This window comes from Duganella radicis, assembly GCF_009720825.1.
GTDB classification, from domain to species: domain Bacteria; phylum Pseudomonadota; class Gammaproteobacteria; order Burkholderiales; family Burkholderiaceae_D; genus Rugamonas; species Rugamonas radicis.
Genome location: NZ_WNKY01000007.1, coordinates 57,672 through 172,326, shown reverse-complemented (window position 1 = coordinate 172,326; position 114,655 = coordinate 57,672). Strand labels below are relative to the sequence as shown.

Genomic DNA, 114,655 nt, shown 5'->3' with positions numbered 1-114,655 from the left:
CTACTGCATGCCCAAGGATTTCAAGGGCTATGAAGACCCGCCGGACTGGCTGAGCTTTGCCGAAATCGAACGTGTGGTGGGCCTTTTCGCCCGCTTGGGGACGTCGCGCGTGCGCCTGACCGGCGGCGAACCGCTGACCCGGCGCCACCTGCCGCAACTGGCCTCGCGCCTGGCTGCGCTGCCGGGCGTGCGCGACCTGTCGCTGTCGACCAACGGCACGCGGCTGGCGCGCCACGCCGAGGCGCTGCGCGCGGCCGGCGTCGGCCGGGTCAACGTCAGCCTCGATTCGCTGGACCGCGACTGCATGGCCAACATCACCGGGCGCGATTGCCTGCCCAGCGTGCTGCAAGGGCTGCGGGCGGCCAAGGCGGCCGGACTGGCGCCGGTCAAGATCAACATGGTGGCCATGCGCGGCGTGAACGACGCCGAGATCGACGCCATGGCCGCCTTCTGCATCGAGCAGGGCTTCATGCTGCGGCTGATCGAGGTGATGCCGATGGGGGACACCGGCCGCAACACCGCCTACCTCAACCTGGCGCCGGTGCGCGAGCGGCTGGCGCGGCGCTTCGGCCTGCGGCCGCAGGCGCTGGAGCTGGGCGGCGGGCCGGCCCGTTACTGGAGCACGGCCGACGGCCGGGCCAGCATCGGCTTCATCACGCCGCTGTCGCAGCACTTCTGCGCCAGCTGCAACCGGGTGCGGCTGGCGGTGGACGGCACGCTCTACCTGTGCCTGGGGCAGGAGCAGCAATACCCGCTGCGGCCGCTGCTGCGCGGCGGCGCCAGCGACGCCGAACTGGAACAGGCGATACGGGCGGCGATCGAACTCAAGCCGCAGCAGCACGATTTCAACCGCCGGCCGGAGCGCATCGTGCGCTTCATGTCGCAGACGGGCGGCTGAGCCTCGTTTATACTAGCCGGGCAGATTGACGGAGGCTTGATGACACACCCTTACACCGCCGCCGGGCGCGCGACGCCATGCTGAGGTCCGCGCTATTCGCCGGCTGGCATAAACTGTCGACCCGCATCGTCGGGCTGCTGCTGAGTTTTATGGCGGTGGCGCTGATGGTGATCGGCTCGACCCTGTTCCTGTCCTGGCAACTGGAGGGCAGCGCCGCCGTGATCAACGTGGCCGGCAGCCTGCGCATGGAAAGCTACCGGCTGGCCATGCTGGCCGGCCGCCTGGCCGACCGCCAGGCCCGCGCCGCGGCCGAGGAAGGCCTGCGCGGCCAGCTGCGGCGCATCGACGACACCCTGGAGCTGGTGCGCCAGGGCGATCCGCAGCGCCCGCTGTTCCTGCCGCCCACCGCCGCCATCCGCGACGGCTTCGCGCAGTTGCAGGATGAATGGCGCGGCGCGCTGGCGCCGCGCGTGCGCGCCCTGATGGCGGCGCCGGCGGTGACGCCGGCGCAGGGCTACGAGGTCCAGCAATATACCGAGCAGTTCGTGCGCCGGGTCGACAACCTGGTGCAGCGCATCGAGCGCGACAGCGAGAGCCGCACCTTCTGGCTGCGCGCCTCCCAGCTGCTGCTGCTCGGCCTGGCCATGGCCGGCACGGTCAGCATCATCTACCTGCTGTTCGATATGATCGTGGCGCCGGTGACGCGCCTGCAGGGCGGCCTGGAACGCATGCGCGAGCAGGACTTCGGCGTGCGCCTGCCGGTGGACAGCAACGATGAATTCGGCATGCTGGCGCTGGGCTTCAATCAGATGGCGGACAAGCTGCAGGATTCCTATGGATCGCTGGAGGCGCGGGTGCGGGAAAAGACGTCCGAGCTGGAACGGCAGAACCGCGAACTGGCGCTGCTGTACGACAGCGCCGCCTTCCTGCAGCAGCCGCAGGCGGCCGAAGCCATGTGCCGCGGCTTCCTGCGGCGCATCTGCGACTATTTCGGCGCCGACGGCGGCTCGGTGCGCGTGCTGGACCCGGACCGCGACAATATCCACATGCTGGTCCACCAGGGCATTTCGGCCGAGCTGGTGGAATCCGAGCGCTGCCTGAAGGTGGGCGACTGCCTGTGCGGCGAGGCGGTGGTCAACAAGCTGGCGGTGGTGCACGACCTGCGGCGCATGGACAGCGGCCATAACCTGCAGTGCCGGCGCGAGGGCTTCGCCACGGTGTCGATCTTCCATATCTTCGGCCGCAGCGCGTACCTGGGCTTCTTCAATCTGCACTTCCGCCAGAACACGGTGTTCTCGGCGGCGCAGACGGCGTTGCTGGAGACGCTGGGGCAGTTGCTGGGCGCGGCCATCGAGAATCAGCGCCTGCAGGGGCGCGAGCGCGAGCTGGCGATTTCCGAGGAGCGCAACCTGGTGGCCCAGGGCCTGCACGACAGCATCGCCCAGGGCCTGAACTTCCTCAACCTGCAGGTGCAGATGCTGGAGCAGTCGCTGCGGCGGCAGCGGCTGGACGAGGTGGAAGGCATCGTGCCGGCCCTGCGCGCCGGTGTCGAGGAGAGCTACCAGGACGTGCGCGAGCTGCTGCACAATTTCCGCACCCGGCTGCAGGAGGGGACGCTGGCCGCGTCGCTGGCGACCGTGATCGACAAGTTCAGCCGCCAGAGCGGCATCGAGGTGGCGTTCGAGGCCGACAGCGACGGCGCGCCGTTCCCGCGCGAGCACCAGCTGCAATTGCTGTTCATCGTGCAGGAGGCGCTGTCCAACGTGCGCAAGCACGCGGCCGCCCGCCACGTGTGGATACGGCTGGCCGACCAGCAGGACTTCACTCTCAGCATACGCGACGACGGCCAGGGCTTCGATCCGGCGTCGCTGGCGTCGCTGGACGAGGCCCACGTGGGGATCAACATCATGCGCGAGCGCGCCCAGCGCATCGACGCCCGGCTGCAACTGACGTCCGCGCCCGGCGCCGGCACCGAGGTGGTGCTGCATCTGCCGCGCGCCCAGCGCCGCGCGGCCTGAATCAGAAAGGAATCCATGGAAAGCACCCAACCCGCGATCAGCGTGCTGCTGGTCGACGATCACACCCTGTTCCGCAGCGGCATCCGCTCGCTGCTGCAACGCCATCCGGAGTTCGCCGTGGTGGGCGAGGCGGCCGACGGCTTTGAAGGCGTCAAGCGCGCGCAGCAGCTCAAGCCGCAGGTGATATTGCTGGACCTGAACATGCCCGGCATATCCGGGCTGGAGACGCTGCAGCTGCTGCGCACGGATTGCCCGGACAGCGCGGTGGTGATGCTGACCGTGTCCGAGGATGCGGAAGACCTGAGCACCGCGCTCAAGGCCGGCGCCAGCGGCTATCTGCTGAAGAATATCGACACCGACTACCTGACCCGCGCCATCCGCCGCGCCGCCGCCGGCGAGACGGTGGTGGCGGAGGCCATGACGGCCAAGCTGGTGGCCCAGCTGCAGAGCGGGGCGGCGGCGCCGGCGCCGTCCGAGCTGGACCGCCTGACGCCGCGCGAGCGCCAGATCCTCGACTGCCTGGCGCGCGGCGACAGCAACAAGGGCATCGCGCGCAGCCTGGACCTGGCCGAGAGCACGGTCAAGATCCATGTCCAGAGCGTGCTGAAGAAACTCAAGCTCAGCAGCCGCGTGCAGGCCGCCGTGTACGCGGTCGAGCACCGCAGGCAGCACGGCGGCTGACACGGCGGCCCGGCGCCCGCGTCAGCCGCCGCAGCAACCGCCGCAGCAGCCGCCGGCCGCTTCCCGCGCGGCGGCGGGGTAGCCCGCCGCCGACAACTGGCGCGCCAGCATCGGCGGCGTCACCCGCGACGCGTCCAGCAGCACGCTGGCGATGCTGTCGCGCAGCGAGACTTGCGCGTCGCTGACGCCCGGTATGCCGCGCAGCAGTTCGGTGATCTTGTCGGCGCAGGCCACGTCTTCCATGCCTTCGATATTCAGTACGGCGGTTTGCATCTCGGTTCCTCGTTTCAGTGGTTAACGCCTTCAGACTAAGGCAAGCGCCGCGCGCGGGCCACCCGAGCCTGGAATTTCTTGATCCAGATTATGCGTATCGGGGATACCTCTTCACGCCGCCCGGTAGCGGGGGGACAATGCAGCCATCTATCCATGGGAGTTGATCATGACCCTGTTACGCATCGAGGAACCCGCACGCATGACGGCCGGCGCCAGCCGCCCCTTGTGGCGCCTGGGCTTCCGTCCTTTCTACCTTGGCGCCGCCGCGTTCGCCGCGCTGGCCGTGCCGCTGTGGCTGGCGCAATACCTGGGCTGGCTGCCGGCGCACCTGGGCGAGGTCTTGCACCTGGGCTTTGGCTGGCATGTGCACGAGATGGTGTTCGGCATGGCGGTGGCGGTGGTGGTGGGCTTCCTGTACACCGCCGGCTATAACTGGACCGGCCTGTGGACGCCGACCGGCGCCCATTTGCGCGCGCTGGTCGCGCTGTGGCTGGCGGGACGCCTGGCCATGCTGCTGGCGCCGCCACCGCTGGCCATCGCCGTCGACCTGCTGTTCCTGCCGGCGGCGACCTGGCCGCTGTGGCGCGTGATGCGCCAGGCCGGGAACCGCCGCAATTACTTCCTGGTCGGTCTGCTGGGATTGCTGGCGCTGGCCAATGCGGCCTTCCATGCCGCCTCGCAGGGCTGGATCGCCATCGCGCCGGGCGCGCCGGCACAGGCCGCGGTACTGGTGATCGTGATGATGGAGGCGGCGATCGGCACCCGCGTGATCCCCATGTTTACCCGCAACGGCGCGCCCGGCACCACCCCGCTGGTGCAGGCCGGGCTGGACCGCTGGTCGCTGGGAACGCTGGCCGCCGCCGCGCTGGGATGGATCGCCGGCGCGCCGGCCTGGCTGTTCGCGCCGTTGGCGCTGGTGGCGGCCGCGCTGATCCTGCTGCGGCTGTGGCGCTGGCAGGCCCTGCGCACGCTGCAGGTGCCGCTGTTATGGATCATGCACCTGTCGTATGCGTGGATCGCGGCCGGCCTGGTGCTGCTGGCGCTGGCGCGCTGCCAGCTGCTGGGCAGCAGCGCCGGCTTCCATGCGCTGACGGTCGGCTCCATGGCCGGCCTGATACTGGGCATGATCACCCGCACCGCGCTGGGCCACACCGGCCGGATGCTGAAGGCGGGCGGCGGCGAACGCGCGATGTTCGTGCTGATCCAGGCGAGCGCGGTGGCGCGGGTGGCGGCGGCGCTGGACCTGGGGGCGCAGCCGCTGCTGCTGGCTGTCAGCGGCGTGTGCTGGACGGTCGCCTTCCTGGCGTACGTGGCGGTCTACTTGCCTTACCTGTGCGCCGCCCGGATCGACGGCAAGGCTGGCTGATATGGGCCGGAGGTCCCGCCGGTCAGGCCGGGGAGTGTTGTAGAGCTGCCAATCTTGCTGTGATTTTTCAGCAAAAACAAGGGTTTGCTATTGCGTTCGGGGAACGACGCTGCCATAATACGCGCCTTGGAAATGTCCCCATCGTCTAGAGGCCTAGGACATCACCCTTTCACGGTGAGTACCGGGGTTCGAATCCCCGTGGGGACGCCAAAAGACATTTCCAAAGGCCAGTACGGACAGCTTTCTGTCCCCATCGTCTAGAGGCCTAGGACATCACCCTTTCACGGTGAGTACCGGGGTTCGAATCCCCGTGGGGACGCCAAATCATGCAAAAAGCCGCCTTGTGCGGCTTTTTGCATTTCCGGCCCTACCACGTCAGCGGCGCGTACGGCATCGGCGGCCGGTAGTAGGGCAGCACACCCAGCGCGAACGGATCGTAGGCCGGCGCCGCCATCATCGGCATCATGCGCAATTGCTGCGGCTGTGGTTGCGAAGCGGCGGTGTTCAATCCCACCGACAGCAGCACATCCGGCAAGCCATATCCCGTGCGGCTCTGGTCGCCCAGGCTGACGCGGCGCGCGCTGGCGCGGATGACCTGGAACAGCCGCTCGACCCGCTCCGGCCCGCGCGTCTTGTATTGCGGCGTCTGGAAGTCCGGATGATGCGCCAGGCACAGCGCGGCCAGCCCGGTCACGTGCGGCGTCGCCATCGAGGTGCCGTCCCACGCGGCGAAGTTATTCGGCGGCACGCAGGAGGTGATGGCCACGCCCGGCGCGCACACCGCCACCTGCGGCCCGAAGCAGCTGAACCTGGCGGTGAAGTAGCCGTAGGCGTCGACGTTGCTGTCCAGCGTTTGCGCGTGGTAGCTGTCGGCCGGGAATTCATCGAGCTTGCCGATGGCCGCCACCGCCAGCACATTCGGCGACGAGGCCGGATACTGCACCGGTCCGCCCGAATTGCCGGCCGCCACCACACAGGCGATCCCGGCCCGCTTGGCGCGGATGATTTGCTGCTCCAGCGCTTCCGATACCTCGGCGCCGCCCAGCGACAGATTCACCACGTCGATCTGCTTGTCGATGCAGTACTCCAGCGCGTCGATCAGCTGGCTCACCTGCCCGCCGGGGAACAGCTTGCAGGCATGGACTTCCGCGTCCGGCGCAAAACCGCGGATGCCGGAGGCGATGTCGGCCGCCGCGATCACGCCGGCGCAGTGGGTGCCGTGGCCCAGCGTGTCCTGGTCCCAGCCGTTGGGATTGGTCTTTTTGTTGATGATGTCGAAGCCGGCGCGGATGCCGCGCAGATTGTCGTGGGTGGTGGCGGCGCCGGAATCGATGATGGCGATCTTCACGCCCTGGCCGCGATACGAGCCGGGCAACTGGTCCAGCCGCATGGCTTTCTGGCCCCAGCCATAGCAGCGCTGGCGCGGAAAGCCGCTCAGCGCCGGCCAGTCGGACAGGGCGCGCAGGGCCACCACGTTGGCTTCGTCGGGGCTGATGTCGGGATCGCGCTGGTAGAAGCTCCAGTAGTCGGCCTTCGGCTTGACGTACAGGCCGCGCACGGTCTCGCGCGTTTCGCCAAACAGCGACAGGGTGACCTGGCCGTTGGCATCGGTCACGCCGCTGGCCGGCAGCATGCTGCCAAACAGCGACACTTCGGCATTGGCCTGCGGCGCGCCATCCTTGCCGACCACGCTGATCACGGCGTTCAGCACCGGCCCGCCGCTGTCGGTCGGCGCCACGCCGGTGACCATGGCCGGCTGGCGCAGCGCGGCTTCCATCAGGTTCAGCGGCTGATCGTGTTCGACCAGCAGCCGGCCCTGGCCTTGCTGGTGCAGGGTGGTCGCTTTCTGCTCGGTCATGCGCGCCACCAGCACGCCGTGGCCGCCGCCCATGCCGTCGGCCAGCGCGCCCAGCACGGATTTGGGGCCGACCTTGTCGACCACCTCGATATCGCTGCTGTTGCGCAGCGCCTGTTCCAGCGCGTCAAACTGCAAAGGCTGGAAGCCCAGCGCCTGCAAGCCTTCCGGCGCCTGACGCGGGGCGATGACGTATTGTTTCTTGCGCGCGCCGATGTTGCGGCCGGCATGGCCGGCGTTGCCGGTGCTGGCTGTGCTGCCATTGCTTTGCGGCGTGACGCTGCTTTCCGCCGTCGCGGTGGCATCCGTGTCGGCGGGGGAGGGCGAGGGGAGGTCTGGCGGCGTGGTGCTGCCGCCACTCGGATTTTTAGGCATGATCTTCCTTTCAAAAGGGATCGAGCGGACCGTCGCCGAACATGGTCAGCGGCCTGTCCGGCTCGATCGTGAGTTGATGCGTGGGGGTGCCGGTCTGGCGGAAATGCTGTTCCAGCAGCTGTGCCTTGGCCGGCGTGATTTCCACCACCGCCGTGTGCGGCCGTTCGCGCGGACCGATGACGTCGAGTACCGTGATGTCGTCGTCGGTGGCGGCCACCGCCAGGAAATCGTTCAGCGGCGCGCCGCGCGCGGCGTGGACCAGGAAGCGCGCCTTGTCGGACAGGGGCTGCGGCGGGCCGGAAGTGCTGGGCGTGTTGGGCATAAAGATTCTCCTCAAGGCAGCGCCCTCCGGCGGCCGCGGCCACCGGAGGGCAGGGTGGCGGACTGTGTCAGTGCAGGGTTTGCTGACCGCCATACATGGCGGTGTTGCCCTGCTGCGCGGCCAGTTGCGCCAGTTGTGCCTGTTGTTGTGCGTAGGCGGCGCTGACCGGGTCCATGCCAAACGGCAGCATGCCGCCCAGCTGACCGGCGATGCCGCCGATGGTGCCGCCCAGGCCGGAGTTACCGAAGGCGCCGCCGATCAAGCCGCCCAGCGGACGTCCCACGCTCTTGATGATGTTGCCGAACCAGCCTTGCGGCGCCAGGCCCTGTTCCTGCATTTGCTGCGCCAGCGCTTCCTGTTGCGCTTGTTGCGCGTAGGCGGCCGTCACCGGGTCCGCGCCGAACGGCAGCAGGTTGGGCTGTTGCGGAATGAAGGGGTTGTAGACGCTGGTGTAGGGATGGTTCTTGCGCCACAGGTCGCCAAACAGGCTTTGCGGCGCCAGCCCTTGCTGCGCATAGGCGGCCGTCACCGGGTCGAGGCCGAACGGCAGCATGCCGCCCAGCTGGCCGGCGATGCCGCCGATGGTGCCGCCCAGGCCGGCGTTGCCAAAGGCGCCGCCGATCGCGCTGCCCAGCGGCGCACCCACGCTCTTGATGATGTTGCCGAACCAGCCTTGTGGCGCCAGCTGGCCCATTTGCGCCTGTTGCAGCAGTTGCTGTTGCTGTTGTTGCTGCGCGTAGGCGGCCGTGACGGGATCGACGCCAAACGGCAGCAGGCTGCCGCCAATGCCGCCGGCCGCCTGGCCGATCTGGCGGCCAAGATTGGCATTGCCGAACAGGCCGCCGATGCCGCGTCCGATCAGGCCGCCCAGTGGCGCGCCCAGCAGGCCGCCAAGAAAGCCTTGTGGCGCCAGGCCGCCGTATTGTTGAGGGATGAGTGGTTGTCCATAAAATTCATTCATGACATCTCCTTGTTGTAAGTGACAGCGGGCCGGTGGGCCGCGCTGGTAGGATTGGACTGACAGCCCCCCGGGAAGTTTTGGTATTCTTGGTTGCCGCCGCGCGTTAATCAGGTATCATCCAGCCTCGATTTTTCAGCTCGCTTGCCATGACCCCTTTCCGCCGCCTCGATTTGTTCTGCCGCGTCGTCGACAACTACGGCGATATCGGTATTTGCTGGCGTCTGGCCAAACAGCTGGCGCACGAGCATGGGCTGGCGGTGACCTTGTTCGTGGACGACCTGGCCAGCTTCAAGCGCATCTGCCCGCAGGTGGACGTGGCCGCCGACCGCCAGCAGGTGGACGGCGTGACGGTGCGGCACTGGCGCGACCAGGACGGCGTCTACACGCCGGCCGAGGTGGCCGACATCGTGATCGAGTTCTTCGCGGTCGACATCCCGCCGGGCTACATCGACGCCATGGCCCAGCGCGAGCCGCGCCCGGTGTGGTTCAATCTGGAGGGCTTGACGGCGGAGGAGTGGGTGGAAGGCTGCCATCGCCTGCCGTCGATGCAGCCGCGCGCGATGACCAAGTACTTCTTCTTCCCCGGCTTTACCGCGCAAACCGGCGGCCTGCTGCGCGAGGCCGGGCTGGAGCGGCAGCGCGCGCAGTTCGAGCCGTCGGCCTTCCTGTCGCAGCTGGGGCTGACGCCGGCCGAGATCACTTCGCGCAAGCTGTCCTTGTTCTGTTATCCGCATGCGCCGGTATCGGCCTTGTTCGAGGTGTGGCAGAACAGCGGGCAGCCCATCACCTGCCTGGTGCCGGAGGGCGTGGCGGCCGACGCGGTGCAGGCGTTCACCGGTGGCGCCGGCGTGGCCACGCAGGGCGCGCTGACGGTGCGCGTGCTGCCCTTCGTGCCCCAGCCCGACTACGACAAGCTGCTCTGGGCCTGCGACCTGAACTTTGTGCGCGGCGAGGACTCCTTCGTGCGCGCGCAGTGGGCCGGCAAGCCCTTCATCTGGCATATCTACCCGCAGGACGAGAACCTGCATCACAAAAAGCTGCGCGCCTTCCTGCAACGCTACGCGGCAGATCTGCCGGGACTGGCCGATTTCTCGCTGCGCTGGAATGGCGCCCCCACGCCGGGCGAGGCCGATAGCTGGACTGCGTCGTGGGCGGCGTTGGCGGCCGAAGCCGATGCCGCCACCGCCCGCGCCGCCGAGTGGCAACAGCAAATGCTGGCGCACGGCGACTTGGCCACCAATATGCTGTCGTTTGCAGCCACGCTGAGATAGGCGCTCAGCCAAAAAACAGGTACAATGCCGGGTTTAGCTCTGTATCGCTTTTTTTCGATCAAACGTCAGGCGACGATGATCTTTACGCAACCACTTTATTAAGTAGAATCGCTATGAAACCAGCAAAAGAAATTCGTGTCGGCAACATTATCATGGTTGACGCTAAGCCATTCATCGTACTGCGCTCCGACGTCAACGGTTCGAGCCGCACGGGCTTCACCTACAAATGGAAAATGAAGAACCTGCTGACCAACGCCCCATTCGAGAGCGTGTTCCGCGGCGACGACAAATTCGACGTAGTGGTTCTGGACAAGAAGCCAGTAACCTACTCGTACTTCGCGGACCCGCTGTACGTGTTCATGGATGCCGACTACGAGCAGTATGAAATCGAAGAAGAAAACCTGGGCGACGCCCTGAACTACCTGAAAGACGGCATGGAATGCGAAGCCGTGTTCTACGACGGCAAGGCGATCTCGGTTGAACTGCCAACCACCATCCAGCGTCAGATCATCTACTCGGAGCCAGCGGTTAAAGGCAACACCTCGGGCAACGTGACCAAGGAAGCCAAGATCGAAAACGCCATCGAGTCGAAACAGTTCACCATTCAGGTGCCGCTGTTCGTGTCGCAAGACGACATCGTCGAGATCGACACCCGCACCAACGAATTCAAGAAAGTGGTTCGCGGCTAAGTAGCCCGTCCCCCCAAAAAGCACCTGCGTGCTGAGACGGCCAAGGCCGTCTCATGGCCGCAGGTGTTTTTTTTTGTTTATTTTTGTGGTGCAACTTGCAAGCTGCTGATATATTAATGCGACGCAACAAACGCGGTGCATTAGTGAAACCACTCACGGGGATGGCATGAATCGCAGGGATTTCGTAAAACTCGGCAATCCGCCGGGTCGGCAGCTGGGCACTGGCGGTATCCTCGACGCCGGCGTCCGCGAGCAGCAGCGCTTGATGGAGGTTGGCAAACTGACCTCGCATTGGCTGACTTCACAATATCTGGCGCGCCTCCGGTTGAGCGGCAAGGCGGTCGAGATCCATCCGCACGCGCTGAAATTCGCGCTGGACATGGACCGTGAGCGCAACCTGAAACGTGTGCGTGGACCGCTGCACGGCATTCCGGTGCTGATCAAGGATGGCGCCGAGCCGCTGGCGATCCAGTTGCGCGCGGCCGGCGCGGTCATCATGGGTAAGCTCGCGCAAGGCGAGTTTGCGTCCCTGACCATGTCCTCGATTCTGGGCATGGATCCGATCATGCGGCAGCATGACGGGGCAGTCCAGCGGGTGCTGCTGGATTTGAAATCGCATGGCGCGCTGCTGGTTGATACCTCGACGCCGGCTTCCGGCGCCGACAAGGGGATCAACGTGCTAGTGTTTCAGCACATGGCGGAAGGTCGGCTCGATGCCCATCGCGTGCAGGTGCCGGACGATGTCTTCCAGCGTGGCGTCCCGGAGCAGCAGGTCTTGCCGCTCAGCGCTTGATGGCGCGGTGGCGGGTGAGGGCGCCGGCGCGGCATCGTGCTTGCGGCGCAGCGTAGCCAGCGCCTGATTGAATTCTTCTTCCGTGATGCTGGCCAGGGGCTCCAGGAAGACCGCCTGCGCGGTTTCCGGTGGCGCCATTTCCAGTCCAAGATCTTCGGCCAGAGCGCCGCCCATGCCGGGGTTGACGAAGGCCGCCCACAGGCCGGTGGCGCGATTCTGCGCCGGCGGCAAATCGACGCGGTTGCGGCCGAAGTCAATCGGCTCGTCTTCAAAGTAGGCCTTATGCAGCAAGGCGAGGAATTGTTTTGCCTGCGCTTCCGGTATCGGCCGTGCCAGCGACAGCCACAGTCGGTAACACTCTCCGCCCGATACGCTGACCGCCGGCGCGGGCAAGCCCAGTTCCGTTTGCAGCGCGTTGGCCACATCGCACAGGCGCGCCCAGTGCTGTTCCTCGGCCGCCTTGGGGAAGTCGATCACCAGCGTGCGCATGAGGCCATCGGTGCTGACCAGGTCTATCGCCTGGCCGCCGTATTGCTGGCCGGTGAGCAGATAAAGTCTTTGTAGTTCAGAAGTCAATTTTTGCATGAATCCATTGTACTATCAGCAGGTCGCAGCCGTGGCGCTGCATCGCTTGGGGAACTGACAGAATGTTTGCTGCATTGGCTTTGAGTGTGTGATGGGCGATGGCGGGCGAGTTCGCCGTGCCGCATCGGTTGATCGACGTGGGCGGCGGCCGCAAGATGAATTTGTATTGCAGCGGCCACGGGGCGGTGACCGTGGTGTTCGACGCGCCATCCGGCGACGCCGGCTGGTCGTGGTATCGCGTGCAGCCGGAGGTTGCGAAGCACGCGCGCGCCTGCGTGTTCGACCGCGCCGGCTTCGGCTTCAGCGACCCTGCCGCCACCCCGAATACTTCCGAGAGCGTGGCGGCGGACCTGCACAAGCTGTTGGCGGCGGCTGGCGAAAAAGCGCCGTACATTATGGTTGGCAATTCGCTGGGCGGCGCGAATGTGCAGGTGTATGCGTATCGCCATCCTTCGGATGTGAAGGGCTTGGTGCTGGTCGAGGCACAGCACGAAGACGAGACGGCACGCCTGAATAAGGTCACGGACGGCAAGGTCAAGCAGATCTACGCGATGGTCGAAGGGCAGGGCCAGTACTGTCTGGCGGCGGCGCGGAAAGGTTTTGCGCAAGATGCCGAGGCGCAGGCCAACTGTATCGGTAAGCCACTGGACACTTTTGGCCCGCAGCTCGGCGCCGCGCTGTTAGCGTCAGAGTCCAAGCTGTCCTACTGGCAGGCCAACGTGGCGGAGTATGCGGCCATTGCGACCAGTGATGAACAGCTGCGCAAGCTGCGTCGCCCGTTTGGCGATATCCCGCTGGTGGTGCTGACGCGCGGTGTCAGCCCGTACGCGGTGCCGGGCCAGCCACAAAGCGCGTTGAATAAAGCCTTCGAGGATGAGAACTACGCGGTGCAGAAGGAGTTCACCAAACTATCAACGCGCAGCACGCAGCGCGTGGTGGCCGGCGCCGGCCACGTGATCCAGGCCGACAAGCCGGAGGCGGTGGTCGACGCCGTGCTGGAGGTATTGAAGCAGGTCACACCGTAACGCCCAGCTCTTGCAGGATCTGCTCCTTCATCTGCTGTAGCTCCGGATTGGAGAGCTTGCGCGGATGTGGGTGCGGGACCTCAAACACGGCCTGGATGCGTGTCGGACGCGGTGACAGTACCAGCACGCGGTCCGCCATGAACAGGGCTTCTTCCACATCGTGCGTGATCAGCAGCACGGTGTGGCGCTCTTCGCCGAGGATGCGCAGCAGCTCGTTGCGCATCTTGAGGTTCATCAGCGCGTCCAGCGCGGAGAAGGGCTCGTCCATGTAAAGGATTTCGGGCTTGACCACCAGCGCCCGCGCGATCTCCACCCGTTTCAGCATGCCGCCCGAGAGTTCGTGCGGATAGCTGTTCTCAAAACCCTTGAGGCCGACCATCTCCGCGTAGTGATCCGCCAGCGCGGCCTTGTCGCCGTGGCCGTCGCCGGTCAGGCCGAACATCAGGTTTTGCTGCACCGTCAGCCACGGGAACACGGAGCCGTGTTGCGAGATGGCGATGCCTTTCGGGCTGGGACCATGGCGCACGGCGCCATCGATGCGCACTTCGCCTTCGCTCGGCGGTTCAAAGCCGGCGATGATCTTCATCAGCGTCGACTTGCCGCAGCCGGATGGACCGACGATGGCGACGAATTCGCCATCCTTCACTTCCAGGCTGACGCCGCCCACCACCGGCAGGTCCTTGAATTGTTTCTGGATGTTGTTGACGACGATCTTAGCGTCCATAGCGCCACCTTACCGATTTGAGTCCTTCGAGCTTGCGCATCACCACGTCCAGTATCAGGCCGATGATGCCGATGATGATCATGCCGGCCACCACCAGGTCGTAGCGGTTGCCGGCGTTGCGCGAATCCATGATGAGGTAACCGAGGCCGGAGCGCAGCGCGATCATTTCCGCCGCCACCACTACCAGCCATGCCACGCCCAGCGCGATGCGCATGCCGACGATAATCTCCGGCAGCACGGCCGGGATGATCACCTGCCTGAATAGCACCAGGCGCGAGACGCCGAAGTTCTCGGCCGCGCGCAGGTAGCGCCGTTCGATAGTGTGCACGCCGGCGGCGGTCTGCACGATCATCGGGAACACCGAGGCGATAAAGATCAGGAACACCGGCGACAGGTTGCCGACGCCGAACCACAGGATGGCGATCGGTATCCAGGCGATGGGCGAGATCGGGCGCAGGATCTGGAAGATGGGATTGAGCGTGATATAGGCGGCGTCCACGCGGCCCATCCACAGGCCGAGCGGAATCGCCACCAGCGCGGCCAGGCCGAAACCGCAGCCGACGCGGAACAGCGAGGCGCCGATGTGTTCCCACAGCGTGCCGTCTTCCACCAGCTCCATGGTGCCGGTGACGACTTGTCCCGGTGTGGGGAAGATCACGCTTTCGGTCTGCACCACGACCACCCACCACAGGGCGATCAGTGCGACCAGCACCGCCAGCGGCGGCAGGATGGTTTTGAGTTTTTCCATAATGGTCCTTTAACTGTGCATCTTCTTCCATGCGCGCGCGGCGCGCCATTGCAGGCGCGGCCAGCCCACGGCCGGCATCTCGTCGACGACCACGCGCATTTGCCCGCTGGCGTGCGCGGTGCAGGCGAAGTCGTTGACGGAGACGGTTTCGAACGGCAGCCGGAAACTCTGGCCCGGCATGATCAGCACCGGGCCGAAGATCTGCGGCACGTTGTCCAGGTTACGCAGCAGGAGCACGTCGTTGGCGCCGTGGGTGAGGTAGATTTCGGCCGGCAGGATCTCGACCTTGTCGCCTGCCATGCGGCGCGCGTAGGTGCCGGCCGGGATTTCAAACAGTTCGTCGCGCGATGGCAGTTTGATCGGCGCGAACGCGGCCCATCCGGCGGCGGTGAGCACGGCGCTGACGACGATCAGCAGGAGGGCGCGCAGCGTCTTCAATTCTTCAGCAGCAGTTTGACGTCGTGCACCACGTCGTCGGCGGTGCGGCCGTAAGGCAGCAGTGCGCGCAGCTTGCCGGCGCTGTCGACAAAGTACAGGTAGGAGGAGTGACCGACGATGTAATCCTTGCTGCCTTCGATCGGCTTTTTGGTGGCGGTGATGCCGTAGTCCTGCCGTACCTTGGCCATTTGCTGCGGCGTGCCGGTGGCGCCGATGAAAGTAGGGTCGAAGGCGCGCAGGTAGTTGCGCATGCGTTCTTCGGTGTCGCGCTCCGGATCGACGGTGACGTAGATGACTTGCAGCTGGTCGGCCTGCGCGCCCAGTTGCTTGCGTGCCTGCGCCAGCATCGCCAGCGACACCGGGCATACGTCCACGCAGGAGGTGTAGCCGAATTCCAGCAGCACCAGCTTGCCGCGGTACTGGCTGAGCGTCAGCGGCTTGCCGTTGGAACCCTTGACGGTGAAGTCGGGCGCCATGCGCGGCGGGTCGAAGGTGCCGGCTTTGAGGCCCAGCGGTTCGGCGGCGTGGACGATGGTGGCTGCGGCCAGCAGCAGTGCGGCAACGAAGGTCTTCACAGGCTGATCGTCACAGGTTTGATGGCTTTGACGAAGCTGTCGTCCACGTAGTTTTCGTAGGCGATGGGGCGCTTGATGGTGCCTGCCTCTATCGACAGCTGCATCAACTCGTCGAATTCGGCGCGGATCATGCGCAGGTCGCCGTAGGTGACGCGGTCGGCCGGGTTCTGCATCACGAAGCGCAGCACGTTCGGATCCTGATTGAAGTACTTGCGGCCGGCGGCGATGGTGACGGCTTTCTCGCGGCTGGCAGGTCCGGCGTCCAGCCAACTGCCGGCGGCCTGTATGTAGTTGACCAGTTCCTGCACCAGCGGGCGGTTTTCCTTGATCAGTTCCTCGCGCACGGTCAGCACGCAGCAGATGTAGTTGCGCCATTCGTCACGCGTCATGGCCAGCGGGCGGGCGTAGCCGGCGCGCTGCGCGGCGGCCCCGAATGGTTCGCCGGTGCAGTAGCCATCCACGGCCTTGGCGTACAGCGCGGCCGGCATGTCGGGCGGCGCCATCTCGACGATCTCGATGTCTTTAGGCGACATTTTTTCGCGCGCCAGCATTTTGCGCAGGAACAGGAAGTCGACCGCAAAGCGGCTCGGGATGGCGATGCGCTTGCCTTTCAGGTCGGCGAACTTTTTATAGCTGGAGTCGGTACGCACCATGATGACGGCGCCCGAGCGGTGGCCCAGCGAGACGATCTTCACCGGGATGCGCTTGTCGGCCAGGTCCATCACCAGCGGCGCCAGCATGTAGGCGGCCTGGATACGGCCGGTCATCAGCGATTCTTTCACCTCCGGCCAGCCGTTGTATTTGCTGTATTCGAAGCCGCGCGGCAGGGAGCCCGGCTTGCCGGTGGCGGCTGCCTTGGCCACGCAGGCCACCGGCAGGGTGAGATTGCAGGTGACAGGCAGGCCGCCGACCTGAATTGGGGATTCGGCGGCGCTGGCGCTGGAGGAGGTCAGCAGCGGCAGCGCCGGGACGGCGGCGGACAGCATCCCGCCAAGCAGCTGGCGGCGCAGGGGCGAATCTACTTCCTCGGTACTGTGCATGGCGTGTCTCTTCCACCGTATTGTTACTGTAATTGTACTACAGGGTATTACGTAACAGTACAGCATCGGCTCTGTACAGGTCAGGCGATATGCGCTTCAGGTTGGCGACCTTGGGCAAATCGTTGTAGACGATGTACGGATCGTTCGGGTGCAGGGTCAGGTAGTTCTGGTGGTAGGACTCCGCGGTGTAGAACTTCTTGTCCATTTCGATTTTGGTCACCAGCGGCTTTTTGAAGGCGTGCGAGGCGTCCAGTTGGGCGATGTATTTTTCCGCCACGGCGCGCTGCGACGCCGTCTGCGGGAAGATGGCCGAGCGGTATTGCGTACCGCGGTCCGGTCTCTGGCGGTTCAGCTGCGTCGGATCGTGCGCCACCGAGAAGAACACTTGCAGCAGTTTGCCGTAGCTGACCTGCGTTGGATCGTAGGTGATCTTCACGGATTCGGCATGGCCGGTGTCGCCGGTTTCGACGGATTCGTAGTTGGCGGTACGTGCTTCGCCGCCGGTGTAGCCGGAGACGGCGCTGGTCACGCCTTTCACGTGCTGGAATACGCCTTGCACGCCCCAGAAGCAGCCGCCGGCGAAGATGGCGGTAGCAGTGTGCGTGGCGCCGGCCGGTTCGTCGACGGCTGGCGGGGCGATGACGACCGCTTGCTCTGCCGCGCAGGCGGTGAGGGCAGTCAGAAGGGCAAACGGTGCGGCGAGTTTGAATGCGATGTTTTTCATGTTCGTTCTCCTGAATTAACCAAAGGTGAAGGCGTAGGCTTGTACGCCGGGATCGAGAAACTCAATGCTGAAGGTGCGGTCGCCCACGGCGCCCGACTGGCGCACCAACTGGTACAGACGCTGGCTGTCGATGGTGCCGGTGCCGTCGGCGGCGGTGTCGGCGCCGTGATTCTTGCCGGGCGCAGCGCCGTCGATGGTTACGCGGAAGCGCACCGGTTTGCCGTCCTTGGCCGGGCCGAGCACCAGGTGCAGGTCGCGGGCATGGAAGCGGTAGACGATGCTGCCGGTGCCGTTGTTCAACGTGACCTGTTCCGCTTGCGACAGCCAGTTGCCGGACAGGCCCCACTGGTTGAGTGCCGGTTTGGCGGGCGCCGTGTACTGGCGGGCGGCGTTGGCGGCTTGCTTCTCCGGCGAAGCGAAGTTTTCAGCGCGCTCGTAGCCCAGATAGGTTTCCGGCGAGCCGACAAGTCCCATGTCGGACTGCCGCTGGATGCCTTGCACGTCCTCGGTGCTGACCACGGAAGTGCTGACGTTTTTGCGTCCGGCTTCTTCCAGCAGTTGCTGGATCACTTGTTCGGAGCGGGCGTATTCGCCTTCGCCGAAGTGGTGGTGGCGGATCTGGCCTTTGGCATCGATGAAGTAGTGTGCGGGCCAGTACTGGTTGTTAAAGGCGCGCCAGATGGCGTAGTTGTTGTCGATCGCTACCGGGAAGGTGATGCCCTGGTCTTTCACGGCCTTGCGGACGTTGTTGACGTTGCGCTCGAAGGCGAATTCCGGGGCGTGCACGCCGATCACCACCAGGCCCTGGTCGCGGTATTTCTCGGCCCAGGCTTTGGTGTAGGGCAGGCTGCGCAGGCAGTTGATGCACGAGTAGGTCCAGAAGTCGACCAGCACCACTTTGCCTTTTAGCTGCTCGGCGGTGAGCGGGGCGGAGTTCAGCCACTCGACAGCGCCGTTCAGGGAAGGCAGCTTGCCTTCGACCGGCAGCACATCCGCCTCCACTGCCGCCGCCCGCCGCGCCATCATGGCCGGTCCAGCGCCATCCGCGCCCGATAACGCCGCACTGCGCATCATCGCACCGCCGTCCGCCGCCTCGCCACCCGTTGCCGCCGCAGCGCTGCGCATCATCGCACCGCCCGCCGCCGGCTCGTCGCTCGCCGCCGCAGCCGCGCTGCGCATCATTGCGCCACCGGCTGGGGCTTCGTCGCCACGCGGGGCGAGGGTGTCGATCAGCTTTTGCTCGATGCCGGCGGTGGCGACCGTCGACACGCGGGTCAGCACCCCCGTATCGAGCCCGGTCGCAATCGCGCCCACGCCAGTCAGCATGGCCAGGCCCAGGCCACGGCGTATCCACTCGCCGGCGCCCAGCGAGCGCTTCATCGCGCCAAAGACCTTGCCGCCCACGAGCAGCGCCAGCGCCAGCGAGGTCGCCGCACCAGCCGCATAGGCCAACAGCAGGAGGGTGGTACCCGCGCTGGCGCCGTTCAGCGCCGCGCCGGTCAATACAAGCCCCAGCACCGGGCCGGCGCACGGTGCCCACAACAAGCCAGTCGCCACGCCCAGCAGGAAAGACGAGCGCGCGCTGCCGCCTGTCGCGCCGTCAGCTGCCGCTTCGGCCGTATTGCCGTTGCCCGCGCCCACCTCGTGCGCCTTGTTGGATAGCTTATCGCCCAACGCCACCAGCGGCTTGGTCAAACGGTCCGCTACCTTCGGCAGCATCAGCGTCACGCCGAAGAAAGCCATCAACGCCAGCGCCAGCCAGCGACCATATTGGTTGGCCTGCACCACCCAGCCGCCGCCGACCGCAGCCAGCGTCGCCACCAGCGCGAACGTCAGCGCCATACCGGCCAACAGCGGCAAGCCGCTGCGTACAAACGGCTGCCCCGTGCGAGCAAATACAAACGGCAGCACCGGCAAAATGCAGGGACTCAGAATCGTCAGCGCGCCACCAAGATAAGAAAGCAGTATCAATAACATGATGCGGTCCCTCCTCAAGCTTCGCCAGGAACAAAATTCAGCGCCACACCATCGATGCAGTAGCGCAGGCCGGTCGGTTCCGGGCCGTCGTCAAACACGTCGCCGAGATGGCTGCCGCAACGGCGGCACTGCACCTCCACGCCATACAGGCCAAGCGAGGTGGTACGGCTGGTGAGGACACCGCGATCCAGTGGCTTCCAGAAGCTCGGCCAACCGGTGCCGCTATCGAACTTGTTTTTCGACGAGAACAACGGATTCTGGCAGCCGGCGCAGAAGAATTTGCCGGCGCGATGCTCCTTGTACAGCGCGCTGCTGAACGGCCGCTCGGTGCCGTGCTTGCGCAATACCTCATACTGCGCCGCCGTGAGTTGTGCGCGCCATTCGGTATCGGTGCGGGTGACTTCCCACGCGGCGGCGGGAGCCGCCATCGTGGCGCGATAGGCAAGACCGGCCAGCAAAGCCGCACCGCTGGTCAGCATGAAAGAACGTCGGGTAGTCATGATGTGCTCCATATGTGGAATATCGATGGAGCCATTCTGCGCCGGCAGTGCTGACAAAATCCTCACGTAAACGTAAACTAATTGTGATACTTTTCAGCCCAGGAATCCTGCACAATGACGGTCATGGAACCAGCTAAACGCGTACTCATCGTCGAAGACGACATCCACATCGCAGACCTCCTGCGCATGCACCTCCAGGACGAGGGCTACCAGGTCACCCATTGCGCCGACGGCAGCCAGGGCCTGGCGCAGGTGCGCGCCGGCGGCTGGGATGCGCTCATCCTCGACATCATGCTGCCGGGCGTGGACGGGTTGGAAATCTGCCGCCAGGCCCGCGCCATGACCACCTACACTCCCATCATCATCACCAGTGCCCGTTCCAGCGAGGTGCACCGCATCCTCGGTCTGGAGCTGGGCGCGGACGATTACCTGCCCAAGCCATTCTCCGTGCTGGAGCTGGTGGCGCGCGTGAAGGCGTTGCTGCGCCGCGCCGCCGCCATGTCGCGCAACCAGGCCGCGGCCGCCGGCATGCTGGAACTGAACGGCGTACGTGTCGACCCGTTGACGCGCCAGGCCCACCTGAACGGCGAGGCTCTTGACCTGACGCCGCGCGAATTCGACCTGCTGTACCACTTCATCAAGCACCCGGAAAAAGTCTTCTCGCGGCTCGATCTGCTGAATCAGGTGTGGGGCTACCAGCACGACGGTTACGAACACACCGTCAACACCCACATCAACCGCCTGCGCGCCAAGATCGAAGCCGATCCGGCCGACCCAACGCGCATCCTTACCGTGTGGGGCAAGGGCTACCGCTACGCGGGCGGCGGCGCGTCATGAACCTGACACTGTCGCAGCGCCTGTCGCTGGCCTTTTGCCTGCTGCTGCTGGTGTGCTGCGGCGCCTCCGCATGGCTGCAAATCCGCGCCAACATCATGCACGAGAAGGAAGTGGTGCAAGGTCTGTCGCGCGGGCTGGCGCGCAGCATCGCGCTGGACGCGCAACTGATGCAGGCCGATGAAGACAGCAGTGGCCAACCGCCCAGCGATGGTCTTGGCCCCGCTGCCGTGCGCCGCCTGTTCAACAAGCTGATGTCGGTGAATCCCAGCGTGGAAGTCTACCTGCTGGACAACGATGGCCGCATCGTCGGCCACGCCGCGCCGGCCGGACACCTGAAACGCGATCGCGTCGACCTTGCCCCCATCCGCCGCCTGCTGAACAACGAACCGCTGCCGATCCAGGGCGATGATCCGCGCAGCGATCGGGGACGCAAAGTCTTCAGCGCCGCCATTCTGCGCTCCGGCGAACAGAAGATCGGCTACATTTACGTCATCCTGCAAAGCGAAGAGCACGACCGGCTGGCGGCGCGCGCCACCGCCAGTTCCGTGCTGCGCACCACATTGTGGTCGATGGCGGTGGTGGCGGCACTGGTGCTGGTGGCCGGCCTGATCGCCTTCCGCCTGATCACGCGCCCGCTGCATCGCCTGACCAAGACCATGCAGCAGCTGGACACCAGGGCCGACCAGCTGGCGTTGCCCGAACCGCAGCGCGGCGGCCCGCGCGACGAGATCGCGATTCTCGAACAATCCTTCTCCGACATGGGCGCGCGCATCAACGAACAGTGGAAGACCATGCGCCAGCTGGACAACGACCGCCGCGAGGTGGTGGCCAACATCTCGCACGACTTGCGCACGCCGCTGGGTTCCATCCATGGCTACCTTGAAACGCTGTCGCTGAAAGACGCAACGCTGACCGCGGCGGAACGCCAGCATTACCTCGGCATCGCGCTGTCGCAGAGCCAGAAAGTGGGGCGGCTGGCGCAAGCCCTGTTTGAGCTGGCGCGCCTTGAACACGGCGCGGTGCAACCGGAACTGGAGCCGTTTTCGCTGTCCGACCTGATACAGGACGTGTTCCAGAAATTTGAACTGCAAGCGCAGGAGAAGGGCATCCGCCTGATGGCGACCCTGCCGCATCCGGCGCCGATGGTGCGCGCAGACCTGGGCATGATAGAACGCGTGCTGACCAATCTGTTCGATAACGCCATTCGCCACACGCCGTCCGGCGGCGAGGTGGAGATCATCGTCAAGCCCGCAGCGGCAGGCAAAGTGGAAGTCACGGTGGCCGACACCGGCCCCGGCGTACCGGCCACCATGCGCGAAAACCTGTTCCGCCGTCCGGTCGCGCTGCAAGGCGAGTATCGCGTCGGCGGCCTTGGCCTGTTGACCGTTAACCGCATCCTGCAACTGCACGGTGGCGCGATAGCATTGGTCAGCGAGCCGGGCGCCGGTGCGGTGTTCCGCTTTACGCTGGACGCCGCGTAGGCTGCGACTGCGGCAGCGGTGTGCGCCACTCGGTCATGTAGTGCTGCGGCGTCTTGCCGAGAATCCGGCGGAACATGGCGCTGAACGCGCTCGGACTCGCGTAGCCCAGCGCCGTGGCCATCTCGCCCACGCTCTGGCCTTGCGCCAGCCTGCTGAACGCCTCGGCCAGATGCACCTGCTGGACCCATTGCCGGTAATGCAGGCCGGTCTCCTTGGGGAATAGCCGGATCAGCGTGCGCGCGCTGGCGCCCACGTCATCCGCCCACTGCTCGATATTCCGGCTGCTGCCCGGATCGGCCATGATCGCCGAGCACACCGCCACCAGCCGCCGGTCGCGCGGCCATGGAATCGCAATCGGCACCGTCTCCGCCGCCGCCAGCTCGGACAGGATCAGCATCGCCACGTGCTCGCCGCGTCCCGGTATCGGATATTCGATCGGTTCGTCCAGCAGCGCCAGTATCAGCTCGCGCAGCAGGGGCGTGACTTCGATCACGCGGCAGCTATCGCCGAAGGCCCGAGCCGTGGCCGCCTCCACGTAGATGGTGCGCATGGTGACCTTGCTGAGCGACGTCCAATGATGCACCACGCCGGGCGGTATCCACAGCGCGCGGCGCGGCGGCAGTATCCACACGCCGGAATCGGTACGCACCCGCATCAGGCCTTCGGTGGCATACAGCAGCTGCGCGCGCTCGTGGCTGTGCGGTTCGACCGAGACGCCGTGCACCTCGTCGCGCGCCATGGCGGTGACGACGCGCGGCACGCGCTGATAATCACAGTGATCGCTGCTGCGGGCGGAATTTGTCATTTATTCGACGATAGTTGGAATATCAGGAATTCGCGACCATATTACACTGATCCCATGAATACTACTGCCACTACCTCGATCAGCCGTCCACACGGCGAAACTGTCATGCGGATACTGGGCGCCGTCGCATTGGTCCACCTGCTGAACGACCTGACGCAGGCCATGCTGCCTTCGATCTACCCCATGCTCAAGGCGGAATTTGGCCTGAGCTTCACCCAGGTCGGCCTGATTACGCTGACTTTCCAGTGCACCGCCTCGCTGCTGCAACCGTGGATCGGCCTTTATACCGATCGCCGTCCCATGCCCTTCCTGCTGCCGATGGGGATGGTGGCCACGCTGATCGGCGTGCTGATGATGTCCTTTGCCTCGTCCTTCCATGCGCTGCTGCTGTCGTCGGCGCTGATTGGCGTCGGTTCCTCGACCTTCCACCCCGAGGCGTCGCGCGTGGCGCGTGCCGCGTCGGGCGGGCGCTTCGGTTTTGCGCAGTCGCTGTTCCAGGTGGGCGGCAACGCCGGCTCCGCGCTTGGCCCGGTGTTGGCGGCTGCCGTCATCATCGGCCGTGGCCAGGCCAACATCGCCTGGTTTGGATTGCTGGTGGCCGCCGCCATCGCGGTGCTGGTGTACGTGAGCCGCTGGCATAGCCATCATCTGGCGCAGCCGCGCAAGGCCGCCGCGGTTGCGGTGTCGCCTCTGCCTAAAGCGAAGGTGTATGGCGCGCTGACCGTGCTGGCGCTGCTGGTCTTCTCCAAGTACGTCTACATGTCCAGCCTGACCAGCTACTACACCTTCTATCTGATCGATAAATTTGGCGTGTCGGTGTCGTCGGCGCAGATGTATCTGTTCCTGTTCCTCGCCGCGGTGGCTGCGGGCACCTTCATGGGCGGTCCGATCGGCGACAAGATAGGCCGCAAGCGTGTGATCTGGATGTCCATCCTCGGCGCCGCGCCCTTCACGCTGGCGCTGCCGTATGTGAATCTGTTCTGGACCGCGACGCTGACCGTGATTATTGGCTTCGTGATTTCGTCGGCTTTCTCCGCCATCGTGGTGTTTGCGCAGGAGCTCATGCCGGGCAAGGTCGGCATGATCGCCGGGATTTTCTTTGGCCTGATGTTTGGTGTCAGCGGCATCGGCGCGGCGGCCATGGGCCATCTGGCGGACGTCAACGGCATCGCCTACGTCTACCAGCTGTGCTCCTACCTGCCGCTGCTCGGCATCCTGACCGTGCTGCTGCCGCACATCGAGCGCTGATTACCTTGGCGGAATCAGCTGCTGGCGCAGCGCCTCCGCGCGGCCGCCGGCGATACTGCCGGCGCTTTGCGCCACGATATCGTAGGGATTTCCCATGACGATGGCGCTGGCCTGATCCAGCTTCTGTACCTGCTCCGCGCTGAGACGCAGATTGATCGCGCCCAGCGTGCCATCCAGTTGCGCGCGCGTGCGCGAGCCGAGGATGGGCACCAGCGCGGTGCTGGACTTGCGCGCTTTATCGAGCAGCCAGGCGATGGCGACGTGGCTCGGCGTCGCATCCAGCTCCTGCGCGATGGCCAGCACCGCATCCAGCGTGGCGGTCTCGCGGTCACTTTTTTCGGTGCGCAGCAGGACGCCGCCCAAGCCGGTCATGCGGCCTTCCTTGCTGCCGTCGCGGTATTTGCCGGTCAGGAGGCCGCCGCCCAGTGGCGACCACAGTGCCGCGCCCAATCCCAAGGCTTCCGCCATCGGCAGGAATTCGCGGTCCGCGCCGCGCTCCGCCAGGCTGTATTCGACCTGAATGCCTGCCACCGGCGACCAGCCGCGCAGTTCCGCCAGCAGGTCGGCGCGTGACACCATCCATGCAGGGAAGTTGGACAGACCAGCATAGTGAATTTTGCCGGCGCGGACCAGATCATCGAAGCCACGCAGAATTTCGTCGAGCGGCGTGGCGCCGTCGGCCATGTGCGCCCACAGCAGGTCGATGCGCTCGGTCTTGAGGCGCTTGAGGCTTTCCTCCACCGTGCGCCGGCCGAAATGCAGGTAGTTCATGGCTTCCTCCTATGTTTTGACCATCATAGGAGGAGGGCGCGCGGCGCGCCTTCCACGAAAGGGGTATTTACGCCTCGATAAAGCGCATCTTGAAGTTGCGGCCCTTGATGGCGCCAAAATCGCCACCCAGCGGGTTGCCTTTGTTAAGGCGCGCGAAGGCGTCGTAGGCGACGCGGCGATCGATCGCCACGTAGGTCTGGAATTCGGTCACATTGATCTTGCCGACTTGCTCCTTGCTCAGGCCCGCGTCGCCGGTCAGGGCGCCCAGGACGTCGCCCGGACGCAGCTTGTCCTTTTTGCCGCCGGAGATCACCAGCGTCATCATCGGCGCCGGATCGACGGCGTAGTCGCTTTCGTCAAGGCTGTCGAGATCGAACCATTCGACCGGCTGGCCCTGATATTCCTCGATCAGCTTGACCCATTTCTTCTCGTTCGGCGCGCACAGTGACAGCGCCAGGCCTTGTTCGCCGCCACGGCCGGTACGGCCTACGCGGTGGATGTGCACTTCGGTGTCCTTGGAGACGTCGACGTTGATCACCGCTTCCAGATTGGGGATGTCCAGGCCGCGCGCGGCCACGTCGGTGGCCACCAGTACAGAGCAGCTACGGTTGGCAAACAGTACCAGTATCTCGTCGCGCTCACGCTGCTCCAGTTCACCGTACAGTGCCAGTGCGGAGAAGCCTTTCTCTTGCAGCGACTCCACCAGCTCGCGGCATTGCACCTTGGTGTTGCAGAAGGCGATGGCCGATACCGGCTTGTAGTGGCCCAGCAGACGCGCCACGGCGTCGTTGCGCTGGTCGAAGCCAATCTCGAAGAACAGCTGTTCGATCTGGCTGTTGTCGTGCTGCGCTTCCACCGTCACTTCCACCGGATCGACCAGGAAGTCGTCGGTGGCGCGGCGGATGTCGTCTGGATAGGTCGCCGAGAACAGCAGGGTCTGACGGCGTTTCGGGCAGGCGCTGACGATGCCGGCGATTTCGTCGTAGAAGCCCATGTCGGTCATGCGGTCCGCCTCGTCCAGCACCAGTGTGCTGACTTTCGACAGGTCCAGCGTCTGGCGGCCCAGGTGGTCGCGCACGCGGCCCGGGGTGCCGACGATGATGTGGGCGCCGTGTTCCAGCGAGGCGATTTGCGGGCGCATTGGCGAGCCGCCGGTCAGCACCAGCACCTTGACGTTGCCGGTGGAGCGGGCCAGGCGCCGCAGTTCACCAGCCACCTGGTCGGCCAGTTCGCGCGTGGGGCACAGCACCAGTGCCTGCACCGCGAACCAGGCGGGATTCAGCTTGTGCAGAATGCCGATGCCGAAGGCGGCGGTCTTGCCGCTGCCGGTCTTGGCCTGGGCGATCAGGTCGCGGCCTTCCAGCACGGACGGCAGGCTTTGCGCCTGGATGTCCGTCATTTCCTTGTAGCCGAGCGAGTCGAGGTTGTCCAGGAAGGCGGGGCTCAGCGGCAGGCTGGCGAAGGAGGTGGAAGTCATGGTGGCGGACCCTGTTCAAGAAGGATGTGGCACACAGTCTAACAGGCGGCGCGTGGACTGTGCGGGAGGTGTTTGTGAAGCGTACTGCGGCTGTGCCGTATCAGTCACGCTTCCATACCGGTAAGCCGGTCAGGTCGAGATTGTCGTCGCGCACCCAGAGCGGCAGGCCGGTGGTGTCGGTCGGCTCCAGCAGTTCCAGCTGCTCCTGCTTGAGCGTGGCACGGCGCACGCGCGGCGGCGGCGCACGCTTTGCTTCCGGTTCGAGCGGCGCGGCGGGCGCAAAGCCCGGCAGGTCGAACGTAGCGTTATCTTTTTTATCTCTCATCGGGAAAAAACAAAAGCCCGGCTGATGCAGTCGGGCTTCGTTAGCTTACAGAATTGCGCGCAGTTTAACACAAAGCGCAAACTCAGCGGAAGCTCAGGGCTCCCGTCAGGTCGCCCGGCGGCGCGGCGCGGCGGGCGGCGAAGGCTTCGTTGCGGGCCTTCAGACCTTCCAGCAGCGGCAGGCCGTGCAGACGGGTGATGAAGCGCATGATGGAGGTGGTGTCGTAGAAGTTGTGATCCACGTGGCCTTTTTTCGCATATGGCGAAACGATGATGGCCGGGATGCGCGAGCCCGGGCCCCAGCGGTCGCCCTTGGGCGGCGCCACATGATCCCACCAGCCGCCGTTTTCATCAAAGGTGATCACCACCAGCATGTTCTTGAACTGCGGGGATTTCTTCAAATGCTCGATGACGTTGGCGATATGAGCGTCGCCGGATTCGATGTCCGAGTAACCGGCGTGCAGGTTGAGGTTCCCCTGCGGCTTGTAGAAGGTCACGGCCGGCAGCTTGCCCGCCACCGCGTCGGCGATGAATTTGTTGGAGATCGGGCTGTCGCCCATGCCGCCGTCGCGCAGATGTTCCTCGCGCGCCTTGGTGCCGGGCGCGAACTGCTTGAAGTAGTTGAACGGCTGGTGATGGTACTGGAAGTTCGGCTTTTCGCCACCGCCGCGCGCATCGAGGGCGGCTTGCCACGCGCCGCCATACCATGCCCAGCTCACGCCTTTGCGCGACAGCAGGTCGCCGATGGTGTCGTAGGTTTGCGGCGGCAGGGTGCCGGCGTCTTTTGGATCGGCGTGCAGCGGATCGCCGTCGTAGGCCGGGCGGATGTAGCTGGGCTGGTAGGGCGGTGCCATGGTGTTGACCGCGTAGCCGTCCGGGGTGATGGCGCCGTTGTTGACGAAATTCGGATGGCCATCCATGGCGGAAGCTGGCGAGTCCTGCGTGACGGACAGGCGGAAGCCGGTCGGCCCGTCATCCAGTACGGCGATCTTCTTCCTGGCCGCGGTGTCCTTGGCGTTGAAGTATTCGGGCACGCGGCCGGTGATCAGGAACTGGTGGTTCAGGTAGGAGCCGCCGAAGGCCGCCATGAAGAAGTTATCGCACAGCGTGTACTGTTCGGCGATCTTCCACAGGCCGAGGTTTTTATTGGTCTCGCCGTAGTAGCCCATCACCATGCCGCCGGTGTTGCCCCACGCGGCGAAACCGTCGTTCTTGCCGTCGTTGATCTGCATCTGGTTCTGGTAGAACAGGTGCCACAGGTCGCGCGTGATGACGGCTTCCGGCAGCGGCTTGCCCTCGGTGTCCATCAGTTTGAAGGGCGCGTTCGGCAGGCCCTTGATGTCGTCTTCCTTGATCGCGTACTTTTTGCCGCCGATGTCCTGCGTATTCGGCACCATGCCGCCCCAGATCTTCGGCAACGAAGGCAGCACCGAACCATCGCGGTCGCGCTGCACGCAAGCGGCAGCCGGCGCGGCGGACAAAGGCTGCGCGGTGCCGGGGAAGTTGGCGAACAGATTATTGAAGCTGCGGTTTTCGAGGTAGATCACCACCACGTTCTTGATATTGGCCTTGAGCTTCTCGTCGAGCGAGCCCTTGACGGCAGTGGCTTTGGCCGGCGCTGCCTCGGTCAGCGCCGGCAGGGTGGTCGCCAGCCCGGCAGCGCCGGCCGCCTGGAAGATGCGGCGACGGGAAGGGTTGGATGGCTCGTCAATGGTCGGGATTTCTTGCTGCGGCACGGATTCCTTCACGCGCTTCTCCTTGAGACTGGGAAAAAAGAAATTGTGACATGCCAAAGGTCAACTGAACAGGAGAAAAGAACCGGCATTGTAAGTCAACAATCAGGATGCTTTTATTTCAAAAGTATTATTTTTTAAAAATATTGTTAAATAGAGCATTAAAAATAACAACTCTGGGATAATGAATGTTTTATGGAGGATGTTGATGAAACTTTGGACCACTACAATCGGTGCGCTGCTCATGGCCGCCTTTGCTGCCAGCGCCCATGCGGGCACCGTGCCTAAATACACCGTGCAGTCGTTTGCGACTTCCACCAGTACCACGCCGGGGCGAGTCAGCTCAAATGGTCAAATGGTCGGGCTAACTTACGTCGGTTCGAACCTTGCGGCTTTTATTACGTCTGGTAATAGTTCCGCCATCACGCCGCCCATCAATGGTGTGGTCTATGCGCAGGCAATTAATGCTTCCGGCCAGATTGCAGGGAACAGCAGCCTGAATTACCCTGGCAGCCAGGTTTATTTTGCCTCCGGCGGCACCATCACCGCGCTGGGCCTCGGAGGTGGCTACAGCGCATTGGGCAATATGAATGACAGCGGAGTCGTGGTAGGCTCGGCTCAAACCGCCTCGGGGGAAGTCCACGCTTTTTACTCAAGCAACGGTGGAGCGGCGCAAGACTTGGGGACGCTGAGCGGCGGCACTAGCAGTTATGCCTATGGGGTGAACGCTGCGGGGGACGCGGTGGGCCAGGCGACCGCGGCCAATGGCGTCGGCCACGCCGTGATTTACAAGAATAATTCCATTATCGATATCGGTGGCGCCTACTCTGATAGTGGGTGGTCCTCCGCACACGATATTAATAGTTCCGGTCAAGTCGCGGGCACGATGCAGTACGACCGCTCGTTCAACGGTTCCGTGTCCTTTGTCTGGGACAACGGGAACTACCAGGTGTTATCGATGTATGGGGCGGTAGGCATTGATGATTCGGGGACGGTGGTCGGCTACAACGAGTTCGGCACCACCGGCATGATCTGGCGTGACGGCAGCTATTATTATCTGCAAGACGTGCTGGCAACGCCCAATTCCTGGAGCATCTTGTCGGTTGAAGACGTGAATGGTGCGGGCCAAATTTCTGCATGGGGATGCAATGCCGCCGGCAGCCAGTGTGGCGCGATTCTTTTGACGCCGGTGCCTGAGCCAGAAACCTACGCCATGCTGCTGGGCGGCCTCGCCCTTTGCGGCCTGCTTGCGCGTCGTCGCAAACTGGCGGCATAAAGTGAAAAAGCCGTTGATTTTCTAAGGAAAATCAACGGCTTATCGAATCTGGTTGCGGGGACAGGATTTGAACCTGTGACCTTCGGGTTATGAGCCCGACGAGCTGCCAGACTGCTCCACCCCGCGTCTGAGGCCATAATTATATACAAGTATGTCGCATTGCGCAAGCCGGCTTAAGCGGTGGCCAGTTTCCACAGCGATGTGACCTCGGCGGCGCGGGCTGCGTGCAGGGGATCGGTGGCGTCGGCGGCGCGCGGGTGGATCGGGCGGACGTCGATGCGGTCGATCACTTTCAGCCCGGCGGCGGCGATCCATTCCAGCAGTTGTGCGCGTGGCCGCAGGCCCAGATGCTCGGCCAGGTCGGACAGGATCAGCCAACCTTCGCCGCCGGGCGTCAGGTGGGCCGACAGGCCGGCCAGGAAGCCGCGCAGCATGCGGCTGTCCGGATCGTAGACGGCGTATTCGATCGGTGAGCTTGGACGTGCCGGCACCCACGGCGGATTGCACACCACCAGCGGCGCGCGGCCTTCGGGGAACAGGTCTGCGACCTGCAACTCAACTTTGTCGTCGAGGCCGAGCAGCGCCAGGTTCTCGCGCGCGCAGCTGAGCGCACGCTGATCCTGATCGGTGGCGATCACGCGCGCCACGCCGCGCCTGGCCAGCACCGCCGACAGCACGCCGGTGCCGACGCCGATGTCGAACGCCAGCGACGCACCTTTGGGCAGCGGCGCATCGGCCACCATTTGCACGTATTCGCCGCGCACCGGCGAGAACACGCCGTAGTGCGGGTGGATGCGCGCGCCCAGCGCTGGAATTTCCACGCCGGTGCGACGCCATTCGTGCGCGCCGATCAAACCAAGCAGCTCGCGCATCGAGGCGATGAACGGTTCTTCGTAACGCCCATACGCTTCATTGCAAGCCAGCTTGACGTCTGGCGCGCGGCGCAGCGGAATGGTGTAGCCCTCGTCGAAAGGAATCAGCAGCATGGCCAGCGTGCGGGCGCGTTGCGATTGGGCCTGGCGATGCAGGTGGAAGGCTTCGGTCGGCGTGGCAGGGATCTTGGCCGGCTTGGCCTTTTTGCCTTTGCCGCCTTTATGGTCGGCGCGGCGCGCCAGGGCTTGCAGCAGTTGGCGCGCATTCTGGAAGTCGCCGCGCCACAGCAGGGCCGTGCCTTCGCAGGCCAGGCGATAGGCTACGTCGGCGTTGGTACGGTCGTCGGCGATGACCACGCGCTTCGGCGGCGGCATGCCGGCTTCCGAACGCCAGCGCGCCGAGCGCTGCTCGCCATTCTCCTCCCAGTGGATGTGCGGTGGGGCGGACGGGGAGGTGGTGTGTGCGGACATGTTGGGGCAATCGACAGTAAATAGGAACGCGCTGCGCGAGGCTGCGCAGCGGCGCTATTATACCGGTCGCCGGGGAGGCGGGCCGCCTGCGGTTATGCGGAGGCCGTGGTGGATGGTGCGGCGTCGCTGTCGGCTGGCGCTGTGGCGGCATCGGCGGCTGCCGGTGTGGTTGCCGCTGCGGTGCTGGCTGCGCTGTCGGCAGGCTTGTCGGCCGGCGCATCGCTGGCGCTGGCGGCCTTGGCTTTTTCCGCAGCCGTCGGCGGCGCGTAGGTGTTGGTGTCCTTGCTGTCGACCAGGTTGAGGAGACGTAGCGACAGATTGCGCAAGGTATTGCGGTCGATGCCGTCGGCGGTCTTGTTGTTATTGTCGTTGTCGCTGGCCAGCGCGGTTTGCAGGTCGCGGCCGATCAGTTTGAACAGGTCCGCCAGCGTGCCCGGGAAGTCGATATTTGGCAGCTGCACGGTCGGCAGGTCCTTGGTCGATGGCTGGTTGCTCTCCTCCTGCTCCTGTGGCGCGCTGCTGGTCTGGCTGGCGGCGGCATCCAGTTGGTAGTTGTACTGGACTTCCACTTCAAAATCGAACTTGCGGCCGTCGGCGGTGGTGATGGTGCCCTTGCCGATGAAGTGCGAGCTGTCGGTCAGGCTGAAGGCCGCGGCGTCGCTGACGCCATTGGCGCCCTCGGTGTGCTGATAGCCCACGGCGTAGCTGGAGGAGGCCTCCAGGCTGGCCGAGTCGAAATCGATTACCGCGCCCTTGGCGTCGTCGCCGAACAGGGTTTTGGCGAAGCTGTTGACGAAATCCTGGGCGAAATCCACCGTCGCGTTGCCGACCGACGCCACGCGGCTGTCCAGATCCAGAACGCCGCCGGATTTGGCGCTGGGCGTGGAGGCTTGCGTTTTTTGCAGGCCCGAGGTCTGCTGGCTGCCGTTGTACAGGGAGGGCCAGCGGCTGCCCAGATTCGAAATGGTAGACATGATGGATTCCGTTTTGATGAAACTTCTACAACTGTTTAACGGTATCGTATCGGATTACTTGAGGGCGCGGCGCAAATTAGTGGTGGTGGGTCCAGCCTTCCGGCGCCGCCAGGTAGGACTCGACCGCGTCTTTCTGGCCGATGGCGTGGTGACGCACCTCCCCGCATGCGCAAACGCCGACGTAAGGCTGGATGTGCGAACAAGCCGATACTTTTTGCAGGCGGACTTGGACGGCTTTGGCGCACTTGGCGCATTTGAAGGTCAGGGTGCGTGGTGCTTTTAACATGATTCCGTGTTGGCTAAAAAGGCAAAGGCGGGATTTTATCACTCAGGCGTAGACATCCACCATGGGCTGCGCCGGGCTGCCGCCCTGGTAGGTGCGCTGCGCCAGTTCGGCGCGGGCCTGCGCTTCCATCTGCTGCGCCTGGGCGGCGACGGCGCGGTCGGGGCCTGAGGGTTCGGCCGGCGCCAGCGCCGCAGCCTGGATGGTACGGGCGCGCTGGATGGTTTCCTCGGGCGTGGCGCCGGGCGAGGTGTCGATATTGACTTCGCCGCCGATGGCGTAGTTGACGCCATTCGGGCCGCGCTGATAGGTAAAGGTGGCGCCGGAGGTCGCCAGGCCGCCGGCCGCCGCCATGTGGGCCTGTTCGTGTTGACGCACTTCGGTATCGCGGGCTTTGAGCTTGTCGATCAGGACCAGCGCTTCGCGCGATAGCTGGGTGCTGGCGGAGGCGGTGGGCGTGATTTCGCTTGCCGCCGCAGGGGACGACGACGCCTGCACCGGCGGCAGCTCGCGCGCCGGCGTGGCGGTGATGGAACTCGGTGGGACGGCGCCGATGCTCATGCCGGACATGATAGCACCGGCGCGGCTTACATGACGCTAATTGTGCTGCGGCCGCCGGCCGAGGGCTGGACCATGATTTTTGCCGAGATCCGCTCGGTCATTTCCTGCACGTGCGAGATGACGCCGACTTTGCGGCCCATGGCTTGCAGGCCGTCCAGCGCGTCCATGGCGACGCGCAGGGTGTCGGCATCCAGGCTGCCGAAGCCTTCGTCGATGAACAGCGATTCGACCCGCACCCGGTTGGAGGACAGCGAGGCCAGGCCCAGCGCCAGCGCCAGCGAGACCAGGAAGGATTCGCCGCCGGACAGCGAGTGCACCGAGCGCATTTCGCCGCCCATGTCCTGGTCGCGTACCAGCAGGGCCAGGGACGGCGCGGCGGCGTTGGGAATGCGTTCCAGCTGGTAGCGGCGCGACAGGTGGTTGAGGTGGGCGTTGGCATAGCCCAGCAGGACGTCCAGCGTGAATTGCTGGGCATAGTTGCGGAAGCGTTTGCCGTCGGCGGAGCCGATCAGGTCATCCATGCGCGCCCAGCGCTGGGCGATGGCTTCTTGTTGTTCGATTTCGGCCAGCATGGCGGACGAGCGGCGGCGTTTGTCGTCATCCTGCGCCAGCGCGAGGTGCAGCGCCGTGGCGTGGTCGTTGGCGGTCTTGCGCTCGGCCAGCAGGGCGTTCAGTGCGGCGGAGACGGCGGCGGCTGGCGATTCGGCCAGTGGGGTGCCTGCCGTATGCGCATCGGAGGCTGGTTCGTTGGCAGCCCACAGGTCGGTGATCGCGTCATCGGCGCTGCGCGGCCCGGCGACGGCGGGCTCCTCGCCCGGGGCGTGGCGCGGCGGCGGGGCGGATGCCTGGTGTTGTTCGCGCTGGCGCTGGCGTTCTTGCAGGACGGTCGTGGTCTGATCGACGGCACGCGACAGGGCTTGCAGGGCTTCGCGTTCAGCGGCGATGACATCGGCCGGGTGGGCCAGCAATGCGTGCAGTTGCGCCAGATCGTGCAGGCCGGCGTCGGGCTGGCGCTGCTGGAAGGCGGTCAGCCAGGCGGCGAGACGCTCGGCCGCGGCGTTGGCGGCGGCTTGCAGTGTGGCGAGCTGTTTGCCGGCTTGGGCCAGCGCCTCGTCGTTGCGGACTTTGGCCTGCGTGGCTTGCTGGGCGGCGGTTTGCGCGGCGGCGTGGCGGGCTTTCGCGTTGTCGATGGCCGCTTGCAGACTGGCTTCGACGTCGCGGACTTCTTTGCCGTTCCACATGGACATGCGCTGATCCTGGCTGGCTTTCAAGGCGGAATCGGCGAAGGCAAAGGCTTCGCGGGCCGCGAGGACGTCATGGCCGGTTTTGGTCAGGGCATCCGTCAGGGCCTTGAGTTCGACCTCAAAGCCGGTCAGGGCGGCATTGCGTTCATCGTACGCAGCGCGCTGCGCCAGCCATTGCTTGCTTTCCGCCTGACGCGCTTCGTAGAATCGCGCCGGGCCGGATTTCCAGTCTTCTTTCCATTCTTCGCTTGGAATGTCGCCGCCGCTGAAGGCTGCGTCCAGATCGGACAGCAGGCCGCTCAGTGTGAGCGCGACTTCGATGCGCTGGTCTTCCAGCGCTTTGTATTCAGTGTTCGATTGCGCCAGCGCGGTGCGCGCGGCGGCGGCCACGGTTTGCAGGCGTGTGTGCTCGGCGGCGGCGCGATCGTACGCGGCTTGCGCCTGATCGCGCGCCATGCGGGCGGCATGCAGTGCGCGCTCTTGCTGCTCGATGGCTTGCAAGGCTTTCTGCGTGGTTCCCAGTTGCGCCACGAACCACGCCGTGCGCTCGGTCTCGGGCGGCAGCACGGCAGCATTGGCAGCGACGGCGTTCAGCGGGTGGGCGTGCCATGCGGCGGCGATGCGCTCCAGCGCTTGCTGCACCGAGCGCTGTTCGGCGGCCAGCACATTCAACTGCTCCGCGCTGGCCTGCGCCGATGCGCGATGCGCCGCTTGCTGGTTGACGTTGGCCTCCATCTGCTGGCGGCACCCTGCCACGTCGGCCTGGAACTCGCGCAGCATGGTTTGCAGGCTGTCGTCATTGTGGCGATATGGATGATCCAGCGCGCCGCACACCGGGCAGGGTGTGTCGTCTTCCAGCGACTTGCGCAGCGATTCCACGTTGACCGCGCACGCTGCCTCCGCCAGCTTAAGCGCCCGCTCGGCTTGCGAGAACGCCGCCATGATGGCGATGCCTTCCTGCTGCGCGGCAGCCAGCTGCGCTTCGGCGGCGGCCATGGCCTGCCGGTACTGCGCGGATTGCGCATCGATCTGCGCGTGGCGCGACTGACGCGACGCCAGCTCCAGCCAGATCTTCTCCGCACTGGTCAGCAGGTCGCGGCGCTGTTCGTGGTGGCTGCGGGCGGCTTGCAGTTCCTCGACCGAGTATGCGGCCATGGCCTGCGCTGCCTGCTGGCGCTGAAGGTCCAGCGTTTGCAGAGCTTCCACAGCGGCAGCCAGTTTGGCGCTGGCGTCGGCTTCCTCGTCGCGATGCATCTGCGCGTTGCGCTGCACGCGCGACAAGCCGGAGGCCAACCGCTCCGCCTGCGCTGCCTGCTGGCCGGCCTGCACGAACAGCACATCCCAGCGCTCCCATTGCAGTGCCAGTGCCTTCCAGTGCTTGTGCTGCTGTAGCCACGCCACGCCGGCCTGCTGCTGCGCGGCCAGGCGGGCCTGTTCGCTTTGACGCGATTGCAACGCGGCCGTGGCGGCGGCGTCGGCTTGCTCGGCTTTGTCGCGCGCCGCGGCGGCCTGGCGATAGGCCGGCAGCATGGCCTCGATGCGCGCGTCCAGTGCCTTGGCCTGGTCCAGTTGCGGTGCTGCGGCGCGTTGTGTCGCTTCCGCTTCCTGCTGGCTGGCGGCAGCTTGCGTCAGCGCGGCGTTGGCTTGATCCAGCGCCTGCGCCGCCTGTTGCAGGTTTTGCGTGCTGGTGACGATGGTGGCTTGGGTGCCCGCGATGTCCGCATCGATGCGGCGGATATCCTCGGCCAGCGGACGCGCAGGTTGCACGGCGTCGATGAGCGCCAGCGCGGCCCGGCGCGGCGCTGCTTCCGCCACGGCGGCTTGCGCGGACTGCGCCGCCTGTTGTGCTGCCTGCTCTTCCTGCTGGAGCTTTTCCGCTTGCTGATGCCAGCGCAGTTCCTGTTCCAGTTCCGCCTTTTGCTGATCCAGCGCCTGCAAGGCGACAGCGGCGTTGGCGCTTTGCGCTTCAATCCCGGCGCGCTGCTCGGCGGTGAGCGGCTTCTGGTCGGCCAGGCGCAGATTCAGTTTTTGCAGCGCCGCCTGTTCCAGCTTGTTGCGCTCAAAGGCGCGGATGGAGATTTCGGAATACACCGTGCTGCCGGTCAGCGTTTCCAGCAGTTCGCCGCGCTCATTGTCCTCGGCCTTGAGGAAGGCGGAAAACTCGTTCTGCGCCAGCAGCACCGCGCGCGTGAACTGTTCGAACGACAGGCCGATGCGCTTCTCGATCTCCGCTTTCACCTCGGTCTTGGTGGCGCCAATCGGCTGCTCGGACGGCAGTAATTGCAGCGACATGGTGGTCGGCTGCAAAGTGCCTTCCGCCTTGTTGCGCGAGCGGCGCACGTTCCAGCGCGCGCGGTAGGTGGCGCCGTCGCTGCCGACAAATTCCACCTCGGCGTAGCCCTCGGCCGTGCCACGGCGCAGCAGCGTGCGCGGGTCCTGCGTGGAGACGGTTTCGTTGCCGACATCGGCCAGGTAATTGCGGCCGGCCACGCGCAGCAGGCGCGGCGTGGCGTCGTACAGGGCCAGGCACAAGGCGTCCAGCAAGGTGCTCTTGCCGGCACCGGTCGGGCCGCTGATGGCGAACAGTCCGGTGGATGCCAAGGGCTCCGATTCGAAATTGACGCTGAATTCTTCGGCTAGCGAAGCCAGATTCTTGCCGCTGATTTTCAGGATTCTCATGGCAGCATCAACTCCGCAAAGGCGCTGAGTTGATCGGCTGGCGCTTCATTACCGAAGCGCTGCTGGTATAGCTGTTTGAAGATGTCGTCGGGCTTGAGCTTTTCCAGCTGGTCCAACGTCATCACCTCCTTATCGATGGACGAGCCGCGTACGGCGGTCGAGGTTTCGATCTTGGCCAGGCGTACGGCTTTGCCGTCCAGCGCCGCTTCAATGCGCGCGCGCAGGCCTGGCTCCGGCTGCTCCAGCAGAACGCGTACTTCCAGATACGGTTGTTGCTCGGGCGGCGCATCCGGCGGCGACAGGGCGGTCAGTTCTTCCAGCACCTGCGTCAGCGGCGCTGGCCTGGACGGAATGCGCAGCAGTTCCACCGCGCGCGGCACCGGCACCGGCGCGATCGCGCGCACAGCCGCGCCATCCAGATCGATGCGCAGAATCTGGTGTGCGTAGTTCACTTCCGCGAACGACAACGGTAGCGGACTACCGCAATAGCGGATGTGTTCCTGCTTGCCGACGTTTTGCGCCAGATGCAAATGGCCCAGCGCCGCGTAGGCAATGGCCGGATCGAAGATCCCGGCCGGCAGCATCTCGGTGCCGCCGATGACGATGCGGCGTTCGGAGTCGCTGGACATCTGGCCATCCACCATGTGGCAGTGGCCCATGGCGATGATGGCCTGGCCATCGGTGCGCTTGCGCTGCGCCAGTTCAAACGCCTGCTGGTAGAGCAGGGCGATGCCGGCCAGATAAGGATCGACGCCATCCGCCGCCACGCGCGGCACGTCGCCGGGACGCAGGAATGGCACGGCGAGGCACCATGCGGCGACCAGGCCATCGCGTCCGGTCAGCGGCAGTACCAGCGATTCCACATCGATTTCACCGTCGGCATTGCGCTGCACGGCGCCGATCACGCGCGTACCGTGCGCCTCCAGCAGTGGTCCGGGCGCGTCCAGCCGGCCCGGCGAATCGTGGTTGCCGGCGATGACGATCAGGTTCAAATGCGGCACGCGCTCGCGCACCCGGCGCAGGAAGGTGTACAACTGCTTCTGCGAAGCCGCCGACGGATTGGCATTGTCGTAAATATCCCCGGCGATCAGCAGCGCGTCGGCCTGTTCGGCGACGATGGCGTCCAGCAGCCAGTCGAGGAAGCGCTGGTGCTCGTAGTGACGCTCAAAATTATGCAGGGATTGGCCGAGATGCCAGTCGGAGGTGTGCAGCAAACGCATGAGAAAAAATCAACAAACAGCCGGAAAGCGCTCAATATAGCGCAAGCCGACCGTTCCCGGTTTGATTTATGCCGCGTTACTGGTGGGATGGAGCAGGGCCGGGCCGGCGCGGAAGGTGTTGCGGCCGGCCTGTTTGGCCTCGTACAGCAGGACATCGGCGCGGTTCAGCAGTTCGGCCGGGCTCATGTCCTCGTCGCGGTAGAAGGTCAGGCCGATGCTGGTGGAGACCGATACCACCGTGCCGTCGAGGTCAAAGTCGGCCTGCATGGCGGCCACGATCTTGGCCGCCAGCGCCGCCGCGTCGTCGATGCGGTGGATGCGCTCCATGATGATGGTGAACTCGTCGCCGCCCAAACGGGCGATGGTATCGCTGGCGCGCATGGTGTGGGTCAGGCGCGCCGAGAAGGCTTTGAGCAGCGCATCGCCGACGGCGTGGCCGAAAGTATCGTTCACCGGCTTGAAACGGTCGATATCCATGTACATCACCGCCATCAGGTTGCCATTGGCGCGCGCGCCGATCATGGCGTCATGCAGCTTTTGCAGGAAGCCGGCGCGGTTGGTCAGGCCGGTCAGCGCATCCACCTGCGACAGGCGCAGGAGGCGCTGCTTCTCGCGCTTCTGCACCGTAATGTCCTGCCGCATGACGTGGAAGCCGATCACGTTCACGCCTTCCTCGTCCATTTGCGGAATGTAGACCACTTCGTAGGTGCGCTCGGTGGTGTCGCTGTTGTCGTCCTCTTCAAAGGTCAGCGTTTCACCGGCCAGCGCGCGCTGCACATAAGGTTCGAGGAAGGTGTAGCGCGCGTCCCCCATGGTCTCGCGGATGGTACGGCCCAGTACCGTGGTACCGGTGCGGTTGAATTCCCGCTCGTAGGCCAGGTTGTGGAAGCGGTAGACCTGTTCGGAATCGATATACGCCACCATGGCCGGCAGCGTGTCGGCAATCGTGCGCAGGCGCGCTTCGCTTTCGCGCAGCGCCATCACCGACTTGCGGACATGCGTAATGTCGTCCACCGTGCCGACGTAGCCGTACACTTTGCCATCCACCACCATGGTGGCGATCTTGAACGAGATCCAGACGATCATGCCGTCCGGGTGCACGCAGCGCAGCGTGTCCTGGTAAGGCGCCCGGGTTTGCGCCATGTGATGGAGCGCGGCTTTCAGCACGGCCCGGTCGTGCGGATGGATGGCGCGCATCCAGGCGTCGCCAATGGCTTCTTCGCGCGTCAGGCCGGTGATCAGTTCAAAGGTGCGGTTGACGTAGGTACAGTGGCCGGTGGCGTCGGCGCGCAGCAGGCCTAGCGGCGAGGCGTCGTTGACGGCGGCCAGCTCCGCCTGATTCTTGCGCGCCGCCAGTTCCGCTTCCTTGCGCGAGGTGATGTCGCGCACGTTGACGGCGACGCCGTCGGTGATCGGCACGATCTGGTGGTGCAGCCAGTGCACGTCGCGGTTGGGCAGGAAGTCGACCTCGAATTCTTCCTCCAGCGGTTGGCGCGCTTCGAGCACATGGCGATATTTTTCCACGAAACCCTTGGAGTGCAGCTCGGGCAGCACTTCGATCAGGCGCTTGCCCTTGACGTCCGCGCTGCGGTAGCCCATCAGTTGGGCGCCGCGTTCATTCAGATCGGCGATGGTGAAGTCGAGGATCTCGCGCTGTGCGCCGCGCATGCGGCAGGCCTTGAACAGGAACACCGCGTCCAGGCTGGCGTCGGCGGCGGCACGCAGCATCAACTGCGCCTCGATCACCATGCCGGCGCTGCGGCGCAGGCGGCGTGCCTGCTGCATCAGCAGATAGATGAACAGCAGCGCCAACGCGGAGGCCACCACGGTGGCGGCGTAGTACATGGTGCGGCGGCGTTCGAAGCGCGCCATCGCCGCCACTTCGGGATTGCCGACCACCGCCATCAGCAGGAAGCGCGGCATCTCGGTATAGCCGTAGATGCGGGTGGTGGCGTCGAACGGGCGCTTGAGCAGCAGCTCCTCCTGCGGCGGCAGGGTGTTGCTGCGCACCACGGCGAAGTCGATATTGTCGCTGATCAGGACCTGGTCGTCGACGCGGGCGGACGACATGCCGTTTTCGCGGCTGATCAGCATGACCGCGCCGCCTGGTGCAACGTCAAGACGGTCGTAATCCTCCACGAAATAGGTCGGGTCCATCATCACCACGATCGCGCCGGCGAAGCTGCCGTTGGCGTGATTCAGGCGGCGTGAAATCTGGATCTGCCATTTCTTGGTGCGGCTGTCGACCACCGGCGTCGACACCAGCGAGACGTCGGCCGGATTGGTGGCGTGGTTCTGGAAGAACGGCGCCTCCTTCAACTCGGGTGAGAAGTAGCCGTGCATGCTGTCGATCACCTTGCCCTCGCTGTTCAGGATGGCCATCGGCAGATCGAGCTTGGTCGGCAGCAGGGAATCGAGCAGGCCATTCTTGCGGGAGAACTCGGCCAGCCGCAGCGCGCCGCCGGTTTCCTCGTATTTCAGCTTGAACAGCTGGGTGGCGTGATCGGTTTGCCGCAACAGGTGATTGGTGTGCTCGGCCAGTGTGCGTGACAGCGACTGGCTTTGCGCGATCGCCTCATGACGGGCGCTCAGCTTCTCCTGCCGCACCTGATACGCCACCGCAAACCACATGAAGGCCAGCAGCGCTACGCCAAAGGCGGGCAACAGGATGGCGCGGTACAGGCGTCGCAGGAAATCGAGCATCGGCTGACAGTCCTCTTTCGATGAGCGCGTGGGTCTGCGGTTATTCTGCCCGGAAATATCGCTCTTGGCGTGAAAGGCGCGAAAAAAACCACATTCCATTCACAGGCAATATTGATTTCTTTATTAGAATAGCGCTCATGACCGAACCCCTATTGAGCCTCCCAGCCGCGCGGGCGCTGCATCTTGCGGCGCAAGGCCTGTTGCAGCCGCGCCGCCGCAAGGCGCGCCAGCCGGACGTGCTGGAAGCGATCCGCCAAATGGGCGTGCTGCAGATCGACACCATCCATGTGGTGGCGCGCAGCCCGTATCTGGTGCTGTGGAGCCGCCTGGGCGACTATCCGCAAGCGTGGCTTGAACAGGCGCTGGCGGCCGGCCAGTTGTTCGAGTATTGGGCGCATGAGGCCTGTTTCGTTCCGGTCGAGGATTACGGCCTGTATCGCCATCGCATGCTGGAGCCGGAGGCCATGGGCTGGAAGTATTCGGCTGCCTGGATGAAGGAGCGCCGCGCCGATGTGGAGGCGGTGCTGGAGCACATCCGCGTCAACGGCCCGACGCGCTCTTCGGACTTTGAACGCACCGATGGCCAGGGTGGCGGCTGGTGGAGCTGGAAGCCGGAGAAGCGCTCGCTGGAAGTGCTGTTCACCACCGGCGCGCTGATGATCGCCGCCCGCCACAACTTCCAGCGCATCTACGATCTGGCGGAACGCGTGCTGCCGCATTGGGATGACAGCCAGCTGCGAAGCAAGGAGGCGGTGCAACGTGAACTGGTGCTGAAAGCCGTGAAAGCCATGGGCTGCGCGCGTGCGCCCTGGATCGGCGATTATTTCCGCACCAGGCCACCGCGCCTCGATCCGGAAGCGCTGGTGGAGCAGGGCGCCTTGCTGCGCGCGTGGGTGGACGACTGGGACGATCCGATCTACGTTCATCCCGACCATGCGGCGTTGCTGGCCGATGCCGCCAATGGCGTGCTGGCGCCCACCCTGACCACGATACTGTCGCCCTTCGACCCGGTGGTGTGGGACCGCCGCCGCGCGCAGGAATTGTTCAACTTCGACTACCGGCTGGAATGCTACACGCCGGCCGACAAGCGCAAATACGGCTACTTCACGCTGCCCATTTTACGGCGCGGCGCGCTGGTTGGCCGCGTGGACGCCAAGGCGCACCGGCGCCAAGGCGTGTTCGAAGTGAAGTCACTGGTATTGGAACCGGGAGTGCGCGTCAGCGAGCGCCTCACGCGTGACGTGAACGGCGCCTTGCAGCGGCTGGCCGACTGGCATGCGTGCCCTCAGATCAAAATAACGCAAAAGGAAGCTGCATGACACTGCCCGCCGCCCCCGCCAGCCTGCTGGCCGCTGACGGACAACCGCTGTTTGGACGCTACGCCGGCCAGGTCGGCAATATCGACTGGAGCCAGCTGGCCAAGCCCTTTGCCCGCAGCCCGCTGTGGCGGCGCTTTCACCACAAGCGCTGGCACTACGTGGCGCTGTGCACGGAAGAGGTGTTCTGCGCGGTGGCGATTGTGGATCTGGGCTGGATCAGCACCGCCTTTGCTTATGCCTTCGACCGCCGCGACGGCGACATGCTGGCCAACTTTTCGCAGGACGGCCTGCCGCTGGTCTCGGCCAGACTGGCCAACCACGCTGGCGAATCGAGCAGCTTCAAAGCGAAGCGCTGCCACATCGCGGTTGACGCCAATGGCGACGGCAGCTACCAACTGACGCTGCGCTGCGACTACCTTGAGATCGACGCCAGCTTCGGTCCCAGCCCGTCGCCGCTGCTGCTGGCCACCGGGCCGATAGAAAAAGGCTCGGTGCACGCGACGCAGAAGTCGTCCGCCATGCCGATGCGGGGCGAGGTGCGTACCTTTCGCGAAGAGTACAAGCTCGATGGCGGCATCGCCAGCTTCGACTATTCCAACGGTCTGCTGGCGCGGAACACCGCATGGCGCTGGGCCTCGGCGCATAATATGGAGCTGGGCTTCAACCTGCAAGCCGGCTATTTTGGCGCGCACGAGAATGTGCTGTGGCTGGACGGCGACTTGATTGCGCTGGCCCCGGCCCACTTCCTGTACGATAAAAAGGATGCGCTCTCGCCGTGGCATATTTTTACCGAGGACGACATGCTGGACCTGACCTTCACGCCGGAAGGCGCGCGCCGCGACAACAAGAAAATGGTGGTGGCGGCCAGCCGCTATCTGCAACCGATAGGCACCTTCAGCGGCTGGGTGCGCGCCGCGCCGGATCAGCCCAAACGCATGGTCACGCAGTTGATGGGCGTGACTGAAGATCATTCATCGCGCTGGTAACTCCCCATGAGTATTCGTCATCTTGACCGTCTGTTCCAACCACGCTCGGTGGCCGTGATCGGCGCGTCGGACAACCCGCAGCGCATCGGTACCCGGGTGCTGGCGAATCTGCTGGAGGGAGAGTTCACGCACGATGGCGGCAAGGTGTGGCCGGTCAATCCCAGGCATGACAGCTTGCGCGGCCTGGCGTGTTACGCCCGCGTGAGCGCCTTGCCGGCGCCGGCCGACCTGGCCATCATCTGCACGCCGCCGTCGACGGTGGCCGGTTTGATCAGCGAGCTGGGACAGAACGGCACCAAGGCCGCCATCGTGATGACGGCCGATCCCGGCGCGGCCGGCGGCCGCGGCCTGCGCCAGCCCATGCTGGAGGCGGCCAAGCCGCACCTGTTGCGCATCCTCGGCGCCGGCAGCGTGGGCCTGCAATCGCCGGCGCTGGGACTGAACGCCAGCTTCACGCAAATGGCGGCGGGCACCGGGCGGCTGGCTTTCGTGTCGCAATCGGGCGCGCTGGCGACGGCGGTGCTGGACTGGGCCGGGCAGCGCGGCATCGGTTTTTCGCGCTTTGTCGCCATGGGCGATGGCATTGATGTGGACTTTGGCGACCTGCTCGATTATCTGGCCGCCGATACCGCCACCGAAGCGATTCTGCTCTGTATAGAACAGGTCAGCAGCGCGCGCAAATTCATGTCGGCCGGACGGTTGGCGGCGCGCGGCAAGCCGGTCATCGTGCTGAAAGTGGGACGTGATGCGGCGCCGGGAGCGGACCTGGTGTTCGATGCCGCCATCCGCCGCGCCGGCATGCTGCGTGTGTACTCCACCGAGGATTTGTTCGACGCCGTCGAAACGCTGGCGCGCCAGCGCCCGCAGCGCGGTGAACGGCTGGCGGTCATCACCAACGGCGGTGGTCTGGGCCTGATCGCGGCCGATGCGCTGGCGTGCAGCGGCGCGCAACTGGCGCCGCTGTCGCCTGAAACGCTCAAGCGGCTGGTGCAGGCCGGCGCGCCGCAAGCCAATCCGCTCGACTTCCTGGCCGACGCCCCGGTCGAGCACTACACCGGCGCGGTGGAGGCGCTGTTGCGCGAACCGCAGGCCGATGCGCTGCTGTTCCTGCACGCGCCCACCGCCATGGTGGCAAGCGATTTGATTGCCACGGCGGTCGCGCCTTTAATGCGGGCGGCGAACAAAAACGTGTTGTCCTGCTGGCTGGGCGGCGGCTCGGTGGCGCAGGCGCGCCGGGTGTTTGCCGACGCCGGCTTGCCGACGTACGACACGCCGGAAAAAGCCGTCAACGGTTTTCTGCAAATCGCCCAGTACCGTCGCAACCAGGAACTGCTGATGGAAGTGCCGGCCGGCGTGCCAGCCACCAGCGCTGGCGAGCGCGCAGCGGCGCGCGCGCTGGTGCAGGCCGCGCTCGGCGCCGGCCGCAGCGACTTGTCAGACAACGATGCGCGCGCGCTGATGGCGGCGTATGGACTGGCCCTCGCCACCCCGCAACAGGCCGCGCTGACCGGCGCCACGCTGGCGGCGGCGCGTATCCAGATCAGTCATGATCCGGTGTTCGGACCTGTGGTGTTTTTCGGCCAGGGCGGCATCGCGGCCGATGTCGCGGCCGACCGCGCGGCGGGCCTGCCGCCGCTGAACATGGCGCTGGCGCGCGACATGGTCAGCCGCACGCGCGTCTCGCGCCTGCTGGCGCAAAGCCAGACCGCGGCCGACGCCGAAGCGCTGATCCGCACGCTGGTGCAAGTGGCCGACATGGTGGCCGACCTGCCGGAGTTGACGGAACTCGACCTCAATCCCTTGCTGGCGATAGGCGGCAGCGTGGTGGCGCTGGGCGCGCGCATGCAGCTGGCCAAGGCCCGCGCACGGCGCGCCGCGCTGGCGATCCGTCCCTATCCGCAGGAGCTGGAAGAGCGGGTGGACTGGGGCGGCGGCCAAATCCTGCTGCGCCCCATCCGTCCGGAAGACGGCGCGCAGCATCAGGCTTTCTTCAGTGCACTGGATGCGGACGACGTGCGGCTGCGCTTTTTCACCGCCATGCGCGAACTGCCGCCAGCCCAGCTGGCGCGGCTGACGCAGATCGATTACGACCGCGCCATGGCCTTCATCGCCACCCGGCCCACCGCGCAGGGCCAGCCGGAAACGCTGGGCGTGGTGCGCGCAGTCATCGATCCCGACAATCAGTCCGCTGAATTTGCCATCATCGTGCGTTCCGATTTGAAAGGGCGCGGACTGGGCTATATTTTGTTTCAGAAGCTGGTGGATTATTTCCGCGCGCGCGGCACGCGCGAGATCGTTGGCGACGCCTTGTCGGAGAACGGCGGCGTGCAAAAACTGATACGGCATTTCGGCGGCGTGGTATTGCCGCATCCTGAAGCAGGAATGGTGCGTTTACAACTGTCTTTGCGATAGCATTCAGGAGACGCTTGTTATATATTCTTGTTAACGACGCGGGGGCGGGTTTGTGCTACGTCAAAGCGCCGCTGTCGGGAATATTTACACTTTTACTTCCACCATACAAGCCTTGGGAGTCAGAAGAATGTTAACCGCCACATATACTCTGGTAGCACTGTCTGTCGAACAAGCGAGCGTTCGTCTGAGTTTGCTATCGTTTCAGAAGTATATGCGCAGCACGCTCATGCAGCAGAACCGCATGACCCTGTCGCAACTGGAATACGCGTGCGAAAATCTCAATACGCTGTATCAAGCCTGTCATTGGCGCAAGACCGAGATGTATCTGATCCCGGCGCTGCGCGACGCCACCGCGCGCGCCGATCAGTTGCTGGATGAACTCAACCGCCTGAACCAGGCGGCGCTGATGTCGATCCGCCTGCTGCAAGACAAGCTGGGCGCGCTGGCCGACGTGCGCGACGAGCAGGTCAGCGAAGTGTGCGACAGCATCGATACTTTCTGCGCTTCACTGTTGAAGCGGCTGGAAAAGGAAGAACAGGAACTGTTTGCGCTGGCGCGCAATGCCATCGCCGGCGAAACCTGGTTCTCGATCGCCAATCAATTGATGATGCACGACAAGCATCTGGATGAAATGAAGCGCTCCGGCCTGCCGCCGGCCGAGGCGGCCCAGGTCACGGCGCGCCGCCGCGCGCTGCCGGGCGGCGAGGTCGATGACGGCCAGATTTCCATCCCCGGCCTGCAAGTGCTGCCCATCGTCGGGTTGGACGATGAGCCGGCACGGCCAGTGCCACGGGTTGCGCGGCAAGTGCCGCGAGACGATGTCATTATGAAATAACCGCCCGCGTAGCGCACTCGCAGGTTAAATCCCTCCTGCTTTGCTATGATGGTGGTTTTAGCCATCACCATAGCGCACCATGTTTGATTTCCTCTTTAAGCGTGCAACCGAAACTTCGGCCATTCCGCCATCGCCCGCGGCCGAGCCGCAGCAGGATGCGGCCGCCGGCCGCCGGGACGAGCAGGCGCAGCGCGCCGCCACCCTCAATGGCGATGAAGCGGCTGCGGTCGCCCTGATACTGGAAAGTGAATTTGCCGGCGTGCGCCAGGCCGCGGCTGAGCACGTGCACTCGCAGGCCGCGCTGGAGCAGGTGCTGGCGGCGGTGCGCAATACCGATCGCCGCGTGGCCAAGCTGATGCAGGGACGCCTGGACGCGATCCGCTATCAGCAGGCCGAGCATCAAAAAGCACAGGCGTGCCTGGATGTGGCGCAACGGTTGTTGCAGGATGAGAAGCTGACGCCGAACCAGGTGGCGGAGCTGGACCGGCAGTGGCAGGTGGTGGCCGAGGTGCCGGCGCTGGCCGGGCAATATGCCTCCGCGCGCGCGGCGCTGGCGGCGCGGCTGGAGGCGCAGGTGAATTTGCAGCGCACCATCATCGATGCGATGGCGGCGGTGCGCAAGCTGCCGCAAGGCGGCCTGCCGGCGGAAGAGGCCTTGCAGGCGCTGGAGCGTCATGCTGCGCAGCAAAGCGTCTACCAGGTGGCGCCGGAACATAACGCATTGCCACGCCACCTCCTGAGCGACTTCGCCCAGGCGATCGAGCAGACGCGCGCCGCGCTGACGGCGCCGCCGAAGCCGGCCGCCGTCGAGCCTGCGGCTGCCACGCGTGCAAGCGGTGCGGCCGGCGAGGCCGGGAGCGCCGTCGATGCGGACGGCGGCGCGGGGGCGGGCGAGGGCGCGCCGCTCAAGCAGGTCGAGCGCAAGCAGCCCAAGCCGTCCAAGCCGGCGCCGCAGGAAACCGACAAGAAATTCCTCGAAACGCTGGAAGCGCTGGAAGCCGCGCTGGAGCACGGCCAGTTGCACATCGCCGCCGAGCACGACAAATGGCTGCGCGAGCACAAGACGCGCCTGAGCCACGCCCAGACCGAGCACCTGAACCACGTCCGCGCCGAACTCAAGCGCCTTGGCGACTGGGCGCGTTGGGGCGGCAATGTGTCGCGCGAGGAACTGGTCAAGGCGGTCGAGGAACTGCCGGCCCAGAAACTCGGCATGAGCGAGCTGGCGAAAAAGGTTGGCAGCATGCGCGACCGCTGGAAGCAGCTGGACGCCGTTTCCGGCCACGCGCCGAAGTCGCTGTGGGAACGCTTCGACGCCGCCTGCACCAGCGCCTACGCGCCGGCCGCCGCCCACTTCAAGCACCTGGCCGACGAGCGTCACGCCAACGCCGCCAAGGCCCAGGCCCTGATCGCTGAAACGCAAGCCCTGGCCGAGTCGGTGGCGGCGGGCGGCGCCGATCTGAAAAACGTGGCCGCCGCCGGCCAGCGCCTGCGCCAGATGTGGGGCCGCCTCGGCACCATCGACCGCAAGGAAAAACGCAAGCTCGACCAGACCTTCGACAAGGTGCTGGCCCACATGCTGGCCCCGCTGTCCGATCAGCGCAAGGTCGAAGCCGCCAAGCGCGAGCAGCTGATTACCGAAGCGGAGGCGCTGGACCCATCCGACCGCCATACGCTGGACAAGCTGCGCCGCCTGCAAGAACGCTGGCAGGAGCAGGCCAAGGCCCTGCCGCTGGAACGCAAGATCGAGCAAGCGCTGTGGCAGCGTTTCCGCGCCGCCTGCGACACCATCTTTGCCAAGCGCAAGGAAACCGCCCATGCAGCCGACCACGAGCGCAAGGCCCACCTGCACGCGCGTGAAGCCATCTGCAAGGAACTGGAAGAGGCCACCTTCAGCGGCGACGACAAGGCCCAGCTGGCCGCCATCGCCAAGACCCTGAAAGACGCCGCCACCGCCTGGCACGCCACCGGCACCGTGCCGCGCGCGGCCGAGGCGCGCATTGGCCAGCGCTACCACAACGCCATCGGCAAAGTGCAGGCGCAGGCGGACGCCATCAAGCGCCGCGCCGGCGCCGCCCAGGCCAACGCGCTGCGCGACAAGCTGCGTCTGTGCCAGTCGCTGGAAAGCGTGCTCGGCAGCAATGGCGAGGCCATCGACACCGCCGACTGGCAAGCCAAATGGGCCGCGCTGCCGTCGCTGGGCAATGAATACGAACGCACGCTGCAAGGCCGCTTCAACGCCGCGCTGGCCGCCACCGACGGCAGCCGTAGCACCTACGCCGCCGAACTGGAGCGCAACCGCGCCAAATTGCTGGACGAAGTGCTGCGCCTGGAAATCGTGGCCGGCGTCGACAGCGGCGCCGAGTTCGCGCGCGAGCGTCTCAAGATGCAAGTGGAAGTGCTGCAATCGTCGCTGAAATCCGGCCAGAAGCCGCAGTCGGCCTCGGCCGCCTATCTGCAACTGTGCGCCATGCCGGCGCTGGCCGATGCCCGCACCGCCAGCCGCATCGAGCAATTGTTCCGCCGCATCGGCGCCGCGGAGCGTGTATGAGCTTGAATGAAGTCCGGATTCAGGCCGAAGATTTCGATCTGACCACGGAAGTTGCCCAATTGCGCGCCGACCATCCCAAGGTCGGCGGCGTGGTCACTTTCGTCGGCACGGTGCGCGACTTGAACGAGGGCGCCAGCGTGTCGGAAATGGAGCTGGAGCATTACCCCGGCATGACCGAGCAGTCCATCAGCGACATTATCGATCAGGCCAAGCGGCGCTGGCCGATTTTCAGCGCGCTGGTGATCCACCGCGTCGGCCCGCTCAAGCCCAAGGACCAGATCGTGCTGGTGGCGGTGACCTCGGCGCACCGGGGCGAAGCCTTCGCGGCTTGTGAATTCATCATTGATTATTTGAAAACAGAAGCGCCTTTCTGGAAGAAAGAACAAACGCCGGAAGGCGCGCGCTGGGTCGATGCCCGCGTTAGCGATGACGTGGCCTTGAATAAGTGGAAGTAGCTCCTATCTAAACGATAAGTTAAATCTATCGGAGCAACACCATGCGTCAGGACAAACTCACCACCAAACTCCAGGAAGCCCTGTCGGACTCGCAGAGTCGGGCCGTGGGCAATGACAACCCCTACATCGAACCCGTGCATCTGCTGACGGCCCTGCTGAACCAGGACGACGGCAGTGCGCGTTCCTTGCTGCAACGTGCCGGCGTCAACGTCGGCGGCCTGACCAAGGCGCTGACCGGCGCGCTGGAGCGCCTGCCGAAAGTGTCCGGCACCGGTGGCAACGTGCAAGCCAGCCGCGAGCTGGTGGCCGTGCTCAACCTGGCCGACAAGGAAGCGCAGAAGCGCGTCGACCAATTCATTTCCAGCGAAATGGTGCTGCTGGCGCTGACCGAGGACAAGTCGGACGCCGGCACCCTGGCGCGCGAAAACGGCCTGACCCGCAAATCGCTGGAAGCGGCCATCGACGCCGTGCGCGGCGGCGCCAAGGTCGATTCGCAAGAGGCCGAAGGCCAGCGCGAAGCCCTGAAAAAATACACCCTCGACCTGACCGAGCGCGCCCGCGCCGGCAAGCTGGACCCGGTGATCGGCCGCGACGACGAGATCCGTCGCGCCATCCAGGTGCTGCAACGCCGCTCCAAGAACAACCCCGTGCTGATCGGCGAACCCGGCGTCGGCAAGACCGCCATCGTCGAAGGCCTGGCGCAGCGCATCGTCAACAACGAGGTGCCGGATTCGCTCAAGGGCAAGCGCGTGCTGGCGCTGGACATGGCCGCGCTGATCGCCGGCGCCAAGTATCGTGGCGAATTTGAAGAGCGCCTGAAAGCGGTGCTGAAAGAACTCGCCATGGACGAAGGCCAGACCATCGTCTTCATTGACGAGATGCACACCATGGTGGGCGCCGGCAAGGCCGATGGCGCCATGGACGCCGGCAATATGCTCAAGCCCGCGCTGGCGCGCGGCGAGCTGCACTGCGTTGGCGCCACCACGCTGGACGAGTACCGCAAATACATCGAGAAGGATGCCGCGCTGGAGCGCCGCTTCCAGAAAATTCTGGTGGACGAACCGACCGTGGAAGCCACCATCGCCATCCTGCGCGGCTTGCAGGACAAGTATGAGCTGCACCACCAGGTCGCCATCTCGGACGCCGCCATCATCGCGGCGGCCGAGCTGTCGCACCGCTACATCACCGACCGCTTCCTGCCCGACAAGGCCATCGACCTGATCGACGAGGCCGCGGCCAAGATCAAGATCGAGATCGACTCCAAGCCGGAGGTCATGGACAAGCTGGAGCGCCGCCTGATCCAGCTGAAGATCGAGAAGGAAGCCGTCAAGAAGGAAAAGGACGAGGGCTCGCGCAAGCGCCTGGAATTGATCGACGAGGAAATCACGCGCCTGACGCGCGAACTCAACGACTTCGAGGAAATCCTGAAAGCCGAGAAATCGGTGGTGCAGGGCAGCTCGCACATCAAGGAAGAGATCGACCGCATCAAGCAGCAGATGGAGCAAGCCACGCGCGAAAGCAACTGGCAGCGCGTCTCCGAGTTGCAGTACGGCCGCCTGCCGGAACTGGAGGCGCAGCTGAAACAGGCCGAGAAAGCCACGGCGGCCGGCGGTAACGCGACCGATCCGTCCAAGCCCAAGCTGCTGCGCACCGAAGTCGGCGCCGAGGAAATCGCCGAGGTGGTGTCGCGCGCGACCGGTATTCCCGTGTCGCGCATGATGCAGGGCGAGCGCGAGAAGCTGCTGCACATCGAAGAGAAGCTGCATGAACGCGTGGTGGGCCAGGACGAGGCGATCAACGCCGTGGCCGACGCCATCCGCCGTTCGCGCGCCGGCCTGGCCGATCCGAATCGTCCTTACGGCTCCTTCCTGTTTCTGGGCCCGACCGGCGTCGGCAAGACCGAGCTGACCAAGGCGCTGGCCGGCTTCCTGTTCGATACGGAAGAGTCACTGATCCGCATCGACATGAGCGAGTTCATGGAGAAGCATTCGGTGGCCCGCCTGATCGGCGCGCCGCCGGGCTACGTCGGCTACGACGAGGGCGGCTACCTGACCGAGGCCGTGCGCCGCAAGCCGTACAGCGTGATCCTGCTCGATGAGGTGGAGAAGGCGCACCCGGACGTGTTCAACGTGCTGCTGCAAGCGCTGGACGACGGCCGCATGACCGACGGCCAGGGCCGCACGGTGGACTTCAAGAACACCGTCATCATCATGACCTCGAACCTGGGGTCGCATAAGATCCAGTCGATGGAAGACTCGGACCCTGGCGTGGTCAAGCTGGCGGTGATGGCCGAGGTGCGCACGCACTTCCGTCCGGAGTTCATCAACCGGATCGATGAGATTGTGGTGTTCCATGGCCTGGACGAGAAAAACATCGGTGCGATCGCGCGGATTCAGCTGTCGACCTTGCGGCAGCGTCTGGCCAAGCTGGAGATCGGCATGGAGGTCACCGACGCGGCGCTGCACAAGATTGCCGAAGCGGGCTACGATCCGGTGTATGGCGCCCGTCCGCTGAAACGGGCGATCCAGCAGCAGATCGAAAACCCGCTGTCCAAACTGATCCTGCAAGGGAAGTTCGGGCCGAAGGACACCATCCAGGTGGACGCGGTCAACGGCGAGCTGGCGTTCAGCTAATTCGCCCGGTGGCGGACGATGCGGTTGCGACCGTTGCGCTTGGCAAGGTACAAAGCATCGTCCGCCCGTTTCAGCACTTCTTCATACGAGGTGTCGCCGGCGATCATCTCGCTCAGGCCGCCGCTGATGGTGGCGCCTTTGCCCAGCGTGCCCAGTTCCAGCAGGGCTTCCGCAATCTTCAGCCGCAAGCGTTCCGAGATCTTCATGGCGTGATCGGCATCGGTGTGCGGCATCAGCACCACGAACTCGTCGCCGCCCAGCCGCGCCGGAAAATCGGCCGCGCGCAGTTCGCGCTGGCAGACCTGGGCGGTGGTGGTGATGGCCTTGTCGCCGGCCAGGTGGCCGTATTCGTCGTTGATGCCCTTGAAGTGGTCGATATCGAAGATTAGCACCGAGGTCGGCGTCTTGTAGCGCGCGAATAGTTCGAAATGCTCGGTCAGGCCGCTCATCAGCTTGCGGCGGTTGGCCAGGCCGGTCAGGGCGTCGGTTTCGCTTTGCATGCGCAGCAGCGCTTCCAGCTTCTTGCTGGCGGTGATATTGCTGGCCACCCACAGCACCGCATCCTCCCCCATCACCTGATATTCCAGCGGTTGCACGCGGCCTTCGAACCAGATGGTTTCCACCGGGCCGTCCGCGCCCACGCCCTTGACGTCGTCGCCGGCCAGCGGATATTCCACCACATGCAAACCGCGCGCCGCCAGCGCGATGGCGATCTGCGCCTGGAACCAGGCGGCCTTTTCCTGATTCAGCACGTCCGAAATCGATTTGCCGACCAGGCTGCTGCCGTCGTGGTAGTAGCGGCTGTCGGTGCCGCCAAAGATGGCGGCGTAGCGGCCGCTGCGCGTGAGGATGAAGGCGGGGTCGGGCAGCGCCGACAGCAGCGCGGCGATTTGCTCGTTCGAGAAGAGAGACAGATCCGCCATTCGATATCGTTTTTCTAATTGATGAGTTTCCACTAATGTACCGTACTTTTCTCCAAGCTCACGTTATCGGCACAAAAAATGAAAACTTGACGAAGATTTATTGTTGTTATTTAAAGAAGGTGGACGGCGAACAGCCGAAGGTCTTGCGGAACATGGCCGAGAAGGCCGACTGGCTGGCGTAGCCCAGTTCCGCCGCCACCTGCGACAGCGGCACGCCGCGCGCGATCAGCGGCGCCGCGTGGGCCAGGCGCACCTGCTGGCGCCAGTGGCCGAAGCTCATGCCCAGCTCGCGCTCGAACAGGCGGGTCAGGGTGCGCTCGGAGGCGCCCACTTGCGTGGCCCAGCCAGTCAGGGTCAGCTCGGCGCCCGGATCGGCGATCAGGGCGTCGCACAGGGCTTTCAGTCGCTTGTCGGCCGGCAGCGGTACGCGCACGGCGTGCTCGGCGCAGCGGGCGATTTCATCCAGGATCATTTCCATCAGCAGGTGCTCGCGCCGCGACCCTTGTTGCAGGTCGTGCCGCTCGAGCGCCGCCAGCAGCTCGCGCAGCAGGCCGGACAGCTCCAGCACCTTGCAGCTGTTGCCGGGGAAGGGCGCGCGGCCGGCGTACACCCGCATCGGCCGCAGATGGGTGTTTTCCAGCGTGGTCACGCTGTGCACCACGCCGGCCGGTATCCATACCGCGCGCTGCGGCGGCACGATCCAGCTGCTGTTGTTGGCCTCCACCCGCATCACGCCGTGCACGGCGTAGGTGAACTGGCCCCACTCGTGGGAGTGCGGCTCCAGCACGGCGGTGGCTTGCAGATGGCGCCCGGCCAGCGTGATCGGACGGCTGGCGCCGGGAACGTCGAGCTCGCAGTCGAAGCGCGTGTGGTTGACGATGGCGATAGGCATGGCGGAAATGCGATAAAAGTTGTCGCTCTATCTTAAATCAGACGGCGCCAAATTGCTTACACTTGAGAAAACAACATGGAGAGAGCAGCATGAACGACACCACTTTGCTGCGCCAGGATGCCCGCGTGATCACGCTGGTCGGGCTGGCGCATGGCACGTCCCATTTTTATCACATCATCCTGGCGGCCCTGATTCCGTGGCTGAAGCCGGAATTCGGTCTCAGCTATTCGGAGCTGGGGCTGCTGATGACCATCTTCTTCGTGGTGTCCGGCGTCGGCCAGGCCATGGCGGGTTTCGTGGTCGACCGGCTGGGCGCGCGCACCGTGCTGTTCAGCGGCATCGGGCTGCTGGGCCTGGCGGCGGTGCTGCTGTCGAGCGCACACAGCTATGTGCAGCTGATGATGGGCGCCTTCCTGGCCGGTTGCGGCAACAGCGTGTTCCACCCGGCCGACTACACACTGCTGAACCAGCGCGTGTCCAAGGCGCGGCTGGCGCACGGCTTCTCGGTGCACGGCATCAGCGGCAATATCGGCTGGGCGCTGTCGCCGCTGTTCCTGACGTTTGTGGCGGGACGCGCCGGCTGGCGCGTGGCCTTGCTGGCCGCTTCGGGCGTGGCGTTTGCCGTGCTGGCGCTGCTGGTCCTGAACCGCTACGCCTTGCGACCCGAGCCGGCGGCGATTCCGGTGGCGGGCAAAGCGGGCGCGGCGGGCGGCAGCGCCTTCGGCTTCCTCAAGCTGAAAGTGGTGTGGCTGTGCTTCGCCTTCTTCCTGATTTCCGCCATCGCGCTGGCCGGCATCCAGACCTTTGCCGCCACCAGCCTGGTGAGCTTGTACGGCATGTCGCTGGCGACCGCCACCTCGGCCTACACCTGCTTCATGTTCGCCTCGGCGGCCGGCATGGTGTACGGCGGTTTCCTGGGCGCGGGCAGCCGCAACCATGACCGCATCATCATGGTCGCCTTCGCCACGGCGGCGGTGCTGGCCATGGTGCTGGCGGCGGCCGTGGTGCCGGCCTGGATGGCGGTGGTGCTGATGGGCCTGATCGGTCTGGTGACCGGCATTTCCGGCCCCTCGCGCGACCTGATGATACGCGGCGCGGCGCCGGCCAACGCCACCGGCCGCGTGTTTGGCGTGGTGTATTCCGGCCTCGACAGCGGCCTGGCGCTGGGCGCCATGCTGTTTGGCGTGCTGATGGATGCGCACCGGCCGGCCGGCGTGTTCGTGGTGATCGGTATCTTCCAGGCGCTGGTGATCCTGACCGCGCTGGGTGTCGGCAGCAACAGCCGCATGGCCGCTGTGCCCAAAACCGCATAGAATTAAATTTATTTTAACTATGCAAGAGGAACCGCGATGAGCTTTGCCACCACCGATTTATGCGACGACAACGCCAACCTGCTGGACGACGGCCGTCTGGCCGTGCTGCCGCCGGTGTTCCGCCACTACGGCCAGCGCGCGCGCTTTGCCGGCCGCGTGGTCACGCTGAAAGTGCACGAGGATAACGCGCTGGTGCGCTCCATGCTGGAAACGCCGGGCGAGGGCAATGTGCTGGTGGTGGATGGCGGTGGCAGCCTGCGCCGGGCGCTGGTCGGCGGCCAACTGGGCTTGCTGGCGCAGGACAATGGCTGGTCCGGCATCATCGTCGATGGCTGCATCCGCGATACCGATGAAATCAATGCCTGCGACATCGGCGTGCGCGCGCTGGGCGCCCATCCGCAAAAAAGCGCCAAGAAGGGTGTGGGCGAGCGCAATGTGCGGGTGCATATCGCCGGCGTGCCGGTCAGCCCGGGCGACTGGGTGTATGCCGATGCCGACGGCGTGCTGATCGCACAGCAAAAACTGGTTCCGTAATGTGAAATCTCATGCTTGCATGCACTTTCATTTTGAGAAATATTGTCTCGTATCATGGAATGTGTCGAGTAAGCCTTTGATTTTGATGTGAATTAATTTGCTTGTTTGTCTTATATAAGACCGTCTATCATTTTCCTAACGAAGCAAGGGAAATCATGGCGGCAGCTGCCGGCCTTTGTGGAATTGCAGGAAGCGGAATTTGCCGCGGCTGAACGGGGTTTCAGCGTGGCGTAACGGTAAAAGGGAGTGAGATAGCGGGGGCGGGCGACACTTGCCCCTGTTAGAAGCGGCAGCGACACAATCGCTGCCGCTTTGCCGTTTACGGCTGTTGCTGATGCTGTTGCAGGTGGCGGCGCAGGCGCTGCTGGAACTCGTCGACGTCGTCGATCGCGCACAGGTCATCGTCGACTTCGATCATGTGGGTGCTGTGGCCGGGCGCGAACGACACCGTCGCCTCCACGCCGTCCCGCGTTTCCGACAGATTGTGCCCCTGGACGGCGCCCAGCACGTTGCCGTGCGCATCCGTTACGATGGTCATCTTCATGACATACCTCCGCCTTGCAGATTGTGGAAGCAACCGCCGATACCCTGGTTGTGGATGTTGACGAAGTACGTTGCGTTGCCGTTGTTGTCCTTGCGCTTGCGCTGCTGGTCGGCCATGTGGACGGCGCCCTGGTTGGGCGCCTTCACATCGGCCGAAGCGAACTGGGTGCCGTGGTCGGCGCCGTACGTGTAACTCCAGAACGCGGTTTGACCCGGCGCCAGGAAGGTCAGCGGCCCTACGTTGTTGAAAGCCATAATCTCCTCCATGAAAGAATGCCGCGCACGCGGATGCGCAGGCGGCAGTTCCATCTTAGTCAGGCTAAATGAGCACGCTTTGATGCAAACCATGCGCGGGCTTTTTTGGTGGCGCGCGCGTTCTGAGGGATAATGTCGGATTGAATCATTCAGGATCACCAGCTTATGTTCTCTTACCGCCACGCCTTCCACGCGGGTAACCACGCCGACGTGCTCAAGCACTTCATCACCATCCAGTTGCTGGAGTACCTCAATCAAAAGGACGTGGCCTACAGCTACATCGACACGCACTCGGGCGCCGGCGTCTACGAGCTGGATGGCACCTTCGCTTCCAAGAATGCCGAGTACGACACCGGCATCGGCAAGCTGTGGAATCTGGCGGAGATGCCGGCGCCGGTGGCCGAATACGTCGAGCTGGTGCGCGCCATGAACCCGAGCGGCAAGATGCGCTTCTACCCGGGCTCGCCCTACATCGCCGAGCAGGTGGCGCGCGAGCAGGACCGCCTGCGCCTGTTCGAGATGCATCCGGCCGACGCCAAGCTGCTGGCCGATAACTTCCGCAAGCTGGACGAGCACAAGGCGGCGCAGGGCATCCGTTCCACCGTGCGCGGCAAGCGCGTGATCGTCAACCGCAGTGATGGCTTCGCCTCGCTGAAAGCGCTGCTGCCGCCGCCGTCGCGCCGCGCGCTGGTGCTGATCGACCCGCCGTACGAAGACAAGCAGGACTACAAAAAGACCAAGGACATGCTGGCCGAAGCGATGGGCCGCTTCCCGACCGGCACCTACGCGGTCTGGTATCCGCTGCTGCAACGCATGGAATCGCGCCAGTTCGCGGACAAGCTCAAGCAGCTGCCGGCCGCCACCTGGCTGAACGTGGTGCTGACCACCAAGAAGCCGATGCCCGATGGCGTCGGCGGTCTGCACAGCAGCGGCATGTTCATTTTGAATCCGCCCTACACGCTGGAGCCGATGCTGAAAGAGGTCATGCCGTGGCTGGTGAAAGCGCTGGGCGTGGACAGCGGCGCGCGCTTTACGCTGGAGAGCGGCACCCAGGCGACGGCTGGACGCAACACTAGTGAGCGCCGCCCTCCGGTTCGACAGAAAAATATTGTCAAGACTACATAATTGGGTATAGGCTGGTGTCAAGCAGATTGACAATGGGAGCTCCCCATGATGTTAGCCTCGGCGCCATCCAAGTTAGCTGATAATTTCTTCCTTGCGCGCCAGCCCATCCTCAACCGGGGACAGCGGCTGGTGGCATATGAACTGCTCTTCCGCGACGCCGGCGCCGACGGCGCCCACGTTACCGACGACGCCGAAGCCACCGCCACCGTCATCGCCCATGCGGCCGAACTGGGCATGGGACAGGTGGTGGGCGACCAGATGGCGTTTGTGAACGTCGATGCGGTGGGGCTGATGAGCGATTTCATCCGCTTCCTGCCGAACGACAAGGTCATCCTCGAAATCCTCGAAACCGTGAGGGCCACGCCCGAAGTGCTGAATCGCGTGCGCGAGCTCAAGCAGGCCGGCTTCAAATTCGCGCTGGACGATGTGATCGGCCAGTCGGACGATGTGCAGAAACTGACGCCGCTGTGCGACGTGATCAAGGTCGACATCAAGGACATGCAGCCCGGCACCCTGCCGGCGCTGGCGCGGGTGTTGAAGAATCCCGGGCAAAAGCTGCTGGCCGAGAAGGTGGAGACGGTCGAGGAGTTCCAGGAGTGCATGGAACTGGGCTTTGAATATTTCCAGGGCTATTACTTTGCGCGGCCGGTGATTTTGAGCGGCAAGAAGATCTCGCCGTCGCAGATGAGCGTGCTGCATTTGCTGGAATTGCTGGACCGCGACGCCAGCAGCGCCGAGATCGAGCGCAGCGTCAAGCATGACGCGCTGATCACGCTCAACCTGCTGCGGCTGGTGAACACGCCGGCGGTGGGCGCGCGCCAGCGCATCAACTCGGTTGGTCATGCCTTGATGGTGCTGGGACGGCGTCAGCTGCGGCGCTGGCTGCAAATCCTGCTGTATGTGAAAAATGGCGGCACGCAGGAATTCACCTCGCCGCTGCTGCAACTGGCGACCACGCGCGGCAAGACCATGGAGTTGATGGTGGAGCAGCGCCGGCCGGGGCAGCGGGTGAGCGCGGATATCGGCTTCACGGTGGGGGTGATGTCGCTGATGGACACGCTGTTCTCGATCCACATGCGCGAAGTGCTGGAAAGCGTGAACGTGCTGGACGAGGTGAGGGCGGCGCTGCTGCACCGCTCGGGCGACTACGGCGCGATGCTGAGCCTGATCGAGCACATCGAGCGCGGGCGCGATGGCAAGGTGCTGGCGCAGATGCTGCACCAGCTGGACCTCAAGCCGGCCGAACTCTATGCCATCCAGCTGGCCGCCATCGAATGGGTGACCGAGTACACGCGGGGGATTTGATTACTGCCCCAGCAGCAGGAACACCGTCGGTTTTTTGTGGAAGTCCGGCGCGGGGGCGGTTTTCCATTGGGCGGCGCTCATGGTGCGGATGGTTTCGCTTGGCAGGCTGAGGTCGGTCGCCACGCATACCAGCGTGCCCGGCGCGCACGATGCCACCAGCGCTTCCAGCATGGCCGCGTTGCGGTACGGCGTTTCGATAAACAGCTGCGTCTGCTTTTCCTTGCGCGAGCGCTGTTCCAGTTCCTTGATGCGCTTGTCGCGCTGGCTGGCATCGGTCGGCAGGTAGCCGTTGAAGGCGAAGCTCTGGCCGTTCAGGCCGCTTGCCATCACCGCCAGCAGCAGCGACGACGGCCCCACCAGCGGCCGCACCGGAATCTTGTGCTGGTGCGCCAGCCGCACCAGATCGGCGCCCGGATCGGCCACCGCCGGCACGCCGGCTTCCGACACCAGCCCGCCATCCTGCCCCGCCAGCAGCGGCGCCAGCAGGTCGTTCAGCGCGGCGGCCGGCGTGTTCACGTTCAGCTCGGCGATTTTGATTTCCTGCATCGGCTTGCACAGCGGATGCTGCGCGCCCACCAGTTTCAGGAACGCGCGCGCGGTCTTGGCGTTTTCCGCCACGAAGTAATCCAGTTGCGCGGTGATGCGCTGCACCTGCTCGGGCAGCACGTGGTTGAGCGCTTCGGTCTCGCCCAGGGTGTTTGGGATTAAAAAGAGGGTGCCGGTCATATTATGTGTTGAAGAAGCTGACGCCAAGGTTGCGCAGCATGCCCGTCAGGGCGATTAAAGGCAAGCCTGTGAGGGCGGTCGGGTCGCTGCTGTCGATGCGCTCCAGGATCGCGATGCCCAAGGCTTCGTTCTTGGCGCTGCCGGCGCAGTCGTACGGCCGCTCGATGCGCAGGTAGGCGTCCAGCTCCTCGTCCGGCAAATCGCGGAACTTCACGACGGTCTGGATGTCTTCTACCTGGGCTGTGTTGTTGCGGCCATCCCACACGCACAGCGCGGTGTGGAAGATGACCTCGCGCCCGCGCATTTTCTGCAATTGCGCCAGGGCGTTGGCGTGATTGCCGGGCTTGCCGATTTGTTCATCGTCCAGCGTGGCCACCTGGTCGGAGCCGATCACGATGGCGCCCGGCATGTTGGCGGCCACGGCGGCGGCCTTTTCACGGGCCAGGCGCAGGGCGGTGGCGCTCGGCGTTTCGCCCGGCAGCGGGGTTTCGTCGATGTCGGGGATGGCCACCTCGAACGGCAGTTGCAGGCGCGATAATAACGTTTTGCGGTAGGCCGAACTGGAGGCCAGTACGAGTAAACTTGATGTCATGGGGGAACTGTTATATGCTCTCTCGCCGGTAATGCTGGCGGTGGAAAAAGCGAAAAATTCGCTAAGTTTTTGACTTGAATGCGAAAACCCTGTTATTATCGCAGGTTTTCCGGGGAAACTCTGTAATGAATGCTCTTGTGATCGACACCTTTGAATTTTGTCGGACCAACAGCAGCCAGTCAGGCACGACGCCTGTCGCTGAACTGACCCGTCTGGCCAAGGAGTGCGCGAATCCCTCCGGCGAGATTACCTGGGAAGCAGTAGGAGAGACCCACAAACTGGGCATCCCGCAGATGACGCTGTCGGTCAACGGCACCGTGCAACTGGTCTGCCAGCGCTGCTTGCAGCCTTACGCTCACCACCTCGATTCGTCGACCGTGCTGATGCTGGGTAAGGATGATGAAGACGCAGACGAAATTGAAGAACGAATTGACGACGAATCGATCGATGTGATCGTCGGCAGTCGCAGCATGGAGCTGATGTACCTGGTGGAAGATGAAGCTTTGCTGGCCTTGCCGCAATCGCCGCGTCACGATGTCTGCCCGGATTCCAGCCTGCTGGACAAGGCAAAAAGCGAGAAGATCTCGCCGTTCGACGCTCTCAAGAGCCTCAAATCCGAATAAGTTGTAGTGTGAAGAACGTGTCAATACGCGTGTAAATCGAGTCTTGGCAAGTTAGCAGTAGCAAAGTAGTAGGGCTCGATTTGCATGTATATGCCGGTCGATTGTGTTAGAATTTTAGAACTTAAGTATTAGGAGTCATTAACATGGCAGTTCAACAGAACAAAAAATCCCCATCGAAGCGCGGTATGCACCGTTCGCACGATTTCCTGGTTGCTCCGCAACTGGCAATCGAGCCAACCACCGGTGAAACCCACCTGCGTCACCACATCAGCCCTAACGGCTTCTACCGTGGTCGTAAAGTCCTGAAAACCAAGAACGACGAGTAATCGATCGCTCTTGCTGGACCCGGAAACAGGCGGTGCTGACTTGTGTAGCATCGCTTTTTCTTTTTTAATCGGCTGCAATTTGGTTTTGCACACCGTCATGTTCCAACGCGGATTCCGGATGTTGCGGTTCTGCCGCTTGCCATAACAATGACAATCAAAATTTCTATCGACTGCATGGGTGGCGATCACGGCCCGTCGGTCACTATCCCCGCAGCTGTTTCCTTCGTCAAACGCGAACCTGATGCCGAACTGATCCTGATCGGTCTCGAAGACGTCATCCGCGCCGAACTGAAGAAGCACCATGCCGACGCCCATCCGCGCCTGAGCATCGTGCACGCCTCCGAACAAGTCACCATGGACGATCCGCTGGAAGTGGCCCTGCGCCGCAAGAAGGATTCGTCGATGCGCGTCGCCATCGAGCAAGTGAAAGACGGCAAAGCCCAGGCTTCCGTCTCGGCCGGCAATACCGGCGCCCTGATGGCCGTGGCGCGCTACGTCCTGAAAACCATGAGCGGCGTCGACCGCCCGGCGATCTGCTCGATCATGCCGAACCAGAAGGGCGGCCCGACCTATATGCTGGACCTGGGCGCCAACGTCGACTGCGAACCGCACCACCTGCACCAGTTTGCCATCATGGGCTCGGTGCTGGTGTCGGCCATGGAAAACATCGAACGCCCGACCATCGGCCTGCTCAACGTGGGCACCGAGGACATCAAGGGCAACGACGTGGTCAAGGCCACCAGCAAGCTGCTGCAAGCCGACCATGAGCGCGGCGCGCTCAACTTCTACGGCAACGTGGAAGGCAACGACATCTTCAAGGGCACGGCCGACATCGTGGTGTGCGACGGCTTCACCGGCAACGTCACCCTGAAGGCCGTGGAAGGCGTGGCGCGCTTCTTCGCCGACACCGTCAAGTCCGAATTCAGCCGCAATCCACTGACCATGCTGAGCGCCCTGATCGGTCGCGGCGCCCTGAACAACATCAAGAAACGCCTGTCGCCATCGCGTTACAACGGCGCCAGCCTGCTGGGTTTGCGCGGCCTGGTGTTCAAGAGCCATGGCGGCGCCGATGCATATTCCTTTGAGTGGGCGATCCGACGGGCGTATGATGCTGCAAAAAATGACGTGTTGCCGCATATCTCGACCCTGATCGCCGAGCTGATGCCGCGTAGCACCGAGACCCCGGAAGTACCCAGCTCAACTATTTAGTGGACGGTAGAACGGCATGACCTTGTATAGCAAAATTATCGGCACCGGCAGCTATCTGCCGGAACAGCGCGTGACCAACCAGGAACTGGCTGATCAACTCGCCGCCAAAGGCATCGAGACCTCGGACGAATGGATCACGACCCGCAGCGGCATCGCCGCGCGCCACTTCGCCGCGCCTGATCAAAAGTCGTCGGACCTGGCGGTGAACGCCGCCACCAAGGCCCTGGAAATGGCCGGCATGCAGCCCAACGATATCGATCTGATCATCGTCGCCAGCTCGACCCCGGATTTCTTCGGCAGCTTCCCCAGCACCGCCTGCATCGTGCAGCAAAAGCTGGGCATCACCAACAACGGCGCGGCCGTGGACGTGCAGGCCGTGTGCAGCGGCTTCGTCTATGCGCTGTCGACCGCCGATGCCTTCATCCGCGCCGGCGTGCACAAGAATGTGCTGGTGATCGGTGCGGAAGTATTTTCCCGCATCCTCGATTTCAACGACCGCACTACCTGCGTGTTGTTCGGCGACGGCGCCGGCGCCGTGGTGCTGAGCGCGTCGCAAGAGCCGGGCATCCTGGCCAGCGCGCTGCACGCCGACGGCCGCCATTCCGACATCCTGTGCATGCCGAACACCTTCGCCGGTGCGACCGCCGGCGAGGCTTACCTGTACATGGACGGCCCGGCCGTGTTCAAGATGGCGGTCTCCGTGCTGGAGAAGGTTGCCAACGAAACGCTGGAAAAAGCCGGCATGCAGCAGTCGGAAATCGACTGGCTGATCCCGCACCAGGCCAATCTGCGCATCATGAGCGGCACCGCCAGGAAGCTGGGCCTGCCGATGGAAAAGATGGTTGTCACCGTCGATCAGCACGGCAACACCTCGGCCGCATCGATCCCGCTGGCGCTGGACGCCGCCGTGCGCGATGGCCGCATTCAGCGTGGCCAGAACGTCATGATGGAAGGCGTGGGTGGTGGATTTACCTGGGGTGCGGTGCTGACGCGTTTTTAAGTGAATTAGAATTAGAGTTCTAACGGACTCCTCGGTAGCAAGGCTGTCATGTTTGCATGCTAGCTTTGCAGCCAATAACGAAAACGAGATGGATGAAGTCATGACGAAATTTGCTTTTGTATTCCCAGGCCAAGGTTCGCAAGCGATTGCGATGATGGACGGCTTTGCCGGCAACCCGGTGGTGGCCCAGACCATCGCCGAAGCGTCCGACGCGCTGGGCTTCGACATCGGCAAGCTGATGGCCGAAGGCCCGAAGGAAGAACTGGACCTGACCACCAACACCCAGCCGGTCATGCTGACCGCGGCCGTGGCCGCCTATCGCGCCTACATCGCCGCCGGCGGCGCCGTGCCGTCGGTGGTGGCCGGCCACAGCCTGGGCGAATACTCGGCGCTGGTGGCGGCCGGGGTGATCGACTTCAAGGACGCGGTGCCGCTGGTGCGCTTCCGCGCGCAAGCCATGCAGGAGGCCGTGCCGGTCGGGCAGGGCACCATGGCCGTGGTGCTGGGCCTGTCGGATGAGGACGTGCGCGCGTCCTGCACCGAAGCCGCCGCGGCCGGTGGCGTGGTGGAGGCGGTCAACTTCAACGCCCCGGCGCAAGTGGTGATCGCCGGCGACACCGCCGCCGTCGAGCGCGCCTGCGAAATCGCCAAGGGCAAGGGCGCCAAGCGCGCCATGCGTCTGCCGGTGTCGGCGCCGTTCCACTCGTCGCTGCTGAAGCCGGCGTCGGACCGCCTGCGCGACTACCTGGCCAATATCCATTTCTCGGCGCCGCGGATCCAGTTGATCAACAACGTCGACGTGGCCGTGCTGAACGACCCGGCCGCCATCAAGGATGCGCTGGTGCGTCAGGCCGCCGCCCCGGTACGCTGGGTGGAGACGGTGCAGAAAATGGCCGCCGAGGGCGTCACCAAGCTGGTAGAGTGCGGTCCGGGCAAAGTGCTGATGGGCCTGACCAAGCGCATCGACGGCAATCTGGTGGGCGACGCGATCTACGACCAGGCCACTTTGGAACGCGTATTGAGCGAGCTCAAATAAAGCGTTCGCGGATTCAGGCACACTTCGAATTTACTGTAGAAGGACTTACATGACTTTAGCAAATCAAGTCGCCCTGGTAACGGGCGCATCGCGTGGCATCGGCAAGGCGATTGCCCAGGAACTGGCGCGCCAGGGCGCGAAAGTGATCGGCACCGCCACCACCGAGGCGGGCGCGGAAGCGATTTCCGCCTACCTGGCCGAGATCGGCGCTGAAGCGGGCAAGGGCATGGTGCTGAACGTCACCAACGCCGAAGCCTGCGCCGCCATCATCGACGACATCGGCAAGACCTGGGGCGCCGTCGGCATCCTGGTCAACAACGCCGGCATCACCCAGGACCAGCTGGCCATGCGCATGAAGGACGAGGAGTGGGATAACGTCATCGCCACCAACCTGACGTCGGTGGGCCGCCTGTCGCGCGCCGTGCTGCGCGGCATGATGAAGGCCAAGACCGGCCGCATCATCAACATCACCTCGGTGGTGGCCTCGGCCGGCAATCCGGGCCAGATCAACTACGCCGCCGCCAAGGCCGGGGTGGAAGGCATGACGCGCGCGCTGGCGCGCGAAATCGGCAGCCGCAACATTACCGTCAACAGTGTGGCGCCGGGCTTTATCGATACCGACATGACCAAGGCGCTGGGCGAAGAGCAGCACGCCGCCTTGCTGACCCAGATTCCACTGGCGCGCCTCGGCAAGCCGGAGGATATCGCCGCGGCGGTCGCCTTCCTGGCGTCGCCGCAAGCCGCTTATATTACCGGCACCACCCTCCACGTGAATGGCGGTATGTATATGAACTGATGAGAATGGGCTTAAAATATAGCCCATTCAAATCTTTTAGTAGGTATTTCAGGGTATTTAGCAGCAGACACTGAAATTAGTTTTTCAGCGCGCAAACCTGATAAAATGCGCGCTTTCCGTAACAAACAAAATGGAGCCATAACATGTCGGATATCGAACAACGCGTTAAGAAAATCGTCGCTGAGCAACTGGGCGTCGCCGAAGCAGACATCAAAACCGAATCGTCGTTCGTCGATGATCTGGGTGCTGACTCGCTGGACACCGTTGAGCTGGTGATGGCACTGGAAGACGAGTTCGAAATGGAAATCCCGGACGAACAAGCAGAAAAAATCACCACCGTGCAGCAAGCGATCGACTACGCTACCGCTCACGTCAAGGCGTAATATCTGCCCGATCGACTTTAGGAGAATCGCTTGAGAGGTTCTAAAAACCGTCGTGTTGTCGTTACCGGCCTGGGCGCCGTCTCCCCGATCGGCAATAATATTGCCGACACCTGGGCGGCCGCCGTCGAGGGCACATCCGGTATCGCCACCATCACCAAGTTTGACGCAACAGCTTTCAGCACCCGCTTTGCCGGCGAAGTCAAAGGCTTCAATATTGAAGACTACATCTCGGCCAAGGAAGCCCGCCACATGGATACCTTCATCCATTACGGCATGGCGGCGGGTATCCAAGCTGTGAACGACTCCGGCCTGGTCGTCACCGAGGAGAACGCCGATCGTATCGGCGTGCTGGTCGGTTCCGGTATCGGCGGCCTGCCGATGATCGAAGAACAGAAGGAAGATTACGACAAGCGCGGTCCGCGCCGTATCTCGCCGTTCTTCGTACCTGCCTCGATCATTAACATGATCTCGGGTAACCTGTCGATTAAGTACGGCATGCGTGGTCCTAACCTGTCGATCGTCACGGCATGCACCACTGGCCTGCATTGCATCGGCGCCGCCGCTCGTCTGATCGAGTACGGCGATGCCGACGTGATGGTTGCCGGTGGCGCGGAATCGACCGTGTCGCCGCTGGGCCTGGGCGGTTTCGCCTCGGCCAAGGCGCTGTCGTCCCGCAACGACGATCCGGCCACCGCGTCCCGTCCATGGGACCAGGACCGCGACGGTTTCGTGCTGGGCGAGGGCGCCGGCGTGATGGTGCTCGAAGAGTACGAACACGCGAAAGCGCGCGGCGCCAAGATCTACGCCGAGTTGCTGGGCTTTGGCATGAGCGCCGATGCGTATCACATGACCTCGCCTCTGGAAGATGGCGCGGGCGGCAGCAAGTCGGCGCAAGCCGCGCTGCGCAACGCCGGTGTCAATCCGGACCAGGTGCAGTATGTGAACGCGCACGGCACCTCGACGCCGCAAGGCGACGTGGCGGAAGTGCAGGGCATCAAGCGCACGTTCGGCGACCACGCCAAAAAGCTGGTGGTCAATTCGACCAAGTCGATGACCGGCCACTTGCTGGGCGGCGCTGGCGGCCTGGAGTCGGTGTTCACGGTGCTGGCGGTGCATCATCAGATGTCGCCGCCGACCATCAACATCTTCAACCAGGACCCGGCGTGCGACCTGGACTTCTGCGCCAATGTGGCGCGCGAGATGAAGATCGAGTATGCGGTCAAGAACTCGTTCGGTTTCGGCGGCACTAACGGCAGCCTGGTCTTCGGCCGTATCTAAAAAAGTTGAACCAATTCTCTGCTCGTCCTGTCCAAACAGGGTGAGCGAGAATTCGGCGCCGGCGCTCGCTGGCGCCTGAATTGCCCGGCCTTGCGCCGGCGCTTCCATGTAGTAATCCCCTTTGTTTGCGTTGTGTTTGTTTTGGTGCTGCCGTCATGTCGATCGCGGTGTCCGTCATCGTTCGCCCCTCGCGCGGCTTGCGCATTGCGCATGCCGGCTTGTGCTGTTGCGTGATGGCGTCCGCCGCGGCATGTCCCGGCGCCGTGGCGTCGTCGCTGTGCCTGCTGGCGGGCGCGCTGGCCTGGCGGTTCGGGCGGCCGCCGGCTATTGCGCGGCGGCTTGATATATCCGGTGTCGGCCATGTGCGGCTGGCGGTATACCAGCATCAGGACGGCGCGTTGCGGCTGCTGGAAGGCTCGACCCTGTGGCCGCGCCTGCTGTTGCTGCGTCTGGGCGATCAGGCCGGCGGCGCGCAGGTGCTGGCGGTCTTGCCGGACAGCGTGGCGCGGCACCACTGGCGCGCACTGGCGCTGGCTTGCCGCGCCGCGGCGCGCGCGCAAATAAACACGCCGGCAGTGTGAACTTCTTGCAGCGAGCTAACTCTATAGCATATGGCTAGACGAATCGGCTGCGCTGCAGGCCACCGAGGAATGCAGGAGTGACGACAGAACGTGAGTGCGACCAGTTGCTGGTCGAGCGGGTCCGCGATGGCGATAAGCAGGCGTTTGATTTGCTGGTGGCGAAGTATCAGCGCCGGCTCATGCGCTTGTTGTCGCGCATCGTGCACGACCCGGCCGAAGCGGAGGACGTGGTGCAGGAAACCTTTATCAAGGCATACCGGGCGTTGCGACATTTTCGCGGCGATTCGGCCTTCTACACCTGGCTGTACCGCATAGGCATCAACACCGCCAAAAACTTTTTGGCGACGCAGGGGCGGCGCACGCCCACGTCCACCGACACCGATACCGAACAAGCCGAAGGGTTTTACGATGGCGAGCATTTGCGCGACATCAATACGCCGGAGTCCATGCTGGCCAGCAAACAGATCGCCCAGACCGTGAACGCGGCCATGGACGCCCTGCCGGTGGACCTGCGCACTGCCATTGCCCTGCGCGAGATCGAGGGGCTGAGCTATGAGGAAATTTCCGACATCATGGCCTGTCCCATCGGTACCGTGCGCAGCCGGATATTCCGCGCCCGCGAAGTCATCGCTGAAAAATTGCGGCCCTTGCTCGACCTGCCGGTTGACAAGCGCTGGTAAGACGGGAATGATGGCAAGGGCTGTTGGCGTCCGGCAAAAGAGCGGACTGGTTTTGACATGGCGGGACACGCGATGGATACCCACAAAAGACTGCACGAACACATCTCGGCGCTGGCCGACGGTGAATTGTCGGACAGCGAGCGCGAGCTGGCCTTTGCCGCGCTCGACACGCCGGAAGGGCAGGCCGCCTGGCGCGCCTACCACCTGACCGGCGACGTGCTGCGCAGCACGCCTGGCGGCGAGCTCAGCAACGGTTTCAGCGCCCGCCTGGCGGCGCGGCTGGCGGCCGAGCCGGCGTTTGCGCCAGACAGCAATGCCCTTGAAGATCGGCCAGCCGCCATTATCTTGCCCTGAGCGCATACCCTTATAATGATTCAGCACATCCGGTGTGGCGACTTTTCGCTTACCATGTGCTAGCCTCACGTCGCGCGCTGATCGCGTCGACGGGGCAGCGCACGCATCCCGAACTTTATAGAGATCGATACTTTCCATGAAAAATAACTTCTCTGCTGGTGGTAAAACTCTGTCCGCGCTGGTACTGGGCGCAAGCTTATGGATGTCCCTGGGCATGTCGCCCGCGACGGCGGCCACGGCCGTCACCGGCGCCGTCATCGGCCTGCCGGACTTCGCCGACCTGGTCGACCGCGTCGGCCCGGCGGTGGTGAATATCCGCACCACCGAGCGCCCCAAGCAAAGCAGCCGCGCCAACGGCCTGCCGGGCGACGACGAGATGCAGGAACTGCTGCGCCGCTTCTTTGGCGGCCAGCTGCCGAGCCCGCAAGGCCGCGGCCAGCGCCGCCAGGCGCCGTCCGATGAGCCGGTCAACCGTGGCGTCGGTTCCGGCTTCATCCTGTCGGCCGACGGCTATGTGCTGACCAATGCCCACGTGGTGGACGGCGCCGACGAGGTGTTCGTGACCCTGACCGACAAGCGCGAATTCAAGGCCAAGGTGCTGGGCGCCGACACCCGCACCGACGTGGCCGTGCTGAAAATCGAAGGCGATAAGCTGCCCTTCCTGCTGATGGGCGATTCGGACAAGATCCGCGCCGGCGAGTGGGTGATCGCGATCGGCTCGCCGTTCAACCTGGAAAACACCGTCACCGCCGGCATCATCTCGGCCAAGGCGCGCGACACCGGCGAATACCTGCCGCTGATCCAGTCGGACGTGGCGGTCAACCCCGGCAACTCGGGCGGCCCGCTGATCAATATGCGCGGCGAGGTGATCGGCATTAATTCGCAGATCGCCACCCTGTCCGGCGGCTCGAACGGCATCTCGTTCGCGGTGCCGATCAACGAGGCGATCCGCGTGTCGGACCAGCTCAAGAAGAGCGGCAAAGTCACCCGTGGCCGCATCGGCGTGCAGATTGGCGAGGTCAGCAAGGAAGTGGCCGAGTCGCTGGGCCTGAAATCGGCGCAGGGCGCCGAGGTGTCGCTGGTGGAGCCGGGCGGTCCCGCCGACAAGGCCGGCATCAAGGCGGGCGACATCATCCTGAAGTTCAACGGCAAGCCGGTCAACCGTTCCTCCGACCTGCCGCGCCTGGTGGGCGATACCGCGCTCGACAGCAAGGCCACCGTCACCCTGTGGCGCAAGGGCGCCGAGCTGACCCTGTCGGTGACCGTGGCCGAGCTGGACGGCGAGAAGGCGGCCAAGGGCGCGAAAGGCAAGGGCGGCAAGGCGGAACCGGCGGCGCCGGCCAAGGCCAACGCGCTGGGCCTGAAGATCGAGGACCTGTCGGCCGCACAGAAGGCCGATCTGCGGGTGGATGGCGGCGTGGTGGTGACCGATGTGGAGGGCGTGGCCGAGCGCGCCGGGCTGGACGAGGGCGACGTGCTGCTGCAACTGAATAACGTCAGCATCAAGGACGCCAGGCAGTTCAACGCCCTGGTGGCCAAGCTTGATCCGAAGCAGGCATCGGTGGTGCTGGTGCTGCGTGACGGCACCACCCGCTTCGTCTCGCTGCGCCCCAGCGCGAAATGACCGCCGTCGCTCCGGCGCAGGCCGGAGCCCAATGCAACACCTGCTCAACTTGGACCGCGGCGGCGGACCGTCCGCCTGCGCCGGAATGACGAATATGCATTTCACGCTGTATTCACGCGGCTATTGTCACTTATGCCATGACATGCTGGACGCGCTGCTGCGGCTGCAAACGCCGCAGCGGCCGTTCACCGTCGAGGTGATCGACATCGACGAGGCCGGCGACCCGGCGTTGCTGGCCAAATACGACGAACTGGTCCCGGTCCTGTTCGCCGATCTGTCGCAGCCGGAGCTGTGCCACTACTTCCTCGACGAAGCCAAAGTACTTCAGCTGCTATAAATCGGGCTTTCCACTCTGAAATCCGGTAAAATGCCGGGGCAAAGCATATTTCCACAAGGCGCTCGCCAGGGCATCGCCCCGTTGTGAGCGCTTTTTTGTATTGTGCCCTCGTCGTGTCAAACCCGTTTTTGAATTTTTGTTAATGAACAACATACGTAACTTCTCCATCATCGCCCACATCGACCACGGCAAATCGACGCTGGCGGACCGCATCATCCAGCTGTGCGGCGGCCTGTCGGACCGCGAGATGGAAGCCCAGGTGCTCGATTCGATGGACCTGGAGCGCGAACGCGGCATTACGATCAAAGCGCAAACCGCCGCCCTGCAATACAAAGCCCGCGATGGCGTGGTCTACAACCTCAACCTGATCGACACCCCGGGCCACGTCGACTTCTCCTATGAAGTGTCGCGCTCGCTGTCGGCCTGCGAAGGCGCGCTGCTGGTGGTGGACGCCTCGCAAGGCGTGGAAGCCCAGACCGTGGCCAACTGCTACACCGCGCTCGACCTGGGCGTGGAAGTGGTACCGGTGCTCAACAAGATCGACTTGCCGAACGCCGATCCGCCCAGCGCCATCAAGGAAATCGAAGACGTGATCGGCATCGAGGCCGGCGACGCCGTGCACTGCTCGGCCAAGACCGGCCTGGGCGTGGAAGACGTGCTGGAATCGATCATCGCCAAAGTGCCGCCGCCGAAGGGCGACGCCGAGGCGCCGCTGCAAGCGCTGATCATCGACTCGTGGTACGACGCCTATGTGGGCGTGGTGATGCTGGTGCGCGTGGTCAACGGCACGCTGCGTCCGAAAGACAAGATCAAACTGATGGCCACCGATTCGGTGCAACTGGTGGAGGATATCGGTATCTTCTCGCCGCGCTCGGTGTCGCTGCCGCAGCTGACGGCGGGCCAGGTCGGCTTCGTCATCGCCGGCATCAAGGAACTGAAGGTCGCCAAGGTCGGCGACACCATCACCCTGGCCAGCAAGCCGGCGCCAGCGCCGCTGCCGGGCTTCAAGGAAGTGCAGCCGCAGGTGTTCGCTGGCCTGTTCCCGGTCGAGGCCAACCAGTACGACGCCCTGCGCGACGCGCTGGAAAAACTCAAGCTGAACGACGCCGCCCTGATGTATGAGCCGGAAGTGTCGCAGGCGCTGGGCTTCGGCTTCCGCTGCGGCTTCCTCGGCCTGCTGCACATGGAAATCGTGCAGGAGCGCCTGGAGCGCGAGTTCGACCAGGACCTGATCACCACCGCGCCAACCGTGGTGTACGAAGTGGAAATGCGCGATGGCTCCGTGATCAAGGTGGACAACCCGTCGCGCATGCCGGAAACCACCAAGATCAACGAGATCCGCGAGCCGATCGTCACCGTCAACCTGTACATGCCACAAGAATATGTCGGCTCGGTGATCACCCTGTGCATCAGCAAGCGCGGCGTGCAGATGGACATGAGCTACCACGGCCGCCAGGTCAAGCTGGTGTACGAAATGCCGATGGGCGAGATCGTGCTGGACTTCTTCGACAAGCTGAAATCCACCTCGCGCGGCTACGCCTCGATGGATTACGAGTTCAAGGAATACCGCCCGGCCGACGTGGTCAAGGTCGACATGCTGATCAACGGCGACAAGGTCGACGCGCTGGCCATCATCGTGCACCGTTCCAACTCGGCCTACCGCGGCCGCCAGGTGGCCGCCAAGATGCGCGAGCTGATCCCGCGCCAGATGTTCGACGTGGCCATCCAGGCCGCCATCGGCGTCAACGTGATCTCGCGTGAAAACGTCAAGGCGCTGCGCAAGAACGTGCTGGCCAAGTGCTACGGCGGCGACGTCAGCCGTAAGAAGAAACTGCTGGAGAAACAAAAAGCCGGTAAGAAACGCATGAAGCAAGTGGGCTCGGTCGAGATTCCACAAGAAGCGTTCCTGGCCATCTTACAAGTGGACGAGAAATGAACCTGCAAGTCATCCTGGGTAACTTTGCGCTGATCCTGTTCGTGCTGATGGTGATCACGGGCGTGATCTGGTTTCTGGACGTGTTTTACCTGGCCAAGCAGCGCCGTGCCGCCGCCGACCGCGCGCTGGCCGAGTACGACGCCCGCAACGCCAAGCTGACCGCCGACGGCATCAAGGTCGACAACAGCGGCAATCGCGCCCAGCTGGAAGCCGGCATCCTGCGCCAGCCGACCTGGATCGAATACTCGGGCAGCTTCTTCCCGGTGATCGCGCTGGTGTTCTTCCTGCGTTCCTTCCTGTACGAGCCGTTCAAGATCCCGTCGTCGTCGATGGTGCCGACCCTGCTGGTGGGCGACCTGATCCTGGTGAACAAGTTCACCTACGGCATCCGCCTGCCGGTGATCAACAAGAAGATCGTCCAGATCAACGACCCGCAGCGCGGCGACGTGATGGTGTTCAAATATCCGATGGACATGAGCCAGGATTACATCAAGCGCGTGATCGGCGTGCCGGGTGATAAAATTACGTATGAAAACAAGCGCTTAACCGTGAATGGCGTGGAGGTGAAGTACACCCCGCTGGACGATTACCTGAGCGACGAGCGCATGGCGTACAACAAGCAATTCGAGGAAAACCTGACCGGCGTCAGCCACCGCATCCTGAACGACGAGAACAAGCCGACCTACACCCGCGAGAGCGTGTTCCAGTTCCCGCAGAGCGAGAATTGCCAGTACCGCTATGAAGGCTTCACTTGTGTAGTTCCGGCAGGCAATTACTTCATGATGGGCGACAACCGCGACAACAGCCTGGACAGCCGTTATTGGGGCTTTGTACCGGACAAGAATATTGTTGGAAAAGCATTTTTCGTTTGGATGAATCTGGGTAACCTGCGTCGTATCGGCAGCATTCACTAATCCGGCTCGAAAGGGACCAAGATGCAAAAACGGCAAGATGGTATTTCGCTGGTAGGATTGATCGTGGTGCTGGCCCTGCTGGGCATGGTGCTGGTGCTGGGGTTGAAAATCGTCCCCACCTACACCGAGTACCGCGCGATCCAGAATGCCATTGTCACCGCGAAAAATGGCGGTGGCTCGGTGGTTGATATCCAGAAATCCTTCGACGCCAGTGCCGTGGCCGGCTACATCAGCTCGATCAGCGGCCGCGACCTGATCATCGAGAAGATCGATGGCCAGACCGAGATCAGCTTCGCCTACGAAAAGAAAATCCCGCTGGTCGGACCGGCCAGCCTCCTGCTTGAATATGAAGGCACCACCGCCAAGGGCGGCGCCAAACCCGCGAAAGAATAAAGAAGCTAATGAATCTCCAGTTATTGCAAACTCGTTTAGGCTACACGTTCCAGGATGCTGGTCTTCTACAGCAGGCCCTGACGCATCGTAGCCATAGCAGTGTGCATAACGAACGGCTGGAATTCCTGGGCGATTCGATTCTGAACTGCGTGGTGGCCTCCATCCTGTACGACCGCTATCTGGAAATCGACGAGGGCGACCTGTCGCGCCTGCGCGCCAACCTGGTCAAGCAGCAGTCGCTGTTTGAAATCGCCCAGAAACTGGAGCTGTCGCAGTTTCTGCGCCTGGGCGAGGGCGAACTGAAATCGGGCGGCTTCCGCCGTCCATCGATTCTGGCCGACACGCTGGAAGCGCTGCTGGGCGCCATCTACCTCGACAGCGGCTTCAACGCGGCGCGCGACGTGATCCGCTCGTTCTACATCCCGATCCTGGATTCGGTCGACCCGCAGACCCTGGGCAAGGACGCCAAGACCTTGCTGCAAGAATTCCTGCAATCGAAAAAAATCTCGCTGCCGCAGTACAACGTGATCGCCACCCACGGCGCCGCGCACAGCCAGGAATTTGAAATCGAATGCCTGGTGCCCAAGCTGGGCATCCAGGTGTTCGGCCGTGGCGGCAGCCGCCGCGCCGGCGAACAGGCGGCCGCCAAACTGGCGCTGGCCGCCGCTGAGCAGGCGGTGCAGAAAGCGCCGGCCGCCGCCCGCAAGTCCAAGCCGCGCACAGCCCAGCTCAAGCTGGCTGGCATCGCCACCGTGCAGGAGCAACCGGCTCCGGCGCCGGCATCGGCCAAGGCCGCCAAACAATAAAAGAGAACATCATGACCACCGAACAGACTCCTGCCGCCAACTTCCGTTGCGGCTACATCGCTATTGTGGGCCGCCCCAACGTCGGCAAGTCCACGCTGATGAACACGCTGATTGGCGCCAAGGTCAGCATCACCTCGCGCAAGGCCCAGACCACGCGCCACCGCATCACCGGCATCCAGACCTATGACGATGCGCAGTTCATCTACGTCGACACGCCGGGCTTCCAGACCCGCCACGCCAACGCGCTGAACAATAACCTGAACAAGACCGTCACCAACACCCTGATTTCGTCGGATCTGATCGTGTTCGTGATCGAGGCGGGCACCTTCGGCCAGGCCGACCAGCAAGTGCTGGACCTGTTGCCGGCCGAGGTGCCGGTGATCCTGGTGATCAACAAGGCCGACCGCGTGAAAGACAAGGCGGCGCTGATGCCGTTCGCGCAGCAGGTGGCGTCCAAGTTCAACTTCGCCGCCATCGTGCCGGTATCGGCCAAGCTGCGCTTCCAGCTGGATGGCCTGGAAAAAGAAATCAAGCGCTTCCTGCCGGAGAACGAGGCGATTTTTGATGCGGACGATATCACCGACCGCTCCGAAAAATTCATGGCCTCGGAAATCGTGCGCGAGAAGCTGTTCCGCTTCGTCGGTGACGAACTGCCTTACACCAGCACGGTGCTGATCGAGAAGTTCGAGCAGGAGGGCAACCTGCGCCGCGTGTTTGCCGCCATCCTGGTGGAGCGCGACACCCACAAGTCCATGATCATCGGTAACAAGGGCGTGCGCCTGAAGGAAATCTCCACGCAAGCGCGCCAGGACATGGAAAAACTGTTCGGCGGTCCGGTCTACCTGGAGATCTGGGTCAAAGTGAAATCCGGCTGGGCCGATAACGAAGCGGGCCTGCGCGCTTACGGCTACGAGTAAGCGGGCGGTCAACACCAGCATGTCCACCACGCCAGACGCCACCCTGGACGCGCCGCCCGCAGCGGCGCCGGTGGAGGCGGGCGCACCTGTGGCGCCCAAGCGCCCGCGCGCGACCAGCCGCGAGCGCACCGTCGGCACCAAGGTCGCCGGCCAGCCGGCCTTCGTCCTGCACAGCTATCCCTACAAAGAAACCAGCCTGATTATCGACCTGTTCACGCGCGACTTCGGCCGCGTGGCCTTGATCGCCAAGGGCGCCAAGCGGCCGCACTCGCAACTGCGCGGCGTGCTGCAAACCTTCCAGCCTTTGTCTTCGAGCTGGGTCGGCAAATCCGAACTGCGCACCCTGACCGACGCCGAATGGGTGGGCGGCATGCTGCCGCTGGAGAAAACCGCGCTGCTGTGCGGCTTCTACCTGAACGAACTGCTGGTCAAGCTGCTGGCGCGCGACGACGCCCATCCGGCCTTGTTCGACCACTACGTCTCCACGCTCAACCAGTTGGCGCACAACGAACCCGCGCCCATCGTCTTGAGAAAATTCGAGCGGGCCTTACTTAAAGAGACAGGCGTGGCGGCCGACCTGACGCGCTGCGTCGAAACGCGCCGCGCCGTACAATCGGACGTGGTGTACGTGGTCGATCCCGAACGCGGACCGCGGCCCGAGCGCGCCTCCGATCCGTGGCCGCGCGTGGCCGGCAAGACCCTGCTCGACATGGAAAACGAAAACTACGAAGACGTCGCCACGCAAGCCCAGAGCAAGCAGCTGATGCGCTTCCTGGTCGCGCACCACCTGAACGGCGCGCCACTGAATACCCGCCAGATCCTGATCGATCTGTCCCAGTTATAAAACGAGACTACGACAATGAGCTTTCTGCAACCCTCCGGCACCATCATCGACCTTGGCGTGAACATCGACCACGTCGCCACCTTGCGCAACGCGCGCGGCACCGTGTATCCGGACCCGATCCGCGCCGCGCTGCTGGCCGAGCAGGCCGGCGCCGACTGCATCACGCTGCACCTGCGCGAAGACCGCCGCCACATCAAGGACGCCGACGTCATCGCGCTGGCGCCGCAGCTGCTGACCCGCATGAACCTGGAGGCCGCCGTCACGCAGGAGATGATCGACTTCGCCTGCAAGATCAAGCCGGCCGACGTGTGCCTGGTGCCGGAAAAACGCACCGAAGTCACCACCGAAGGCGGCCTCGATGTGGTGGGCAACTACAACGCCGTCGAGCGCGCGGTGAAGCAGTTGCAAGCGGAAGGCATCCGCGTCTCGCTGTTCATCGACGCCGAGGAAGCGCAGATGGACGCCACCGCCGCCATTGGCGCGCCGGTGATCGAACTGCACACCGGCCGCTATGCCGACACCGGAGGCGCCGAGCAGGCCGCCGAACTGGAACGCATCAAGCGTGGCGTGCTGCATGGTGTCGGCAAAGGCCTGAAAGTGAACGCCGGCCACGGCCTGCACTACACCAACGTGCAAGCGATTGCCGCCATTCCGGAAATCGCGGAACTGAACATCGGCCACGCCATCGTTGCGCACTCGGTATTCGTCGGCTGGGAAAACGCCGTGCGCGAGATGAAGGCCATCATGGTGGCAACGCGCCTTGGCCGGGGCGCGTAATGATTTACGGGATCGGCACCGACATCTGCAAAATTCCGCGCATTGAAGCGGCGCTGGCGCGGCATGGCGACCGTTTTGCGAAAAAGATCCTCGGGCCGCAGGAGTTTGAGAAATACCTGGCGCGCAAAGCCAGGCATCCGGCGCGCGGCATCCGCTTCGTGGCGACGCGCTTCGCCGCCAAGGAAGCCTTCTCCAAGGCCATCGGCCTGGGCATGCGCATGCCGATGACCTGGCCGGCCGCGCAGATGCTGAATCATCCCAGCGGCAAGCCGATGATCGTGTGCAGCGGCGTGCTGAAAGAATTCATGGAAAAAAACAAGCTGTCGGCCCAGGTGACCGTCAGCGACGAAGAGGACTACGCCGTCGCCTTCGTCATCGTGGAGCAGGAAAAGTGACAGAAGAAGTAAGCGATCCGCGCGAAAAGGTATTAGCCACCGTCGCCAGGCTGCCCAACCTGCCGGGCGTGTACCGGTACTTCGACGCCGAGGACAAAGTCCTCTACGTCGGCAAGGCGCGCGACCTGAAGAAGCGCGTGTCTAGCTACTTCCAGAAAAACCTGAGCAGCCCGCGCATCGCCATGATGGTCGAGCGCATCGCGCGCCTGGAAACCACGGTCACCCACAGCGAGGCCGAAGCGCTGATCCTTGAGAATAACCTGATCAAGGCCCTCAGCCCGCGCTTCAACATCCTGTTCCGCGACGATAAGTCCTATCCCTACCTGAAGATCACCGGCGGCGATGCGCCGCGCATGGTCTACTACCGCGGCGCGGTGGACAAGAAGAACCAGTACTTCGGGCCTTTCCCCAGCTCGTGGGCGGTCAAGGAATCGATGCAGATCTTGCAGAAGGTGTTCCAGATCCGCACCTGCGAGGAAAGCGTCTTCGCCAACCGCACACGCCCCTGCCTGCTGAACCAGATCGGCCGTTGCAGCGCGCCGTGCGTGGACCTGATCAGCAAAGAAGACTACCAGCTCGATGTGGAAAACGCCGCGCGCTTCCTGCGCGGCCGCCAGTCGGAAGTGCTGGAAGACCTCGAAAAGAAAATGCACGCCTACGCGGCCGACCTCAAATTCGAGCAGGCGGCGGCGGTGCGCAACCAGATCCAGTCGCTGTCGCGCGTGCTGCACCAGCAAAGCATGGAAACCACCGGCGACGCCGACGTCGACATCATCGCCGTGCTGGTGCAGGGCGGGCGCGCCTGCGTCAACCTGGCCATGGTGCGTGGCGGCCGTCACCTCGGTGACCGCGCCTACTTCCCAACCCACGTCGGCGATGCCGAGGCGATTGCGGAACAGGCGATTGAAGTTGAAGTGCTGTCGGCCTTCCTCGCCCAGCACTACGCCGACAAATTCATTCCCGGCACCCTGATCCTGAATATCGAGTTCGACCACCCGGCGCTGATCCAGGCCTTGCAGGAGCAGTGCGGCCACCGCATCAACCTGGTGTTCCAGCCGCAGGACCAGCGCCGCAAATGGCTGGAGCTGGCGCAGAAGGGCGCCGAGATCTCGCTGGCGCGCTTGCTGTCCGAGCAGGGCTCGCAGCAATCGCGCACGCGCGCGCTGGTCGAAGCCTTGCAGCTGGAGCCGGAAGACATCGACACCCTGCGCGTGGAATGCTTCGACATCTCGCACACGCAGGGCGAGGCCACACAGGCCTCGTGCGTGGTGTTCCATCACCACCAGATGCAGAACGGCGAGTACCGCCGCTACAACATCAACGACATCACGCCGGGCGACGATTACGCCGCCATGCGCCAGGTGCTGTACCGCCGCTATGAAAAGGTCGCCAATGGCGACGGCGTGATGCCGGACGTGGTGCTGATCGACGGCGGCAAGGGCCAGATCGAAATGGCGCGCCAGGTGTTCGCCGAATTGGGGCTGGACATCAGCCTGATCGTCGGCGTGGCCAAAGGGGAAGGGCGGCGCGTCGGCCTCGAAACCCTGATGTTCGTCGACGGCCGCCCATCGCAGGAACTGGGCAAGGAATCGGCGGCGCTGATGCTGGTGGCGCAGATCCGCGACGAGGCGCACCGCTTCGCCATCACCGGCATGCGCGCCAAGCGCGCCAAGACGCGCCAGACCTCGCGCCTGGAGGAGATCGAAGGCATCGGCGCCAAGCGCCGCCAGCGCCTGCTGGCCCGCTTCGGCGGCCTGCGCGGCGTGATGAACGCCAGCGTCGAGGACCTGAAAACCGTGGAAGGCATCTCCAGCGCCCTGGCCGAGGAAATCTACAAACAGTTGCATTAGGCCCGGCTGGCCTCTGCGGTGCTGGTTTAATGTGCGGCCTCAAGGTAGACTAGCGGCGCATTACATATTTTCATGGCCGCACTTTATTTCGAGCTTATGCCTTTCAATATTCCGATTCTGTTGACCTGGTTGCGCGTTGCGCTGATTCCGCTGGTGGTGGGCGTCTACTACCTTCCCACCACCGTTTTGCCGGTGGCGGACCAGAATCTGGCGGCCACGCTGGTGTTCATCGTGGCGGCGGTGACAGACTGGTTCGACGGCTTCCTGGCGCGGCGCTGGAACCAGACCTCGGCCTTCGGCGCCTTCCTCGATCCGGTAGCCGATAAACTGATGGTGGCCGGCGCCTTGCTGGTGCTGGTGCAGCTGGACCGCGCCAACGCCGTCATGTCCTTCATCATCATCGGCCGCGAGATCGCCATTTCGGCGCTGCGCGAATGGATGGCGCAGATCGGCGCCTCCAAATCGGTGGCGGTCAGCTCGCTGGGCAAAATCAAGACCACGGCGCAGATGAGCGCGATTCCGCTGTTGCTGTTCCATGACGTGCTGTGGGGCGCCATCGACAGCCAGTTCTGGGGCGCGCGCCTGCTGGAAGTGGCGGCGGTGCTGACCGTGTGGTCGATGTTCTACTACCTGCGTCTGGCGTGGCCGCTGATCAAGGAAAAGTCGGGCCAAATCTAACCGTATAAACAATATTTTCATTGAGCATTGACAGCAGCTGTAGAACCTCTATAATGCTGGCCTGTTGTTGATGACGACGAAGCAAAGCGGGAGTAGCTCAGTTGGTAGAGCGCAACCTTGCCAAGGTTGAGGTCGAGAGTTCGAGACTCTTCTCCCGCTCCAAAACGTAGTCATCGAAAACAAGTAGTACTAGCAAAAACAACAGTCACCTGTTATGATGCTGGACTCGAAATGCGGGAGTAGCTCAGTTGGTAGAGCGCAACCTTGCCAAGGTTGAGGTCGAGAGTTCGAGACTCTTCTCCCGCTCCAGTTTCTACGGAAACGAGCGTAAGTGCAGTAAAAGTAACAAACTCCATGCGGGAGTAGCTCAGTTGGTAGAGCGCAACCTTGCCAAGGTTGAGGTCGAGAGTTCGAGACTCTTCTCCCGCTCCAGAATTTCGGATTGCAGCGCGTAACCAGCTGTTATCTCGTAGTAAATGTTTCCTCTGGCGAGGTAGCAAAGCGGTTATGCAGCGGCCTGCAAAGCCGTCTAGGTCGGTTCGACTCCGATCCTCGCCTCCAAAGCTCCTCAGCGGGAGTAGCTCAGTTGGTAGAGCGCAACCTTGCCAAGGTTGAGGTCGAGAGTTCGAGACTCTTCTCCCGCTCCAGAATGCAGAAGGGCAGCCCATATGGCTGCCCTTTTTGCGTCAGGCGCGGCGGAACAAGGGGCGTTTAGCCAATGCCATGCTAATCTGGCTGCGCAATACGTATGGCGGTAATTCTTCTTGGCCCTTGCAGTAACACGAAACGATCGATCACGCCATCGGCATTCTTTTCAAACTGGAGTTCCGCACCCGCGGACTCGGCAAGGAAGCGCGTCTCGCTCAATGCCTTCAGCGCGAAAGTTTCCTGCCCCGTCACCGACGCGAGATACTGGTCCCCGGCACGTCTGAGGTCGACAACCATTGGCAGTCCTGTCATTTGATAGCGACCAACGTAAGCGTCGAATACGTTGTTGTCCAAGGTGATGGATGGCGCGGCGGGCAGGGCTTTCCCCATGGTGACGAGCGCGGCCCGTTGAGCCACTTCATATGGTGGCGTCCGACCACCATCGAGATTGGACAGCACCGCCACATACATCTGCTGTTCAGGCAGGCGCATCGCAAATGACTCGAAACCAGGAACGCGGCCGCCGTGGCGTATCGTCATGGTGCTCTGCCAGGAGTCGCCGATCTGGAAACCGTAACCGTACTCGGAAGTCCCCTCTCTGGGACGATATGGCGTGAACACCTTTTTCCAGCCAGCAGCACTAAGTAGCCTGCCGGCGTCGATGGCCTTGTTCCAGCGTGCGAGGTCGTCCACAGTCGACAACATTCCGCCGGCAGCAGAGAGCTGACTCGGACTGACCGGGGGACTGTGTATGAAACCACTTTCAACCAGCGTGTGTCCCGCTGCCAGCGCGGCATTACCGCGAAGTCGCCTCGCATATCCCGTGTCCTTCATACCCAGCGGAAGGAATATTCGCTGTTCAAGGAATTTCGCGTATGGCAGACCGCTTACCTTTTCGATGATCGCCCCCAGCAGGACGTAATTCGAGCTGCTGTAGTCGTATTTTGCGCCCGGCTCGAAGTCAAGTGGCCGTTGACTGATGGTGTCGAGGAGGCCCTGCGTCGAGACCTCATGTCCCATATTCGACGGCCAGTCCGGCGTCGTGACGTAGTCAGGAATACCTGAGGTATGCGTCAGCAGGTTCTCGATCGTAATTGTCTTGCCGTGCGTTGGGTACGTTGGCAGATACCGGGTAATCGGATCGCCGACCGACAGCTTGCCGCTCTCCGCAAGTAACATGACCGCCACCGCTGTGAACTGCTTGGTCATCGAGCCGATGGGCATCGCCATATCCGGACTCAGAGGCGTATGCGTGAGAACGTCGGCCTCGCCGTAGGCTTTGCGGAACAGCACATGCCCGTCCTTGATGACAAGCAAGACCGCTCCTGGCTCACCTGGACGATAGCGTGGCGCTATGACAGCGTCGATATTATTGGCTAGTGTGACTTGGGTCGGATTCTCCGTCTTGATTTCGCCGGCTGCGCAAACCGCAGCATATGCAAAAATGCAAGCCGCCATACTAAAACTCGCCATCTTTATTAACATAAGCATTCCTTTCGTGTAGATAACGCGTGAGCAATTTGGGGCCAGCATATTTTCGGCCTTGTCGGAAAGACGTTCCCGCTTTCTATTGCTGTGTCTTGGGCGAGAAAGTTTTTTGGTCTGCTGGCAGCCCTCATCGCAAACTTCATGCCATGTGGGGAAAGCACATTTCCCATGCGCTCGTGCGACAGGTGTTCATTTCTGGACAGCACGCCGTGTTCGCTAGTGAACAGAGGCCGCGTCTGTCGCACGCGCGGCACCCGCAGTTGTGCTGTGCCTGCGCAACCGCTTGAAGGCGATCTTTAAGTCGCTTTCAGCAATCGTTATCTCGGTGTGTGGGGGCGACGGTCCAGAAGGGGCTGAGAAATTAGGCAACCCAATCGGCTGCCGTTTTTTGCGTTTCGGTTCCCATATGAAACATGCTTCGATATACGAAAACGCAATAGCTTGTGTGAAAAGCATCATACCAGTCACTTGATTGACATTGATAGACTTTACTGGCGCGCATTACTAGTTCAACTGGTTTTATGGCAAGGAAGTATTTCAATCGTCAGGAGGAGACGGGCGCGGATGCGCTGAATCGAACAATTTAGTACCTGTTGAAGGCAGTGCTTCATAAAAACTATTAAGGGAGATGTAGCTATGCGAAACGGTAATAGAAAAACGATTAGAAAGACGGTTTTGGCCAAAGCTTGCGCGCTTGCAATGGCAGGGCCAATGGCCGCGCATGCGCAGGAGGGCGGCTCCGCCAAGGCAGGCGAGGACGCGGATACCCCGAAAACCGTTGTCGTCACCGGTCAGCGGGCGGCGTTGAAGTCGGCGCGCGATCTCAAGCAGGATTCGAATCAGATCGTCGACTCGATCCAGGCAACCGATATCGGCAAGCTGCCGGACGTGAATACTGTCGAGTCGTTGCAGCGGGTCGCCGGGGTGCAGATCCAGCGCCGCTATGGCGAGGGCGGCACGGATTACGACCATCGCACCGAGCCCGCGATCACCATCCGTGGCATCACGCAGGTCCGCAACCTGATCGACGGACGAGACTTTTTTACGGCCAACGGCGGTCGGGCGCCGGATCTGGAGGGGCTCCCATCTGAACTCATGGCCGGCGTCGATGTCTACAAGAACGCGGCGTCCAACCTGATCGAAGGCGGTGTCGGCGGCGTGGTCAACATCCGCACGCGACTGCCGTTCGACTCCAAAGAAGACATTAACGTTATTACGCTCAAGTCTAATTACTACGACCGAATCCGCAAGTCTTCACCGTCGGGGTCTGGGCTGTTGAGCCGGCGCTTCGATACGGGGGCCGGCCGCATGGGCATCCTGGTGAATGCGACGGTCAGTGAGACCTACTATCGCCAGGACGCCGTTCTTCAACAGCAGCAGCACTGTCTTACCGCAACGGTTGGGAAATGTTCCAACGACCCGACCCAAGTTCCCTCGGCGTCCAAGATTGCGGCCTTCAATTCGATGCCAAACAAGGGCTCCCTCACGGAACTCTACGTGCCGACTTCCTTCGAGATGTACCAGGACTCGGGCCGCCGCAAGCGCGAAGGCCTGGCGCTCGCCTACCAATGGCAGGTGAACGACGACATGCTGTTCACGGCGCAAAATCTCTATTCGAACTATAAGTTTATCCGTCGCGGAGAATACATCTACGGCGACGACAAGAACAGTGACCCGCGCGCCGCGGCGGGTTCCACATGGACTTGGGGCCCGGACGGCAGCGCCACCAGCGGCACCCTGGGGTCGCAAATTTTCTCGTCCTCGCGCTTTGACCAGGAAGTTCGCAATCGCACCAACTTATCCGCCGTGAACCTGAAGTGGCGCATCTCGGACAAGCTCAAGTCCAAGACGGACTTCGCTTATGAAAGCGCCCGCTATGAGGCGGACCGCAATGGCGACTCGATTAAGCTGTACGATAATGAAAACCGAAGCGTTGCCAATATTCCGAATCTGAACCTGGCCTTCGACGTACGCGGCAAGATCCCCATATTTTCCATCGTGGATCCAGCCAACCCAAGCAACCCCTACGCACGTTTTGGCGATCCGAAGAATTGGAATTATGAGTGGCTTGCCAATGCGGTCGACCGTGACAAGCTGACGATGTCGGCGCTCAGCCAGGATTTCGACTACGACATGGGCGATCACTTCTTCAGCAAACTGCACGCCGGCGTTCGCCTGGCCGACACCAAGGTGCTATTGCGGGGCAACTGGAACAACACCGGCGTCTGTAATGACACGGGCACCAATCCCAGTTGGGGAGCATGCCCGCTGATTCCGGTGTCGCAGCATCCGAATCTGGCCTACGCCGGGCCTGCCAGCAACTTCATGAAGCCAGGCATTGGTTTCCCTGTCGCCGTGTTCCCCGAGTACGCCGATCCCAACTCCAGCGTTTTCAATCGCACGGTCCAGACTTACGCCCAGTTATTCGCCGGGAAGCCAAACACGTATACGTTTGACACCTCGTTCGCCCCCGGGGATATCAATGAGCAGCACGAAAAGACGCGGTCCCTGTTCCTGACCGGCGACTTCGGTACGGACGTGTTCGGTTACGCCCTCGATGGCACCGCCGGTGTGCGATATGTCAGGACCGATCAGACTTCGATTGGCTATGTCCAGGATAGCGCCGGGTCGCACGCGGCCGTTCTCAATAATCGCTACTCGAATGTGCTCCCTAGCCTCAACACGCGCCTGCACCTGAACGAGGATTTGCAGATCCGCTTCGGTTACGGCAAGACGATGACGCGGCCAAACTTTAGCGATATGGCCGCCCACGTTCAGCTGAATCCGAACATCCCGTCGCAGTACGACGCCAACGGCCGCCCCACCGGCAGTTCCGGCAATCCGTTCCTGCAGCCGATGACGGCGACTTCGTATGACTTGACGGCGGAAGACTATTGGGGCACGTCCAATATGGCCTTCCTGGGCGTATTCAAGAAGGATATCAAGGGTTACCAGGCCAGCGGTATCCAGGCGATGAACTTCGGTGGCGTCGTGTACGATATTGGCACCAGCATCAATCTGGGTAAGGGCTCGGTAAAAGGTATTGAAGCCGGCTTCACGCAATTCTTTGATTTCCTTCCCGACCCGTTTAAAGGCTTTGGCGTACAGGCCAACTATACCTATGTGGACTCGAAAGTTGAGCTCAGCCCTGGGTCTCTTATCCCCTTGCCGAAGCTGTCCAAGAACAGCTACAACCTGATCGCGCTCTATGAACAGGGCCCGATCCAGGCCCGTATTGCGTACAACTGGCGTTCCGCTTACCTTGACCAAATCAATGGTAGCGGCGTGTTTGGTGCAAACCAATATGCGGCGCCCTATTCGTCGCTCGATGCTTCGCTGAGCTATCAAATTAACAAGGTCTTCACGCTTTCGGCGGACGCCGTTAATCTGAATAACTCTATGTACCATACGTACGTCACGCGCCCCTCGGGCGGTTTGTTGTGGCAACTTAACGACCGCCGGTATAGCGTGTCCCTGAAAGCGAGCTTCTAGCATCTCGCGGTTTTTCCCACGCAAAGCTGACATGAGCGAACGCGCCGCGCGTTTTTCCGCGGCGCGTTTTTTCCAGCTTGCGAGAGTCTGCAATCAGGACAAGTCGCCATGGTCGAAGGAGGGGATGTGATGGTAAAGGATAAGTGGATTGCCAAAGTTGTGATTCTCGGCGGCGGTACCGCCGGATGGATGACAGCGGCAGCGTTGTCCCACACATTTGGTCAGTCCGTCGAGATCATCGTCGTCGAGTCGGACGCCATCGGCACGGTGGGTGTTGGAGAGGCGACGATCCCGCCGATCCGCGCGTTTCATCAAATGATCGGCGTTGATGAAGCCGAGTTCATGCGCGCCACCGGGGCGACGTTCAAACTCGGTATTGAATTTCGCGGCTGGCTTAATGAAGGGTCGACATATTTCCACCCCTTTGGCGTGTATGGGGTAGAGCGCGACATCGGCTACTTCTTCCAGTACTGGCTGCGCTTGAAGGAGCAGGGGCTGGTTCCCGACTTTTCCGAATTCTCGCTAGGTACCTTGGCGGCGCGAAGCAACGTATTTGCGCCCGCGTCTGAGCGGCCTGGCGATCCGATGCAGCATCTCCAGTCCGCCTATCATTTCGACGCTGGCCGCTATGCGAAATATTTGAAGGGGCTTTGCATGGCGCGCGGGGTGTCGCACAAGATTGGCGACATGCTGACGGCGGAACGTGACGCTGAGAATGGGCATATCACAAGTCTGAAGCTCAAGTCGGGCGAGCTTGTTTCGGGTGACCTGTTTATCGACTGCTCCGGAATGCGTGCCATGCTGATTGGGCAGGAGTTGGGTGTCGAATACGAAGACTGGTCGCGTTGGTTGCCGATGAATCGCGCGTGCGCGGTGCCCTGTGAACGGAAGTTGGCGCTGACGCCCTATACGATGTCCAAGGCCCAACCGTTTGGTTGGCAGTGGCGGATACCTTTGCAACATCGGGTTGGTAACGGTGTGGTGTATTCGAGCGAATTTGGCACGGATGAAGCGGCGGAGCGGTGTCTGTTGGAGGGACTGGAGGGGGAGCCTCTCGCCCCGGTTAACCGCATCAAGTTCACAGCGGGAAGGCGTAGGACGCCCTGGCACAAGAACGTGGTATCGATCGGGCTTGCCAGTGGGTTTCTTGAACCGCTGGAGTCCACCAGTATTCAATTTATTCAATCCAGCATCCAGCGGCTGATTCGATATTTTCCGGACGCGGGGTTTTCTCCGGTGTGTGCCCAGGCATTCAACAGGGACAGCATGCGGGAAATCGAACATGTCAGAGACTTCCTCATCCTGCATTACCACGCTACGGAACGCGACGACTCGGAATTATGGCGCTACGTAAAAGCCATGCCAATTCCAGACAGCCTACAGGAAAGAATTGAGCTCTTCCGCGAGCGTGGGCAATTGAACCTTGCGGCTGAAGAACTGTTCCAAAGCACATCGTGGCATTCCGTCCTGCTGGGGCAGGGAATTCGACCAAGAACTTACATGCCGACGATGGCCCTGCAAGACGACAAGGTGCTTGCGGCGGCGTACGGCAATCTTGCTCGCAACTTTAAGCAAATCGTTTCGCGGCTTTCGGACCATGCCACCTACATAAAAGAAAAGAAGCTTACCTCGATAGAGGTCCAGCCATGATCTTCCGTTGGGTTTTAGTGGGACTGTGTTTTCTGCAAAGCGGTGCGCATGCCGAAAACAAGGACGAAAAGCCGGCGCATGTGTCCGTCGTTGTGAATGTCGACCGGCGGCATCCGGGGCCGCCGTTTGAAGGATGGGGAACCGCTCTGACCTGGTTTGCCCATGTCACCGGAAGATACGCCGAACCACAGCGCACGCAGTTGGCCGATTGGCTGTATGGACGGGACGGTCTTGCACTGAATATTGCGCGGTACAACATTGGTGGCGGTAACGCGCCGGAGACAGCTTCGTATTTGCGCCCCGGTGGAGATGTTCCTGGCTTCTGGCGCAAACCGGCTGGGCAATCCGGGACAGACTGGAACCCGGACTCGGAAGATGCCTGGGACTGGTCAGCGGATGCAGGGCAGCGCTGGTGGCTTGATGCGATAAAAGCCCGGGTGGCGTCGCAAGAATTGATTTTTGAGGCGTTTTCAAACTCTCCGCCATATTTCATGACCCGCAGTGGTTTGGTCTCCGGTAACGTCGATGGGCTGGAGGACAACCTTATCCCGGGTTTTGAAATCAAATTTTCCAGGTATCTGGCGCGGGTAACAGCGGAGCTGGAGCGGCGGCATGGTATTCGTTTTAGGACATTGTCTCCGATTAACGAGCCGAATACGCCGTATTGGTTTGCCAAGAACACCCAGGAAGGCGCCCATTGGTCGCCGGAAGCGCAGTCGCGCATGTTTATCGCGTTGGCTCAGGTGTTGAACGAATCCGGCATGCAGACCGAAATATCCGGGCCGGACGAGACCAATCCGCAGACGTTTTTTGTTGACTGGGCTGGTTTGTCGGCCGAGGCGAAAGCGGTCATCCGACAAATCAATGTCCATAGCTATGAATGGATAGGGAAAAGTGGGGTCAGGGATATTGCGGAAGCGTCCGGAAAACGCTTGTGGATGTCGGAAGTCGATCTATCGCCAAGCAATGTACGTGAAGACGTCAACGACATGCGCCCAGCCATCGCGCTGGCGCAGCAGATCGTCACTGACATCGGCAGCATGAACCCCCGCGCCTGGGTTCTATGGCAGGCGATAGAAAACAAGTCTTCCCCGGACCCCAAGAGCAGCTCGAACTGGGGATTAATCAAGGCTGACTTTTCAAACCTGGCGCGACCGGAATATCAGCTGACGAAAAAATTCTGGACGTTTGCCCATTTCACCAGATTCATCAGGCCAGGATATCGGTTCTTGAAATCGGATAACCCGGATACTTTGGTGGCTGAAAATCCGAAAACGCATGAGCTCGTCATCGTGGCGGTCAATCCAGGTATCGTTTCGCGGATGCTGGACATCCGGCTGCCGGATGCGAAACGCGGCAAATTGACATGCAAAACCTTTATTACGCAGGCCGAAGATAGCCTCGCGGCTTTGAAACCTGCATCATGCGCCGCCAGCTTGTCCGTGGATTCGCGCCCCATGTCAGTGGTGACCGTCGTTGTGACGCCGCAAAAATAGGACGAAGTTTGTTCGCCAAGGCCACTGTTGACGGTCATGCAGAAGCGCACCACGCCGCTGCTGGTGCGCGGGGGCAGTATCATGTGGCCATGTCTCCACTTGCGCTAAAATAGTTGAAACAATGTCCGCCGCCATGTGCTCTGACAAAACGACTTCCGATAAAAGTACTACCATGCGACCATCCACTGCGCTTGAATTGCATCGAATCGCCGTACGCCAGGCTGCAAGCCGCTTCCGTACGGCGAATCCTCGCATTTTCGGCTCGGTGCTGCACGGCACCGACAGGGATGGCAGCGACCTGGACTTGCTGGTAGACGCTTTGCCTGGTGCGACCTTGTTTGATTTGGGCGGATTGCAAGACGAGCTGGAATCCCTGCTTGGCATTCATGTTGATCTGCGGACTCCTGCGGATTTGCCTTTGAAATTTCGTGCCAGTGTGCTCGCTGAGGCATTGCCAGTATGAGTGGGAATCGCCTTCCTGATACCGTGCAGTTGGCGTTCCCAGACCTGTTAAGGCAACTGCCGGCTTTACGGCAGGCTGCTTGCCAGGACGGTGGCAATAATATCGATTCAAAGCTGTAAAATCAGTGAAGAACTAAAAAAAGCCGCCCGAAGGCGGCAAAGTGCGTACGAGGAACGACGTCGGGCTTAAGGGGGTGATCAGCGCCCGCCAGCGGCAAATTCACGTGCGGGCAGTTTCACCACCACTGAGCCGATCGGTGCGGCGGCGCTGTTGGCGACGATTACCTTGTAGTCGCCCGCCGCGACTTTCCATTTTTGCGTTTTCTTGTCGAACATGGCAAGTACGCGCGGATCGATCGTCACCGACGCCTGCCGCGTTTCTCCGGAGCGCAGCGACAGCTTGTTCCAGCCGCCCAGGCGCTTCGGCGCTTCCCAGCCGCCGCCCACCTTGGACACGTAGACTTGAGGCACCGCCTTGCCATCGCGCCTGCCGGTGTTTTGCACATTGAACGAGACCTGCACCGTGCCGTTGGCAGGCTGCGCCTTCAGGCCGGAATAGCTGAACGTGGTGTAGGACAGGCCGTGACCGAAGGGGAATAGCGGCTTGAGCCCTTTTTTGTCGAACCACTTGTAGCCGACCGCCGCGCCTTCGATGTCGTAGTCGACCGAAAAGCGTGCGCCTTCCGGCAGGCCTTTGCCATCCAGCGCGGGACGCGGCAGTTGCGACTCGTCGGCCGGGAAGGTCGCGGGCAGGCGACCGGACGCGTCCACCTCGCCGGTCAGCACCCGCGCGATGGCTTCGCCGCCCCGGCTGCCGGGATACCAGGCTTCCACCACCGTGCCGACCGACTCCAGCCATGGCATCGCCACCGGCGCGCCGGTTTCCAGCACCACCACCGTGCGCCGGTTGGCGCCGGCAACGGCGGCGATGGTGGCGTCCTGATTGTGCGGCAGCTTGAGGTCCGGCTGGTCGAGCGATTCGGCGGTCCACTGCGTGGCGAAGACGATGGCCAGATCGCTGGCCGCCGCGAGCTTCGCGGCGGCGGCGGGGTCTTTGCCGTCGTGGTAGACCAGCCTGGCGCGCAGTCGCGCCGCCAGCGCTTTCAACGGCGAGGACGGGTGATAGACGATCGGCCCCGGGAAGCTGGCCGGGCCTTCGTTCGGCACCGGCGAGCCGCCTTCGGGATACACTTGCGACGAGCCGCCGCCCGACAGCACGCCAACGTCGGCGTGGCCGCCGATGATGGCGATGGTTTGGTAGGTGTCTGCCAGCGGCAGCAGATTGTCCTTATTTTTCAGCAGGACGATGGCTTCCTCGGCGGTCGCCTGGGAGATCCGGGCGTGTCCGGCGAAGTCGATGTTTTCAGGCTCCACCCTGACTGGGTGGTCGGCCACGCCGTGGGTGTACATCGCGCGCAGAATGCGGCGCACCATGTCGTCCAGGCGCGCCGGCGGCACATGGCCGTTTTCGACCGCTTCCTTCAGGGCGCCGTTGAAGTAGGGTGATTTGTCGAACGGCCAGCCGGACTGCTGGTCCAGTCCGGCCAGGGCGGCGGGAATGGTGGAGTGCGTGCCGCCCCAGTCCGACATCACATAGCCTTGGTAGCCCCATTGGCCCTTCAGCACTTTGTTGAGCAGGAAGTCGTGCTCGCAGCCATACACGCCATAGGTGCGGTTGTAGCTGCACATGACCGATCCCGGGTTGCCGCGCTCGATCGCGATCTGGAAGGCCAGCAGGTCCGACATGCGGCCGGCCGCGTCGTCGATTTTCACGTCGACGAAGAAACGACCGGTCTCCTGGTCGTTGTAGGCGAAGTGCTTCAAGGTCGAGATCACATGTTGCGACTGGATGCCGCGGATCTGCTCGCCCACCATCACGCCGGCCAGCAGCGGGTCCTCGCCGGCGTACTCGAAGTTGCGGCCGTTGCGCGGGTCGCGTTGCAGGTTGGCGCCACCGGCCAGCATGACGTTGTGGCCCGACAGGCGCGCTTCGTTGCCTATCATGGCGCCGCCGGCGAATCCCACCGGGGGATTCCAGGTCGCGGCCACCGCGATGTTGGCGGGTTGCGAGGTGCGCGCGCGTGGATTCTTGCTGGCGGACTGCGTCGCCACGCCCACACCGGCATCCGTGATTTGCTGGTCGGGAATACCAAGGCGCTCGACACCGTAGACAAACCCGGCCGCGCCCTGGATGCCTTCCCTGGGCTTGGTGGAATTCTCCAGGTCGGTCGAGAAATAGCCGAATACGAGCTTGATCTTTTCATCGAGCGTCATCGCGGACAGTGTTTTCAGCGCGCGCTGGTCCGGGTCCAGGGTTTCCTGCTGCGCCATCACGTGCCGCACCTCGGCGTCGGCCGCCCGCGCATGCAGGCCTGGGGAGAGAAGGGCAAACGCTACCGCCGCCGTCATGATCTTGTTCATTGCTGCTTCCTTTGTGATTGAGTAGGTCGGTTCAATTGCCGCTGAGTGGCGACAGCGCGGGCTTGACGCCTTTCCGCATCAGGCGATCGGTGAGCCACTGCCGCAGCGGGATGTCGTAGAAGGTCAGGCAAACGTAGGCCACCGCGATGCAGGCCGCGAAGGTGGCGATGGTCCACGGCAAAGCCTCGGCCAGCGGCACCTTGCCTTTGGCGACCCAGGCGGTGTAGGCATAAACGAAGGGGTAGTGGATGATGTAAATCGGGTAGGAAATCGCCCCGATGAAGCTGCAAATCCGCGCGCCCAGGCGCGTGTTCACCTGGCCGCTGGCGCCGATATACACCACCAGCGGGAACACCAGCACGATGCACAGCGCGTCGTACAGGCCGTTCTTCCAGAGTTCGCTGGCGCCGCCAAGGCGCGGCAGGGCCAGCGCGGCGACGATGATGGCGCTGCTGAGCAGGAAAGCATGCTTGATGCGGCCCACCGTCACCACGCGCGACAGCAGCAGGCCGGCAAAGAATGGATACAGCAGGCGCGTCAGGCCGATGCGCATTTGCGCCGGGTCGAGCGACCAGCCGCCGATGACGTCGCCGTTCGGCCCGGTCAGGCAGTAGTGCACCAGCGCGCCGCCGGCGGCCAGCACGCACAGCGCCAGCACGGTGTTGGAGAACTTGCGGACGAACAGGGCGTACAGCAGATTCGCCACGTATTCGTAGAACAGCGACCAGGCCGGGCCGTTGAGCGGATGCATTTCGCCCCAGCCACGGATGTCCAGCGCGGCGCCGACCGGCATCAGGGTCATGCCGATGACCATCACCACCATCATCAGCCACAGCGGCGTGTCCTGGATCTTGGGGAAGATGGGGCTGGCCTGGAAATAGAACATGGCGGCGCCGATCAGCATGGCAACCACGATCATTGGATGCAGGCGGACCAGGCGGCGCTTGAAGAATTCCATGGCCGACATGGTGCGCCAGCGGTCGTCGTAGGCGTAGCCGATCACAAAGCCGGACAGCACGAAGAAGAAGTCCACCGCCAGGTAACCGTGATTGATGATCTGTTCGAAGCGGCTGGCGGCATGTGCCTCGAACAGGTGAAACGCCACCACCATCAGCGCGGCCACGCCGCGCAAGCCATCCAGGATGGCGTAATGCCGCTTGGTGTCGGCAAAGCCGACGGGTGCAGAACTGTTTACCACTGAGTCTCCTCCTTTGTTGGGGTGATAGGGATTACTGCCGGTTGGCCGTGACAACGTTTGCAAAGATCGGCACAAGAGCGAGCAGGCCAGCCAGCATCCAGAACGCGGCCGGCAAGCCCACCGTTTTGGCGACGAAGCCGATGCCGGCCGGGCCGGCGAGAATGCCGGTGATCACCAGCACCAGTCCGCGCGGCAGCACGAACAGCGAGCCTTCTTTTTTGCCCGAGCCTTGAAGCAGCCTGGGCGTCGCGAACAACATGGCGGCCGCCATCAGGCAGGCGCACAGCACGGTGCTGTGCAGGATGGTCACATGCCGGGAAAGCAGCAGTGTCATGAAGGCCGAGCCGGTGAAGCCGCCAATGCTGAACAGTGCGTGGAAGCGCGACAGGCTGGCGGGACTATCAGCGTAGAACACAGTGACTTTTCCTTTGGTTGCGTGTGAGTGAGCGGTGCAGACGGTAACATGGGGGAAAAGCCAGGACCAGCAACCGGTCCTTAGGTGGGAGGAAATCGTAAGTCGTTGATTATTATTGAATAAATTTCCAGAGGGAGGGGTTTTGCAACAAATCTTCACAAAACGAACTGGCGGGGCACGCTTTCAGACGGTGCTTGCAACAAAATGCAATAAAACGAAATCATTTATGCCGTTACCATCTCCGGTATAGTGCAATTTCCATCTACGTAAGATGTTGCGACCCACTCCATTTTTGCTGTTCCTCTCGCTCGCGCTGCTGGCAGGCGCGGCGTGCTCGCAGGAGTTGCGGGTATCACACTGGTGGAAGTCGGACAGCGAGCGCGAGGCGGCCGCTGTGCTGGCGGCGGAAGCGCGACGCGCGCACATCGGGTGGCGGGAACTGGAGGTTGGCGACGGCGTGAGCGTGAATATTATTTTGCGCAGCCGCGTGCTGACAGATGACTTGCCGGATGTGGTGCAGGTCAATACCGTGCCGGCGCCGATGTGGATGATTTCGGGACAAAGCCTGCCACTCGACGAAGTCGCCGCCGCCGGAGGCTGGGACCGGAAGCTGCTGCCCGTCATCGCGCGGATGATACGGTCGGATGGCGTGGTGCAAGCGGTTCCGCTAGGGGTGCACCGGGCGAACACCCTGTTTTTCAACCGCCGCCTGTTTCACAAGCTGGGTCTGCTGCCGCCGCGCGACTGGACCGAATTTGAAAAGACAGCCGAGCGCTTGCGTCGCGCGGGCATCACGCCGTTGGCGCAAAGCAGCGAGCCGGACGAGATCGGCTTCCTGCTGCAAAACATCGTGCTGGCCAGCGCCGGCCCCGCGTTCCACAAGCGCATCTATCTCGATGGGGATGAGGCGGCCATCGCCGATCCGCGCCTGGCGCAGGCGCTGACGCAACTGCGGCGCCTGAAAAGGTGGATGCCGCAGCCGCTGGACGAGCAGGGCTGGGTTGACGTGGTGCGGCGCTTCGTGGGTGGCGAGGCGGCCATGATGGTCGCCGGCGATTGGGTCAAGGCGCAGTTGCGCTCCGGCGGCTGGGTGATCGACGCGGATTTCGGCTGCGCGGCCGCGCCCGGCACAGCCGCTTATCATCTGTACGTCTTTGATGCGCTGATGATGATGAATGGCCGGGCGGAGGTGCGCCCGGCGCAGCGCAAGCTGGCCGCGCGCCTGATGTCGGACCGGGTGCAGGAGCGCTACAATTTCTTCAAAGGCTCGGTGCCGGGCTTGCGTCGGCCTGATTTGGCGGCGATGGACAGCTGCGCGCGGGAGTCGTGGCGCTTGCTGTCGTCCTCGCCCGATGCGCTGGTGCCCACGCTGTCGGCGGGCGTGGTCGGCGATGAGGCCAGGCGCACCGAGTTCTCCGCCGAGGTGCATCGTTTTTTCCGGGATGACCGCATCGGCGTCCAGGATTCCGTGCAACGGCTGATCAGGATCAGCCGTGCGATTAAAAAGACCAACTCCCCATGAAACGCAAAATCCTCGTTGTCGACGACGATCAAAAAATCCGCAGCCTGCTGAAGACTTACCTCGAAAAAAACCAGTTCGAGGTGCTGCTGGCGGAGGACGGCGCCAGCTTTCGCGCCGTGCTGGAGGCCGAAGCCGATGCGCTGTCGCTGATTATCCTGGACGTCATGCTGCCCGACGCCGATGGCTTTGGCCTGTGCCGCCTGGTGCGGCAGCGCTCCAATGTGCCGATCATCATGCTGACCGCCATCGCCGAAGAGACCGACCGGGTGGTCGGGCTGGAGCTGGGGGCGGACGATTACATGGGCAAGCCATGCAGCCCGCGCGAACTGCTGGCGCGCATCAAGGCGATTCATCGGCGCAGCGGCGTCGAGCAGCCGGCGGCGCCGCGTTACTTCCGCTTTGCCGGCTATGTGCTCGACATGGTTGAACGCAGCTTGCGCGACCCGGCGGGCGCGCGGGTGCAGCTGAGCGGCCTGGATTTTCAACTGCTGAAGATTTTTGTCGAACGGCCCGGCGAAATATTCGATCGCAACCAGTTGCACGAGGCGACGCGGGGGCGCGATGCCGGCCCGTATGATCGCTCGATGGACGTGCAGATCAGCCGCTTGCGCACGCGCCTGAATGATGACAATCGCGAGGCGCCGTTGATCAAGACGGTGCGCGGCATCGGTTATGTGTTCTCGGCCGAAGTGCGCAGCGGCGATGAGTGAGCGCTGGTACCGGCGGCTCGACGCCGCCATGCCGCAAACCCTGATGGGGCGGATGTCGGTCGCGCTGGTGCTGGCGGTGATCCTGAGCCAGCTGGTCGGCAACTGGATCTGGAGTGGCCAGGGCCGCGCCACGGCGGAGCTGGAAACCACCAGCGCCGCCGAGTCGGTCGCGAACAGCGCGGCGGCCGAGGTGCGCTTCTTCCGTAGTCTGCCGGCCAGCTACCATCCCACCATCATCCAGCAGTTCCGCGACATGGGCGGCACGCGCTTCTTCGCCACCATCAACCGCGCGCCGACCCGTTTTACCGAACTGCAAGGGCAGCGGCTGGCCGCGCTGGCCATCCAGCACGTCAACACCACGCTGAAGGCGACCATGCCGGCGGTGCGCGATCTGCGGGTTGCCTTCGCCTGGCCGGATCAATTGCAAGTCAGCGACGGCGTGATTATCACCGACCTGCCCGACAACTGGGTGCGCCACATTACGCTGTCCAAGGAAAAACCGGCGCCCATTCTGGTCATCCAGTGCGAGCTTGCCCCCGGCCACTGGCTGCTGCTGGCGACGCTGATGCCCAATCCCTATTTCCTGGAAGGCGGACAGTGGCTGACCAGCGAGCGTTTGCTGTTGCAGGGCGTGACGCTGGCGTTTGTATTGGCGGTGGCGATTTTCGTGGTGCGCTGGTCGACCTATCCGCTGGCGGAACTGTCCCATGCGGCGGAAGCCTTCGGCCGCGGCGAGCCGATGCCGGCACTGCCGCGGATGGGGAGCAAGGAGTTCCTCAGCACCGCGCGTGCCTTCGACGAGATGCAAGCGCGCATCCGCGGCTATATCGACGACCGCGAGCGCCTGTTCATCGGCATTTCGCACGATCTGCGCACCCCCATCATGCGGCTTAAGCTGCGCGCCGAGCTGCTGGACGAGGACGCGGCGCGCGAGGAATTCCATGAGGATCTCGACGAACTGGATGCCATGGTGAAGGCCGCGTTGCAGCATGTGCGCGACAATACCATCCACGAAAACCTGACCGCCATCCGGCTCGATGCGCTGATCGGCCGCATGGCGCGCGACGCCAGGCTGGCCGGGCACCACGTATCGTACGCGGACTCGGGCCTGAGCGTGGCGGCCAAGCCGGTGGCGTTCAAGCGCGTGATCGGCAACCTGCTTGACAATGCGCTGCACTACGGCACGCGAGCGGAGATCAGCGCGTACCCGGTTGGGGACCGCATCGTCATCGAGATCCGCGACCATGGGCCGGGTGTGCCGCCCGAGGCGCTGGATCTGCTGTTCGAACCGTATGTCCGGCTGGACCATGGGCGTAGCCGCAACAATGGCGGCATGGGACTGGGGCTGGGCATCGCCCGCTGGCTGCTCCAGAGCATGGGCGGCAAGCTCCGCTTGCATAACCACGCCGATGGCGGCCTGGTGGCCTCGATCGAGATCGCCTCCAGCGACCAGCAGCTGCGCGCCCCATCAGTCAAATAGCCGCTACAGTAGGAGGGATGTCGGTTAACCACAATGGCTGACTCGTCCGGTGCGATTTAATATGCCGGGTTTGATCATTTGCACGCGAAGGACAAATCCATGAGCCCATCCAACAACAATGCGGACGTGTCCGCCAAAGGCGGGCGTTTCTCGCGCCGCCGCTTTATCGGGGCGGCGGTTGGCGCGGCGGCGGTGTGGGGCGGCTATTCCGTGTTCTTCGGCGGCCAGTTCCGTGCCGACAAGGCGGACCGCAAAGTGGATGTGCTGCTGATTGGCGGCGGTATCATGAGCGCCACCCTCGGCGTGTATCTGGCCGAGCTGGAGCCGACCTGGACCTACGAGGTCTTTGAACGTCTGGACAAGGTGGCGGAAGAAAGCTCCAACGGCTGGAACAACGCCGGCACCGGGCACTCGGCGCTGTGCGAACTGAACTACACCCCCATGGATGAGCAGGGGAAGGTGCACATTTCCAAGGCGGTCGAGATCAACGAGAATTTTCAGATCTCGCGCCAGTTCTGGGCGCATCAGGTGCGCAAGGGCCTGTTGGGCAATCCGCGCGAATTCATCAATTCGACGCCGCACATGAATCTGGTCTTTGGTGAAGAGAATCGCGCCTTCATCCGCAAGCGTGTCGAGGCGTTGAAGGCGTCGCCGCTGTTCGCCGGCATGGAGATGAGCACCGACCCGGTCAAGATCAAGGAATGGATTCCCATCATGATGGAGGGCCGCAAGCCGGAGGAGATCGTGACCGCCACCCGTTCGCCGCTGGGGACCGACGTCAATCTGGGCGCGATCACGCGCCAGTTCTACCAGCACCTCAACCAGCGCGGCATGAAGATCTCGACCGGTCACGAGGTGCGCTCGATCACCCGCAACGACGATGGCTCGTGGCGCGTATCGGCGTTCGACCTCCAGGATAAATCGAAGGTGCAGACCGTCGATGCGCGCCACATCTTCATCGGCGCCGGCGGCGCGGCGCTGCCGCTGTTGCAGCTGTCGGGTATTCCGGAGGCGAAGCAGTATGGCGGCTTCCCGGTGGGCGGCGAGTTCCTGGTCACGGAAAATCCCCAGGTCACCTCGCGCCACTTGGCCAAGGTGTACGGCCTGGCCGACACCGGCTCGCCGCCGATGTCGGTGCCGCACCTGGACACGCGCGTGCTGGATGGCAAAACCGTATTGCTGTTCGGCCCGTTTGCCACCTGGTCCAGCAAGTTCCTCAAGAACGGCTCTTACTTCGACATGGCCAAGGCCACCACGCCGTCCAATATCATCCCGCAGCTCCAGGTCGGCATGCATGAATTCGCGCTGGTCAAATACCTCGCGCAGCAGCTGGAGCTGTCCAAGGAGGAAAAGATGGCGGCGCTGCGCCGCTACATGCCCGAGGCAAAAGACCAGGACTGGCGCTTGTGGCAGGCCGGCCAGCGCGTGCAGATCATCAAGAACGTGCCGGGCCAGGGCGGTGTGCTGAAGCTGGGCACCGAGGTGGTGGTGTCCGAAGACCGCTCGGTGTCGGCGCTGCTGGGCGCGTCGCCGGGCGGATCGACCTCGCCGGCCATCATGCTGTCGCTGCTGGAGAAAGTGTTCCCCGATCGCATGAAGACGGCCGCCTGGCACGACAAGATCCGCGAGATCGTGCCGACCTACGGCAAGAAGCTCAACGAGCATCCGGAACTGCTGGCGAGCGAATGGGCGGCCACCGCTGAAACCTTGCAACTGGCCATCGCCTCGCCAAGCCTGGACGGTTACGCGCCGGCCGCCGCCCCGGCCGAGAAGCCGGGGCCGCAGAAAGAAAGGCCGGACATCGCGCTGTAATCCGGCCAGCCTGCTCAGTTGGAGTAGAGCAGGCCACGTCCCGTGCCGCTGATGTAGATGCGGCCGTAGGTGTTCCAGTCGCCCGTCATGACGCCGATGCCGCCGAACTGGTGGGCGTCGTCGTTGAAGCGGCTCCAGCTGGCGCCGGCATCGTCGGAGCGGTACACGCCCCACTGGCCGTTGATCACGCCCACCACGTAGATCGCCGCCGAGTAGCTGGCGCCCGGCGCCGCCTTGCCCAGCGCGATCACGCTGGCACCCTGCACGCCGGCGGCGGTGGCGAAGTTGCCGAGCTTGGTCCAGCTGGCCCCCGAATCGACCGAGTGGTAGACGGTGTTGCCGTCGGCCAGCCAGAGGTCGCCCTCGGCGTTGGGGTTGACCGCCAGCGAGGTGGCCCACCAGGCGTTGGGCGCCAGGTTGGCCGCCGTCGCGCCCGCGCTCAGCGTGAAGCTGTGGCCACCATCGTTCGAGACGTAGAACTTGCCCGCCGTGCCCCACGACGCGCCGCCCGAATCGTAGGCGTAGACCTTGTTCGGATTCTTGCGGTCGGCCGCCAGGCGATAACCACGATCCCAGTTTTGCCCCACCACGGCCAGCGCCGGCAGATTGGTGGCGGTCCAGCTGGCGCCGCTGTTGGTGGTGTACGACGGCACCGAATTGGCTGGCGCCCAGACCAGGTTGTTGCGCGACGTCACCGCGATGTTGCCGGTGGAACCGATGTTGGCTTGCGCGCCGGCCGGCAGGGTGGCGAAGTTGCTCCAGGTCTTGCCGCCGTCGCCGGACCAGAAGCCGAAGCCGCCGGCCCCCGACCAGTTGGCCACGCCGGAGCCGGCGATGTAGAGCGGGTCGGCCCACGCCATGTCGGCGGCGTTGCCGTTGCTCCAGTTGGCGTTTGGCGCCAGGGTCGGCTTGGTGCCGAGGTCGGTCTGGAGCCAGGTGCCGATGTCGCCGGCGCTGTTGATGAACTTGTATGGCGCGCCGGCCGGCGGCGTCGCCAGCGACAGGGTGGCGGTTTCCTCGATGTTGGTGATCGCGCCGCTCCAGACTGGCTTGGCCGCCGAGGCGTTGCGGGTTTCGATAATGCCGCCGCCATGGACGTGCAGAATGTGGTCGCGGTTGCTCGGATCGATCTCCACGTCGTCGACCCAGCCGGAGGCGATCTCGCCACCGGTCATGGCTTCGATTTCGCGCCAGGTCTGGCCGGCGTCGTCCGACAGCTGCACGATCTGCTGGCCGCTCCAGTTGCCCCAGGAGTTGGTCACGCCCAGCGCGATGCGGGTGGTGGCGCCGCTGCCTTGGACCGACACGCCGCCCAGGCCGAAGTTGGTGCCGCCGGCCGGGTCCTCGCTCTTGAGCAGGGTCCATTTGCTGCCGTCGAACTTGTAGAAGCGGCCGGGGCCGCCGGCGCCCGGTCCGGCGTCCTTGGTGAACACGACATAGAACATGCCGTCGGCCGCGCGCACCATGTGCGGGATGTGGTAGCCGGACACCGGCGTCGGCACCGGCGTCCAGGTGGCGCCGCCGTTGCTCGACTTGTACAGGTTGGCGCTCAGGCCGGCCGCGCTGGCGTAGTCCGGGGCCACGGCGGCGTAGATGGTCTGGGTGGCGCTGGCGCCGCCCTTGGTGCCGGTGTCGTACACCACCAGCTCCACGCCCATGGCGCTGCCGCCGGCGGCGTTGACCTGGTCCTGGGTCATCTTGACCGATGACAGCGAGGTCACCTGGGCCCAGGTCTGGCCCGAGTCGCTGCTCTTCCACAGGCCGGCCGTGCGCGAGCCGTAGAACAGGATCGAGGGCTTGTTCGGATCGACCATCAGGCGCTCGCCGATGGCGCGGCCGGAATTGTTGCCGCCCAGCGGGAAGGGCAGGTCGACGTGGGTCCAGTGGGCGCCGCGGTCGCTGGAGAGGTAGAGCCGGCCGTTGCCTTCGAACGTGTACATGCCGGTGGCCATGTAGACCAGCTGGTCGTTGTTGGGATCGAGGGCGATGCTTTCGATGCCGTGGTATTTGCTTTCGGCGGCGCCGAAGCCCAGGCCGTCGGTGATCGGCGTCCAGGACGAGGTGGCCTGGTCCCAGCGATAGGCGCCGCCGATGTCGGTGCGCGCGTACAGCAGGTTGGCGGTGGTCGGATGGAAGATCAGGCCGGAGACGTAACCGCCGCCGCCCCATTTCACGCTGTTCCAGCTGGCGGCCGCAGTCGGCGTCGGGGTAGGCGTCGGCGTTGGGGTCGGAGTAGGCGTCGGGGTCGGGGTCGGCGTCGGCGTGGGTGTTGGTGTCGGCGCCGGCGTCGGCAACACCGGCGCCGCCGCGCCTGCGGTTCCGCCGCCGCCACCGCCGCCGCAGCCTGCCAGCATGATCATCACCGACAGGCCGACCAGGCGGCAAATCTCAGTCTTCAAAGGTCTCCGGGTACGCATTTTCACCTCTCATTGTAAGTATGATCGGTGCAGCATACGGACGCCGTATTGGCGCCGCAATTCTAAAAATTACCAATTGCCCCAATGAAATTTATCACCGGCGCCGTACAGGCTTAGCGGCAGCCCGGCAGCGCCACCTCGACCGTCTTGCCGCCAGCCGTCACGCGCACGCCCGGGCTGGCCGGCGCGGCGGCGCAGCGCACCACAAAGGCTTGCTCGCCGCGCAGGCCGGGGAAGTTGCCCTGCCACGGCGCGATGGCCAGCTTGCCGCTGGCCTGGTTCCAGCGGATGGCGCGGGTGGCGTACTCGCCCTGGGTGTAGCCCTGGCCGTCGCCGGCGTCGTCATACAGTTCGACACTGCCGTCCTGGCCCGGATAGACACGCAGCTCGACCGGCTGCTCGCTCTTCTGGTCGGCATATTGCACGTCCGGTCCCAGCGGCAGGATGCTGCCCGCGCGGGCGAACAGCGGAATGGTGGCGATATCGGCCTTGGCCGCCACCACCTTGCCGCCGGCGTAGCGCTTGCCGGTCCAGAAATCGAACCAGTCCTGTTTGGCCGGCAGGTAGACGGTGCGCACGTCGGTGTTGGGCGTCATCACCGGCGCCACCAGCAGCGCCTTGCCGAACATGTACTGGTCGGCGGTGGCGACGGCCTGGGCGTCGTTGCGGAAGTCCATCGCCAGCGCGCGCATCATGGTGCCGTGGCGGCTGGTGACGTCCCACGAGGCCGCATAAATATACGGCAGCAGGCGATAGCGCAGCTGGGTGGTATCGCGCAGGATCTTCTGGGTGGCGGCGTTGAAGCGCCAGATTTCCTTCCCTTCGCCGGTGCCGTGCACGCGGAACATCGGGTTGAAGGCGCCGAACTGGTACCAGCGCGTGTACAGCTCGGCATAAGCCGGATCGGCCGGATCGCCGCCAAAGAAGCCGCCGATGTCGGCCGACCAGTAGGGAATGCCGCTCAGCGTGAAGTTGAGCGCGGCCGGCAGCTGCATGCGGAACACGTCCCAGGTGCCCATGGTGTCGCCGGACCAGGTGAGGGCGGCGTTGCGCTGCTGGCCCGCGTAGGCCGAGCGCGTCAGGATGAAGGGCCGCCTGGACGGCGCATCCTTGCTCGTGCCTTCAAACACGGCGCTGGTATGCAGCAGCGGGTAGGCGTTGTAGACTTGCTTGCCGGGGCCGGCGCCGGTGGTCACCTCGCGCATCTGGCCCCACCAGCCGCCCAGCTCGGCCTCGCTGGCGTCCAGCCACCAGCCGTCCCAGCCGGCCTTGCCGAGCGAGCGGCTGATCTGCTCCCAGTACAGCTTGCGGCCGGCCGGCGCGTAAGCGTCGTACCAGCGGCCCTTGCCGGCCGGGTAGACGTTGTTGTACAGACCCGGATACAGCACGCCGGCCGCCTCCAGTTCGGCGGCGTTGCGGGTGCCGGCGTCAAAGCGGGCCCAGACCGAAATGATGGCGTGCACGTTCTGCGCATGCAACTGATCGACCATGGCTTTCGGGTCCGGGAAGCGGGCCGGGTCCATCTGGTGATCGCCCCAGGCGCCGGGCTGCCAGTATTGCCAGTCCTGCACCACAGCGTCCAGCGGCACCTTCATCTGGCGGTAGCGCGCGGCCACCTCCAGCAGCTCGGCCTGGGTCTTGTAATGTTCCTTCGATTGCCACAGGCCCCAGGTCCAGCGCGCCATCATGGGCGCGCGCCCGGTCAGCTCGCGGTAGCCGGCCACCACTTGGTCCAGCTCCGGCCCGAGGATGAAGTGATAGTCGACGCCCTGGCCCGCCTCGGACTGAATGCTCACGGCGTGATGGCCGGCCGGCAGGCCGACCTCCACCTGGGTGACGGCCGCATTGTTCCACAGGATGCCGAAACCGTCCGGCGTCACCAGCATCGGCACCGCCACGTCGCGGTTGGCCTGCTGGAGGCGCACCGAGCTGCCGCGATAGTCCAGCTTGCCGTTCTGGTGCTGGCCCAGGCCGAACACCGGGCCGTTATAGTCGTAGCCCTGCGTCACGCCGGCCTGGTCGATCTCGCGCCCGGACTCGGTCAGCAGCAGCTTGCCCTGCGTGTCGTGGAAGCTGACCTTGCCGCTGTCGCGCGCCACCCGCACTTGCAGCGCCGGCGTGGCCAGCTGGTAGTACTCCGGGGTTTCCGTCACGCGCCAGTCGACCTTGCGCGGCTGGGCGATGACGGCCGGGTTGTAATTGCCATCCCAGCCGGTGGCCGGGCCCGCCAGCACATGGACGATGCGGTCGCTCCATGGTTCGATCCGCAGCGTCCCCTGCGCGGTCGTCAGGCGCAGGCCGCGCGCGTCCTGGGTGGCGGCGTGCGCGGCCGGCAAAGGCGCCTCCGCGCGGGCCGGGATGGTCGCCGCGCACAGCGACGACAGGGCGAGCGCGACAGCCACGCGCAGCTGGGATTTCGTCATGGTTCTTCCTTGAATGAAAGGTAACGGAATCCGGATTCTAGCGATTCGGGCCGCGCGCCAACAGCGCTGGCGCCGGCTTTCGTCAATTACGTTCACAGATTTGGTGATTTTCATAATTGCCCGGCAAATTGCAAAATCGCACAATCGAACGGATAACGACAATCATGAACGAGGAATCCTGATGGAGACAAACCGCAATGCGGCGCGCCTGCTGGCGCTGGCCGCTGCCTGTCTGTGCCTGCCTTCGCACGCCGCCGAACTGGGCCTGGCGCGCATCTTTTCCGACCACGCCGTGCTGCAACGCGATCAACCGCTGACCATCTGGGGCACGGCCGACGCCGGGCGCGAGGTGGCCGTCACGCTGGGCGGCCAGACCGTCACCGGCAGCGCCGACGCGCGCGGCAAATGGCGCATCGCCCTGCCGCCGCAGCCGGCAGGCGGCCCCTACAACCTGAAAGTCAGCTCCGGCGGTCATACGGTCAGCCGTAGCGACATCCTGATCGGCGACGTCTACCTGTGCTCGGGCCAGTCCAATATGGAATTTGCCGTCAGCAACTCGACCAACGCCATCGGCGCCACCTGGGGCGCCAACAACACCCAGTTGCGCTACCTGAACGTGCAGAAAACCAGCGCCGCCACGCCGCAGGAAGAACTCAAGGGCGAGGTCGCATGGACGCCGCTGACGCCGAAAACGGTGGGCGACGCCTCCGCCGTCTGCTACTACATGGCGCGCTCGCTCCAGGCCCGTTACAAGATCCCGGTCGGCTTCATCCACGCCAGTTGGGGCGGTACCACCATCCAGAGCTGGATCACCGCCGATTCGCTCGGCACCCTGGCCGATTATCAGGCCGGCGTCGCCGCCTTGGCGCAATACGGCGCCGACCGCGCCGCCGGCATGCGCGCCGAGGAAGTGCGCAACGATGCCTGGTGGGACGCGCACGACCCGGCCGCGGCCGGGCAGCGCGGCTGGCGCGCGCCGGACTTTGACGACAGCGCCTGGCCCGCGGTCACGCCCAGCGGCTCGTGGAAAGACAGCGGCCTGGCCGGCTTCAAGGATTTCGATGGCGTGGCCTGGTATCGCACCAGCGTCACCCTGACGGCGGAACAGGCGCGCCAGGCCAACCAGCTGCATCTGGGACCGGCCGATACCTATGACACCACCTGGGTCAACGGCGTGCGCGTGGGTGGTTCCAGCACCCCGTGGGTCTGGCGCGACTACGACGTGCCGGCCGGCGTGTTCAAGCCGGGCCGCAATGTGATCGCCGTGCGCGTGCTGAGCGGCGGGCAGGGCGGCGGCCTGTCGGGCCAGCCGGACAGCCGCGGCATCGGCTTGGCCGGCGGCCAGCGGATCGCGCTGCCGGCGGTGTGGAAGGTGCGGCGCGGCAGCGCCCTGAAAGGGCTGTCGGTGCCGCCGGCGCCGTGGGACGTGCCGACCAGCCTGACCACCCTGTACAACGGCATGATCGCGCCGCTGCTTGGCTACAAGTTCAAGCTGGCGGCCTGGTATCAGGGCGAGTCCAACGCCGGCGCGGCGCAGGAATACCGTACCCTGCTGCCGCTGCTGATGCGCGACTGGCGCCAGCGTTTCGGCCAGCCGGAACTGCCGTTCATGATCGCCCAGCTGACTACCTTTGGCACGCCGTCCAAGGCGCCCGGCCAGTCCGGCTGGGCCGAGCTGCGCGCCGCGCAGGCCGCGTCCGTGGCCGGCGACGCCCATGCCGGGCTGGCGGTCACGCTGGACGTAGGCGACCGCTACGACATCCATCCGACCCAGAAAACCCTGGTCGGCGAACGCTTGGCGCGCGCCGCGCGCGCCGTGGCGTACGGCGAACAGATTGCGCCGGGCAGCCCGTACGCGGTGTCGGCCCAGCGCAGCGGCGACGACATCGTGGTCACCTTCCGCGATACCGGCGGCGGCCTGGCCACCTATTCCTCCGATCGCGCCCTCGGCTTTGAAGTCTGCGCCGGCACGGCCTGCCGCTATGCCGACGCGCGCGCGGCCGGCGACACCGTGCGCCTGCCGGGCGCCGCCACGGCGGAGGTGACGCGGGTGCGCTACGCCTGGTCCGACGCCCCGTTCGTCAACCTGTTCAGTGGCGACGACCTGCCGGCCGCGCCGTTTGAGCTCGATGTGCGCTGATGGCACGGGAGACCTTGATGCAAAAGAAAACACCGATCCGCTTGCGCCCTTGTGCGGCCCTGATTGCCATGTGCCTGTCGGCGCCCGTGGCCCATGCGGCGCCCGATCCGCTGGCGCCGGGCGCGCGCTGGAGCGCGTATGCCGCCGGCCGCGCCGCCACGCCGCCGATGGGGTGGAGCAGTTGGAATGCCTTCGGCACCGACATCGACGAAGCGAAGATACTGGGCTCGGCCCGGCGCATCGTCGACAGCGGCCTGGCCGCCAGCGGCTACCGCTACATCAACATCGATGACGGCTGGGCGCTGCGGCGCCAGCAGCCGGACGGCCGGCTGGTGATACGGCCCGACCGTTTCCCGTCGTCGGCCGGCGGCGGCGCCAGCAGCTTCCGTCCCTTCACCGACCAACTGCACGCGATGGGCCTCAAGGCCGGGATTTATTCCGACCTCGGCCGCAACACCTGCTCGCAGGCTTATTCCAGCGACGATACCGACCTGCCGAAGGGCAGTGTGCTGGAGCGCGAGGTCGGCCTGTACGGCCACGTCGACCAGGACATCGCGTTGTATTTCAGCGACTGGGGCTTCGACTTCATCAAGGTCGATGGCTGCGGCCTGCGCGCCTACGGCGCCGACAGCCCGAAAGTGCGCTCCGGCCAGTACCGGGCGCTGCCGCCGGTGCTGGACCTGCAATCGGTCAGCCGCACCAACATCCCGGCGGTGCAGGCGGAATTCACCGACATCAACCGCGCGCTGCAACGTCACAATCCGGATGGCGACTACCTGCTGTCGCTGTGCGTGTGGGGCGCGGCCGACGTGCGCGCCTGGGGCAAAAACTTCGGCAACATCTCGCGCACCAGCGACGACATCACGCCGGCGTGGGCGCGCATGCTGACCAATTTCGACAGCGCCTCACGGCGCGAACTGTACGCCCATCCGGGCAGCTGGAACGACCCCGACATGCTGTACATCGGCAAGGGCGATTTCGATGCCGGCCATCTGGTGGAGGCGCGCTCGCACTTCGCGCTGTGGGCCATGCTGAATGCGCCACTGATGATCGGCGCCGACCTGCGCAGCATGGCGCAGCCGTTGATGGACATCGTCGGCAATGTCGACATCATCGCCTTGAATCAGGACCCGGCTGGCAACCAGGCCACGCTGGCGTATGACGCCGACGACCTGCAAATCCTGGTCAAGCAGCTGGCGTCAGGGCAAAAGGCGGTGGCCATCTTCAACCGCGGGCTGGGACCGGTCGAGGCCGATCTCACCGCCGCGCATCTGAAGTTGCGCCAGGATGCGCCGGTCACGCTGACCGACCTGTGGAGCAAGGAAAAGACCAGTTTCACCAACGAGACCAAGGTGCGCGTGGCGCCGCGCGAAACGCGCATCTTCCGTGTCGACGGCACGCGCGTGCTGGCCGATGGGCTGTATCTGTCCGAGCAGACCGGCAATGTGAATCCGGCGGTGGACGGTGTGGTGCGGCCGCAGGCCGATCCGTCCATCTTCCGCTCGTCGGCCGGCTGGAGCGGCACCAAGGGCGCGGGCGAGCGGCCGATGTACGCCGGCTGGGGCGGCGCGCGCGCCGACAGCACGCCGTATGGCCAGACTTTGCAGATCGCCGGCAAGCCTTACGCCGCCGGCATCGGCGTCCTGGCCAATTCGCGGCTGGAGGTGCGCAACTTGGGGCATCGCCGCCTGAGCGCGCAGGTGGGCGTGGACGATTCCGCGCAGGACCGCGCGCGCGGCGTCACCTTCATGATCTATGGCGACGGCAGGCTGCTGGCCAGCAGCAAGGCGCTGCGCTGGGGCCAGCCGGCGCAAGCACTGAGCGCCGATGTCAGCGGCGTCAAGCTGATCGAGCTGGTGGCGCGCAGCGCAGCCGCCGGCAACGAGCAGTTGCCGGTCACTTGGGGCGAGGCGGCGCTGTTGTCGAAGTAATCTCCATCTGTGCATCGCCCGCGAGCGCGGCGATGCACAACATCTCACACCGGTCCACGCTGTCGCCGATTTGGCTAACGATAGCACATCAAGACTAACAAATAAGTTATGGATAATATCAGAAAATAGTGCTAACGTTAGCAATGTTGTCCTGCCTGGCAGGCGACATCCATAAAAACATAAGGAGACACGATGCACACATTTTGCAATCCCCGAGGGAGGGCGTGGACGTTGTTGCTCGGTTGCGCCGCAACCGTTCATGCAGCGGACTGGAGCGACAGCGCGATCGGGCTGAAACTTGGCGACCGCTTTGGCGAACCTGGCATTTCGCAGCCGGTCGAGAAGGCGATCATCGAATACACCTACGTCAGCGGCGACAAGCTGGGCAAGAATCTGCTGGTGGGACAGCTGTTGAAGTCGGACAGCGCCGACCCGGCCAACAGCGGTGGTGGCGGCGCGCAGGAGCTGTACGCCTTGTACCGCCGCACTTTGTCGCTGAGCGGCCTGTCCGGCCAGCCGGTGGCGTTCGGTCCCGTCAAGGACGTGTCGCTCGCTGGCCGCTACGACGTCGGCGCGAAGAACAGTCCGTTTGCGCCATCGCCGCGCAAGCTGTACGGCGGCGTCGCCTTCGACTTGGCGGTGCCCAAGGGGTATCTGGAGTTGGGCCTGTACGCCTACCACGAAGACAATCACAACGGCATGGTTGGCAAGGCGGTTGATTTTGATACCACCTATTGCGTCGATGCGGCTTGGCTGATTCCGCTCAACCTGGGCTGGCAAGCGGCATGGAAGGGCATCTTCTCGCAGATCGGCAAGAAGGGCGCTGACGGTTTCGGCACGCCGACCCGTCCGGAAACCTTGCTCCATACCGAACTGCTGTTTGACCTGAGCCACAGCGGCGCCAAGGCCGGCCTCGCCTACGAATACTGGCGCAACAAGTTCGGCAGCGATCCGCGGGTGGTGCCCGGATCCAAGGCCAATACCTTGATGCTGGTGGCCGAGCAGCACTTCTGAGACAGGGGACCCATCATGCAAAACTATTTGTTGTTGTTCAGCCTGCTAGCGCTGAACGCCCATGCGACGCCGACGCCGACGCCGCTGGAGCGCGGCCGTTACCTGAGCCAGGCCATCGCCGCCTGCGCCAATTGTCATACGCCGCAAGGGCCATCGGGGCCGCTCGCCGCAAAGACGCTGGCCGGCGGCACCGACTACAGCGGCCCCGGCTTCCAAGCCTATGCCGCCAACATCACACCCGACCGCGAGACTGGCATCGGCCGCTGGAGCGACGCCCAGATCATCACCGCCATCCGCGAAGGCAAGCGTCCCGACGGCTCGGTGATCGGGCCGCCCATGCCGGTCGGCATGTACCGCGGCATTTCCGATCGCGATATGGCGGCCATCGTCACCTATCTGCGCTCGGTGCCGGCGGTGAAAAACAAGGTGCCGAAGTCGGTTTACCATTTCCCCTTGCCACCCAATTATGGTCCGCCGCTGGGCAGGGTGGCCGAGGTCCCGGTGGCCGACAAGATTGCCTATGGCCGCTACCTGGCCGGACCGCTGGGCCATTGTGTCGAATGCCACTCGGCGCCGGGCGCCGATGGCGCGCCGGACGTGGTGCACAACCTCGGTACCGGTGGCGTGATATTCAAGGGGCCGTGGGGCATGACCGTTTCACCCAACATCACGCCCAGCAACCTGGCCCGCTATTCTGACCAGGAGCTAAAGCGCATCATCACCATGGGCATACGGCCAGACGGCACGCAGGTGCGGCCGCCCATGGGGGTCAGCTACTACGCTGGCATGCGCAGCCAGGAACTGACGGCGCTGGTGGCGTATCTGCGTCAGCTGCCGTCCAAGTAAGGGCCAGCGGACGGTGGCGGGGGAGCGAGGCTAGGGCACGCAGCGCAGGGTTTGCGTGCCCATGCCGTCGATGCTGGCCTCCACCACGTCGCCGGCCCGCAGATAGCGGCCGTGGTGGGTGCCGAAGCCAGCCGGCGAGCCAGTGCAGATCAGGTCGCCCGGTTCCAGCCGGGTGTATTGCGACAGATAGGTGATTTGTCCGGCGATGTCGAACAGCATGTCGGCGGCCCGGCCTTGCTGCATGATGACGCCGTTCACGCGCAGGCTCAGCGTCAGCGCGGCCGGATCGGCCACCTGCCAGGCCGGTACCAGCCAAGGACCCGTGGGCAGCAGGCCGGGGCGCGCCTTCGATTGCAGCCAGTCGGTGCCGAGCTTGGGCAGGTCGGCGCGGAAGACACGGTCACGCACGGTCAGGTCGTTGACCACGCAGTAGCAGGCCACATGGCTCATCGCGGCCTCGCGGTCAATGCGCCAGGCGCTGCGGCCGATCACCACGCCGATTTCAATTTCCCAATCCAGCGTGCTCAGGTCGCCGATGGAAAACGCATCCTCCGGCCCGGCCACGCAGGCGCTGCCTTTCATGCACACGTAGGGCGCGCCTTCGCGCTGGCGGGTTGCGATCATCGCCAGCGTGGCGGCCTGGCGCTGCGGCGCCAGCGGTCCGGACGGGCCGTCGTCGGCATCCAGCGCCGCCTCCAGCAATTGATCACGGTAATTGCCGATGGTGCAGTACACCTGTCCCGGCGCCACCGGCGCGTGCAGCTGGCAGCCCGTCATCGGCAGGCCGTGGCGGGCGATCGCGGCGATGCTGTCGGGCGCGCCGCACAGGCGCTCCAGCACCGGCGCATGGTCCGGCCAGTGTTGCAACAGCAGCGCCATGCTGCCGGCCTGCCGCAGTGCGGTGTCTTGCCAGTGGGTGAGCGCCAGCGCGTGGCCGTTGTGCAGCAGGGCGGGGAAGGGGGCCAGGCCGGGGCGCGAAATATTGACGAGTACAGGATGCATAAGTTGAGATGAAGGGGTCAGGCGGCCGCCGGGCCGACGGGCCGTGTGCTGCCGCGTACGATCAGCGTCGGGGGCGTGATCGAGCTATAGGGCGCCGAGTTGGCGGACTTTTGTTTCATGCGATGAACGAACCACAGGCCGCAGGCTGTGGCCAGTTCCGATACCGGCAACGCCACCGTGGTCAAGCCGGGGCCCCACCAGCGGAACGCCAGTTCGTCGCCGAAGCCGGCGACCGACAACTGCCCCGGCACATCGACCCCGCTGGACCACAATTCTTCCAGCACGGCGAAGGTGTGCAGCACCGACCCGGTGACCAGCGCGGTGGGCGGCTGCGGCTGCGCCAGCAGGCCGCGCAGGGCGTCGCGGGCGAACTCGCGCGAGCCCGGCGCGCCCAGCTGCTCCATGCCCTGGCCGTCACCGCCGGCCAGGGCCAGCGCGTCGCGGAAACCTTTGACGCGCGCGCCGCCGGTGGGCAATTCGCCCAGGCTGCCGATGTAGGCGATGCGGCGGTGGCCGAGTTCGACCAGATGCCGGGTCGGCTGGTACACCGCCTGGTAATCGTCGATGCCAAACCATTGCTCGCCCAGCGCGGCATGCTTGCGCAGCAGCTGGATGTGCGGCGTCATGCCCAGCAGGCGCACGGTTTCCGCATGCGGCTTGGCGCTGGGCACGATGATGATGCCGGCGACGTTGGCGCTGGTCAGCTCGCGGATCTGGCGCAATTCGGTCTGGCGGTCATCGTCGGTTTCGGACAAGGTAAGCTGATAGCCTTCCTGCTCCAGGCATTTCGACAGCGCATGCGCCATGGTGGAAAAGAAGCTGTTGCGGATGTCCGGCACCACCAGCCCCACCAGGTTGCTGGAGACGCCGCGCATCATGCGCGCGGCGCGATTGGCGACATAACCCATTTCGCCGGCCACTTCCAGCACGCGTTGCTTCATGCTGGCGCTGATGCGGCTGTCGTCGGCCAGCGCCCGCCCCACGGTGGAAGGGGAAACCTGGAGGCGGGCGGCAATGTCTTTAATCGTGATCATGGGATGGCGAGTGATAGTCGGTATGCACAAACGATAGCGCAAAATTTCCATTTCTTCAAGATGAACACGCTGCTAACAGTCCGATTCAGCTGCGCAAGCGAGGTGCTAACGTTTGCAATTTTCCCGCACCGCGCGCTCGCTGGCGGACAGCTTGAACGCACTCACCAACCGCGCCAGCTTGCCGGCCTGCTCCTGCATGCGCACCGAGGCCGCTTCCGCCTGGCCGGCCAGCCTGGCGTTCTGCCGGGTCATGCCATCCATGCGCAGCACAGCGGCGTTGACCTGGCCGATGCCGATCCGTTGTTCGCCGCTGGCGGTGCTGATGTCTTGCATCACGCAGCTCACGCGGTCCACGGCGCGCACGATGTCGCTGATCGCGGCGCCGGCCTCGTCCACCAGCTTGCTGCCGGCCTCGACCTGTTGCACCGAGGCCCCGATCAGGATTTTGATTTCGCTGGCGGCGCTGGTGCAGCGGCCCGCCAGGCTGCGCACCTCGCTGGCCACCACGGCGAAGCCGCGCCCCTGATCGCCGGCGCGCGCCGCTTCCACCGCCGCGTTCAGCGCCAGGATATTGGTCTGGAAGGCGATACCGTCGATCACGCTGATGATGTGGGCGATGCGGCGCGAACTGTCCTGGATCGCGCCCATGGTGCTGATCACCGCGCCCACCGCCTGCTGGCCGTTGGCGGCGGTGCCGGAGGTGGCGGCCGCCAGCGCGTTGGCCTCCTGCGCCGCCGCCGCGTTGTTGCCGACGGTGGCGGTCAGTCGTTCCAGCGAGGCGGCGGCGTGGCGCAGCGCGCCGGCTTGCTCCTCGGTGCGCGACAGCAGGTCGGCGTTGTCGGCGGCCATGCGCAGCGCGCCGCCGTTGGCCAGCTCGGTGGTCTCCTTGATCTGCGACACCAGCAGTTTGAGATTGGTTTGCAGGATGCGCAGCGAATGGCGTACGCGCTCGATCTCGCTGCCGCCGTCGGCCTCGATGCCGGCCGCCAGATTGCCTTCGCTCATTTCGTCGATCTGCCGTTGCAGCCCGGCCAGCGGCGCGGTGACGCCGCGCGCTAGCAGGAATGGCGCCAGCGGGCATAGGGCCGCGCCCAGCGCGCACAAGGGCGGCAGCCAGCCCGGCACGCTGTTTTCCGGCAGCAGCACCGCCGCCAGCAGGGTGATGAACAGCAGCGCCAGGACTGCGGCCAGCAGCTGCATGCGCGACATGGCCGACCAGCGCGACCAGGCATGCCAGTGACGGCGCAGCGAACGGTGGACGATGCGGCCCTGGTCCAGTGTCACGTCCTTGCTGCCGGCCTGCATCGCGCGGTAGGCCAGCTCGGCCGCGCGCACCTGTCGCGGCGCCGGCTTGGCGCGGATGGTGATGCAGCCGACCTGGCGATGCTGCTCGAAGATGGGCGCGGCAATCATCTCGACCCAGAAAAAGTCGCCATTCTTGCGGCGGCCTTTGGTGACGCCGGTCCAGGTCTTGTTGGCCTTGAGCGTGCGCAGGAAGTCCTGGAATACCTGCGGCGGCGTTTCCGGATGGGCCAGGATGCTTTGCGGCCCGCCCATCACTTCCGCCTCCGCATAACCGCTGATCTGGATGAAGTCGCGGTTGACGTAGGTGATCTTGCCTTGCAGGTCACCCTTGGAGATGATGGTGTCATGGTCGTCCAGCACATACTCGACGCCGGTGCAGTGCGGCAGCGTAGCCATGGCGCTATCGCACCGGCGTCAGATTGGCGGTGTGCCACGCCTGCGCCACCTGCGCCAGATGCGCGAGCGGACGTTGCAGCAGGGCGCTGGCAACCGTGCGCACACGCAGCCGCTGGAATTCCTGCGTCAGGTATTCGACCGGCGACTTGCCGTCGACGCGCGCCAGCAGCAGCGCCGGCAGCAGCTCGGCGGCGCGCGCCTCCAGGCCGCTGCGTGGCTCCCAGTCGGCCAATTCAAAATACGCCTCGGTCAGCGCCTTGAAGGAAGCGATCAGGGCGTCCAGTTGCTCGGGGCGCGCCAGGCACTTCAGCAGCAGATGGCTCAGGCAAAACGCCAGGTCGAAGGCCGGGTCGCCGTACCATGCGCATTCCGCGTCCAGCAGCACCGGGCCGGCCGGGCCGACCAGGATGTTCTTCGGGCTGACATCGCCATGCACCAGGGCGGCGCGGATGCCGGCGGTGCGCAGCGCCAAGTGGTACAGGCGCGGGGCCACCTCGGGATTGCGCAGGGCCGTGGCCAGCAGGTAGGGCTCGAGCCGCAGGGCGCGGAAGTTTTCGCCGGTGTCGAAGGCCTCGGCCAGGGCGCCGTCGTCGGCGCTGGCCGCGTGCAGGCGGCCCAGCAGTTCACCGACGGCGCGCGCGGTGTCGGGGTTGACTTCGCCGGCCATCAGTTGCTGCTTCCAGACCGGATGCTGGAGCGGCTCCAGGAAGGACATGGCGAACAGGCCGGCGCCGCGGTCGTGGGCCAGCGGCTGCGGCACATTGTCCGGGCAATGCTGGGCGGCAAACTGGATCCAGGCCCATTCATAGGCGTTGCGGTTGACTGGCGCCTGCCAGTCGGCGGCCACCTTCAGTTGCGCCAGGGCGCGTTTCACGCACAGGGTGCGTTGCGGCAGGTCGACCCGCCAGATATCGGAGGAAACGCCGCCGGTCAGGGGGTGCCAGTGGGCTGTTTCGGCGGGCTGGGCCAGGCCCTGCGCCAGCAGGAAGGTGTTGAGCGCGGGATCGGGGCAGGTAGCTGGGTGTGTCATGATGGAATCCAGTCAGGAAAAAAAGGGGCCCCGCGCTCAGCGCAGGTTGCACGGATGGTGTGGCGCCTCGCCGCGCAGCACGCGCACCACCTCCTCGGCGGCGCGGCGGCGCAGTTCCGCCAGTGCGGCGTCGGAGGAGAACGCCACGTGCGGCGTGCACATCACACCCGGTTGCGCCAGCAGGTCGGCCGGCACCACCGGTTCCGATTCCAGCACGTCCAGCGCCGCCGCCGACAGCTGGCCGCTCTCCAGCGCCGCCACCACCGCGTCGGTATCGACAATACCACCACGGCTGACGTTGATCAGCAAACTGCCGCGCCGCATCTGCGCCAGCCGGGCGCCATTGATCAGGTGATGGGTGCCGGCGGTGAGCGGCGCGTGCACGATCACGAT

At 64.0% G+C, this 114,655-nt stretch carries 100 protein-coding genes and 8 tRNA genes (2 of these 108 only partly in view); 65 read left to right on the top strand and 43 right to left on the bottom strand.

Annotated elements, in window-relative coordinates:
* The 3 genes from moaA to GM676_RS09580 all read left to right on the top strand — a co-directional run.
* A protein-coding gene (gene moaA, locus GM676_RS09590) for a GTP 3',8-cyclase MoaA (protein WP_155463304.1) crosses the window boundary here: on the top strand, positions 1 to 898 show its 3' portion. 77 nt of this gene lie to the left of the window's left edge; the window shows 898 of its 975 coding nt (coding positions 78–975); its start codon lies off the left edge, out of view; its stop codon occupies positions 896 to 898.
* Positions 899 to 975: 77 nt separating this feature from the next.
* Positions 976 to 2,916 carry a type IV pili methyl-accepting chemotaxis transducer N-terminal domain-containing protein gene (locus tag GM676_RS09585; RefSeq protein ID WP_155463303.1) on the top strand — a complete coding sequence of 647 codons (1,941 nt, stop codon included), beginning with the start codon at positions 976 to 978 and terminating at the stop codon, positions 2,914 to 2,916.
* Between the two features lie 15 nt (positions 2,917 to 2,931).
* Positions 2,932 to 3,597, top strand: coding sequence for a response regulator (locus GM676_RS09580; RefSeq protein WP_155463302.1), 666 nt, complete (start codon positions 2,932 to 2,934; stop codon positions 3,595 to 3,597).
* Between the two features lie 21 nt (positions 3,598 to 3,618).
* Here GM676_RS09580 and GM676_RS09575 read toward each other — a convergent pair whose 3' ends face one another.
* A complete protein-coding gene (locus tag GM676_RS09575) occupies positions 3,619 to 3,870 on the bottom strand; it encodes a heavy-metal-associated domain-containing protein (RefSeq protein ID WP_155463301.1) in 252 nt (83 codons plus the stop codon).
* Positions 3,871 to 4,036: 166 nt separating this feature from the next.
* Between GM676_RS09575 and GM676_RS09570 the strand changes: the two genes are divergently transcribed.
* The 3 genes from GM676_RS09570 (at position 4,037) to GM676_RS09560 (ending at position 5,558) form a co-directional block, all read left to right on the top strand.
* Complete coding sequence (locus GM676_RS09570) at positions 4,037 to 5,236, top strand: NnrS family protein (RefSeq protein WP_155463300.1); 1,200 nt, start codon at positions 4,037 to 4,039, stop codon at positions 5,234 to 5,236.
* Between the two features lie 134 nt (positions 5,237 to 5,370).
* Positions 5,371 to 5,446 (top strand) — tRNA-Glu (locus tag GM676_RS09565).
* Between the two features lie 36 nt (positions 5,447 to 5,482).
* A tRNA-Glu gene (locus GM676_RS09560) sits at positions 5,483 to 5,558 on the top strand.
* A 45-nt stretch (positions 5,559 to 5,603) separates the two neighbouring features.
* On the opposite strand, the gene GM676_RS09555 is transcribed toward GM676_RS09560, so the two are convergent.
* From GM676_RS09555 to GM676_RS31540, 3 genes are all read right to left on the bottom strand, one after another.
* On the bottom strand, positions 5,604 to 7,466 hold the full coding sequence (locus GM676_RS09555; protein WP_155463299.1) for a S8 family serine peptidase: 1,863 nt from the start codon (positions 7,464 to 7,466) through the stop codon (positions 5,604 to 5,606).
* A 10-nt stretch (positions 7,467 to 7,476) separates the two neighbouring features.
* Positions 7,477 to 7,788, bottom strand: a complete 312-nt coding sequence (locus GM676_RS09550) for a hypothetical protein (RefSeq protein ID WP_155463298.1) — start codon at positions 7,786 to 7,788, stop codon at positions 7,477 to 7,479.
* A gap of 67 nt (positions 7,789 to 7,855) precedes the next feature.
* Positions 7,856 to 8,749, bottom strand: a complete 894-nt coding sequence (locus GM676_RS31540; protein WP_170304271.1) for a hypothetical protein — start codon at positions 8,747 to 8,749, stop codon at positions 7,856 to 7,858.
* Between the two features lie 146 nt (positions 8,750 to 8,895).
* On the opposite strand from GM676_RS31540, the gene earP reads away from it, so the two are divergent.
* From earP to GM676_RS32125, 3 genes are all read left to right on the top strand, one after another.
* Complete coding sequence (gene earP / locus GM676_RS09540) at positions 8,896 to 10,020, top strand: elongation factor P maturation arginine rhamnosyltransferase EarP (RefSeq protein WP_155463297.1); 1,125 nt, start codon at positions 8,896 to 8,898, stop codon at positions 10,018 to 10,020.
* A gap of 113 nt (positions 10,021 to 10,133) precedes the next feature.
* Positions 10,134 to 10,709: an elongation factor P gene (locus tag GM676_RS09535; RefSeq protein WP_155463296.1), complete on the top strand. Its 576-nt coding sequence runs from the start codon at positions 10,134 to 10,136 to the stop codon at positions 10,707 to 10,709.
* Positions 10,710 to 10,875: 166 nt separating this feature from the next.
* On the top strand, positions 10,876 to 11,502 hold the full coding sequence (locus GM676_RS32125; protein WP_229262609.1) for an amidase: 627 nt from the start codon (positions 10,876 to 10,878) through the stop codon (positions 11,500 to 11,502).
* On the opposite strand, the gene GM676_RS09525 is transcribed toward GM676_RS32125, so the two are convergent.
* Complete coding sequence (locus GM676_RS09525) at positions 11,389 to 12,087, bottom strand: hypothetical protein (protein ID WP_155463295.1); 699 nt, start codon at positions 12,085 to 12,087, stop codon at positions 11,389 to 11,391. The genes GM676_RS32125 and GM676_RS09525 overlap by 114 nt on opposite strands.
* Positions 12,088 to 12,185: 98 nt before the next feature.
* Between GM676_RS09525 and GM676_RS09520 the strand changes: the two genes are divergently transcribed.
* Positions 12,186 to 13,112, top strand: a complete 927-nt coding sequence (locus GM676_RS09520; RefSeq protein ID WP_155463294.1) for an alpha/beta fold hydrolase — start codon at positions 12,186 to 12,188, stop codon at positions 13,110 to 13,112.
* On the opposite strand, the gene GM676_RS09515 is transcribed toward GM676_RS09520, so the two are convergent.
* The 8 genes from GM676_RS09515 to msrB are packed head-to-tail and all read right to left on the bottom strand — an operon-like array spanning position 13,102 to position 19,838.
* On the bottom strand, positions 13,102 to 13,836 hold the full coding sequence (locus tag GM676_RS09515) for an ABC transporter ATP-binding protein (RefSeq protein ID WP_155463293.1): 735 nt from the start codon (positions 13,834 to 13,836) through the stop codon (positions 13,102 to 13,104). The two genes, GM676_RS09520 and GM676_RS09515, sit on opposite strands and share 11 nt — an antisense overlap.
* On the bottom strand, positions 13,826 to 14,584 hold the full coding sequence (locus tag GM676_RS09510; protein WP_155463292.1) for an ABC transporter permease: 759 nt from the start codon (positions 14,582 to 14,584) through the stop codon (positions 13,826 to 13,828). Before GM676_RS09510 ends, GM676_RS09515 begins: the two co-directional genes overlap by 11 nt.
* Before the next feature lie 9 nt (positions 14,585 to 14,593).
* Positions 14,594 to 15,022: a cupredoxin domain-containing protein gene (locus GM676_RS09505; RefSeq protein WP_170304270.1), complete on the bottom strand. Its 429-nt coding sequence runs from the start codon at positions 15,020 to 15,022 to the stop codon at positions 14,594 to 14,596.
* A complete protein-coding gene (locus tag GM676_RS09500) occupies positions 15,019 to 15,597 on the bottom strand; it encodes an SCO family protein (protein WP_371866170.1) in 579 nt (192 codons plus the stop codon). The genes GM676_RS09505 and GM676_RS09500 overlap by 4 nt, the downstream gene beginning before the upstream one ends.
* Complete coding sequence (locus GM676_RS09495; RefSeq protein WP_155463291.1) at positions 15,594 to 16,637, bottom strand: ABC transporter substrate-binding protein; 1,044 nt, start codon at positions 16,635 to 16,637, stop codon at positions 15,594 to 15,596. Before GM676_RS09495 ends, GM676_RS09500 begins: the two co-directional genes overlap by 4 nt.
* A gap of 37 nt (positions 16,638 to 16,674) precedes the next feature.
* A complete protein-coding gene (gene msrA / locus GM676_RS09490; protein WP_155463290.1) occupies positions 16,675 to 17,361 on the bottom strand; it encodes a peptide-methionine (S)-S-oxide reductase MsrA in 687 nt (228 codons plus the stop codon).
* A gap of 15 nt (positions 17,362 to 17,376) precedes the next feature.
* A complete protein-coding gene (locus tag GM676_RS09485; protein ID WP_155463289.1) occupies positions 17,377 to 19,338 on the bottom strand; it encodes a redoxin family protein in 1,962 nt (653 codons plus the stop codon).
* Between the two features lie 14 nt (positions 19,339 to 19,352).
* A complete protein-coding gene (gene msrB / locus GM676_RS09480) occupies positions 19,353 to 19,838 on the bottom strand; it encodes a peptide-methionine (R)-S-oxide reductase MsrB (RefSeq protein WP_155463288.1) in 486 nt (161 codons plus the stop codon).
* 123 nt (positions 19,839 to 19,961) lie between these two features.
* Here msrB and GM676_RS09475 point away from each other — a divergent pair, with 123 nt between their 5' ends.
* Positions 19,962 to 20,675 carry a response regulator transcription factor gene (locus GM676_RS09475; RefSeq protein WP_155463286.1) on the top strand — a complete coding sequence of 238 codons (714 nt, stop codon included), beginning with the start codon at positions 19,962 to 19,964 and terminating at the stop codon, positions 20,673 to 20,675.
* Complete coding sequence (locus tag GM676_RS09470) at positions 20,672 to 22,156, top strand: HAMP domain-containing sensor histidine kinase (RefSeq protein WP_155463284.1); 1,485 nt, start codon at positions 20,672 to 20,674, stop codon at positions 22,154 to 22,156. The genes GM676_RS09475 and GM676_RS09470 overlap by 4 nt, the downstream gene beginning before the upstream one ends.
* On the opposite strand, the gene GM676_RS09465 is transcribed toward GM676_RS09470, so the two are convergent.
* On the bottom strand, positions 22,137 to 22,961 hold the full coding sequence (locus GM676_RS09465) for an AraC family transcriptional regulator (protein WP_155463282.1): 825 nt from the start codon (positions 22,959 to 22,961) through the stop codon (positions 22,137 to 22,139). The two genes, GM676_RS09470 and GM676_RS09465, sit on opposite strands and share 20 nt — an antisense overlap.
* Before the next feature lie 54 nt (positions 22,962 to 23,015).
* Here GM676_RS09465 and GM676_RS09460 point away from each other — a divergent pair, with 54 nt between their 5' ends.
* Positions 23,016 to 24,209 (top strand): MFS transporter, encoded by a 1,194-nt coding sequence (locus GM676_RS09460; RefSeq protein ID WP_155463280.1) that lies wholly within the window; start codon positions 23,016 to 23,018, stop codon positions 24,207 to 24,209.
* Here GM676_RS09460 and GM676_RS09455 read toward each other — a convergent pair whose 3' ends face one another.
* From GM676_RS09455 to GM676_RS09440, 4 genes are all read right to left on the bottom strand, one after another.
* Positions 24,210 to 24,980 (bottom strand): aldo/keto reductase, encoded by a 771-nt coding sequence (locus GM676_RS09455; protein ID WP_155463278.1) that lies wholly within the window; start codon positions 24,978 to 24,980, stop codon positions 24,210 to 24,212.
* 67 nt (positions 24,981 to 25,047) lie between these two features.
* Entirely contained in the window at positions 25,048 to 26,457 is a 1,410-nt protein-coding gene (gene dbpA / locus GM676_RS09450; protein ID WP_155463276.1) for an ATP-dependent RNA helicase DbpA, read from the bottom strand.
* 100 nt (positions 26,458 to 26,557) lie between these two features.
* Complete coding sequence (locus GM676_RS09445) at positions 26,558 to 26,782, bottom strand: hypothetical protein (protein WP_155463274.1); 225 nt, start codon at positions 26,780 to 26,782, stop codon at positions 26,558 to 26,560.
* A gap of 82 nt (positions 26,783 to 26,864) precedes the next feature.
* The gene (locus GM676_RS09440; protein ID WP_371866169.1) at positions 26,865 to 28,529 is read right to left on the bottom strand and encodes an acid phosphatase; all 1,665 of its coding nucleotides are present in this window, start codon (positions 28,527 to 28,529) and stop codon (positions 26,865 to 26,867) included.
* A gap of 193 nt (positions 28,530 to 28,722) precedes the next feature.
* On the opposite strand from GM676_RS09440, the gene GM676_RS09435 reads away from it, so the two are divergent.
* The gene (locus tag GM676_RS09435) at positions 28,723 to 29,790 is read left to right on the top strand and encodes an FxDxF family PEP-CTERM protein (protein ID WP_170304269.1); all 1,068 of its coding nucleotides are present in this window, start codon (positions 28,723 to 28,725) and stop codon (positions 29,788 to 29,790) included.
* Between the two features lie 49 nt (positions 29,791 to 29,839).
* Here GM676_RS09435 and GM676_RS09430 read toward each other — a convergent pair.
* From GM676_RS09430 to GM676_RS09395, 8 genes are all read right to left on the bottom strand, one after another.
* Positions 29,840 to 29,916: transfer RNA gene (locus GM676_RS09430), tRNA-Met, on the bottom strand.
* Positions 29,917 to 29,963: 47 nt separating this feature from the next.
* Positions 29,964 to 31,133 (bottom strand): methyltransferase, encoded by a 1,170-nt coding sequence (locus GM676_RS09425; protein ID WP_155463268.1) that lies wholly within the window; start codon positions 31,131 to 31,133, stop codon positions 29,964 to 29,966.
* 92 nt (positions 31,134 to 31,225) lie between these two features.
* Positions 31,226 to 32,107, bottom strand: a complete 882-nt coding sequence (locus GM676_RS09420) for a hypothetical protein (protein ID WP_211923198.1) — start codon at positions 32,105 to 32,107, stop codon at positions 31,226 to 31,228.
* A 76-nt stretch (positions 32,108 to 32,183) separates the two neighbouring features.
* On the bottom strand, positions 32,184 to 32,393 hold the full coding sequence (locus GM676_RS09415; protein WP_155463266.1) for a hypothetical protein: 210 nt from the start codon (positions 32,391 to 32,393) through the stop codon (positions 32,184 to 32,186).
* Positions 32,394 to 32,435: 42 nt separating this feature from the next.
* Entirely contained in the window at positions 32,436 to 32,960 is a 525-nt protein-coding gene (locus GM676_RS09410; protein ID WP_229262608.1) for a putative metalloprotease CJM1_0395 family protein, read from the bottom strand.
* A 17-nt stretch (positions 32,961 to 32,977) separates the two neighbouring features.
* On the bottom strand, positions 32,978 to 36,874 hold the full coding sequence (locus GM676_RS09405) for an AAA family ATPase (RefSeq protein ID WP_155463264.1): 3,897 nt from the start codon (positions 36,872 to 36,874) through the stop codon (positions 32,978 to 32,980).
* Positions 36,871 to 38,094 carry an exonuclease SbcCD subunit D C-terminal domain-containing protein gene (locus GM676_RS09400; RefSeq protein WP_155463263.1) on the bottom strand — a complete coding sequence of 408 codons (1,224 nt, stop codon included), beginning with the start codon at positions 38,092 to 38,094 and terminating at the stop codon, positions 36,871 to 36,873. Before GM676_RS09400 ends, GM676_RS09405 begins: the two co-directional genes overlap by 4 nt.
* Positions 38,095 to 38,160: 66 nt before the next feature.
* Positions 38,161 to 40,797: a sensor domain-containing diguanylate cyclase gene (locus tag GM676_RS09395; RefSeq protein WP_155463262.1), complete on the bottom strand. Its 2,637-nt coding sequence runs from the start codon at positions 40,795 to 40,797 to the stop codon at positions 38,161 to 38,163.
* Positions 40,798 to 40,934: 137 nt separating this feature from the next.
* Between GM676_RS09395 and GM676_RS09390 the strand changes: the two genes are divergently transcribed.
* The 7 genes from GM676_RS09390 to clpB all read left to right on the top strand — a co-directional run bounded on the left by GM676_RS09390 (position 40,935) and on the right by clpB (position 51,985).
* Positions 40,935 to 42,116 (top strand): winged helix-turn-helix domain-containing protein, encoded by a 1,182-nt coding sequence (locus GM676_RS09390; RefSeq protein WP_155463261.1) that lies wholly within the window; start codon positions 40,935 to 40,937, stop codon positions 42,114 to 42,116.
* Complete coding sequence (locus GM676_RS09385; protein WP_155463260.1) at positions 42,113 to 43,102, top strand: DUF2804 domain-containing protein; 990 nt, start codon at positions 42,113 to 42,115, stop codon at positions 43,100 to 43,102. The genes GM676_RS09390 and GM676_RS09385 overlap by 4 nt, the downstream gene beginning before the upstream one ends.
* 6 nt (positions 43,103 to 43,108) lie before the next feature.
* Complete coding sequence (locus tag GM676_RS09380; RefSeq protein ID WP_155463259.1) at positions 43,109 to 45,514, top strand: bifunctional acetate--CoA ligase family protein/GNAT family N-acetyltransferase; 2,406 nt, start codon at positions 43,109 to 43,111, stop codon at positions 45,512 to 45,514.
* A gap of 211 nt (positions 45,515 to 45,725) precedes the next feature.
* Positions 45,726 to 46,349: a hemerythrin domain-containing protein gene (locus tag GM676_RS09375; RefSeq protein WP_229262607.1), complete on the top strand. Its 624-nt coding sequence runs from the start codon at positions 45,726 to 45,728 to the stop codon at positions 46,347 to 46,349.
* Positions 46,350 to 46,428: 79 nt separating this feature from the next.
* Positions 46,429 to 48,897 carry a DUF349 domain-containing protein gene (locus GM676_RS09370; protein WP_155463257.1) on the top strand — a complete coding sequence of 823 codons (2,469 nt, stop codon included), beginning with the start codon at positions 46,429 to 46,431 and terminating at the stop codon, positions 48,895 to 48,897.
* Complete coding sequence (gene moaE / locus GM676_RS09365) at positions 48,894 to 49,352, top strand: molybdopterin synthase catalytic subunit MoaE (RefSeq protein ID WP_155463256.1); 459 nt, start codon at positions 48,894 to 48,896, stop codon at positions 49,350 to 49,352. Before GM676_RS09370 ends, moaE begins: the two co-directional genes overlap by 4 nt.
* Positions 49,353 to 49,393: 41 nt before the next feature.
* Positions 49,394 to 51,985 (top strand): ATP-dependent chaperone ClpB, encoded by a 2,592-nt coding sequence (clpB, locus tag GM676_RS09360; RefSeq protein ID WP_155463255.1) that lies wholly within the window; start codon positions 49,394 to 49,396, stop codon positions 51,983 to 51,985.
* On the opposite strand, the gene GM676_RS09355 is transcribed toward clpB, so the two are convergent.
* A complete protein-coding gene (locus GM676_RS09355; RefSeq protein ID WP_155463254.1) occupies positions 51,982 to 52,908 on the bottom strand; it encodes a sensor domain-containing diguanylate cyclase in 927 nt (308 codons plus the stop codon). The two genes, clpB and GM676_RS09355, sit on opposite strands and share 4 nt — an antisense overlap.
* A gap of 106 nt (positions 52,909 to 53,014) precedes the next feature.
* Positions 53,015 to 53,800 (bottom strand): AraC family transcriptional regulator, encoded by a 786-nt coding sequence (locus GM676_RS09350; RefSeq protein ID WP_155463253.1) that lies wholly within the window; start codon positions 53,798 to 53,800, stop codon positions 53,015 to 53,017.
* Between the two features lie 89 nt (positions 53,801 to 53,889).
* On the opposite strand from GM676_RS09350, the gene GM676_RS09345 reads away from it, so the two are divergent.
* A complete protein-coding gene (locus tag GM676_RS09345; RefSeq protein ID WP_155463252.1) occupies positions 53,890 to 55,113 on the top strand; it encodes an MFS transporter in 1,224 nt (407 codons plus the stop codon).
* 36 nt (positions 55,114 to 55,149) lie between these two features.
* Entirely contained in the window at positions 55,150 to 55,647 is a 498-nt protein-coding gene (gene rraA, locus GM676_RS09340) for a ribonuclease E activity regulator RraA (protein ID WP_155463251.1), read from the top strand.
* A gap of 319 nt (positions 55,648 to 55,966) precedes the next feature.
* Here rraA and GM676_RS09335 read toward each other — a convergent pair whose 3' ends face one another.
* Together GM676_RS09335 and GM676_RS09330 are read right to left on the bottom strand one after the other, a co-directional pair.
* The gene (locus GM676_RS09335; RefSeq protein ID WP_155463250.1) at positions 55,967 to 56,191 is read right to left on the bottom strand and encodes a hypothetical protein; all 225 of its coding nucleotides are present in this window, start codon (positions 56,189 to 56,191) and stop codon (positions 55,967 to 55,969) included.
* Complete coding sequence (locus GM676_RS09330) at positions 56,188 to 56,445, bottom strand: hypothetical protein (RefSeq protein ID WP_155463249.1); 258 nt, start codon at positions 56,443 to 56,445, stop codon at positions 56,188 to 56,190. Before GM676_RS09330 ends, GM676_RS09335 begins: the two co-directional genes overlap by 4 nt.
* A gap of 165 nt (positions 56,446 to 56,610) precedes the next feature.
* On the opposite strand from GM676_RS09330, the gene GM676_RS09325 reads away from it, so the two are divergent.
* Complete coding sequence (locus tag GM676_RS09325; protein WP_155463248.1) at positions 56,611 to 57,570, top strand: 23S rRNA (adenine(2030)-N(6))-methyltransferase RlmJ; 960 nt, start codon at positions 56,611 to 56,613, stop codon at positions 57,568 to 57,570.
* Between the two features lie 48 nt (positions 57,571 to 57,618).
* Positions 57,619 to 58,875 carry an EAL and HDOD domain-containing protein gene (locus GM676_RS09320; RefSeq protein WP_371866171.1) on the top strand — a complete coding sequence of 419 codons (1,257 nt, stop codon included), beginning with the start codon at positions 57,619 to 57,621 and terminating at the stop codon, positions 58,873 to 58,875.
* Here GM676_RS09320 and GM676_RS09315 read toward each other — a convergent pair whose 3' ends face one another.
* Positions 58,876 to 59,601 (bottom strand): SAM-dependent methyltransferase, encoded by a 726-nt coding sequence (locus GM676_RS09315; RefSeq protein ID WP_155463246.1) that lies wholly within the window; start codon positions 59,599 to 59,601, stop codon positions 58,876 to 58,878.
* A gap of 1 nt (position 59,602) precedes the next feature.
* On the bottom strand, positions 59,603 to 60,193 hold the full coding sequence (locus GM676_RS09310) for a Maf-like protein (protein ID WP_155463245.1): 591 nt from the start codon (positions 60,191 to 60,193) through the stop codon (positions 59,603 to 59,605).
* A 125-nt stretch (positions 60,194 to 60,318) separates the two neighbouring features.
* On the opposite strand from GM676_RS09310, the gene GM676_RS09305 reads away from it, so the two are divergent.
* From GM676_RS09305 to GM676_RS09170, 28 genes are all read left to right on the top strand, one after another.
* Positions 60,319 to 60,816: a YceD family protein gene (locus tag GM676_RS09305; RefSeq protein ID WP_155463244.1), complete on the top strand. Its 498-nt coding sequence runs from the start codon at positions 60,319 to 60,321 to the stop codon at positions 60,814 to 60,816.
* Between the two features lie 143 nt (positions 60,817 to 60,959).
* A complete protein-coding gene (gene rpmF / locus GM676_RS09300; RefSeq protein WP_072783806.1) occupies positions 60,960 to 61,142 on the top strand; it encodes a 50S ribosomal protein L32 in 183 nt (60 codons plus the stop codon).
* A gap of 147 nt (positions 61,143 to 61,289) precedes the next feature.
* Positions 61,290 to 62,351, top strand: coding sequence for a phosphate acyltransferase PlsX (plsX, locus tag GM676_RS09295; RefSeq protein WP_155463243.1), 1,062 nt, complete (start codon positions 61,290 to 61,292; stop codon positions 62,349 to 62,351).
* Between the two features lie 16 nt (positions 62,352 to 62,367).
* Positions 62,368 to 63,351 carry a beta-ketoacyl-ACP synthase III gene (locus GM676_RS09290; protein ID WP_155463242.1) on the top strand — a complete coding sequence of 328 codons (984 nt, stop codon included), beginning with the start codon at positions 62,368 to 62,370 and terminating at the stop codon, positions 63,349 to 63,351.
* A 100-nt stretch (positions 63,352 to 63,451) separates the two neighbouring features.
* Positions 63,452 to 64,387: an ACP S-malonyltransferase gene (gene fabD / locus GM676_RS09285; RefSeq protein ID WP_155463241.1), complete on the top strand. Its 936-nt coding sequence runs from the start codon at positions 63,452 to 63,454 to the stop codon at positions 64,385 to 64,387.
* Positions 64,388 to 64,436: 49 nt separating this feature from the next.
* Complete coding sequence (fabG, locus tag GM676_RS09280; RefSeq protein WP_155463240.1) at positions 64,437 to 65,183, top strand: 3-oxoacyl-ACP reductase FabG; 747 nt, start codon at positions 64,437 to 64,439, stop codon at positions 65,181 to 65,183.
* Between the two features lie 143 nt (positions 65,184 to 65,326).
* On the top strand, positions 65,327 to 65,566 hold the full coding sequence (gene acpP / locus GM676_RS09275; RefSeq protein ID WP_055936274.1) for an acyl carrier protein: 240 nt from the start codon (positions 65,327 to 65,329) through the stop codon (positions 65,564 to 65,566).
* Between the two features lie 30 nt (positions 65,567 to 65,596).
* Entirely contained in the window at positions 65,597 to 66,844 is a 1,248-nt protein-coding gene (gene fabF, locus GM676_RS09270) for a beta-ketoacyl-ACP synthase II (RefSeq protein WP_155463239.1), read from the top strand.
* Between the two features lie 155 nt (positions 66,845 to 66,999).
* Positions 67,000 to 67,425, top strand: a complete 426-nt coding sequence (locus tag GM676_RS09265; protein ID WP_155463238.1) for a protein YgfX — start codon at positions 67,000 to 67,002, stop codon at positions 67,423 to 67,425.
* Positions 67,426 to 67,502: 77 nt separating this feature from the next.
* Entirely contained in the window at positions 67,503 to 68,105 is a 603-nt protein-coding gene (gene rpoE, locus GM676_RS09260) for an RNA polymerase sigma factor RpoE (RefSeq protein ID WP_371866167.1), read from the top strand.
* Positions 68,106 to 68,177: 72 nt separating this feature from the next.
* Positions 68,178 to 68,459: a sigma-E factor negative regulatory protein gene (locus tag GM676_RS09255; protein WP_155463236.1), complete on the top strand. Its 282-nt coding sequence runs from the start codon at positions 68,178 to 68,180 to the stop codon at positions 68,457 to 68,459.
* Between the two features lie 214 nt (positions 68,460 to 68,673).
* Positions 68,674 to 70,083: a DegQ family serine endoprotease gene (locus tag GM676_RS09250; RefSeq protein WP_229262606.1), complete on the top strand. Its 1,410-nt coding sequence runs from the start codon at positions 68,674 to 68,676 to the stop codon at positions 70,081 to 70,083.
* Positions 70,084 to 70,177: 94 nt separating this feature from the next.
* Positions 70,178 to 70,420: a glutaredoxin family protein gene (locus GM676_RS09245; protein ID WP_155463330.1), complete on the top strand. Its 243-nt coding sequence runs from the start codon at positions 70,178 to 70,180 to the stop codon at positions 70,418 to 70,420.
* A 142-nt stretch (positions 70,421 to 70,562) separates the two neighbouring features.
* Positions 70,563 to 72,356 (top strand): translation elongation factor 4, encoded by a 1,794-nt coding sequence (lepA, locus tag GM676_RS09240; protein WP_155463235.1) that lies wholly within the window; start codon positions 70,563 to 70,565, stop codon positions 72,354 to 72,356.
* Positions 72,353 to 73,270 (top strand): signal peptidase I, encoded by a 918-nt coding sequence (lepB, locus tag GM676_RS09235; protein WP_155463234.1) that lies wholly within the window; start codon positions 72,353 to 72,355, stop codon positions 73,268 to 73,270. Before lepA ends, lepB begins: the two co-directional genes overlap by 4 nt.
* A gap of 21 nt (positions 73,271 to 73,291) precedes the next feature.
* Positions 73,292 to 73,663, top strand: coding sequence for a DUF4845 domain-containing protein (locus GM676_RS09230; RefSeq protein WP_155463233.1), 372 nt, complete (start codon positions 73,292 to 73,294; stop codon positions 73,661 to 73,663).
* Between the two features lie 8 nt (positions 73,664 to 73,671).
* Entirely contained in the window at positions 73,672 to 74,469 is a 798-nt protein-coding gene (rnc, locus tag GM676_RS09225; protein ID WP_155463232.1) for a ribonuclease III, read from the top strand.
* A gap of 11 nt (positions 74,470 to 74,480) precedes the next feature.
* A complete protein-coding gene (gene era / locus GM676_RS09220) occupies positions 74,481 to 75,386 on the top strand; it encodes a GTPase Era (protein ID WP_155463231.1) in 906 nt (301 codons plus the stop codon).
* Positions 75,387 to 75,405: 19 nt separating this feature from the next.
* Positions 75,406 to 76,230 carry a DNA repair protein RecO gene (gene recO, locus GM676_RS09215; RefSeq protein ID WP_155463230.1) on the top strand — a complete coding sequence of 275 codons (825 nt, stop codon included), beginning with the start codon at positions 75,406 to 75,408 and terminating at the stop codon, positions 76,228 to 76,230.
* 15 nt (positions 76,231 to 76,245) lie between these two features.
* Complete coding sequence (gene pdxJ, locus GM676_RS09210; RefSeq protein ID WP_155463229.1) at positions 76,246 to 77,007, top strand: pyridoxine 5'-phosphate synthase; 762 nt, start codon at positions 76,246 to 76,248, stop codon at positions 77,005 to 77,007.
* Positions 77,007 to 77,402, top strand: coding sequence for a holo-ACP synthase (gene acpS / locus GM676_RS09205; RefSeq protein WP_155463228.1), 396 nt, complete (start codon positions 77,007 to 77,009; stop codon positions 77,400 to 77,402). Before pdxJ ends, acpS begins: the two co-directional genes overlap by 1 nt.
* The gene (uvrC, locus tag GM676_RS09200; protein WP_371866166.1) at positions 77,399 to 79,252 is read left to right on the top strand and encodes an excinuclease ABC subunit UvrC; all 1,854 of its coding nucleotides are present in this window, start codon (positions 77,399 to 77,401) and stop codon (positions 79,250 to 79,252) included. Before acpS ends, uvrC begins: the two co-directional genes overlap by 4 nt.
* Positions 79,253 to 79,348: 96 nt before the next feature.
* Complete coding sequence (pgsA, locus tag GM676_RS09195) at positions 79,349 to 79,930, top strand: CDP-diacylglycerol--glycerol-3-phosphate 3-phosphatidyltransferase (RefSeq protein ID WP_155463227.1); 582 nt, start codon at positions 79,349 to 79,351, stop codon at positions 79,928 to 79,930.
* Between the two features lie 86 nt (positions 79,931 to 80,016).
* Positions 80,017 to 80,092: transfer RNA gene (locus GM676_RS09190), tRNA-Gly, on the top strand.
* Positions 80,093 to 80,163: 71 nt separating this feature from the next.
* Positions 80,164 to 80,239: transfer RNA gene (locus GM676_RS09185), tRNA-Gly, on the top strand.
* A 47-nt stretch (positions 80,240 to 80,286) separates the two neighbouring features.
* Positions 80,287 to 80,362, top strand: a tRNA-Gly gene (locus GM676_RS09180).
* 55 nt (positions 80,363 to 80,417) lie between these two features.
* Positions 80,418 to 80,491, top strand: a tRNA-Cys gene (locus GM676_RS09175).
* A 10-nt stretch (positions 80,492 to 80,501) separates the two neighbouring features.
* Positions 80,502 to 80,577: transfer RNA gene (locus tag GM676_RS09170), tRNA-Gly, on the top strand.
* A gap of 79 nt (positions 80,578 to 80,656) precedes the next feature.
* Here GM676_RS09170 and GM676_RS09165 read toward each other — a convergent pair.
* Entirely contained in the window at positions 80,657 to 82,036 is a 1,380-nt protein-coding gene (locus tag GM676_RS09165) for a serine hydrolase domain-containing protein (protein ID WP_267875582.1), read from the bottom strand.
* A gap of 741 nt (positions 82,037 to 82,777) precedes the next feature.
* Between GM676_RS09165 and GM676_RS09160 the strand changes: the two genes are divergently transcribed.
* The 4 genes from GM676_RS09160 to GM676_RS09145 all read left to right on the top strand — a co-directional run bounded on the left by GM676_RS09160 (position 82,778) and on the right by GM676_RS09145 (position 89,167).
* Complete coding sequence (locus GM676_RS09160; RefSeq protein WP_170304267.1) at positions 82,778 to 85,558, top strand: TonB-dependent receptor; 2,781 nt, start codon at positions 82,778 to 82,780, stop codon at positions 85,556 to 85,558.
* Positions 85,559 to 85,687: 129 nt separating this feature from the next.
* Positions 85,688 to 87,208 carry a tryptophan halogenase family protein gene (locus GM676_RS09155; RefSeq protein WP_170304266.1) on the top strand — a complete coding sequence of 507 codons (1,521 nt, stop codon included), beginning with the start codon at positions 85,688 to 85,690 and terminating at the stop codon, positions 87,206 to 87,208.
* The gene (locus GM676_RS09150) at positions 87,205 to 88,704 is read left to right on the top strand and encodes a glycoside hydrolase (protein WP_155463223.1); all 1,500 of its coding nucleotides are present in this window, start codon (positions 87,205 to 87,207) and stop codon (positions 88,702 to 88,704) included. Before GM676_RS09155 ends, GM676_RS09150 begins: the two co-directional genes overlap by 4 nt.
* A gap of 172 nt (positions 88,705 to 88,876) precedes the next feature.
* Positions 88,877 to 89,167: a nucleotidyltransferase family protein gene (locus GM676_RS09145; RefSeq protein WP_155463222.1), complete on the top strand. Its 291-nt coding sequence runs from the start codon at positions 88,877 to 88,879 to the stop codon at positions 89,165 to 89,167.
* A 197-nt stretch (positions 89,168 to 89,364) separates the two neighbouring features.
* Here GM676_RS09145 and GM676_RS09140 read toward each other — a convergent pair whose 3' ends face one another.
* Genes GM676_RS09140 through GM676_RS32120 form a run of 3 tightly spaced genes read right to left on the bottom strand, consistent with a single transcriptional unit; the run spans position 89,365 to position 93,200 of the window.
* Positions 89,365 to 91,587, bottom strand: a complete 2,223-nt coding sequence (locus GM676_RS09140) for a beta-glucosidase (protein WP_155463221.1) — start codon at positions 91,585 to 91,587, stop codon at positions 89,365 to 89,367.
* 31 nt (positions 91,588 to 91,618) lie between these two features.
* Entirely contained in the window at positions 91,619 to 92,785 is a 1,167-nt protein-coding gene (locus tag GM676_RS09135) for an acyltransferase family protein (RefSeq protein WP_371866165.1), read from the bottom strand.
* A gap of 31 nt (positions 92,786 to 92,816) precedes the next feature.
* Positions 92,817 to 93,200, bottom strand: a complete 384-nt coding sequence (locus GM676_RS32120) for an MFS transporter (RefSeq protein ID WP_155463220.1) — start codon at positions 93,198 to 93,200, stop codon at positions 92,817 to 92,819.
* Positions 93,201 to 93,471: 271 nt separating this feature from the next.
* On the opposite strand from GM676_RS32120, the gene GM676_RS09125 reads away from it, so the two are divergent.
* The 4 genes from GM676_RS09125 (at position 93,472) to mqo (ending at position 98,724) form a co-directional block, all read left to right on the top strand.
* A complete protein-coding gene (locus GM676_RS09125) occupies positions 93,472 to 94,722 on the top strand; it encodes an ABC transporter substrate-binding protein (protein ID WP_155463219.1) in 1,251 nt (416 codons plus the stop codon).
* Entirely contained in the window at positions 94,719 to 95,432 is a 714-nt protein-coding gene (locus GM676_RS09120; RefSeq protein ID WP_155463218.1) for a response regulator, read from the top strand. The genes GM676_RS09125 and GM676_RS09120 overlap by 4 nt, the downstream gene beginning before the upstream one ends.
* Complete coding sequence (locus GM676_RS09115) at positions 95,425 to 96,912, top strand: ATP-binding protein (protein ID WP_229262605.1); 1,488 nt, start codon at positions 95,425 to 95,427, stop codon at positions 96,910 to 96,912. The genes GM676_RS09120 and GM676_RS09115 overlap by 8 nt, the downstream gene beginning before the upstream one ends.
* Positions 96,913 to 97,011: 99 nt before the next feature.
* The gene (gene mqo, locus GM676_RS09110) at positions 97,012 to 98,724 is read left to right on the top strand and encodes a malate dehydrogenase (quinone) (RefSeq protein WP_155463217.1); all 1,713 of its coding nucleotides are present in this window, start codon (positions 97,012 to 97,014) and stop codon (positions 98,722 to 98,724) included.
* Positions 98,725 to 98,738: 14 nt separating this feature from the next.
* Here the strand turns inward: mqo and GM676_RS09105 are convergent, their stop codons facing one another.
* Together GM676_RS09105 and GM676_RS09095 are read right to left on the bottom strand one after the other, a co-directional pair.
* The gene (locus GM676_RS09105; protein ID WP_308936683.1) at positions 98,739 to 101,123 is read right to left on the bottom strand and encodes a WD40/YVTN/BNR-like repeat-containing protein; all 2,385 of its coding nucleotides are present in this window, start codon (positions 101,121 to 101,123) and stop codon (positions 98,739 to 98,741) included.
* Positions 101,124 to 101,254: 131 nt separating this feature from the next.
* Positions 101,255 to 103,564 (bottom strand): glycoside hydrolase family 31 protein, encoded by a 2,310-nt coding sequence (locus tag GM676_RS09095; protein WP_155463216.1) that lies wholly within the window; start codon positions 103,562 to 103,564, stop codon positions 101,255 to 101,257.
* Between the two features lie 181 nt (positions 103,565 to 103,745).
* On the opposite strand from GM676_RS09095, the gene GM676_RS09090 reads away from it, so the two are divergent.
* From GM676_RS09090 to GM676_RS09075, 4 genes are all read left to right on the top strand, one after another.
* Positions 103,746 to 105,704, top strand: a complete 1,959-nt coding sequence (locus GM676_RS09090; RefSeq protein WP_229262604.1) for a sialate O-acetylesterase — start codon at positions 103,746 to 103,748, stop codon at positions 105,702 to 105,704.
* A gap of 17 nt (positions 105,705 to 105,721) precedes the next feature.
* On the top strand, positions 105,722 to 107,635 hold the full coding sequence (locus GM676_RS09085; protein WP_155463215.1) for an NPCBM/NEW2 domain-containing protein: 1,914 nt from the start codon (positions 105,722 to 105,724) through the stop codon (positions 107,633 to 107,635).
* Positions 107,636 to 107,827: 192 nt separating this feature from the next.
* Entirely contained in the window at positions 107,828 to 108,649 is an 822-nt protein-coding gene (locus GM676_RS09080) for a hypothetical protein (RefSeq protein WP_155463214.1), read from the top strand.
* A 15-nt stretch (positions 108,650 to 108,664) separates the two neighbouring features.
* Positions 108,665 to 109,495 carry a c-type cytochrome gene (locus GM676_RS09075; RefSeq protein ID WP_155463213.1) on the top strand — a complete coding sequence of 277 codons (831 nt, stop codon included), beginning with the start codon at positions 108,665 to 108,667 and terminating at the stop codon, positions 109,493 to 109,495.
* 30 nt (positions 109,496 to 109,525) lie between these two features.
* Here GM676_RS09075 and GM676_RS09070 read toward each other — a convergent pair whose 3' ends face one another.
* The 5 genes from GM676_RS09070 to GM676_RS09050 all read right to left on the bottom strand — a co-directional run.
* Positions 109,526 to 110,497 carry a fumarylacetoacetate hydrolase family protein gene (locus GM676_RS09070; protein ID WP_155463212.1) on the bottom strand — a complete coding sequence of 324 codons (972 nt, stop codon included), beginning with the start codon at positions 110,495 to 110,497 and terminating at the stop codon, positions 109,526 to 109,528.
* Between the two features lie 17 nt (positions 110,498 to 110,514).
* Complete coding sequence (locus tag GM676_RS09065) at positions 110,515 to 111,531, bottom strand: LacI family DNA-binding transcriptional regulator (protein WP_155463211.1); 1,017 nt, start codon at positions 111,529 to 111,531, stop codon at positions 110,515 to 110,517.
* A 105-nt stretch (positions 111,532 to 111,636) separates the two neighbouring features.
* Positions 111,637 to 113,232, bottom strand: a complete 1,596-nt coding sequence (locus GM676_RS09060; protein WP_155463210.1) for a methyl-accepting chemotaxis protein — start codon at positions 113,230 to 113,232, stop codon at positions 111,637 to 111,639.
* 4 nt (positions 113,233 to 113,236) lie between these two features.
* A complete protein-coding gene (locus GM676_RS09055; protein ID WP_155463209.1) occupies positions 113,237 to 114,262 on the bottom strand; it encodes a phosphotransferase family protein in 1,026 nt (341 codons plus the stop codon).
* Positions 114,263 to 114,298: 36 nt separating this feature from the next.
* Positions 114,299 to 114,655: the 3' portion of a C-terminal binding protein gene (locus GM676_RS09050; RefSeq protein WP_155463208.1), read on the bottom strand. The gene runs 600 nt beyond the window's last position; the window shows 357 of its 957 coding nt (coding positions 601–957); the start codon falls outside the window, past its right edge; the stop codon is at positions 114,299 to 114,301.

Coding starts and splice junctions, on each gene's coding strand:
- GM676_RS09585 (WP_155463303.1), top strand. CDS start 976: ATGCTGAGGTCCGCGCTATTCGCCGGCTGGCATAAACTGTCGACCCGC.
- GM676_RS09580 (WP_155463302.1), top strand. CDS start 2,932: ATGGAAAGCACCCAACCCGCGATCAGCGTGCTGCTGGTCGACGATCAC.
- GM676_RS09575 (WP_155463301.1), bottom strand. CDS start 3,870: ATGCAAACCGCCGTACTGAATATCGAAGGCATGGAAGACGTGGCCTGC.
- GM676_RS09570 (WP_155463300.1), top strand. CDS start 4,037: ATGACCCTGTTACGCATCGAGGAACCCGCACGCATGACGGCCGGCGCC.
- GM676_RS09555 (WP_155463299.1), bottom strand. CDS start 7,466: ATGCCTAAAAATCCGAGTGGCGGCAGCACCACGCCGCCAGACCTCCCC.
- GM676_RS09550 (WP_155463298.1), bottom strand. CDS start 7,788: ATGCCCAACACGCCCAGCACTTCCGGCCCGCCGCAGCCCCTGTCCGAC.
- GM676_RS31540 (WP_170304271.1), bottom strand. CDS start 8,749: ATGAATGAATTTTATGGACAACCACTCATCCCTCAACAATACGGCGGC.
- earP (WP_155463297.1), top strand. CDS start 8,896: ATGACCCCTTTCCGCCGCCTCGATTTGTTCTGCCGCGTCGTCGACAAC.
- GM676_RS09535 (WP_155463296.1), top strand. CDS start 10,134: ATGAAACCAGCAAAAGAAATTCGTGTCGGCAACATTATCATGGTTGAC.
- GM676_RS32125 (WP_229262609.1), top strand. CDS start 10,876: ATGAATCGCAGGGATTTCGTAAAACTCGGCAATCCGCCGGGTCGGCAG.
- GM676_RS09525 (WP_155463295.1), bottom strand. CDS start 12,087: ATGCAAAAATTGACTTCTGAACTACAAAGACTTTATCTGCTCACCGGC.
- GM676_RS09520 (WP_155463294.1), top strand. CDS start 12,186: ATGGCGGGCGAGTTCGCCGTGCCGCATCGGTTGATCGACGTGGGCGGC.
- GM676_RS09515 (WP_155463293.1), bottom strand. CDS start 13,836: ATGGACGCTAAGATCGTCGTCAACAACATCCAGAAACAATTCAAGGAC.
- GM676_RS09510 (WP_155463292.1), bottom strand. CDS start 14,584: ATGGAAAAACTCAAAACCATCCTGCCGCCGCTGGCGGTGCTGGTCGCA.
- GM676_RS09495 (WP_155463291.1), bottom strand. CDS start 16,637: ATGCACAGTACCGAGGAAGTAGATTCGCCCCTGCGCCGCCAGCTGCTT.
- msrA (WP_155463290.1), bottom strand. CDS start 17,361: ATGAAAAACATCGCATTCAAACTCGCCGCACCGTTTGCCCTTCTGACT.
- GM676_RS09485 (WP_155463289.1), bottom strand. CDS start 19,338: ATGTTATTGATACTGCTTTCTTATCTTGGTGGCGCGCTGACGATTCTG.
- msrB (WP_155463288.1), bottom strand. CDS start 19,838: ATGACTACCCGACGTTCTTTCATGCTGACCAGCGGTGCGGCTTTGCTG.
- GM676_RS09475 (WP_155463286.1), top strand. CDS start 19,962: ATGGAACCAGCTAAACGCGTACTCATCGTCGAAGACGACATCCACATC.
- GM676_RS09470 (WP_155463284.1), top strand. CDS start 20,672: ATGAACCTGACACTGTCGCAGCGCCTGTCGCTGGCCTTTTGCCTGCTG.
- GM676_RS09465 (WP_155463282.1), bottom strand. CDS start 22,961: ATGACAAATTCCGCCCGCAGCAGCGATCACTGTGATTATCAGCGCGTG.
- GM676_RS09460 (WP_155463280.1), top strand. CDS start 23,016: ATGAATACTACTGCCACTACCTCGATCAGCCGTCCACACGGCGAAACT.
- GM676_RS09455 (WP_155463278.1), bottom strand. CDS start 24,980: ATGAACTACCTGCATTTCGGCCGGCGCACGGTGGAGGAAAGCCTCAAG.
- dbpA (WP_155463276.1), bottom strand. CDS start 26,457: ATGACTTCCACCTCCTTCGCCAGCCTGCCGCTGAGCCCCGCCTTCCTG.
- GM676_RS09445 (WP_155463274.1), bottom strand. CDS start 26,782: ATGAGAGATAAAAAAGATAACGCTACGTTCGACCTGCCGGGCTTTGCG.
- GM676_RS09435 (WP_170304269.1), top strand. CDS start 28,723: ATGAAACTTTGGACCACTACAATCGGTGCGCTGCTCATGGCCGCCTTT.
- GM676_RS09425 (WP_155463268.1), bottom strand. CDS start 31,133: ATGTCCGCACACACCACCTCCCCGTCCGCCCCACCGCACATCCACTGG.
- GM676_RS09420 (WP_211923198.1), bottom strand. CDS start 32,107: ATGTCTACCATTTCGAATCTGGGCAGCCGCTGGCCCTCCCTGTACAAC.
- GM676_RS09415 (WP_155463266.1), bottom strand. CDS start 32,393: ATGTTAAAAGCACCACGCACCCTGACCTTCAAATGCGCCAAGTGCGCC.
- GM676_RS09410 (WP_229262608.1), bottom strand. CDS start 32,960: ATGTCCGGCATGAGCATCGGCGCCGTCCCACCGAGTTCCATCACCGCC.
- GM676_RS09405 (WP_155463264.1), bottom strand. CDS start 36,874: ATGAGAATCCTGAAAATCAGCGGCAAGAATCTGGCTTCGCTAGCCGAA.
- GM676_RS09400 (WP_155463263.1), bottom strand. CDS start 38,094: ATGCGTTTGCTGCACACCTCCGACTGGCATCTCGGCCAATCCCTGCAT.
- GM676_RS09395 (WP_155463262.1), bottom strand. CDS start 40,797: ATGCTCGATTTCCTGCGACGCCTGTACCGCGCCATCCTGTTGCCCGCC.
- GM676_RS09390 (WP_155463261.1), top strand. CDS start 40,935: ATGACCGAACCCCTATTGAGCCTCCCAGCCGCGCGGGCGCTGCATCTT.
- GM676_RS09385 (WP_155463260.1), top strand. CDS start 42,113: ATGACACTGCCCGCCGCCCCCGCCAGCCTGCTGGCCGCTGACGGACAA.
- GM676_RS09380 (WP_155463259.1), top strand. CDS start 43,109: ATGAGTATTCGTCATCTTGACCGTCTGTTCCAACCACGCTCGGTGGCC.
- GM676_RS09375 (WP_229262607.1), top strand. CDS start 45,726: ATGCGCAGCACGCTCATGCAGCAGAACCGCATGACCCTGTCGCAACTG.
- GM676_RS09370 (WP_155463257.1), top strand. CDS start 46,429: ATGTTTGATTTCCTCTTTAAGCGTGCAACCGAAACTTCGGCCATTCCG.
- moaE (WP_155463256.1), top strand. CDS start 48,894: ATGAGCTTGAATGAAGTCCGGATTCAGGCCGAAGATTTCGATCTGACC.
- clpB (WP_155463255.1), top strand. CDS start 49,394: ATGCGTCAGGACAAACTCACCACCAAACTCCAGGAAGCCCTGTCGGAC.
- GM676_RS09355 (WP_155463254.1), bottom strand. CDS start 52,908: ATGGCGGATCTGTCTCTCTTCTCGAACGAGCAAATCGCCGCGCTGCTG.
- GM676_RS09350 (WP_155463253.1), bottom strand. CDS start 53,800: ATGCCTATCGCCATCGTCAACCACACGCGCTTCGACTGCGAGCTCGAC.
- GM676_RS09345 (WP_155463252.1), top strand. CDS start 53,890: ATGAACGACACCACTTTGCTGCGCCAGGATGCCCGCGTGATCACGCTG.
- rraA (WP_155463251.1), top strand. CDS start 55,150: ATGAGCTTTGCCACCACCGATTTATGCGACGACAACGCCAACCTGCTG.
- GM676_RS09335 (WP_155463250.1), bottom strand. CDS start 56,191: ATGAAGATGACCATCGTAACGGATGCGCACGGCAACGTGCTGGGCGCC.
- GM676_RS09330 (WP_155463249.1), bottom strand. CDS start 56,445: ATGGCTTTCAACAACGTAGGGCCGCTGACCTTCCTGGCGCCGGGTCAA.
- GM676_RS09325 (WP_155463248.1), top strand. CDS start 56,611: ATGTTCTCTTACCGCCACGCCTTCCACGCGGGTAACCACGCCGACGTG.
- GM676_RS09320 (WP_371866171.1), top strand. CDS start 57,619: ATGTTAGCCTCGGCGCCATCCAAGTTAGCTGATAATTTCTTCCTTGCG.
- GM676_RS09315 (WP_155463246.1), bottom strand. CDS start 59,601: ATGACCGGCACCCTCTTTTTAATCCCAAACACCCTGGGCGAGACCGAA.
- GM676_RS09310 (WP_155463245.1), bottom strand. CDS start 60,193: ATGACATCAAGTTTACTCGTACTGGCCTCCAGTTCGGCCTACCGCAAA.
- GM676_RS09305 (WP_155463244.1), top strand. CDS start 60,319: ATGAATGCTCTTGTGATCGACACCTTTGAATTTTGTCGGACCAACAGC.
- rpmF (WP_072783806.1), top strand. CDS start 60,960: ATGGCAGTTCAACAGAACAAAAAATCCCCATCGAAGCGCGGTATGCAC.
- plsX (WP_155463243.1), top strand. CDS start 61,290: ATGACAATCAAAATTTCTATCGACTGCATGGGTGGCGATCACGGCCCG.
- GM676_RS09290 (WP_155463242.1), top strand. CDS start 62,368: ATGACCTTGTATAGCAAAATTATCGGCACCGGCAGCTATCTGCCGGAA.
- fabD (WP_155463241.1), top strand. CDS start 63,452: ATGACGAAATTTGCTTTTGTATTCCCAGGCCAAGGTTCGCAAGCGATT.
- fabG (WP_155463240.1), top strand. CDS start 64,437: ATGACTTTAGCAAATCAAGTCGCCCTGGTAACGGGCGCATCGCGTGGC.
- acpP (WP_055936274.1), top strand. CDS start 65,327: ATGTCGGATATCGAACAACGCGTTAAGAAAATCGTCGCTGAGCAACTG.
- GM676_RS09265 (WP_155463238.1), top strand. CDS start 67,000: ATGTCGATCGCGGTGTCCGTCATCGTTCGCCCCTCGCGCGGCTTGCGC.
- GM676_RS09255 (WP_155463236.1), top strand. CDS start 68,178: ATGGATACCCACAAAAGACTGCACGAACACATCTCGGCGCTGGCCGAC.
- GM676_RS09250 (WP_229262606.1), top strand. CDS start 68,674: ATGTCGCCCGCGACGGCGGCCACGGCCGTCACCGGCGCCGTCATCGGC.
- GM676_RS09245 (WP_155463330.1), top strand. CDS start 70,178: ATGCATTTCACGCTGTATTCACGCGGCTATTGTCACTTATGCCATGAC.
- lepA (WP_155463235.1), top strand. CDS start 70,563: ATGAACAACATACGTAACTTCTCCATCATCGCCCACATCGACCACGGC.
- lepB (WP_155463234.1), top strand. CDS start 72,353: ATGAACCTGCAAGTCATCCTGGGTAACTTTGCGCTGATCCTGTTCGTG.
- GM676_RS09230 (WP_155463233.1), top strand. CDS start 73,292: ATGCAAAAACGGCAAGATGGTATTTCGCTGGTAGGATTGATCGTGGTG.
- rnc (WP_155463232.1), top strand. CDS start 73,672: ATGAATCTCCAGTTATTGCAAACTCGTTTAGGCTACACGTTCCAGGAT.
- era (WP_155463231.1), top strand. CDS start 74,481: ATGACCACCGAACAGACTCCTGCCGCCAACTTCCGTTGCGGCTACATC.
- recO (WP_155463230.1), top strand. CDS start 75,406: ATGTCCACCACGCCAGACGCCACCCTGGACGCGCCGCCCGCAGCGGCG.
- pdxJ (WP_155463229.1), top strand. CDS start 76,246: ATGAGCTTTCTGCAACCCTCCGGCACCATCATCGACCTTGGCGTGAAC.
- acpS (WP_155463228.1), top strand. CDS start 77,007: ATGATTTACGGGATCGGCACCGACATCTGCAAAATTCCGCGCATTGAA.
- pgsA (WP_155463227.1), top strand. CDS start 79,349: ATGCCTTTCAATATTCCGATTCTGTTGACCTGGTTGCGCGTTGCGCTG.
- GM676_RS09165 (WP_267875582.1), bottom strand. CDS start 82,036: ATGGCGGCTTGCATTTTTGCATATGCTGCGGTTTGCGCAGCCGGCGAA.
- GM676_RS09160 (WP_170304267.1), top strand. CDS start 82,778: ATGGCCGCGCATGCGCAGGAGGGCGGCTCCGCCAAGGCAGGCGAGGAC.
- GM676_RS09155 (WP_170304266.1), top strand. CDS start 85,688: ATGGTAAAGGATAAGTGGATTGCCAAAGTTGTGATTCTCGGCGGCGGT.
- GM676_RS09150 (WP_155463223.1), top strand. CDS start 87,205: ATGATCTTCCGTTGGGTTTTAGTGGGACTGTGTTTTCTGCAAAGCGGT.
- GM676_RS09145 (WP_155463222.1), top strand. CDS start 88,877: ATGCGACCATCCACTGCGCTTGAATTGCATCGAATCGCCGTACGCCAG.
- GM676_RS09140 (WP_155463221.1), bottom strand. CDS start 91,587: ATGAACAAGATCATGACGGCGGCGGTAGCGTTTGCCCTTCTCTCCCCA.
- GM676_RS09125 (WP_155463219.1), top strand. CDS start 93,472: ATGTTGCGACCCACTCCATTTTTGCTGTTCCTCTCGCTCGCGCTGCTG.
- GM676_RS09120 (WP_155463218.1), top strand. CDS start 94,719: ATGAAACGCAAAATCCTCGTTGTCGACGACGATCAAAAAATCCGCAGC.
- GM676_RS09115 (WP_229262605.1), top strand. CDS start 95,425: ATGAGTGAGCGCTGGTACCGGCGGCTCGACGCCGCCATGCCGCAAACC.
- mqo (WP_155463217.1), top strand. CDS start 97,012: ATGAGCCCATCCAACAACAATGCGGACGTGTCCGCCAAAGGCGGGCGT.
- GM676_RS09095 (WP_155463216.1), bottom strand. CDS start 103,564: ATGACGAAATCCCAGCTGCGCGTGGCTGTCGCGCTCGCCCTGTCGTCG.
- GM676_RS09090 (WP_229262604.1), top strand. CDS start 103,746: ATGGAGACAAACCGCAATGCGGCGCGCCTGCTGGCGCTGGCCGCTGCC.
- GM676_RS09085 (WP_155463215.1), top strand. CDS start 105,722: ATGCAAAAGAAAACACCGATCCGCTTGCGCCCTTGTGCGGCCCTGATT.
- GM676_RS09080 (WP_155463214.1), top strand. CDS start 107,828: ATGCACACATTTTGCAATCCCCGAGGGAGGGCGTGGACGTTGTTGCTC.
- GM676_RS09075 (WP_155463213.1), top strand. CDS start 108,665: ATGCAAAACTATTTGTTGTTGTTCAGCCTGCTAGCGCTGAACGCCCAT.
- GM676_RS09070 (WP_155463212.1), bottom strand. CDS start 110,497: ATGCATCCTGTACTCGTCAATATTTCGCGCCCCGGCCTGGCCCCCTTC.
- GM676_RS09065 (WP_155463211.1), bottom strand. CDS start 111,531: ATGATCACGATTAAAGACATTGCCGCCCGCCTCCAGGTTTCCCCTTCC.
- GM676_RS09060 (WP_155463210.1), bottom strand. CDS start 113,232: ATGGCTACGCTGCCGCACTGCACCGGCGTCGAGTATGTGCTGGACGAC.
- GM676_RS09055 (WP_155463209.1), bottom strand. CDS start 114,262: ATGACACACCCAGCTACCTGCCCCGATCCCGCGCTCAACACCTTCCTG.